Genomic DNA, 110560 nt, shown 5'->3' on the forward strand with positions numbered 1-110560 from the left:
TCACGAGTACGCTCACCCACACCAGCGAACACGGAGTAACCGCTGTGTTCCATGGCGATGTTACGGATCAGTTCCATCATGTTTACGGTTTTGCCTACACCGGCACCACCGAACAGACCAACCTTACCACCCTTGGCGAACGGGCAAACCAGGTCGATAACCTTGATGCCGGTTTCCAGCAGGTCGTTGCCGCCTGCCTGGTCAGCGAACGAAGGCGCTGGCTGGTGGATACCGCGACGCTCTTCTTCGCCGATCGGGCCGGCTTCGTCGATCGGGTTGCCCAGTACGTCCATGATACGGCCCAGGGTGGCCTTACCAACAGGAACGGAAATGGCAGCGCCGGTGTCGACGACATCCAGACCACGCTTCAGGCCTTCGGTCGAGCCCATCGCAATGGTACGAACCACGCCGTCGCCCAGCTGCTGCTGAACTTCCAGGGTGGTTTCCGCGCCTTGTACTTTCAGCGCGTTGTAAACACTCGGCACGACGTCACGTGGGAATTCCACGTCGATGACGGCGCCGATGATTTGAACGATACGTCCGCTACTCATAGCTGGATCCTCTGAATTTTTGAACCGTTAAACCGCGGCAGCGCCGCCGACGATTTCCGAGATCTCCTGGGTGATCGCAGCCTGACGCGCCTTGTTGTAGATCAACTGAAGCTCTTTGATCAAATCACCGGCGTTGTCTGTGGCGTTCTTCATGGCGATCATCCGGGCCGCTTGTTCAGCAGCGTTGTTCTCGACCACCGCCTGGTACACCTGCGACTCCACGTAACGCACCATCAAGCCGTCCAGCAGCTCTTTTGCGTCGGGTTCGTACAGGTAGTCCCAGTGATGCTTGAGATCCTGATCCGGGGTTGCCACCAACGGTACCAATTGCTCTACCGTCGGTTTTTGGGTCATGGTGTTGATGAACTTGTTCGAAACCACCGAGAGGCGATCGATACGGCCGTCCAGGTAGGCGTCCAGCATCACTTTGACGGAGCCGATCAGATCGTTGATCGATGGCTCTTCGCCCAGGTGGCTGATCGCGGCTACGACGTTGCCGCCAAAGATGCGGAAGAAAGTCGCACCCTTGCTGCCGATCACGCACAGGTCGATTTCAACGCCCTGTTCGCGGTTTGCGCTCATGTCCTTGACCAGGGCCTTGAACAGGTTGGTGTTCAAGCCACCGCACAGACCACGGTCACTGCTCACCACGATATAACCGGCGCGCTTTACAGGGCGCTCGATCATGAACGGGTGGCGGTATTCCGGGTTGGCGTTGGCCAGATGACCGATCACCTGGCGGATACGCTCCGCGTAAGGACGGCTAGCAGCCATGCGCATTTGTGCCTTGCGCATCTTGCTGACCGCCACTTTCTCCATGGCGCTGGTAATTTTTTGCGTGCTTTTGATGCTCGCAATCTTACTGCGAATCTCTTTTGCGCCTGCCATGTATCACCTATCAGGTTAGCAAGCGGGGGCCGGAGCCCCCGCTGCGGCTTACCAGGTCTGGGTGGCCTTGAACTTCTCGATACCGGCTTTCATGCCAGCGTCGATTTCGTCGTTGAAGTCACCCTTCACGTTGATCTTCGCCATCAGTTCGGCGTGATCACGGTTGAAGTAGGCGATCAGTGCTTGCTCGAAGCTACCGACCTTGGCGACTTCCACGTCAGTCAGGAAACCACGCTCAGCGGCGTACAGCGACAGGGCCATGTCCGCGATGGACATCGGCGCGTACTGCTTCTGCTTCATCAGCTCGGTTACGCGCTGACCATGCTCCAGCTGCTTGCGGGTCGCTTCGTCCAGATCGGAAGCGAACTGGGCGAATGCAGCCAGTTCACGGTACTGAGCCAGTGCGGTACGAATACCACCGGACAGCTTCTTGATGATCTTGGTCTGAGCGGCACCACCTACGCGGGATACCGAAACACCGGCGTTCACTGCAGGGCGGATGCCCGAGTTGAACATGGCCGATTCCAGGAAGATCTGACCGTCGGTGATGGAAATCACGTTGGTCGGAACGAACGCGGAAACGTCGCCAGCCTGGGTTTCGATGATCGGCAGGGCGGTCAGGGAACCGGTCTTGCCAGTGACTGCGCCGTTGGTGAACTTCTCGACGTACTCTTCGGAAACGCGCGATGCACGCTCCAGCAGACGGGAGTGGAGATAGAACACGTCGCCTGGGTACGCTTCACGTCCTGGTGGACGGCGCAGCAGCAGGGAGATCTGACGGTAGGCAACGGCCTGCTTGGACAGGTCATCGTAAACGATCAGGGCGTCTTCACCGCGGTCACGGAAGAACTCGCCCATGGTGCAGCCGGCGTATGGCGCCAGGAACTGCAGTGCGGCGGATTCCGAAGCACTGGCAACGACCACGATGGTGTTGGCCAGGGCGCCGGCTTCTTCCAGCTTGCGAACGATGTTGGCAACGGTGGAACGCTTCTGGCCGACTGCAACATAAACACAGAAAATACCGGAGTCTTTCTGGTTGATGATGGCGTCGATGGCCATGGCGGTCTTGCCGATCTGACGGTCACCGATGATCAGCTCGCGCTGGCCACGGCCGACAGGGATCATGGCGTCGACGGACTTGTAGCCAGTCTGTACAGGCTGGTCTACCGACTTACGCCAGATCACGCCTGGAGCCACTTTCTCGACCGCGTCGGTCTGGGTGTTGCCCAGAGGACCTTTGCCGTCGATCGGGTTGCCCAGTGCGTCGACGACGCGGCCCAGCAGTTCCTTACCAACCGGAACTTCCAGGATGCGGCCGGTGCACTTGGCGCTCATGCCTTCGGCGAGGGTGTCATAGGCACCCAGGATCACTGCACCTACGGAGTCTTGCTCCAGGTTCAGGGCCATGCCGAATACGCTGCCAGGGAACTCGATCATTTCGCCGTACATGACGTCGGCCAGACCGTGGATCCGCACGATACCGTCGGATACCGAAACAACGGTACCTTCGTTACGGGCTTGGGAGCTCACATCGAGGTTGTCGATGCGGCCCTTGATGATTTCACTAATTTCGGAAGGATTGAGTTGCTGCATTGCTCTGCTGCCCCTTCAAACTCAAGATTTCAATGCTTCGGCCAGTTTCGCGATCTTGCCGCGAACAGAGCCATCGATTACCAGGTCACCAGCGCGGATGACGACGCCGCCAATCAGGCTGGCATCCTCCGACGCGTGCAGGCGCACTTCCTGGCCTAGCCGTGCACTGAGAACCTTGGCGAGTTTGTCTTGCTGTTCTTGGTTCAACGCGAAGGCACTGGTGACTTCCACGTCCACGGATTTCTCTTGCTCGGCCTTGTACAGGTCGAACAGAGCGGCAATCTCCGGCAGGAGCAGGAGACGGTCGTTTTCCGCGGCAACATGAATGAAATTCTGTGCCTGTGCATTGAACTTGTCACCGCACACGTCAATGAACGTGGCGGCCTTTTCTGCGCTCGTCAGTCGCGGGGCCTTGAGCAGGCGCTGCATGGTGTCGTCTTGCGACACCGCAGCAGCCAGGCCGAGCATGGCTGACCAATTGGCCAGTTGCTGATGGGCCTGGGCATGCTCAAAGGCAGCCTTAGCGTAAGGTCGGGCCAACGTGGTCAGTTCTGCCATGATCGCCCTCGCTTAAATTTCAGCGGCCAGTTTGTTAACCAGCTCCGCATGCGCGTTTTGATCGATTGTGGCGCCAAGGATCTTTTCAGCACCGCCAACGGCCAGGGCACCCACTTGGGCACGCAGGGCGTCTTTGGCACCGTTCAGTTCCTGTTCGATCTCGGCCAGAGCCTGAGCCTTCACACGGTCAGCTTCGACGCGGGCCTGTTCACGGGCTTCCTCGACAAGCTGAGCAGCGCGTTTCTTGCTTTGCTCAATGATTTCGGCTGCCTGTGCTTTAGCTTCACGCAGTTGCTGACCCACTTTCTCTTGGGCCAGCTCCAGGTCGCGAGCTGCGCGGTTGGCAGCGTCCAAGCCGTCGGCAATCTTCTTTTGACGCTCTTGCAGAGCAGTGATGACCGGAGGCCATACGTACTTCATGCAGAAGAGTACAAAAATCAGGAAGGCAACGGATTGGCCAATCAGGGTTGCATTAATGTTCACGCCAACACCTCGCTCGGTCTTAATTCATCACAGCCATCAACTCGTGGTTACGAGTGATTAGCCGGCGATCTGACCAACGAACGGATTCGCGAAGGTGAAGAACAGAGCGATACCAACACCGATCATGGTTACGGCGTCGAGCAGACCGGCAACGATGAACATTTTGACCTGCAGCATCGGAACCATTTCTGGTTGACGAGCAGCGCCTTCCAGGAATTTGCCGCCCAGCAGGCCGAAACCAATGGCGGTACCCAGAGCACCCAGGCCGATCAGCAGAGCAACAGCGATAGCGGTCAGACCAACTACAGTTTCCATCTTTCCTCCCGACTTTTACGTCGTATTGGTTAGGTTTTTAGTTTGAAGCGGTAAAACAAATCGTTTGGTACAGCTGCCCTTGCGGACTTTTAAAGCCCTCCCCCCAAACGAGCGGGGAAGGCTACAAGACACGCCAGGCGGTCTTAATGGTTATCTTCATGGGCCATCGACAGGTAGACGATGGTCAGCATCATGAAGATGAAAGCTTGCAGGGTGATGATCAGGATGTGGAACACGGCCCACGCCCATTGCAGCACCACACCCAGGCCGCTGAGCCACAGCAGGCCGGAGCCGAACATCACGGCGATCAGGATGAACACCAGTTCGCCGGCGTACATGTTGCCGAACAGACGCAGTGCCAGCGAGATCGGCTTGGCGATCAGGGTGACGAATTCCAGCAGGAAGTTGACCGGAATCAGCAGGATCTGCACGAAGATGTTCTTGCTGCCGAACGGGTGCAGGGTCAGCTCACCGATGAAGCCGCCCAGGCCCTTGACCTTGATGCTGTAGAAGATGATCAGGGCGAACACGCAGAAGGCCATGGCCAGGGTCGCGTTCGGGTCGGTGGTCGACACGGCGCGGAACGGAATGTGCGGGTCACCGGAGATCAGGATGGCCAGCTGAGGAATCCAGTCGACCGGTACCAGGTCGACGGCGTTCATCAGGAACACCCAGACGAAGATGGTCAGCGCCAGCGGAGCGATCACCGGGCTACGGCCGTGGAAGGAGTCCTTCACGCTGCCATGGACGAAATCGACCATCACTTCGACGAAGTTCTGCAGACCGCCAGGCTGGCCGGAAGTCGCCTTCTTGGCCGCCATGCGGAAGATGAACAGGAAGATCAGACCCAGCGCGACGGACCAGCCCAGGGTGTCCACGTGGAATGCCCAGAAGCCCATTGCCTTGGCTTCTGCAGCCGAATGGGCGAAGCCCCAGCTGCCGTCTGGTAATTGACCATAGGTCAGGTTCTGCAAGTGGTGCTGGATATAACCCGAAGCGGTTTCTTCTGCCATGGTTGCCTCAAACGCCCTAAGGTCTCGAAAGTCTTTTATTCATCAGCAGGGGCGCGAACCAGCTGACCCAAAGGGTCAACACGAAGACGCCGAATACTGCTAACGGCGCCAGCGGCTTCACTCCTGCGAAGGTCAGTGCAAAAAGCACTGCCGTCAAAATCATCTTGCCTGCCTCGCCTGCGTAGAACGACTTGACGATGGCCTGTGCCGCCCGGGCTCCACTGAAGCGAAAAGCCTTCCAGGCGAAATACACGTTGGGCAGCCAGGCAATCAAACCTCCGCAAAGGCCTGAATATCCACTGACCACCCCTTTCCACTGCCACAACACCAAGGCTGCCGACAGTAGTACGACGAATTGAGCCAGCAGTACCGGGAAAACCGCCCAGCGATGGAAAGGCAGGCGGTTTGGCGTGCGGATTTCCATCACAACTGCTCCTCGGAAGTCGACCAACAAGTCAGTATCGACTTGGCATAATTTGTGCCGACAAAATGCGCGCAGAGTATAGGGGTGGATCAACCCCTATTCAACTCTTCGGTAGTGATTTCCGACTGCGCGCTACAACGGGAATTGTTTCAGCGGATGTGAGCAAGCACGCCTTGCAACTCGTCAAGCGAGTTGTAACGGATAACCAACTGGCCTTTGCCCTTGTTGCCATGGCGTATCTGCACCGGGGAGCCCAGGCGCTCTGCGAGCCGCTGTTCAAGGCGCTCGATATCCGGATCAGGTTTGCTCGCTTCGACCGGCTCAGGCTTGCCGTTGAGCCACTGGCGCACCAGTGCCTCGGTTTGGCGCACGGTAAGCCCGCGTGCGACAACATGACGCGCCCCTTCTTCCTGGCGATCTTCTTCCAGGCCGAGCAAAGCACGGGCATGGCCCATTTCCAGATCGCCGTGGGCGAGCATGGTCTTGATCGCTTCCGGCAGCGAGATCAGACGCAGCAGGTTGGCCACGGTGACCCGCGACTTGCCTACGGCATCGGCGACCTGTTGCTGGGTCAGCTCGAACTCCTGCTGCAGGCGCTGCAGGGCCAGGGCCTCCTCCAGGGGGTTGAGGTCCTCGCGCTGGATGTTCTCGATCAGCGCCATGGCGATGGCGGCTTCGTCCGGCACTTCGCGCACCATCGCCGGGACGGTGTCGAGGCCGGCCTGCTGGGTCGCGCGCCAGCGGCGCTCACCGGCGATGATCTCGTAGCGGTTGCCGTCGATCGGGCGGACCACGATCGGCTGCATCACGCCATGGGTGCGGATCGAGTGCGCGAGCTCTTCGAGTGCCTCGGGGTCCATGTCGCGACGCGGCTGGTACTTGCCGCGCTGGATCAGTTCGACGGGCAGGTGTTGCAGTTCTTTCCGGTCGATCTTGACAGCCTGCTCTTCGAGCGCGCTGACGGAAGGACCACTGAGCAGTGCATCCAACCCACGTCCGAGACCTCGTTTCTTAACGGCCATGCGGATTCCTTAAGTTGTTTGTGCAGTGCGCGATGGACGACGCTGACGGCGTACCAGTTCCCCGGCCAAGGCCAGGTAGGCCAGTGCGCCACGCGATTGCTTGTCGTAGGCCAGCGCCGGCATGCCGAAGCTCGGCGCCTCGGCCAAGCGGATGTTGCGCGGGATGACGGTGTCGTACAGCTGCTCGCCGAAGTGCTCCTTGAGCTGCGCCGAAACATCGTTGTTCAGGCTCAGGCGCGGGTCGTACATGGTCCGCAGCAGGCCTTCGATCTTCAGCTCCGGGTTGAGCCGGGCGGCGATGCGCTTGATGTTATCCACAAGGTCGCTGAGACCTTCCAGCGCGTAGTACTCGCACTGCATCGGGATGATCACGCCATCGGAGGCGACCAGGGCGTTGAGCGTCAGCATCGACAGCGACGGTGGGCAGTCGATGAGGATGTAGTCGTAGTTCTCGCGGATCGGCGCCAGCGCGTTGCGCAGGCGGCTCTCCTTGACCTGCATTTCCAGCAGCACCACTTCCGCGGCGGTCAGGTCGCGGTTGGCCGGCAGCAGCTGGAAGCCGCCGTGCTCGGAGTAGTGCATGGCCTGGGCAAGGTCGCATTCGCCGATCAGCAGGTCGTAGACCGAGTGCTCGAGTTCGTGTTTGTCCACACCGCTGCCCATGGTGGCGTTGCCCTGCGGATCGAGGTCGATCAGCAGCACACGACGCTTGGTCGCGGCCAGCGATGCTGCGAGGTTGATACAGGTGGTGGTCTTGCCGACACCACCTTTCTGGTTCGCGATTGCGAATACCTTAGCCATTGTTGCGTGTGTTCCCAATCAAGCCTTGCGGCGCAGTATCAGCAGATGGCGCTGGCCCTGGCAACCTGGAACGGTCAGGGCCTGCTCGCTTTCCACTGTGAAGTCTGCGGGCAATGCTACCAGTTCATCGGCAGGATGCAGCCCCTTCATTGCAAGCCATTGCGTCCCGGTGTCGCCCAGATGGCGGGTCCAGTTGGTGAAGTTCTCCATGCTGCTGAAGGCGCGGGAGATGATTCCGCTGAACGGTAGCACCGGCTGGAAGGCTTCGACCCGGCTGTGGACAACGGTCAGGTTGTCCAGCTTGAGCTCCATTTTCACCTGGGTCAGGAAGCGGGTCTTCTTGCCATTGGCGTCCAGCACCGTCACCTGCTTGTGCGGATGCAGGATAGCCAATGGAATGCCGGGCATGCCACCGCCGCTGCCGACGTCCAGCCAATTGTCACGCGCGCTGTGGATAAAGCCCATGATGCTGAGGCTGTCGAGCAGGTGGCGCGAGACCATTTCGTCCGGGTCGCGCACGGCGGTGAGGTTGTAGGCCTTGTTCCATTTGATCAACAGGGCCAGGTAGCCCAGCAGCTTCTCGTGCTGCTCGGCGCTCAGCTCGACACCGAGCTGGCGCGCACCTGTGGACAACTCTTCGGCGTGTTGCGGGGTGACCAGGGAACTCAAGCGCTTTGCTCCAATTCGCGGCCAGCGCCGCGTTTTTTCAGATGAATCAGCAACAGGGAAATCGCCGCCGGGGTGACGCCGGGGATACGCGAAGCCTGGCCCAGGGTTTCCGGACGGGTCTGGCCGAGCTTGCCCTGGATCTCCTTGGACAGGCCGGAAATCGTCGTGTAGTCGATATCCACAGGCAGGCGCGTGTCTTCGCTGGCACGCAGGCGGGCGATCTCGTCCTGCTGGCGGTCGATGTAACCGGCGTACTTGGTCTTGATCTCGACCTGCTCGGCGACCTGTGGATCGATCACTTCACCACCGGTGGCCTCGATCAGGCCGGCGTAATCGATCTCCGGGCGGGCCAGCAGGTTGAGCAGGCTGTATTCGTGGCTCAGCGGCGTGCCGAACTTATCCACAATGGCCTGGCCCTGCTCGGTGTTCGGGCGCACCCAGGTCGACTTCAGGCGCTGCTCCTCGCGCTCGATGCCATCGCGCTTGGCGCAGAAGGCGGCCCAGCGCTCGTCGTCGATCAGGCCGAGCTCGCGGCCTTTCTCGGTCAGGCGCAGGTCGGCGTTGTCTTCGCGCAGGATCAGGCGGTACTCGGCGCGCGAGGTGAACATGCGGTACGGCTCCTGGGTACCCAGGGTGATCAGGTCGTCGACCAGCACACCGATGTACGCCTCGTCTCGGCGCGGGCACCAGCTTTCGCGACCCTGGGCACGCAGCGCGGCGTTGGTCCCGGCCAGCAGGCCCTGGGCGCCGGCTTCTTCGTAGCCGGTGGTGCCGTTGATCTGGCCGGCGAAGAACAGGCCGCCGATCACTTTGGTCTCGAGGCTGTACTTGAGGTCACGCGGGTCGAAGTAGTCGTACTCGATGGCGTAGCCCGGGCGCACGATGTGGGCGTTTTCCATGCCGCGGATCGAGCGCACCAGCTCCAGTTGCACGTCGAACGGCAGCGAAGTGGAAATCCCGTTCGGGTACAGCTCGTGGGTGGTCAGGCCTTCCGGCTCGATGAACACCTGGTGGCTGTCCTTGTCGGCGAAGCGGTGGATCTTGTCTTCGATCGACGGGCAGTAGCGTGGGCCGACACCTTCGATCACCCCGGAGTACATCGGCGAACGGTCGAGGTTCGAGGCGATGATCTCGTGGGTGCGCGCGTTGGTGTGGGTAATCCAGCAGCTCACCTGGCGCGGGTGCATGGCGGCATTGCCCATGAACGACATCACCGGGATCGGTGTGTCGCCCGGTTGTTCGGTCATCACCGAGAAATCCACCGACCGCCCGTCGATGCGCGGCGGGGTCCCGGTTTTCAGGCGGCCGACGCGCAGCGGCAGTTCACGCATGCGGTGGGCCAGAGCGATCGATGGTGGATCACCGGCGCGGCCGCCGGAGTGATTCTGCAGGCCGATGTGGATAAGGCCACCGAGGAAGGTCCCGGTGGTCAGCACCACGGATTCGGCGAAGAAGCGCAGGCCCATCTGGGTCACCACGCCTTTGACCTGGTCCTGCTCGACGATCAGGTCGTCGCAGGACTGCTGGAATATCCACAGGTTCGGCTGGTTTTCCAGGATTTCACGCACCACCGCCTTGTAGATGGCGCGGTCGGCCTGTGCACGGGTGGCACGTACGGCCGGGCCCTTGCGGTTGTTCAGTATGCGGAACTGGATGCCGCTCTTGTCGGTAGCCAGCGCCATGGCGCCGCCGAGCGCATCGATTTCCTTGACCAGGTGGCTCTTGCCGATGCCACCGATGGCCGGGTTGCAGCTCATGTGACCGAGGGTTTCCACGTTGTGGGTCAACAGCAGGGTTTTCACACCCATGCGTGCTGACGCAAGCGCAGCCTCGGTACCGGCATGGCCGCCGCCGATGACGATCACTTCAAAACGGGAAGGGAAATCCACCACGCACCTCGTGCCTGTTTTTGCGAATAGAGAAGGTAAGCGGACAAGTATAGGGACTTCAGCCCCTCTAAAGAAACCGTCTGAGCAAATTTTGACCAGTCTGTGGATGAATGGCAGACAACAGAAATCAAAGAAGAAAACTTTATAAAAGCTTTGTTTTTATGTTTATTCTTATGCACAGCCTTGCCTGTGGATAAGGTTCTATAGGCCTTTCAATACGTGTCTTGCAGCGAAATTGAACCCTGTGGCTTACCCACCCTGAGGGTTATGGATAACGTCATTTAGCCTGTGGATTAAATGACTGTTTACCCACAGGCGAGATTGTCCTCAGAAAAAAAGCCTGCTTATCAAGAGGGCTGAAGGCGGGTTTTCCACAGGGCTCCTGAACAGGGATTTGTGTCTGTGGATGAATTTCCGTATGCCTGAACGGGCCTCTTCGCGGGTAAACCCGCTCCCACAGGTGTCGGGGTGAGGCTTGAGGGATCCGACGAGTGGATAAATCGCAGGCACAAAAAAGCCGCTCCGGGAGGAGCGGCCTGGGTGATACCGGGCTGTGGACTATTTGCCGATGCAGAAACTCGAGAAGATCCGCCCCAGCAGGTCATCGGAACTGAACGCCCCGGTGATCTCGCCCAGGGCCTGCTGCGCCTGGCGCAGGTCTTCTGCCAGCAGCTCCCCGGCACCTGCCAGGGTCAGCTGGGCACGGCCATGCTCCAGGTGCGAACTGGCCTGGCGCAGCGCATCCAGGTGGCGCCGGCGGGCGCTGAAACCGCTCTCGGCGGTCTGTTCATAACCCATGCAGGCCTTGAGGTGATCACGCAGCAGCTGCAGCCCCTGATCGTCGCCCTTGGCACTCAGGGTGATGGTCACATGGCCGTCGTCGCACAGCTCGAGCCCAACCTGCTCACCGCTGAGGTCCGCCTTGTTGCGGATCAGCGTGACCTTGGCCGGGTCCGGTCGCTGGTCGAGGAACTCCGGCCACAGGGCGAACGGATCGCTGGCCTCGGGGGCGGTGGAGTCCACCACCAGCAGCACGCGGTCGGCTTCGCCGATGGCCTTCAGCGCACGTTCCACGCCGATCTTTTCCACATGGTCATCGGTATCGCGCAGGCCCGCAGTATCGACCACGTGCAGCGGCATGCCGTCGATGTGGATATGTTCGCGCAGAATATCCCGGGTGGTGCCGGCGATGTCGGTGACGATCGCGGCTTCACGGCCAGCCAGCTGGTTCAGCAGGCTCGACTTGCCGGCGTTGGGCCGGCCGGCGATGACCACGGTCATGCCGTCACGCAGCAAGGCGCCCTGCCCGGCTTCGCGCTGCACTGTGGACAACTCGCCGCGCACGGCATCGAGCATGGACAACACATGGCCATCGGCGAGGAAGTCGATCTCCTCCTCCGGGAAGTCGATCGCGGCCTCGACGTAGATGCGCAGGGCGATCAGCGCCTCGGTGAGGCTGTGCACGCGCTTGGAGAACTCTCCCTGCAGCGAGCGCAAGGCATTGCGCGCCGCCTGGCTGGAACTGGCCTCGATCAGGTCGGCGATGGCTTCGGCCTGGGCCAGGTCGAGCTTGTCGTTGAGGAACGCGCGCTCGCTGAACTCACCCGGGCGGGCCAGTCGGCAGCCGACTTGTACACAGCGTTGCAGCAGCATGTCGAGGACCACCGGGCCGCCGTGGCCCTGCAGCTCGAGCACATCCTCGCCAGTGAAGGAGTTGGGCCCCGGGAAGTACAACGCGATGCCTTCATCCAGCACCAGGCCCTGTTCGTCGCGGAACGGCCCGTAGTGGGCATGGCGCGGGGTCAGGGTACGGCCGGTGATCAGTTGCCCAGCCTGGCTGGCCAACGGCCCGGACAACCTGACAATGCCTACCCCCCCGCGGCCCTGGGCGGTGGCGATGGCGGCGATGGTTTCACGCACAGTGTTCATGCTCGAAAGCCTCTACACAAAAACGACAGATAGCAAAAACGCCCCCGAGGGGGCGTTTTTATTCACAGGCTAGCGCAGTAGCCCGTCAAGCAGCAGCTTTTTTGCTGGCTGCTTCGATGCGGCGGGTGATGTACCACTGCTGGGTGATCGACAGGCAGTTGTTCACAACCCAGTACAGCACCAGACCAGCCGGGAACCACAGGAAGAAGAAGGTGAAGATGATCGGCATCATTTTCATCACCTTGGCCTGCATCGGATCCGGCGGAGTCGGGTTCAGGCGCTGCTGGATGAACATGGTGGCGCCCATGATGATCGGCAGGATGAAGAACGGATCCTTGATCGACAGGTCGGTGATCCACAGCATCCATGGGGCCTGGCGCATCTCGACGCTTTCCAGCAGTACCCAGTACAGCGACAGGAACACTGGCATCTGCACCAGGATCGGCAGGCAGCCGCCCAGCGGGTTGATCTTCTCTTTCTTGTACAGCTCCATCATCGCCTGGGACATCTTCTGGCGATCGTCACCGAAGCGTTCCTTCAGCGCGGCAAGCTTCGGCGCCACGGCACGCATGCGCGCCATCGAGCGGTAGCTGGCGGCCGACAGCGGGAAGAACAGGCCCTTGATGAGCATGGTCAGGACGATGATCGACCAGCCCCAGTTGCCCAGCAGGCTGTGGATATGTTGCAGCAGCCAGAAGATCGGCTGGGCGATGAACCACAGGAAGCCGTAGTCGACGGTCAGTTCCAGGCCTGGGGACAACTCCTTGAGCTTGGACTGGATCTTCGGACCGGCGTACAGCATGGCGCTGGTTTCGGCCTTGCCGCCAGCAGGTACGCTGATCGCCGGGCCGGTGTAGCCGATGATGTAGTTGCCCTGGCTGTCCTTGCGGGTCTGGACGGTGTTGTTGTCCGACTTGGCCGGAATCCAGGCGGTGACGAAGTAGTGCTGCAGCCAGGCGACCCAGCCGCCGGACACATTTTCTTTCAAACTACCTTTGTCGATGTCCTTCATCGAGACCTTTTTGTAAGGCTCGGAAGCAGTCCACATGGCGGCGCCCAGGTAGGTTGCGGTGCCGGTGGCGGTGCTCGAGGACGGATCGGCGCTGGCGTCACGCTTGAGCTGGGCGAACAGGTTGCCGTTCCAGGCCTGGCCGCTCTGGTTGTCGATCAGGTAGCTGACACCCAGGTCATACTCGCCGCGCTTGAAGCTGAAGCGCTTGATGTAGTTGACGCCGTTGTCGCTGAACTTCAGGTCGACCACCAGTTGTTCCTGGCCGTCGGCCAGCAGGTAGCTCTTCTGCTCGGCAGCGTACAGCGGACGACCCGACGAACGGGCGTCTGGGCCGTTGGCGCCGGTCAGGCCGCTCTGAGCCAGGTAGACACGCTCGCCGCCGTTATCGAACAGCTGGAACGGAATCTCCGGGTGGTCCTGGCGACGCGGGTACTTCGGCAGGTTCAGTTGGACGATGTCACCACCGACCGGATCGATAGCCAGTTCCAGAACATCGGTCTTGACCCGGATCAGGTCCTTGCTGACCGCAACCGGCGCAAGTTCCGCAGGGCTGGATTCGGCGTTGGCGCTCGGCACATCGGCGCTGGCACCGGCGGTACCGGCCGGCACGCCATCCGGCAAGGCCGGGGCAACGGTGCTGGCAGCAGTATTCTGAGTCGGCAGGGCAGCCTGGCCGTAGTCCTGGTTCCATTTGAGGACCATGACGTAGGACACGATTGCCAGGGCGACGATCAGGATCGTGCGTTTAATATCCATGATTACTCGGCTATCGAAGAAGTTCGGGAGGAAGGCGCGGGGGGAACGGGATCGAAGCCGCCGTCGTTCCACGGATGACAACGCCCCAGGCGACGAACGGCTAGCCACCCACCACGCAAGAGGCCATGGTTTTCAATGGCTTCAAGAGCGTAGCAAGAGCAACTGGGGTAGAAACGACAGTGATTGGCCATCAAGGGACTGATGGCGTAACGGTAAAACTGGATCGGAACGAGTGCCAGTTTACGCATCTTGACTGTCTACCCCTGCGGAATCGGCGTTTGCCACTGGAGCTGGCCGGCTGCGCGCCAGGCGTTTCCAGAGCTTGCCAAAGTGTTGGTGCAATTCCGGGTTTTCTATCTCACCCAATCCCTTGCGCGCGACGATCACTATATCCAGGCCAGCCAGCATCTGCTGGTTGAGCCGGAAGGAATCGCGCATCAAGCGCTTGAGGCGGTTGCGTTGAACGGCGAGCTTGACGCTTTTCTTGCCGATCACCAGGCCGAGGCGCGGGTGATCCAGGCCGTTTTCGCGAGCAAGGATCAGCAGGTTTTTCCCTGGAACCTTGCCGGTTGGGGAGTCGAAGACCGCTTTGAAGTGCCGGGGTGTAAGCAGTCGCTTTTCCCGACTGAAGTCCTGACTCACCACCTGTGCCGAAAAATCAAATGGCCAGACGCTTACGGCCTTTGGCACGACGACGCGACAGAACAGCGCGGCCGTTCTTGGTAGCCATACGGGCACGGAAGCCGTGGGTGCGAGCGCGCTTGATGGTGCTTGGTTGGAAAGTACGTTTCATGGCGTGTTACCTGGGTTGGTCGACAACGGGCCGGAGTGGCCCCCTTTTTAAGAGATCGGCGATTCTAGAGAAAGCAAGCCCATAGGTCAATTTCCAACCAGTCATTCCTTATAGAAGGCGTTGCGGTTGAACCGCTGACCGGGTGGCTTGATCGAGCAGGCAAACGGGAGACAGAATTAGAAAAAAAGAAGAGACATATAAAAAGCTTTTCTGAAGAACTTATAAATCTTAGGTGGATAACCTTCTGTGGATAACTGCGTACAGCCCTTGAATCACGGGATGTACAGAGTTTCACAACCTTGTCGGTAACAGGTGCTGCGCTTGTGCCGGACCTGACAGAAACCTGTGGACGGAATGGCCTGTTATCCACAGCAGAGTTATCAACAGGCCTCACCTCAGGGTTGTGCATAGCCCTCATGGGCGGTTATCCACAGACCTTATTCACACCCCGTGCGGGACGTTTTTGCCGCTAAATGGCTGTTTTGTCATGGCTCAGAATGTTTCCACATGTGGATAACTGATCGCCCGACCGGTACAATGGCGGTTTGTTTTTGCCTCATCCGGCTTTCAACTCAGGGGATATCCGTGTCAGTGGAACTTTGGCAGCAGTGCGTGGAGCTTCTGCGCGATGAACTGCCTGCCCAGCAATTCAACACCTGGATCCGTCCGCTACAGGTCGAAGCCGAAGGCGACGAGTTGCGCGTCTATGCGCCCAACCGTTTCGTTCTCGACTGGGTGAATGAAAAGTACCTTGGCCGTCTGCTCGAACTGTTGGGTGAAAACGGCACCGGCATCGCGCCTGCCCTTTCCTTGTTAATAGGTAGCCGCCGCAGCTCCGCGCCGCGTGCCGCTCCCAACGCGCCGGTCAGCGCCGCGGTCGCCGCCTCTCTCGCACAAAGCCAGCCGGCTCAGGTCACCGCGCCTGCCATGGCCGCCATCGCCGAACCGGTGCTGGCGCCGGTGGCCGAACCTGCACGTGTCAACGACATGGCCGAATCGGCATCGCGTGACAGCTTCGACGGCATGGGTGAAGGCGCTGCGGCGCCGGCCACCAGCAGCCGCACCGAACAGCGCACGGTCCAGGTCGAAGGCGCGCTCAAGCACACCAGCTACCTGAACCGCACCTTCACCTTCGAAACCTTCGTCGAAGGCAAGTCGAACCAGCTCGCCCGCGCGGCAGCCTGGCAGGTCGCCGACAACCCCAAGCATGGCTACAACCCGCTGTTCCTTTATGGCGGCGTGGGCCTGGGGAAAACTCACCTGATGCATGCTGTGGGTAACCATCTGCTGAAGAAGAACCCGAATGCCAAGGTGGTCTACCTGCATTCCGAGCGCTTCGTCGCGGACATGGTCAAGGCCCTGCAGCTGAACGCAATCAACGAGTTCAAGCGCTTCTACCGGTCGGTCGATGCACTGCTGATCGACGACATCCAGTTCTTCGCCCGCAAGGAGCGTTCCCAGGAAGAGTTTTTCCACACCTTCAATGCCCTGCTAGAGGGCGGCCAGCAGGTGATTCTCACCAGCGACCGCTACCCGAAGGAAATCGAAGGCCTGGAAGAGCGCCTGAAGTCGCGCTTCGGCTGGGGCCTGACGGTGGCCGTGGAGCCGCCAGAGCTGGAAACCCGCGTGGCGATCCTGATGAAGAAGGCCGACCAGGCCAAGGTCGAGCTGCCGCATGACGCGGCGTTCTTCATTGCCCAGCGCATCCGCTCCAACGTCCGTGAGCTGGAAGGTGCACTTAAGCGGGTGATCGCTCACTCGCACTTCATGGGCCGGGACATCACCATCGAGCTGATCCGCGAGTCGCTCAAGGACCTGCTGGCGCTGCAAGACAAGCTGGTCAGTGTGGATAACATCCAGCGCACCGTGGCCGAGTACTACAAGATCAAGATCGCCGATCTGTTGTCCAAGCGCCGTTCGCGCTCGGTCGCACGCCCACGTCAGGTGGCCATGGCGTTGTCGAAGGAACTGACCAACCATAGCTTGCCGGAGATCGGCGACATGTTTGGCGGCCGCGACCACACCACCGTGCTGCACGCCTGCCGCAAGATCAACGAATTGAAGGAATCCGACGCGGACATCCGCGAGGACTACAAGAACCTGCTGCGGACGCTGACGACCTGATGGTCGCCAGCGCAGCTCATTGAAGGCAAGGGACTAGACCATGCATTTCACCATTCAACGCGAAGCCCTGTTGAAACCCCTGCAACTGGTCGCCGGTGTCGTCGAGCGCCGTCAGACCTTGCCGGTGCTGTCCAACGTCCTGCTGGTCGTGCAAGGCCAGCAGCTGTCGTTGACCGGTACCGACCTGGAAGTCGAACTGGTTGGCCGCGTGCAACTGGAAGAGTCCGCCGAACCCGGCGAGATCACCGTGCCCGCGCGCAAACTGATGGACATCTGCAAGAGCCTGCCCAACGACGCCCTGATCGATATCAAGGTCGACGAGCAGAAGTTGCTGGTGAAGGCTGGCCGTAGCCGCTTCACCCTGTCGACCCTGCCGGCCAACGATTTCCCGACCGTGGAAGAAGGCCCGGGCTCGCTGACCTGCAACCTGGAACAGAGCAAACTGCGCCGTCTGATCGAGCGTACCAGCTTCGCCATGGCTCAGCAGGATGTGCGTTACTACCTCAACGGCATGCTGCTGGAAGTGTCGCGCAACACGTTGCGCGCTGTTTCCACCGACGGTCACCGCCTGGCACTGTGCTCGATGAGTGCACCCATCGAGCAGGATGACCGCCACCAGGTGATCGTGCCGCGTAAAGGTATCCTCGAGTTGGCGCGTCTGCTGACCGACCCTGAGGGCATGGTCAGCATCGTGCTTGGCCAGCACCACATCCGTGCAACCACCGGCGAGTTCACCTTCACCTCCAAGCTGGTCGATGGCAAGTTCCCCGACTACGAGCGCGTGCTGCCCAAGGGTGGTGACAAACTGGTGGTGGGCGATCGTCAGGCCCTGCGTGAAGCGTTCAGCCGTACCGCGATTCTCTCCAACGAGAAATACCGTGGTATCCGCCTGCAGCTGGCCGCCGGCCAACTGAAGATCCAGGCCAACAACCCCGAGCAGGAAGAAGCGGAAGAAGAGATCGGCGTGGACTACGACGGTAGCTCGCTGGAAATCGGCTTCAACGTCAGCTACCTGCTGGACGTGCTGGGCGTGATGACAACCGAGCAAGTTCGTCTGATCCTGTCTGATTCCAACAGCAGTGCCCTGCTGCAGGAAGCCGGCAACGACGATTCTTCCTACGTTGTCATGCCGATGCGTCTGTAACCCGTAGCAGGCGACATGTCCCTTCGACGTATCATGGTCACCGCGGTGCGCAACCTGCACCCGGTGACTCTCTCACCTTCCCCCCGCATCAACATCCTTTACGGCGCCAACGGCAGCGGCAAGACCAGCGTGCTGGAAGCCGTGCACCTGCTCGGCCTGGCTCGGTCCTTTCGCAGCACGCGACTGAACCCGGTCATCCAGTACGAACAAGCTGCCTGTACCGTATTCGGCGAAGTGCAATTGGCCGAAGGCGGCACCAGCAACCTCGGTGTCTCAAGGGAGCGGGCGGGCGAATTCACCATCCGCATCGACGGTCAGAACGCCAAGAGCGCTGCGCAATTGGCTGAACTGCTGCCGCTGCAGTTGATCAATCCAGACAGCTTCCGCTTGCTGGAAGGCGCGCCGAAAATCCGTCGGCAGTTTCTGGATTGGGGCGTGTTCCACGTGGAACCCCGTTTCCTGCCAGCCTGGCAACGCCTGCAGAAGGCACTGCGGCAGCGGAACTCGTGGTTGCGGCATGGTACACTTGACCCAGCTTCGCAAGCCGCCTGGGACCGGGAGTTATGCCTGGCCAGCGCGGAAATAGATGAATACCGTCGCAACTACATCAAGGCCTTGAAGCCCGTCTTCGAGCAAACCCTGAGCGAGCTGGTCGAGCTGGACGGGTTGACCCTGAGCTACTACCGAGGCTGGGACAAGGACCGGGAACTGCAAGAAGTCCTCGCCTCCTCTGTCCTTCGCGATCAGCAGATGGGCCATACCCAGGCCGGTCCACAGCGTGCTGATCTGCGTCTTCGTCTGGCTGCAAACAACGCAGCCGACATCCTGTCGCGTGGTCAGCAAAAGCTTGTGGTGTGCGCACTGCGCATAGCCCAGGGCCACCTCGTCAGCCAGGCTCGCCGCGGCCACTGTATTTATCTCGTCGATGACTTGCCGTCCGAGCTGGATGACCAGCATCGCCGTGCACTGTGCCGCTTGCTAGAAGAATTACGCTGCCAGGTGTTCATCACCTGTGTAGATCACGAATTACTGAGGGAAGGCTGGCAGACGGAAACGCCAGTTGCTTTGTTCCACGTGGAACAAGGCCGTATCACCCAGACCCACGACCATCGGGAGTGAAGGCATGAGCGAAAATCAAACGTACGACTCCTCCAGCATCAAGGTGCTGAAAGGTTTGGATGCCGTACGCAAGCGTCCCGGCATGTACATTGGCGACACCGATGATGGTAGCGGCCTGCACCACATGGTCTTCGAAGTGGTCGACAACTCGATCGACGAAGCCCTCGCCGGTCACTGCGATGACATCACCGTCATCATCCACACGGACGAATCCATCAGTGTGCGCGACAACGGTCGCGGCATTCCGGTCGACGTGCATAAAGAAGAAGGCGTTTCCGCGGCCGAGGTCATCATGACCGTACTCCACGCGGGCGGTAAGTTCGACGACAACTCGTACAAAGTTTCCGGCGGCCTGCACGGTGTCGGCGTGTCGGTGGTGAATGCCCTGTCCGAAAAGCTGGTGCTGACTGTTCGCCGCAGCGGCAAGATCTGGGAACAGACCTACGTCCACGGTGTTCCACAGGCACCGATGGCGGTTGTCGGTGACAGCGAAACCACCGGTACCCACATTCACTTCAAGCCTTCGGCTGAAACCTTCAAGAACATCCACTTCAGCTGGGACATCCTGGCCAAGCGGATTCGTGAACTGTCCTTCCTCAACTCGGGCGTCGGCATCCTGTTGAAGGACGAGCGTTCGGGCAAGGAAGAGTTCTTCAAGTACGAAGGTGGTTTGAAGGCATTCGTCGAATACCTCAATACCAACAAGACGCCGGTCAACTCGCAGGTCTTCCACTTCAACGTCCAGCGTGACGATGGCGTGGGTGTCGAGATTGCCCTGCAGTGGAACGACAGCTTCAACGAAAACCTGCTGTGCTTCACCAACAACATTCCGCAGCGTGACGGCGGTACTCACCTGGTCGGTTTCCGCTCCTCGCTGACCCGTAGCCTGAACAGCTACATCGAGCAGGAAGGCCTGGCCAAGAAGAACAAGGTCGCCACCACCGGTGACGACGCTCGTGAAGGCCTGACCGCGATCATTTCGGTAAAGGTGCCGGATCCGAAGTTCAGCTCGCAGACCAAGGACAAGCTGGTCTCCTCGGAGGTGAAAACCGCCGTGGAACAGGAGATGAACAAGTACTTCGCCGACTTCCTGCTGGAAAACCCGAATGAAGCCAAGGCAGTGGTCGGCAAGATGATCGACGCTGCCCGCGCCCGTGAAGCCGCACGTAAGGCTCGCGAGATGACCCGCCGCAAAGGCGCGCTGGACATCGCCGGCCTGCCGGGCAAACTGGCGGACTGCCAGGAGAAGGACCCTGCCCTTTCCGAACTGTACCTGGTGGAGGGTGACTCCGCGGGTGGTTCGGCCAAGCAAGGCCGCAACCGTCGCACCCAGGCGATCCTGCCGCTGAAAGGCAAGATCCTCAACGTCGAGAAAGCACGCTTCGACAAGATGATCTCGTCCCAGGAAGTGGGCACGCTGATCACCGCACTGGGCTGTGGCATCGGTCGCGAAGAGTACAACATCGACAAGCTGCGCTATCACAACATCATCATCATGACCGATGCTGACGTCGACGGTTCGCACATCCGTACCCTGCTGCTGACCTTCTTCTTCCGTCAGTTGCCGGAGCTGGTCGAGCGCGGCTACATCTACATTGCCCAGCCACCGCTGTACAAGGTGAAGAAAGGCAAGCAGGAGCAGTACATCAAGGACGACGAGGCCATGGAAGAATACATGACCCAGTCGGCCCTCGAAGATGCCAGCCTGCACCTGGACGAATCGGCGCCAGCCGTTTCCGGCGTACAGCTGGAAACCCTGGTGAATGAGTTCCGCGCTGTGATGAAGACGCTCAAGCGCCTCTCGCGGCTGTACCCGGAAGACCTCACCGAGCACTTCATCTACCTGCCGGAAGTGACCCTGGAGCAACTGGGCGACCACGCCGTGATGCAAGCCTGGCTGGCGAAGTTCCAGGAGCGGCTGAACAACAGCCAGAAGTCGGGCCTGGTCTATCAGGCCAGCCTGCGCGAAGACAAGGAGCGCAACGTCTGGCTGCCGGAAGTGGAAGTCACCTCCCACGGCCTGGCCAGCTACGTTACCTTCAACCGCGACTTCTTCGGCAGCAATGACTATCGCTCGGTGGTCAACCTGGGTGCCAAGCTGTCGACCCTGCTCGGCGACGGTGCCTATGTACAGCGCGGTGAGCGCCGCAAGGCGATCAGCGAGTTCAAGGAAGCGCTGGACTGGCTGATGAACGAAAGCACCAAGCGCCACACCATCCAGCGATACAAAGGTCTGGGCGAGATGAACCCGGAGCAGCTGTGGGAAACCACCATGGACCCAACCGTCCGCCGCATGCTCAAGGTCACCATCGAAGACGCGATTGCCGCCGACCAGATCTTCAACACCTTGATGGGCGACGCGGTTGAGCCACGTCGTGACTTCATCGAAAGCAACGCGCTGTCGGTGTCGAACCTGGACTTCTGATCCGGTGTAGAGTGCCAGAAACGAAAAAGCCCGCTTACGCGGGTTTTTTTGTGCGCGCCAGCAGGCTTGGCGGTTACCGTCCCTTGGCCTTTTCCTGACTTAGCCCGGCGACGGCCTGCTGGGCCACTTCGCGAGCCTGGCGCAGCACATCGTCTTTCCACTGCGGTTCGTCGACATAGAAAGCGTCCCGCAGTTGTTGCTTGATCTGCTGGCGCTGGGGCTCACCGACCAGGGGGTTGTTGTGCAGCCACTGCTCGGCACGCAAGGCATCAAGTACCTGGGTACCAGGCAAGGTGCCGAACTCCAGTGTCAATGCGGTAGTGGCCGGCGGCGTGCACTCATCCATCGCGCCGTAGACCATCAGTCCGCTCAGCGGCACCGATACCGACTGGCCTTCCTGAGAGGAACGCACACCCTCCCCCCACCACTGCCTTGCCCGTTCCAGCATTGGCGAGTTGGCCGGCCCGGAGTAGATGCGCTCACCATGGCCCTTGGGTCCGAGCCCGGTGTGAATGTCGATCCAGACCAGATGTTGGCAGTGGCGTGCATGCTGTCGAACTGCGTTGCGCACGGCCTGGTTGCTCCATGTTGGCGAGATGCCGGTGTAGAACAGACCATCGGGATGGCTGTGCTGCCCACTGGAGACCGCCTTCTGTAAACGCTTTCGCCCGAACTTCGCCACGCGTGAGAGCAGCTGCAGACGATTGCCCAAGGTTGCCGGCCAGCGATCAGGAATCATCAGCGAGTGAAGCGCTGCATAGTCGGGATTGTGCATGCGGGCCTGGCTGAAATCCCGAAAGTTGCGATTCAGGTCGACGTTTTCGTGGGTCCAGCGCCGCAGCCAGGAAAACCCGTAAGGGTTGGCCGCGTGCAGGTAAACCACCGCACAGCCGCTGTCGTTGACCTGACGCTGAAAGACTTCATCGTGCAACAGGGCCACCTGCACCGCAGATCCGCAAAAGCCCTCAACGCCATGGCAGCCGCTGCTGATCAGCAGCACATGCTCGGCATCGAGCTGGCCACTGCGCGCCACATCAATGGCGAGCTCCTCGCCTTCGGCTCCCGGCAAGGGATGCCGATGGGACTCGACGGGTAGCGCACGATCAGCGCAGGCACTCAGGAATTTCTGTCGCGCTTGTGCATAAGTTTGTGAGAAGCAGGCAGCAGAGTTCATGGCAGCTCCTGGAGTTTTCCATGGTTGGCCCGGCCGGCAGGCAGCCGTATGCCGGCCGGCTCGAGGCCAGAAGAAAGAACGGTGGGGAAAAGGCCGCACGGCTGCGGCCTGACAACTAGCTGGCGTGCAGCGCCGGCTGCAGAGACGCTTCGTTGGCTTGCAGTTGCTCACGGGTGCGCTCTGGCCGTACCAGCCAGAAGGCAATCAGGGTGCAGACGATGATGGCTGCGCCGATCAGCGCCAGCGCGGACTCGAAACCCTGGGCGATGTCACCGCCGCGGACCGCTACCAATTGGCCAACCAGCCAGGGAGCGAGCATGCCGGCGCTGGTCACCCCGCCAATATGAATCGACAACATCGACCCCCGGCGCACGCCGGGGGCAATGAAGGCAACGATGGTGTTGGCGAACGTAGGCAACACATTGATGGATACCGCGCCAACGGCGTATAGCGTCAGCGTTGCAAGCCTGTGGCCGTGGGTCTGGGTCATCAGGAGGAAGGCGAAACCGGCGATCAGGCAGCACGCCAATGGCAATGCCACCATTGCCCGTTGTGGGCTGGCGCCTCGCTTGAGTGCCCGTTGGGAGATTGCCGAGACGCCGAGGTTGCACAAGATGACCGCCAGGGTAACCCCCATGACCACGTAACCCGACTGCATCGCGGCCATGCCAAGGCCCTTCTGCAGATAGACAGGCACCCAGCTGTAGACCAACGCGTTGGGTAAAAAGCCTATGAATCCAATCAAGGTGATGCCGAGGAAGGTCCGGTTGAGCAGTAGCCGGCGGTAGCCTGGCAAGGGTTGCCCAGTGCTCTCGCTCTCCTCCTCCACCTGTGAACCCTCACGACCGAAGACCAGCCACGTCAGCATCCACAGCAGCCCGATCAGCGCCAGCGCCAGGTAGGCCATGCGCCAACCGGCCTGGGCAATCAGAAACGGCAAACTGACAGCGGCAAGCACGGCACCGAGCATGATCGAGACCTGGATAAGCGATGCCGGCATCACCCGCTCGGTGGGCCCGAACCATTTGAAGCAGGCATGCTGAGTCACGGCAGTACCGGGGCCGGTGCCGGCACCAAGCATCAAGCGGCTGAGAACCAGCGCCGCAAAACTGCTGCTGACGCTTACCAGTACTTGCGAGAACATCCACACCATGGACATGCCCACCAGGATCCAGCGACTGGGAAAGCGGTTGGCGAGGAAACCTACGGCCACCCCGGAGATGGAATAGAGGAAAAAGAACGCACTGCCGACGAAGCCGAATTCGGCGGGCGTCAGTTTCAACTCATCGATGATCTGCGCACCGGCGAACGCGAAGATGCTCTTGTCCAGCACACTGATGATCATCACTGCCATCAGCATCACCAGCACGAGGTTACGGCGGGAGAACGGCATAACGGGCTACTCCAGGGTTCATTCAGGCAGGATGCCGCAGCCGCTGATCGCTGAATAATGATCTATCGGCATGCTTATCAGGGATGGTTATGGAGCGGTGAGCGCAAGGGTTGCGGGTTCTTGAAGGCGTAGATGATGTCGTCGACGAACTTCTGCGTCTCCCGGGTCATCAGTTCCACAGGTCGGCAGACCAGGGAAATGTCGGTGCCGGGCACGCGCTCTGCGATCGACAGCATGTCGAGGTTGCCAGACACGATGGGCAAGTCGAACACCCGACGCGACCAGCTACTGACGGCGTCGGTAGTCGCGGCGAGCTCTGCGTACAGCACCACGGATGCGCAGACGATGGTGCGCTCTGGTGGTTTGACGCCGTACTCCTCGAACATGCGTCCGGCCATGCCGCTGTCCAGCGCATCGGGCAGCAGCCATTCCAGGTCGAGCAACTCGCTCAACGAGCGCGCCTTTGAACGTGGATGGCCTTTGCGCACAGCCAAAGTGGTAGGTTGGGCGTACAGTTCGTGCCACTCGAAGCCTTCAACGCTGCGCAGCGGCGGGTGTGAAGTCAGGGCCAGGTCCAGCAGGCCTTCGCGTAAACCTTCCATGAGCTTGGCCGGGCGCAGTTCAAGAATCTGCAGCTCAACCTTGGGATAGCGCTTGCGGTAGCTGAGGATGCAACTGACGAACTGTTGGCTGGGGGTTACCGGCGATACGCCGATGGTCACCCGGCCATCCATGGTGCCCTTGAGTGTCTCGATCTCGTCCCGCGCCCGACGCACCTCCTCCACCACCAGCCGCGCGCGGCGGACAAGGTGTTCACCGTAAGGGGTGGCAGTGATGCCACGGTTGGACCGCACCAACAGCGGCACGCCCAGCTCCGATTCCAGTTCCTTGATGCTTTTGGACAGGGCTGGCTGGGAAACATGCAGTATCCGTGAGGCCTCCTGGATACTGCCACTCTCGCAGATCGCGACGACCGCGCGCAGTTGATGCAACTTCATGGGCACACACCTGAACATGAGGGGATGCGAACTAGAGCATAAAAGCCAGCAGCGGACGAGCCCGCACCCACGGTGGTCGTGGGCGCGGCTGGCGGTCAGCGAATCCCGGTGGCACGCAAGGCATTCGGGGTGAAATCCTTGCTCGACGCGTTCAGCGAGAAGTCGTAGCTGTCCTTTTTCTCTTCGTTGCGCAGGCCCGAGACGGTGTAGCGGCCATTGCTCACGTCGTAATGAGTCTCGGCTGTCAGCCAGGGGAACTGCTGGTCGTAGAAGAACCGTGCATGCCCTTCGGAAACCCGCCACAGGCTGCCACGGCTGTCGTAGGCATCGGCTTCGGCGATCTGCCAGCTGTCTTCATCGATATACAGGTCACGCTTGCTGTAGATATGGCGCTGCCCGGGCTTGAGGGTGGCGACCACATGCCAGACGCGGTGCAGTTCGTAACGGGTGTGGTCGGGGTTGAGGTGGCCTGGGCGAATGATGTCGTCGTACTTGAGCTGCGGCGAGTCCAGGTCGTAGCTGTTGTAGGGAATATAGATTTCTTTTTTGCCCAGCAGCTTCCAGTCATAGCGATCCGGTGCACCGTTGAACATGTCGAAGTCGTCGTAGGTGCGCATCCCCTCGGCGCCGGGGCTGTCGTAACCGACCTGTGGGGCGCGGCGCACCCGGCGCTGGCCGGCATTGTACATCCAGGCCATGCGCGGCTCGGCGACCTGATCGAGGGTTTCCAGCACCAGCATCACACTGCCGGCCCGCCGAGGTGGCGAGAGAATTTCCTGACGGAAGTAGAACAGGATATTGGCCATCTTCTGCGGGTCGTAATCCTTCAGCCCGAACGGAAAGGCGAACTGTTCTTTCAACATGCTGACGGTGTAGGTGCCGTTTTCCAGCGGGTTCATCTGTGCGGTGTTGCGCAGGATCGAATCGCCTCGGTAGCGAGTGATATGGTTCCAGATCACTTCCAGGCCCGACTGGGGAATCGGGAAAGGAATCGCCATCTTGAAATTCTGCAGCCCGTTACCGCCTTCCGCGAGGGTGGTGCGGGTGGCGTTTTCCTTCACCGCAGCAAATACCTTTTCCGGCAGTGTGACACTGCGGTGGGTGGTGTACACCGGGATGCGGTAGGTGTCCGGGAACCGTTTGAACATCGCCAGCTGACCCGGGGTCAGGCGCGCCGTGTACTGCTCGGCGTTCTGCGCGGTGATGACGAACAGTGGCTTTTCGTTGGCGTAGGGGTTGGGGATGAAGCCTCCGGCGTTCACCGCACCGGTACTGGCCGGCAGGCCGCCGGTCCAGGCTGGGATGCTGCCATCGGCGTTAGCGCTTTTTTCTGCACCGACAGGCGTCAGGTCGCCGCCCAGGCGTGCGGCTTCCTGCTCGGACACTGCGGCCATCACCTGGCTGGCCAGCAGGCCCAAGGCCAGGCAGCTGCTGCGGATCAAGGATTTGCGAAACATGGTCTACCTCCAGGAGCAAAGGGGCGTCAGAAGCTCACGCCAAGGCTGACGGCAAGAAAGTCGCGGTCGGTGTTGGTGTTGAAGTCGCCGCCGAAGTAATCGGTGTAACTGATGGCCAGGTTGTAGCGGGTCATGTATTCGGCATCCAGGCCAATGCTTATCGACTTGTCGCCTTCGTTGAAGGTCGGGCCGAAGCCTTCGACGTCGTGGGCGAAGGACAAGCTCGGGCGCAATACCACACCGCCGATCAGGTCGGCATATTCCAGCGTGGCGCGCAGCCGGTAACCCCAGGAGTCGGCGGTATAGAAGCCCTTGCTGGTGCACTGGTCCGGGTTGGCGGAGTTGGCAACCTGGCGGCACAGGTTGTTGCCGGAAATACCACCGAGCAAGGGAGCGGTGCCGGCCTGGGACAATTCGCCATTGCCGTAGACACTGCTGCGGCCGAAGCGCAGGTCCGAACCATCGGTCGCACCCAGGTCGGCAATGTGGCTGTAGCCGACTTCGCCCACCAGCGTCAGCCGATCGGCCCCGATGAAGGTCAGTTGATCGATGGTGCGCGTCAGCGTGACTTGCGCCTGTGTGAAGGGTTTGCGCACATAGCCATTGATCAGCGAGCCGTAGGCGGAGCTGGCGAAACCGGTCTGGAAGACAGGCAAGCCAGCATTGACCCGCGGGTTGGTGGCAGCAGCGCCGAGCGTGGCGGCTGCCGATACATCGCTGGCGTTCAGTGAAAGTGGCATGTTCGGCCGGTAGCTGATTTCGCCGGCCACGGCAGTTGCGCCGACCGTCGTGCTGAAGCTCAGGCCGTACAAGCGAATGTCTTCCGGATACGCCAGGTAGTAGCGTGCCGTGCTGATACCACCCTGCCCTGCCAGGCCGCCCACCGGGTCGGCCAAGGCACCCCGGCCTACTGTCCAGGAGCTGGTCGGGGTACGGCTGTGATAGTTCATGGCGTACAAGCCGAATTCGGTGTCATTGAGTTCCGGCACCATCCAGCGCAGGGCCACGCCGAACTGGCCGCTGTTGCGTGGGTCTTTGTCCGACAGCCGTGGCACATAACCGTAACCGCCGATTACGCCGGTGCCATCGATATCGCGGTCAAAGTCACTGCCGTTGATTGCCATGTTGATGTCGCAGCCCTTGGCCGCTACATCGCTGCTGAAAAACGTGCCGCAGTTGTCGGCGACGGTTTTTTCCCACTGCAACTGGTAGAAGGCTTCGACCGACAGGCTGTCGGTCAGGCCTTGGTTGAAATAGAGCATGCTGACGGGAATCAGTGCTTCCTTCACCTCGGAACCTGGGCGGCGCAAGGCCGAGACATCGACCGGGTTGATGCTGTTGATACCGTTCTGGATGAACGTGCTTTCGCCCCAGCTGACCACCTGGCGGCCGGCGCGGACGGTGCCGGGCAGGTCGTTGATGGCGTAGTTGTGATAGACGAAGGCATCCAGCAGCTCGACGCCCGAAGCCTTGGCGGCAGTGTCGCGGTGCTTGTCGTCGATGTCATAGAGCGGGCGGCTTTCGTCCTTCAGTTCGAAGTCGTACCAATACTTGCCACGCACGAATACGCCGGTGTCGCCGTACTTGAGTTCGAGGTCGTGCACGCCTTTGAAGATCTTCGAGAACGTCTCGCCTTTCTTGAAATTCAGGCGGCCGTCGTCGGAGGTCTGGGTGGAGGCGGTCCCCCCGTTGCGACTGCCGATGAAGGCGCGGTCCGGGCTAGCCATCCCCCAGCTTGCCCCGATGGACAGGCTTGAGTCGAAACGCCCCTCGATTTCCCCGATGTTGAAGGTAACGGCCTGTGCGCCGGTTGCCACGAGCGCCAGGCTGACAGCCAGCGGCAGCGCGCAGAGCGGAAGGCCCGCGACGCCGATTATTGTTTTTTTCATAGTGCTCTACGCCTTGAACTTGCTGTTCATGAGAAAGCCTCCCCTTCGGCGGGGCGCTTGCATGGTAAGCAGCGAGTCACGGCGGCGGCTTCTGAAAAAAAGTGATGCCCATAGCCAAATCGGAGGGTGGCAGGCGGGTGATAACGGTTGGCTATCGGGATGAACCGTATTCAGTCCGATGCTGTGCAGCCGTGCCCTATAGTCCGGGCGGATTTCACCCCCTTGCGAGGTAGACCATGAAGATTGCCCTGACCGGCGACAGTATCTTGCAGCGCCGCCTGCACAGCCGGGACGACCAGACGCTGAGCCCGTTGTTCGACCTGATCCGAGCGGCGGACGTGAGCTTCACCAACCTGGAGGTATTGCCCAACGACTTTGCCGGTGACCCGGCCCTGGAAAGCGGTGGCTCGCATTTCGGGGCCCCGGCCTGGGTGCTCGATGAGCTGGTCGAAGGTGGCTTCGACCTGTTCTCGACCGCCAACAATCACAGCCTGGACTACGGTATCAGCGGGCTTCACGCCGCCCACGAACAATTGCTCAAGCGTGAACTGCTGTTCGCTGGCACTGGGCGCAATCTCGAGGAAGCCCGCCGCCCTGTGTACTGCACCACGCCGGCGGGAACCGTTGCCCTGCTGGCCTGTAGCTCGACCTACGGCAAGGGCCAGGACGCCAGCGACCAGAGCCGCGACATGCCAGGCCGCCCAGGCCTCAACCCGCTGGGCTACGACACCTTGCATGAAGTCACTACCGAACAGATGGAACAGGTGCGTCAGCTGATTTGCGACCTGGGCCTCGATCGTCTGTACCAGGGGGCGGTGGACCTGGGGTTCGCGCATCCCCTGCCCGACCCTTCGCTGCAGGTATTCGGCCCGTTCACCCCACTGTTGTTCCGTGAAGGCGCCCGCACTCGATTGCGCACGCTCGTGCGCAAGAAAGACCTGGATGGCATCTTGCGTTGGGTCGAGGAAGCACGGCTGACTTCGGACATCGTGATGGTCAGCCTGCATGCCCACGAACTGGGCTACAACGATGAGGGTGAATGGGACCTGGAAGTGCCCGCCGAATTCATCCAGCCGGTGGCGCGCAAGCTGATCGACGCGGGCGTCGATATCGTCGTCGGCCATGGCCCGCACTTGCTGCGTGGCATGGAGATCTATCAGGGCAAACCGATCTTCTACAGCCTGGGCAACTTCATCGGCCAGAACGAACTGGTCGAGCGGCTACCCGTGGACAGCTACGATCAGTTTCGCGTCGACCGCCAACAGACGCCGTCCAAGGTGTTCCTGCAGCGTACCCGCAACGATACACGCAGCTTCCCGTCCGATGCGCGATTCTGGGAGAGCGTCGTGCCGATCTGTACATTTGAGGGCCGCACCCTCACTGGCATCGAATTGCACCCGGTGCACTTGGGGCTCGGCGAGGCCATCCACCGGCGTGGCCGGCCAAGGCTGGCCACAGGCGACCAGGCCTGGGCAATCCTGCAGCGCTTTGCGGCCTTGTGCGCTGGCTATGAAACCCGGCTTGAAATCGAGGCAGACACCGCGCGTGTCATGCTCTGATTCAGAGTGTTCCACGTGGAACCCACAACTCGGTGAGATGGAAAAGCCCGCTAATGCGGGCTTTCCTGGCTGTCGGAATCAGTAGCCGGAGAGGACGCTGACCACCACGCCACTGGCAATCGCCACCAGCACATAGTCACCGTTCACGTACAACCAGCGGTGATCACGTGGCGGTGCGTACAGGTGACGTGCACGCCAGTCGGTCACCCAGTAGCGGTCGGCGCGATAGCGCGGTTCCACCACGTAGCCACGGTGCCATTGCTGATGTGGCATCGGCATGCCCGCTTGGGGGCGGAAGTTCGGGTTGTGGTAGGCCGGGTAACGGCCGTTGTCATGGCGGTCATGGCGATCCGGTTGGCCATGGGGCTGATAGCCCTCGTGGGACGGGCCGCGGCCATCGTCATGGCGATCCGGACCGGGTTGAGCGAAGCTGGCCAGGGGGGTGCCAAGCACAAGCGCAGCGCAGAGTATGGTCAGGGTTTTCTTCATGGGGTATTCCTCAGCCTGTTGACGCACGGCGGGTAGTGCTGGTTGCCTGGTGCGGTTAACTGATCAGACCACGAATTTTGCCGGTTAATGTAAGGGCAGAGGTAAAGGTCAGGTAAAGACCGACTCGACTTGAAACCTTGCACGATTCCTTGGGGGAGCGGGTTCACCCGCGAACACCGGCGAAGCCGGTGCCATCCACCGAGTCGGATTCTTCGCGGGTAAACCCGCTCCGACAGGGATTAATTAAGGCCGAGGGTTTTCAGACGGCGGTACAGGGTACGTTCGCTAAGGCCAAGGTGGCGGGCCAGTTCGCTGCGTGATCCTTGGAAATGCTCAAGCGCATGCGCCAGATCACCCAGATCGTTTCGCCCTCTGCTCATCGCCAGTTGTGCCCCGACGTCTTCCGGCAGATGCTCAGGCCGGATCAACCCGTCATCGGCAAACAGCCGCGCCCGCTCCAGGATATTGCGCAACTCGCGAATATTGCCTGGGAATGGATGCAGGCCCAGTTGCGTCAGTGCCTCTTTGCTCAGCCGCACGGTCGGCGTGCCGGCCATACGCTGCAACAAGCTTTCGGCCAGCAACGGCAAATCCTCCACCCGCTCGCGCAGTGCCGGCAAGCGGATCGGGAAGCCGCTGATGCGGTAGTAAAGGTCTTCACGGAAGCTGCCGTCCGCCACCATCTGTTTCAACGGCTTATGGGTAGCCGACACCAGGCGGAAATCCGCATGCACGGTACGCAGGCTGCCCACCGGGCGGAAACTGCCGGACTCGATCAGGCGCAGCAGCTTGACCTGCATCGCCAACGGCACCTCGCCGATCTCATCAAGGAACAACGTGCCGCCGTGGGCCGCTTCGGCCAATCCGATCTTGCGCTGGTTGGCGCCGGTGAACGCGCCCTTCTCGTAACCGAACAGCTCGCTCTCGAACAGCGACTCGGTCAGGCCGGTGCAGTCCACCACCACCAGCGGGCCGTTCGCCCGCGGGCTGCCCATGTGGATGGCGCGGGCAAACAGTTCCTTGCCGGTGCCCGACTCGCCCTGCAGCAACACCGGGATCTGGGCCGGCGCTGCACGTTGCAGGCCGGCCAATGCTGCCTTGAACGCAGGCGCTCGGCCCACCAGCCCCTGCTGCTGAGGTTGCGCCGAGGCCAGGGTGATGCTGGTCAGCCGCTCGACGAAGGCCACCACCCTGCCCTGTTCATCGAGGATCGGCCGCAGCTCGACATCCACATGCTCGGGCCCACGCGGTGTGTGATGAATGTGCAGCACCCGCTCCGGCACCTTGCTGTGCCACGCCTTGCGCATCGGGCAGTGCTCGCCGGCCTGGTCGCAGGGCACGGCATAGTGGTGGGACACCTTGTGGCACTTCTCCCCCAGCGGTGCCTGCTGGTCACGGCCGAACTGCCGCCGATACGCAGCGTTGGCAGCCAGGATGCTGTAGTCGGTGTCCAGCACGATGGTCGGCAGGGCATCGTGCTCAAGGTAGGAAACCAGAGCTAGGATGAGGGGATGGGATTCGGACATGACAGTACCAATGGATGACCCGGCGCAGGGTAACAAGGACTGCCAAACACTGCCATTGGCTGACAGTCGACTGCCAAGCGCACTGCCAAGCTGGCTGAAGGCCGCCAGTCGCGCGCCGGTTTCATTGGTGGCCGGTGCGCAAAAGGCCTGGCATGCATCTTGATAAACCTCCTGTCACTGCCCATGCCCTACAAGGCGAGGTGGATCAATTGGAGAACGTGATGATCATCGGCAACAACCTTCACGTGGACGCCTTCTTCGACAAGGCGACCTCGACCATCAGCTACCTGGTCCTGGACCGTGAAACCTTGCAGTGCGCGTTGATCGACAGCGTGCTGGACTACGACCCCAAGTCCGGGCGCACCTGCACCGCCTCGGCGGATCGCCTGATCGCGCGCGTGGCTGAGCTGAACGCCAAGGTGCAGTGGGTGCTGGAAACCCACGTGCACGCCGACCATCTCTCGGCGGCGGCGTACCTCAAGGCTCAGCTCGGCGGCCATACTGCCATCGGCGCGCACATCACCCAGGTGCAGAAAGTCTTTGGCACGCTGTTCAATGCCGAGTCCGGTTTCGCCCGCGATGGCAGCCAGTTCGATGTGCTGCTCGAGGATGAGGAAGGCTTCAGCATTGGCAACCTGCACGCCCGTGCCCTGCACACGCCAGGCCATACCCCAGCGTGCATGAGCTTCATGATCGCCGATGCCGGCGAGACGGCGGTGTTTGTCGGCGACACCCTGTTCATGCCCGACTACGGCACGGCCCGCTGCGATTTCCCCGGCGCCGACGCACGTACGCTGTACCGCTCGATCCGCCGCCTGCTGGCCTTCCCCGACCAGACCCGGCTGTTCATGTGCCACGACTACCTGCCCGGTGGCCGCGACCTGCAGTACGTGACCACGGTGGCCGAACAGCGCGCCAGCAACATCCACATCCACCAGGGCATCGACGAGGACAGTTTCGTCGCCATGCGCGAAGCCCGCGACAAGACCCTCGACATGCCCGTGCTGATCCTGCCGTCGGTGCAGGTGAACATGCGCAGCGGCCATTTCCCCGAGCCGGAAGCGGACGGCGTGAGCTACCTGAAGATCCCGCTGAACAAGCTCTGACCGCCCTGCCCCTCATTACAGATTCCAGGATTGACTGTCATGCCTGCCAATGCCGACCACCACAAGGTGGTCATCGTCGGTGCCGGTGCCGCCGGTATCGCCACTGCCTCCAGCCTGATCGCCCGCGACCCGTCGCTGGACATCGCCCTGATCGACCCAGCCGAGGTGCACTTCTACCAGCCTGGCTGGACCCTGGTCGGCGCCGGGGTTTTCAACGCGCCGAGCACGGCCCGGACCATGGCCTCGGCCATCCCCAGTGGCGTGCGCTGGGTCAAGGCGCGGGTCGAGGGTTTCGACCCGGCTGCCCAGCTGGTCACCCTCGAAGGTGGCCGCGCCATCAGTTATGAACAACTGGTGGTCTGCCCCGGCCTCAAGCTCGACTGGGACGCCGTCGACGGGCTCAGCGAAGCCCTGGGTCGCAATGGTGTCACGTCCAACTATCGCTATGACCTGGCGCCCTACACCTGGGAGCTGGTGCAAACGCTCAAGCAGGGCCGTGCCCTGTTCACCCAGCCGCCGATACCGATCAAGTGCGCCGGCGCGCCGCAGAAGGCGTTGTACCTGTCTTGCGACCACTGGTTGCGCAGCGGTCGTCTTGGCGACGTGAAGGCCAGCTTCTTCAATGCCGGCGCCGTGCTGTTCGGTGTGCCCGACTACGTGCCGGCGTTGATGGCCTACATCGACAAGTACGGCGTCGACCTCAGCTACAGCCAGCGCCTGGTCGCAGTGGATGGCCCCAACCAGCGCGCCACCTTCGTGCGCACGCTGGCCGATGGCAGCAGCGAAACTCGCACCGAGGCCTTCGACATGTTGCATGTGGTCCCGCCGCAGGTGGCCCCGGACTTCATCCGCAGCAGCCCCCTGGTCGATGGCTCAGGCTGGGTCGATGTCGACCCGCATACCCTGCGCCACCGCCGGTTCGGCAATGTGCACGCCCTCGGCGACGTGGCCAGCACCAGCAACGCCAAGACCGCTGCCGCCGCGCGCAAGCAGGCGCCGGTGGTGGCCAACAACGTGCTGGTGGCGTTGGGGCGGCTGTCGACCCTTGCCCAGTACGATGGCTATGGCTCCTGCCCGCTGACTGTCGAGCGCGGCAAGATCGTGCTCGCCGAATTCACCTACGGCGGCAAGGTCGCACCGAGTTTCCCGCGTTGGCTGCTCGATGGGCGCCAGCCGACGCGCCTGGCCTGGCTGCTGAAGGCGCGCGTACTGCCTGCGCTGTACTGGCAAGGCATGCTCAAAGGGCGTGAGTGGCTGGCGCGGCCACAGCCGCTGGTGGTCGAGGATGCGCAGTGATCGACCATCAACTGCTCGGCGCAGGGCTGGGGGCAATCATCGGCGCAGTGCTGGCGCTGACCGGGGCCGGTGGCGGCATCCTCGCGGTGCCACTGCTGGTGTTCGGCCTTGGCCTGTCGATGGTCGAAGCGGCGCCGATCGGCTTGCTTGCGGTCGGCATGGCGGCAGCCGTGGGCGCGGTTCTCGGCTTGCGTGAAGGGGTGGTGCGCTATCGCGCTGCCTTGTTCATCGCACTGATCGGCATCGCTGCAGCGCCGTTCGGCCTGATGCTTGCCCACCGCTTGCCCAACACGCCGCTGGCGCTGGTGTTCGCCGGGGTGCTGGTCTACGCCTGCCTGCGTATCTGGCGCAAGGCGGCCCAGGCGCTGCGCGGCGAAGCCAACGATGCCCATCGCTTCATCGAACCTTGCGTGCTCAACCCTCTGCAGGGCCGCTTGCGCTGGACGCTGCCGTGCGCCCGGGCCCTGGCCCTGACCGGTGCCCTGTCGGGCTTGCTGTCCGGCCTGCTCGGGGTGGGCGGTGGTTTCGTCATCATCCCTGCCCTGAACCGCTATACCAACCTGCGCATGAAGAGCATCGTCTCGACCTCACTGGCGGTCATCGCGCTGGTCTCCACGGGCAGCGTGGTCAGCGCCAGCCTGGCCGGCGTCATGCATTGGCAAGTCGGCGCGCCCTTCGCCATCGGTGCGGTGGTCGGCCTGCTGGCGGCGCGGCCGCTGGCGGCGAAAATCGCCGGGCCGCGCCTGCAGCAGCTGTTTGCCGTGGCCGGCTGGCTGGCCGCCCTGCTGCTGGCCGGCAAGGCATTACTCGGCTAGCAGCTCGTCCTGCTGGGCCGCACACAGCGCCAGCAGGTAGTCCCACACCACCCGCAGGCGCACCGACTTGTGCAGCTCGCGCCGGGTGCAGATCCAGTAGCTGCGCTGGATGGTCTCGCTGGGCAGCACACGCACCAGGGCCGGGTCGTGGCGACCCATGTAGTTGGGCAGCACGGCGATGCCCAGGCCGGCGCGGGCAGCAGTCTGCTGGGCGATCACGCTGGTGCTGCGGAACACCACGTTGGGTGCCCGGCAGAAGCTGTTGAGAAACAGCAGCTCCTGGCTGAACAGCAGGTCGTCGACGTAGCCGATCCAGTTGTGCCGGGCCAGGTCTTCGCGGTGGCGCAGCGGCGGCGCGCGGTCGAGGTACTCCTGGCTGGCGTACAGCGCCAGGCGGTAGTCGGTGAGCTTGCGGGTGATCAGCAGGTCGGCGTTGGGCCGTTCCAGGTGGATGCTGATCTCGGCCTCGCGGTTGAGGATGCTGACGAAGCGTGGCACTGCCACCAGTTCCACCTCAAGGCCCGGGTAGCGGGCGAACAGCGCGTTCATGCGCGGGGTGAAGAACATGATGCCGATGCCTTCGGTGACCCCCAGGCGGATCTTGCCCAGCGGGGTAATGGCCTGGGTGATCTCCTCCTGGGCCAGCAGGGCGACGTTTTCCATGGCTTCGGCGTGCTTGAGCAGGGCCTGACCCGAGGGCGTCAGTTGATAGCCTTGGGCGTGCTGCACGAACAGTGGCGTGCCCAGGCTCTTCTCGATGCTCTCGATATGCCGGGCGACGGTGCTGTGGGTGGTATTGAGACGCTTGGCTGCCGTGAGCAGGCGGCCGCTGCGCTGCAACTCGAGGAAAAACCGCAGATCGTTCCAGTCGAACATGCTGATCCCTGTGTTGTTCTTACCGGCCCTTTCGCGGCTAAAGCCGCTCCTACAGGGATCGCATTATTTGTAGGAGCGGCTTTAGCCGCGAAGAGGCCGGTACAGGCTTGCCGCTGTGCTAAAACGCACAACCGCTGCGCAAAATCTCGTGTTTCCCTGGCGAAATTACGCACTAAGCTGGATCGGGACAAGAATAATAATCAGGCGCGAGGTTGCACATGCCATCAGCCGATTCAGTCTACGACTACGTGGTCGTGGGTGCCGGTCCCGCCGGCTGCCTGCTGGCCAATCGTCTTTCCGCCGACCCTGCCTGCCGCGTGCTGCTGCTCGAAGCCGGTGGGCGTGACAATCATCCCTGGATACACATCCCCGTCGGCTACCTCTATTGCATCGGCAACCCGCGCACCGACTGGTGCTTCAAGACCGAAGCACAGCCCGGCCTGGGTGGCCGTGCCCTGGGCTATCCACGGGGCAAGGTGCTGGGCGGTTGCTCCTCGATCAACGGCATGATCTACATGCGCGGCCAGGCCGCCGACTACGACCACTGGGCCGAGCAAGGCAACGACGGCTGGGCCTGGAACGACGTGCTGCCGCTGTTCAAGGCCAGCGAAAACCACTTCGCCGGCGCCAGCGAGCACCATGGCGGCGATGGTGAATGGCGGGTCGAGCGCCAGCGCTACAGTTGGCCGATCCTCGATGCCTTCCGCGATGCCGCCGAGCAGAGCGGTATCGGCAAGGTCGACGACTTCAACACCGGCGACAACCAGGGCTGTGGATACTTTCAGGTCAACCAGCGCAGTGGCGTGCGCTGGAATGCGTCCAAAGCGTTTCTGCGGCCGATCAAGGCCCGCCCCAACCTCACCGTGCTGACCGGCGTGCAGGTCGACCAGGTGTTGTTGAACAACACCCGTGCCCGTGCGGTAAAAGCGCGGTGGGAAGGCGCCTGGCATGAATTTGCTGCACGCCGCGAGATCATTCTCTGCGCGGGCGCGGTCGGCTCGCCCGGCATTCTCCAACGCTCCGGCATCGGCCCGCGCCAGCTGCTCGAACGACTGGGCATCGGTGTGCGCCACGACATGCCCGGCGTCGGCGGCAACCTGCAGGACCACCTGCAGCTGCGGCTGATCTACCAGATCCGCAACACCCGCACCCTCAACCAGATGGCCAACAGCCTGTGGGGCAAGCTGGGCATGGGCCTGCGCTACCTCTACGACCGCAGCGGGCCGCTGGCCATGGCGCCGAGCCAGCTGGGCGCGTTCGTGCGCTCGAGCCCGGAGCAGGCCACGGCGAACCTGCAGTACCACGTGCAGCCGCTGTCGCTGGAGCGCTTCGGCGAGCCGCTGCATCGGTTTGCGGCGTTCACCGCTTCGGTGTGCAACCTGCGCCCGGCCAGCCGTGGGCGCATCGATATCCACAGCGCCGACATGAACAGCGCACCCCGGATCGACCCCAACTACCTGAGTGATCCCCAGGACCTGCGCGTCGCCGCCGATGCCATCCGCCTCACCCGGCGCATCGTCCAGGCCCCTGCCCTCGCCGCGTTCGAGCCCGAGGAATACCTGCCCGGCGCGTCCCTGCACAGCGAACAAGACCTGTACGAAGCCGCCGGCAAGATCGGCACCACCATCTTCCACCCGGTCGGCACCTGCCGCATGGGCAACGGTGCCACGGACGTTGTGGATAACCAGCTGCGCGTGCACGGCATCCCCGGCCTGCGTGTGGCCGATGCCTCGATCATGCCGCAGATCACCTCCGGCAACACCTGTTCCCCCACCCTGATGATCGCCGAGAAGGCGGCGCAACTGATCCTCAAAGGAGCTCCGACCCAGACCTACCTGAACGAAGACGCGGTACCGACCCCCTGACCCGGGAGCGTGCAGTAACGGCAGCTCGCGGTCAGCAGCTGCCGACAGTGGAACAACAAGAATAATCACTGTGGCCTGCGGGCCGAGGACAGCAACGATGTCGGATTACATCCAAGAGCAGGGTGCGACGGCCAGCACTTCCAGCCGTCGCGAAGAACGCAAGATCATCTTCGCGTCATCCCTCGGGACGGTGTTCGAGTGGTATGACTTTTTTCTCTACGGCGCCTTGGCCGCAGTCATCAGCAAACAGTTCTTCGCCGGGGTGAACGACACCACCGCCTTCATCTTCGCCCTCATGGCCTTCGCCGCCGGCTTTCTCGTGCGGCCGTTCGGTGCGCTGGTGTTCGGCCGCCTGGGCGACATGATCGGGCGCAAGTACACCTTCCTGGTGACCATCGTGCTGATGGGCCTGTCGACCTTCGCCGTCGGCCTGCTGCCGACCTACGCCAGCATCGGCATCGCCGCACCGATCATCCTGGTGATCCTGCGCATGCTCCAGGGGCTGGCGCTGGGCGGTGAATACGGTGGCGCGGCGACCTACGTCGCCGAGCACGCACCGCCCGGCAAGCGCGGCTTCCACACCGGTTTCATCCAGTCCACCGCCACCCTCGGCCTGCTGCTGTCGTTGCTGGTGGTGCTGGGCAGCCGCTACATCAGCGGTGACCAGTTCGAAACCTGGGGCTGGCGCCTGCCGTTCCTGCTGTCGATCGTCCTGCTGGCGATCTCCACCTGGATCCGCATGAGCATGCACGAGTCGCCAGCCTTCGTGAAAATGAAGGCCCAGGGCAAGGTCAGCAAGTCGCCGATCCGCGAGTCGTTCACCTCCTGGCCCAACCTCAAGGTGGTGCTCACCGCCCTGTTCAGCATCAACGCCGGGCAGGCCGTGACCTTCTACACCGCGCAGTTCTACGTGCTGTTCTTCCTCACCCAGATGCTCAAGATGGACCCGGCCCAGGCCAACACCCTGCTGATCATCAGCGTGGTGATCGGCGCGCCGTTCTTCGTGTTCTTCGGCTGGCTGTCGGACCGCATCGGTCGCAAGCCGATCCTGATGGTGGGCCTGCTGCTGGCCACGGTGCTGTACTTCCCGATGTTCAAGGCCCTGAGCCACTACGCCAACCCGCAGATCGACGCCGCCAGCCGCCAGGCGCCGATCGTGGTCACCGCCGACCCGCAAGGCTGCACCTTCCAGTTCGACCCGGTGGGCAAGGCGCGTTTCGACAGCCCGTGCGACAAGGTCAAGACCTTCCTGGTCAAGCAGGGCCTGCCATACAGCTCGGTGAACGTCGCCGGTAGCGAGGTGGTGGTGAACATCGGCGACAAGACCATCAACGGCTTCGACGAAACTGCCATGCGCACGGCGATCGAGCAGGCGGGCTACCCGGCCAAGGCCGACCCCGCGCAGGTCAACCAGGTGATGGTGGTGGTGCTGATCGTGGCGATGATCCTGATCGCGACCATGACCTACGGGCCACTGGCGGCGGTGATGGTCGAGCTGTTCCCGACGCGCATCCGCTACACCTCGATGTCGCTGCCCTATCACATCGGCAACGGCTGGTTCGGCGGCTTCCTGCCGACCGTGTCGTTCGCGCTCGTGGTGTATACCGGGGATATCTTCTACGGGTTGTGGTACCCGGTGCTGGTGACCGGCATCAGCCTGGTGGTGGGGATCTTCTGCCTGAAAGAAACCAAGGACGTGGATATCGACAAGGTCTGATGGCTGGCGCAGGGCTGGCAGGAGCGGCCTTGTGTCGCGAAAGGGCTGCAAAGCAGCCCCGGCAATTCAAGCATCACGGCTGAAATCCCGGGGCCGCTTTGCGGCCCTTTCGCGACACAAGGCCGCTCCTACACAGAGCAGTCGGCACCGGCAGGGGCGCATAAAAAAACCGGCTGTAAAAGCCGGTTTTCTTATGCCTCGAAAAAACTTATGCACGTTTTTCAGAAAAATGTCATACACGGAAATAAACAGCTAATTCATGCACTTAGCGAAGACTCCGAGCATTTCCTGAAAAACTTGCTCACAAGTTATCCACAGATCGTCAGGCCGTCTGCTCCTGGGGCTTTTCACCCACCGGCGGCAGCGAACCCATGGCCCGTTGCGTCGCCTCGTTCCACGCCTGGGCGCGGTCGTTGAGCTCGGCGATGGCCCGCGGCCCGCTGCCTTCGGCGTACATCGGCTTGCCGATCACTACCTCGATGGTGCCCGAGCGCTTGCCCCAGCCGGTCTTCGGCCAGAACTTGCCGGCGTTGTGGGCGATCGGCAGCACCGGCAGCCCGGCATTCACCGCCAGCGCAGTACCGCCACGGGAGAACTTGCCCACGGTACCGAACGGTACCCGAGTGCCTTCCGGGAAGATCAGCACCCAGGTCTTCTGCTTGAGCAGTTCGTCACCCTTGCTGGCCACCTGGCGCAGGGCTTCCTTGGGGTTGTCGCGATTGATCGCGATCGGCCGCAGCATGGCCATGGCCCAACCGAAGAACGGCACGTACAGCAGCTCGCGCTTGAGCACCTGGCTCAGCGGCGAGAAGTACTGGGACAGGAAGAACGTCTCCCAGGTGCTCTGGTGGTTGGACAGGATCACGCAGGGCTCGCTCGGCACGTTCTCGGCGCCGGTGACCTTGAAGTCGATGCCAAGGATGGTCCGGGTCAGGAACACCGCGCAGCGGCACCAGTACACGTTGATGAACTTGTAGCGCTTGGGGAACGGCAGGAACGGCGCGACGAAAAAGCTCAGCGAGCACCACAGCAGCGAACTGGTGCCCAGCAGCAGGTAAAAAAGAAAGATTCTGATCGCCTGCAGGATCGACATAGTGGCAAATACCATTGCGGGGCATGCCCGCCTAGGAAAAATGCGCCCGAGGGCGCATTGTCGTTTAAATAAGTTCTCTGGCGATAGCTGCCAGATCGTCGAAAATCAGTGTAGTTTCCGGGACGCCTTTTTCCAGGGTCCTCTCACCCTTGCCGGTTTTCACCAGCACGGGTTGTGCACCGACGGCCAGGGCGGCCTCCAGGTCACCTTTGCTGTCGCCGACGAACCAGACGCCTTCGAGGCCGACCTGGTAGTGCTCGGCGATCGCCCGCAGCATGCCGGGCTTGGGCTTGCGGCACTCGCAGCCTGCATCCGGCCCGTGCGGGCAATAGACGATATGGCCCACCTCGCCGCCCTGCTCGGCCACCAGCGCGCGCAGGCGCGCGTGCATGGCCTCGAGGGTCGCCAGCGAGTAGTAGCCACGGGCGATGCCGGACTGATTGGTGGCCACGGCCACCGTCCAGCCCGCCTTGCTCAACTGCGCGATCGCTTCGACCGAGCCCGGGATCGGGACCCACTCGTCCAGCGTCTTGATGTAGGCGTCGGAGTCATGGTTGATCACCCCGTCACGGTCGAGAATCAGCAGTTTCAAGGCTTACCCCAGCAGCGAAATGTCGGCCACGCCCAGGAACAGGCCGCGCAGGCGGCTGAGCAGGGCATAACGGTTGGCACGCACCTTGGCGTCTTCGGCGTTGACCATCACCGCCTCGAAGAAGGCGTCGACCGGGTCACGCAGGGCCGCCAGGCGAGCCAGCGATTCGCGGTACTGGCGCGCAGCTGCCATCGGTTGCACGGCCTGGTCGGCCTGCTGGATGGCCGAGTACAGGGAGAACTCGTTGGCATTGTCGAAGTACTTCGGCTCGACCTGTTCGGCGATGGCGCCTTCGGCCTTGCCCAGCAGGTTCGACACGCGCTTGTTCACCGCGGCCAGGGCCTCGGCTTCCGGCAGCTTGCGGAAGGCCTGCACGGCCTGCACGCGCTGGTCGAAGTCCAGGGCGGAACCTGGCTTCAGGGCACGTACCGAGAGGTAGGTGGCGACGTCGATGCCTTCGTCTTCATAGCGTGCACGCAGGCGGTCGAAGATGAACTCCAGCACCTGCTCGGCCAGGCCTGCGGCCTTGACCTTGGCACCGAACTGCTTGACCGCGAACTCGACCGCGGGGGCCAGGTCCAGGTCCAGCTGCTTCTCGATGAGGATGCGCAGCACGCCCAGGGCGGCACGGCGCAGGGCATACGGGTCCTTGCTGCCGGTCGGCAGCATGCCGATGCCGAAGATGCCGACCAAGGTGTCGAGCTTGTCGGCAATGGCCACGGCAGCGCCGGTCAGGGTCTGCGGCAGCTCGGCGCCGGCACCGCGCGGCATGTATTGCTCGTTCAGGGCCAGGGCGACGTCTTCCGGCTCAGCGTCGTTGAGCGCGTAGTAGTAGCCGGCAACGCCCTGCATTTCAGGGAATTCGCCAACCATCTCGGTGGCCAGGTCGCACTTCGACAGCAGGCCGGCACGGCCGGCGCGCTGGGCATCGCCACCGATCAGCGGGGCAATGAAGGCGGCCAGATTGGAAACGCGCTCGGCCTTGTCGTAGACCGTGCCCAGCTGAGCCTGGAACACCACGTTCTTGAGGCGCTCGTTGAAGCTTTCCAGCGGCTGCTTCTTGTCCTGCTTGAAGAAGAACTCGGCGTCGGTCAGGCGCGGGCGCACGACCTTCTCGTTACCCTGCACGATCTGCTTGGGGTCACGGCTCTCGACGTTGGCCACGGTGATGAAGCGCGGCAGCAGCTTGCCTTCGCTGTCCAGCAGGCAGAAGTACTTCTGGTTGTCCTGCATGGTGGTGATCAGGGCTTCCTGCGGCACATCGAGGAAACGCTCCTCGAACGAGCACACCAGCGGCACCGGCCACTCGACCAGGGCAGTCACTTCGTCCAGCAGCGCCGGCGGCACGATGGCGCTGCCTTCCTGCTGCATGGCCAGCTCCGCGGTGCGCTTGCTGATCAGCTCGCGACGCTCGGCGAAGTCGGCCAGCACATAGGCCTTGCGCAGGTCTTCGACGTAGTTGGCCGGGGTGGTGATGACCACGTTCTCCGGGTGGTGGAAGCGGTGGCCACGGGATTCGCGGCCGGCCTTCTGCGACAGGATCGTGCAGTCGACCACCTGGTCGCCGAGCAGCATCACCAGCCACTGGGTCGGGCGCACGAATTCTTCACGGCTGGCGGCCCAGCGCATGCGCTTGGGAATCGGCAGGTCGTTCAGCGAGTCCTCGACGATGGTCGGCAGCAGGCTGGTGGTGGACTTGCCCGGGATGTGCTGGGAGAAGCGCAGCTTCGGGCCGCTCTGGTCGATTTCGGCCAGCTCGACACCGCACTTCTTGGCGAAGCCCAGGGCGGCCTGGGTCGGCTCGCCGTCCTTGAAGGCAGCCTGCATGGGCGGGCCGTCGATGTTGATGCTGCGGTCAGGCTGCTGCACGTCGAGCTGGCGGATCAGCACGGCGAGGCGACGAGGTGCTGCATACACCTGCTTGCCGGTGTAGTTCAGGCCAGCGGCCTGCAGGCCTTTCTCGATGCCGGCCAGGAAGGCGTCGCCGAGGCTCGCCAGGGCTTTGGGTGGCAGCTCTTCGGTGCCCAGTTCTACCAGGAAATCTTGAGCACTCATTGTGCAGCCTCCAGCTTCGCCAACACTTCGTCACGCAGTTCAGGGGTGGCCATCGGGAAGCCCAGGCGTGCGCGGGCTTGCAGATAGCTTTGCGCCACGTCCCGGGCCAGGGTACGCACGCGCAGGATGTAGCGCTGGCGCTCGGTCACCGAGATGGCGCGGCGGGCGTCCAGCAGGTTGAAGGTGTGCGAGGCCTTCAGGACCATTTCGTAGGTCGGCAGCGGCAGCTCCAGCTTGATCAGGCGGTTGGCTTCGCTTTCGTAGAAGTCGAACAGTTCGAACAGCTTCTCGACGTTGGCGTGTTCGAAGTTGTAGGTCGACTGCTCCACTTCGTTCTGGTGGAACACGTCGCCATAGGTGACCTTGCCGAACGGGCCGTCTGCCCACACCAGGTCGTACACCGAATCGACGCCCTGGATGTACATGGCCAGGCGCTCGAGGCCGTAGGTGATTTCACCGGTGACCGGGTAGCACTCGATGCCGCCCACTTGCTGGAAGTAGGTGAACTGGGTGACTTCCATGCCGTTGAGCCAGATTTCCCAGCCCAGGCCCCACGCGCCCAGGGTCGGCGATTCCCAGTTGTCTTCGACGAAGCGGATGTCGTGGACCAGCGGGTCCAGGCCGATGGCCTTCAGCGAGCCGAGGTACAGCTCCTGGAAGTTGGCTGGGTTGGGCTTGAGTACCACCTGGAACTGATAGTAGTGCTGCAGGCGGTTGGGGTTTTCGCCATACCGCCCGTCGGCAGGGCGACGGCTAGGCTGCACGTAGGCGGCGTTCCAGGTTTCTGGACCCACGGCGCGCAGGAATGTAGCGGTGTGGAAAGTGCCGGCGCCTACTTCCATATCGTAGGGCTGAAGCACCACACAACCTTGAGCTGCCCAGTAGTTCTGCAGGGCGAGGATCAGGTCTTGGAAGGTACGCACGGCTGGCGTAGGCTGGCTCACGAAATTCACCTGTATCTGGGGATGCGGATGTAAAGAGCGGGAGTATAACCTGATTCGCCTCGCCCTCTACTCATTGGAGCCTTATGCCACGCTGCTTTTGGTGTACCGACGATCCGTTGTACCAGGCCTACCACGACCAGGAATGGGGAACGCCACAGCGTGACCCGGCGTTGCTCTTCGAGATGCTTTTGCTCGAAGGGTTCCAGGCGGGGCTGTCATGGATCACCGTGTTGCGTAAACGCGAGCGCTACCGCGAGGTGATGCATGGCTTCGACCCGGTGAAACTGGCGGCCATGAGCGACGAACGCATCGAGGAACTGATGCAGGATGCCGGCATCATCCGCAACCGCCTCAAGCTCAAGGCCGCCCGGCGCAACGCGCAGGCCTGGCTGGCTGTGGATAACCCTGCCGAATGGCTCTGGTCGTTCGTCGGCGGCGCACCGCAGATCAACCACTTCCAGGGCCGCGGCGACGTGCCGGCGGTCACCGACCAGGCCAAGGCCATGAGCAAGGCGCTGCAGAAAGCCGGCTTCACCTTTGTCGGCCCCACCATCTGCTACGCCTTCATGCAGGCCACCGGCATGGTCATGGACCACACCACCGATTGTGATCGCTACGCCGCCTTGTTGCGCTGAAGGGTTACAATGCGCGCCTTGCTGAAATAAGGAATTGCCTGTGGAAAAGTTCAAGGGCGCCCTGATGGTCGGGGTGCTGCGCCTGTTTGCCAAGCTGCCCTGGGGCGCTGTGCAGCGCGTCGGCGCCGGTATCGGCTGGCTGATGTGGAAAGTCCCCAACGGCTCGCGCAATGTCGTGCGGATCAACCTGGCCAAGTGCTTCCCGGAGATGGAACCGGCCGAGCGCGAGCAGCTGGTTGGCCGCGCATTGAAGGACATCGGCAAGTCCTTCGTCGAAAGCGCCTGCGCCTGGATCTGGCCGCCCCAGCGTTCGCTGGACCTGGTCAAGGAAGTGCACGGCCTGGAAGTGCTGGAGCAGGCCCTGGCCTCGGGCAAGGGCGTGGTCGGCATCACCAGCCACCTGGGCAACTGGGAAGTGCTGAACCACTTCTACTGCAACCAGTGCAAACCGATCATCTTCTACCGCCCGCCGAAGCTCAAGGCGGTGGATGACCTGCTGCGCGAGCAGCGTGTGCAGATGGGCAACCGCGTGGCGCCGTCGACCAAGGAAGGCATCCTCAGCGTGATCAAGGAAGTGCGCCGCGGTGGCCAGGTGGGCATTCCGGCCGACCCGGAGCCGGCGGAATCGGCGGGGGTGTTCGTGCCGTTCCTCGGCACCCAGGCGCTGACCAGCAAGTTCGTGCCGAACATGCTGGCCGGGGGCAAGGCGGTGGGGGTGTTCCTGCATGCCCTGCGGCTGCCGGACGGGTCGGGCTTCAAGGTGTTCCTGGAGGCGGCGCCGGAGGAGATGTACAGCACTGACGTGAACGTGTCGGCGGCGGCCATGAGCAAGGTGGTCGAGCGTTACGTGCGCGAGTACCCGAGCCAGTACATGTGGAGCATGAAGCGCTTCAAGAAGCGCCCGGCGGGCGAGCCGCGCTGGTATTGAGCCCCGCAGCAGGTCGAATACAAATCCACCTGTTTTAGCAGGGACCTTGTGGGAGCGGGTTCACCCGCGAATGCGTCGGCTAATTCAACATTGCATTCGCGGGTAAACCCGCTCCCACAGGGATTGATGTGACCCACAGGGATCGCGTCAGCTTGAAGTTTTGTTGAGCTTTTTCAGGAACACGGCCATCTCTTTCTCGGCCTGCTTGTCGCCATGGGCCTGCGCCGCCACGATCCCGTCCTCCCAGGCCTTGCGCGCCGCCGCCAGGTCCCCTGTCAGCTGATAGGCCTTGCCCAGCAGCTTCCACGCCGCCGAGTACTTCGGGTCCTGCTCCACACAGCGCGCCAGGTGCACCGCAGCCTCGGCGCCATTGCCCTCGTCCAGCCAGGCCTTGCCCAGGCCAAACCTCAGCAGCGGGTTATCCACACCCTTGGCCAGCATCTTCTCCAGCGATTCGCGCATGCCCTCTTCCCCTAGAAGAAACTCAAGCCGACGTGGAACAGCTTCTCCACATCCCGAATATGCTTTTTATCCACAACGAACAGGATCACGTGGTCGCCCGATTCGATCACCGTGTCGTCGTGGGCGATCAGCACTTCCTCGTCGCGGATGATCGCGCCGATGGTGGTGCCCGGTGGCAGGGCGATGTTTTCCACAGCCTTGCCCACCACCTTGCTCGATTTCGCATCCCCATGGGCCACCGCCTCGATCGCCTCGGCCGCGCCGCGGCGCAGCGAGTGCACGCTGACGATGTCACCGCGGCGCACGTGCGCCAGCAGGGTACCGATGGTGGCCAGCTGCGGGCTGATGGCGATGTCGATCTCGCCGCCCTGCACCAGGTCGACGTAGGCCGGGTTGTTGATGATGGTCATCACCTTGCGCGCGCCCAGGCGCTTGGCCAGCAGCGACGACATGATGTTGGCCTCGTCGTCGTTGGTCAGGGCCAGGAAGATGTCGGCGTCGGCGATGTTCTCTTCGAGCATCAGGTCCTTGTCCGAGGCGCTGCCCTGCAGCACCACGGTGCTTTCCAGGGTGTCGGACAGGTGCCGGCAGCGGGCCTGGTTCATCTCGATGATCTTCACCTGGTAGCGGCTTTCGATGGCCTCGGCCAGGCGTTCGCCGATCTGCCCGCCGCCGGCGATGACCACGCGCTTGTTGGTCTCGTCGATGCGCCGCAGCTCACCCATCACCGCGCGGATGTCCTTCTTCGCGGCGATGAAGAACACCTCGTCGTCGGCCTCGATCACCGTGTCGCCGCGCGGGGTGATCGGCCGGTCACGGCGGAAGATCGCCGCCACGCGGGTATCGACGTTGGGCATGTGCGCGCGGATCTGGCGCAGCTGCTGGCCCACCAGCGGGCCGCCGTAGTACGCCTTGACCGCCACCAGCTGGGCCTTGCCCTCGGCGAAGTCGATCACCTGCAGGGAGCCGGGGTGTTCGATGAGGCGCTTGATGTAGTTGGTCACCACCTGTTCGGGACTGATCAGCACATCGACCGGGATATGGTCGTTGTCGAACAGCTCCTCGCGGGTCAGGTACGCCGACTCGCGCACCCGGGCGATCTTGGTCGGGGTGTGGAACAGCGAATAGGCCACCTGGCAGGCGACCATGTTGGTTTCGTCGCTGTTGGTCACCGCCACCAGCATGTCGGCGTCGTCGGCGCCGGCCTGGCGCAGCACCGTCGGCAGCGAGCCACGGCCCTGCACGGTGCGGATGTCGAGGCGGTCGCCGAGGTCGCGCAGGCGCTCGCCATCGGTGTCGACCACGGTGATGTCGTTGGCTTCGCTGGCCAGGTGCTCCGCCAGCGTACCGCCCACCTGCCCTGCGCCGAGGATGATGATCTTCATCCGCTACTCCCTACCCTGTGTACTTACCCGCGCGAGGCGGCGATCTTGATCAGCTTGGCATAGTAGAACCCGTCGTGGCCGCCTTCCTGGGCCAGCAGCTGGCGACCGTGGGGCTGGCGCATGCCGGCTTCGGTGGCCAGGTCCAGCTCACGGGCGCCCGGGGTGCGGGCGAGGAAGGCATCGATCACTTCGGTGTTCTCGGTCGGCAGGCTGGAGCAGGTGGCGTACAGCAGCATGCCGCCCACTTCCAGGGTCGGCCACAGGGCATCGAGCAGCTCGCCCTGCAGCGCGGCCAGGGCCGGAATGTCGTCGGCCTGGCGGGTCAGCTTGATGTCCGGGTGGCGGCGGATCACCCCAGTGGCCGAGCACGGCGCGTCGAGCAGGATGCGCTGGAACGGCTTGCCGTCCCACCAGCTGGCGGTGTCGCGGGCGTCGCAGGCGATCAGCTCGGCGTCCAGCTGCAGGCGGTCGAGGTTCTCGCGCACGCGGGTCAGGCGCTTGGCTTCGAGGTCGATGGCCGTCATGTGGGCCAGGCCGGGTTCGGCTTCGAGCAGGTGGCAGGTCTTGCCGCCGGGGGCGCAGCAGGCGTCGAGCACGCGCTGGCCGGGGGCCAGTTCGAGCAGGTCGGCGGACAGCTGTGCGGCTTCGTCCTGCACGCTCACCCAGCCTTCGGCGAAGCCCGGCAGGCCACGCACGTCGCAGGCCTCGGCGAGGACGATGCCGTCACGGCTGAACTGGCAGGCGCTGGCGCCGATGCCGGCTTCGGCCAGCAGCGCCAGGTAGGCGTCGCGGCCGTGGTGGCGGCGGTTGACCCGCAGGATCATCGGCGGGTGGGCGTTGTTGGCGGCGCAGATGGCTTCCCACTGCTCCGGCCAGAAGGCTTTGAGCGCCTTCTGCAACCAGCGCGGGTGGGCGGTGCGCACCACCGGGTCGCGTTCCATGCCGGCGAGCAGTTCCTCGCCCTCGCGCTGGGCGCGGCGCAGCACGGCATTGAGCAGGCCCTTGGCCCACGGCTTCTTCAGCTTGTCGGCGCAGCCCACGGTTTCGCCGATGGCGGCGTGGGCCGGAATGCGCGTGTAGAACAGCTGGTACAGGCCGACCAGCAGCAGCGCCTGCACATCGGCATCGGCGGCCTTGAACGGCTTCTGCAGCAGTTGCGCGGCCAGCAGCTCCAGGCGCGGTTGCCAGCGCGCGGTGCCGAACGCCAGGTCCTGGGTCAGGCCGCGGTCGCGCTCTTCGACCTTGTCCAGCTGCGCCGGCAGCGAGCTGTTCAGCGAGGCCTTGCCGCTGAGGACGGCGGCAAGGGCGCGGGCGGCGGCGAGGCGTGGGTTCATTGGCCGAGCACCTTGCCGGCGGCGAACTTCTCGCGGCGGCTGTTGAACAGGTCGGCGAAGTTCAGCGCCTTGCCACCGGGCAGTTGCAGGCGGGTCAGGCTCAATGCCTGGTCACCGCAGGCGACGACAAGGCCGTCCTTGCTGGCGGAGAGGATTTCGCCCGGGGCGCCTTTGCCTGTGGACAAGTTGGCGGCCAGCACTTTCACGCTCTCGCCATCGAGGGTGCTGTGGCACACCGGCCACGGGTTGAAGGCACGCACCAGGCGCTCCAGCTCGACGGCCGGGCGGCTCCAGTCGAGGCGTGCCTCGTCCTTGTTCAGCTTGTGGGCATAAGTGGCCAGGGCATCGTCCTGGACTTCACCGTGCAGCGAACCGTCTGCCAGGCCGGCGATGGCCTGGACCACAGCCGGCGGGCCCATTTCGGCGAGGCGGTCGTGCAGGCTGCCGCCGGTGTCGTCGGCGCCGATCGGGGTGACCACCTTGAGCAGCATCGGGCCGGTGTCGAGGCCGGCTTCCATGCGCATCACGGTCACGCCGCTCTCGGCGTCGCCGGCTTCCACGGCGCGCTGGATCGGCGCCGCACCGCGCCAGCGCGGCAGCAGCGAGGCGTGGCTGTTGATGCAGCCCAGGCGCGGGATGTCGAGGACCACCTGCGGCAGGATCAGGCCGTAGGCGACCACCACCATCAGGTCCGGCTTCAGCGCGGCCAGTTCGGCCTGGGCTTCGGCGTTGCGCAGGGTCGGTGGTTGCAACACCGGGATGTCATGGGCCACGGCCAATTGCTTGACCGGGCTCGGCATGAGCTTCTGGCCGCGGCCGGCAGGGCGGTCGGGCTGGGTGTAGACGGCCACGATCTCGTACGGGCTGTCGAGCAGGGCCTTGAGGTGTTCGGCGGCAAACTCTGGGGTGCCTGCAAAGACGATGCGCATGGAGTTCTCGCTTGAAAAAAGAAAAAGGCTTGCCGGAGCAAGCCTTCTGGGAGGTGGGGATCAGGCTTGCTGGCGGTGCTGCTTTTCCAGCTTCTTCTTGATCCGGTCGCGCTTGAGCTGCGACAGGTAGTCGACGAACAGCTTGCCGTTGAGGTGATCGAACTCGTGCTGCACGCACACCGCCAGCAGGCCTTCGCATTCCAGCTCGTACGGCTTGCCGTCGCGGTCCTGGGCCTTGACCCGCACACGCAGGGGGCGGTCGACGTTCTCGTAGAAGCCCGGTACCGACAGGCAGCCTTCCTGGTACTGGCCCATGTCGTGGGTCAGCTCCTCGACGCTCGGGTTGATGAAGACCCGCGGCTCGCTGCGGTCTTCGCTGAGGTCCATGACCACCACCTGCTGGTGCACGTTGACCTGGGTCGCGGCCAGGCCGATGCCGGGGGCTTCGTACATGGTTTCAAACATGTCGTCGATCAGCTGACGCAGGGCGTCGTCGAACACCGTCACCGGCTTGGCGAGGGTGCGCAGGCGCGGGTCCGGGAATTCGAGAATGTTCAAGATGGCCATAAGGTCAGGCAGTCACTGTGCGGTCGGTTGAAAACTGAGCACACATAATAAAGGGAAACGGGGATTTCAGCACCTGTGAAAGCTCGTCTAGGGTCTCTATAGGCCTGATAGCCGCCAAACCATGGACAGCTTTTCAAAGTGTTACCCACAAACTTATCCACAGGTTGTGCCACGTAGATGGCCGCGTTTCGATCAAGGATGATCCCCATGCCGATTCACCGTTCGTCGCCTTGCCCGCCTGCCGAACTGGAGGCGCGATTACGCCTGCATCGCCTGCCCGATACCGGATTGCGACGTTTTCGCAGCTTGATCGACGCCTTTGGCAGCGCCTCTTCGGCGCTCAGCGCGCCGGGCCCCGCCTGGCGTGCGCTGGGCATTCCACAGGCCACCATCGATGCCCGGCGCAGTGCCGAGGTACGCGACGGCGCACTGGCTGCAATGGCCTGGCTAGAGCGCCCGGGCCAGCATTTGCTGATGTGGGACGGGCCTGGCTACCCGGCGCTGCTGGCAGAAATCGATGACCCGCCGCCGCTGCTGTTCGTCGCCGGTGAACCGGCGCTGCTCGATCGCCCGCAGCTGGCGATTGTGGGCAGCAGGCGTGCCACACCCCCGGCGCTCGACACGGCCAGGGCATTTTCCCGCTGCCTGGCCCAGGCCGGTTTCACCATCACCAGTGGCCTTGCACTGGGGATCGACGGTGCCGCTCATCGGGCCGCGCTGGAGGTTGGAGGAGGCACGGTTGGCGTGCTCGGCACCGGCCTGCAAAAACTTTATCCACAGCGCCACCGTGACCTTGCGCAGGCGATGATCGACAGCGGCAGTGCGCTGGTTTCCGAGTACCCGCTGGATGCCGGGCCGCTGCCCGGCAACTTCCCTCGGCGCAACCGCATCATCAGTGGGTTGTCCCTCGGCGTGCTGGTGGTCGAGGCCAGCCTGGCCAGCGGTTCGCTGATCACTGCCCGCCTGGCGGCCGAACAGGGTCGCGAGGTGTATGCGATTCCAGGCTCGATCCACCACCCGGCCGCCAAGGGCTGCCACCAGTTGATCCGCGACGGCGCATTGCTGGTGGAAAGCGTCGAGCAGATCCTCGAAAGCCTGCGCGGCTGGCAGAACCTGCCGCCTGCTGCTGGGGAAAAGCCCTTGCATCCGCTGCTTGCCCTGCTGCATGCCGCACCACAGACTAGCGAGAACCTGGCCCACTTCAGTGATCGGCCGCTGGCCGAGGTGCTGGCGCAATTGACCGAGCTGGAGCTCGAAGGCCTGGTCAGCAACGTCGCCGGGCGTTGGTTTGCCCGCGCCGGCTGAGTACACTGCGCTCAAGCAAGGTTCATAGGCGGAGAAACACAAATGGTGAGCAGTTTTCGTGTGCAACAAGCCGCACGTGAAATCCGGGCGGGCGCAGTCATCGCCTACCCGACGGAAGCGGTCTGGGGCCTGGGCTGCGACCCCTGGAACGAAGACGCGGTGTACCGCCTGCTGGCGCTGAAATCACGGCCTGTGGATAAAGGCCTGATCCTGATCGCCGACAACATCCGCCAGTTCGACTTCCTGTTCGAGGATTTCCCAGAGGACTGGATCGACCGCATGGGCAGCACCTGGCCGGGGCCCAACACCTGGTTGGTGCCGCACCAGGACCTGTTGCCCGAATGGGTGACCGGGCAACACGACACCGTGGCGCTGCGGGTCAGTGACCATCCGCAGGTGCGTGAGCTGTGCGCATTGGTCGGGCCGCTGATTTCCACCTCCTGCAACCCGGGCGGGCGCCCGGCGGCGAAGACCCGGTTGCGGGTGGAGCAATACTTCCACGGGCAGCTGGACCTGGTGCTGGGTGGGGCGCTGGGGGGGCGGAAGAATCCGAGTGTGATTCGGAATCTGGCTACGGGTGAGGTTGTTCGGCCGGGCTAAGCACAGATCGTTGTCGGAGCTGCCTTGCCGGGGCGCCGGACCGGTCGGAACGGGCTGCGCAGCAGCTCCAGCAATTCATGCCTAAAGGCTGAAATCCGAGGGCCGCTTTGCGGCCCTTTCCGACCGGTCCGGCGCCCCGGCAAGGCCGCTCCTACAAGGGGTGCACACGGCTTTAGTTTTTCTCACTTCATCTTGGATGGTTTTCCGGTTGTTCCATTCGGGAAACTTCCTACTGCCCCCGTCCTAAGTCATCACCTTCCCTGCCGGAAGCACTGCCTCTAGCTTGCTCGCGTCGCAAATAGGCGGGAGCATCCGAATCAATGCCGCTATTCGAAAATGCCGAGTATCTGATAAGGGCGAATCTGCAGCAGCTTGCGTCAAACAACCGGGTTAGAGCGGTGGAAATAGGCAGGTTTACCGCAGATCAATTTGAAGCGATCAACAGGCAGAAAGAAGGGCAGGAATTACCGCTGCTTGAGGATCCGGGCATCGTGTTCATCGGCAGTCATGCCTACAGAAGCCGGGTGATTCGAGGCGGATACACCATTGATGACATGGTTCTGCAAATCAAGGCCGCACTGGCAGCGACGTCGATTTGGAAAAGTGCCACGCACATGACCGCCCTTCGCAGCACGATTGGTCGAAACGATGGCTACGGCAATGAAATATTTGATGAGGCGATTTTTGAACTGACGGCTCGCAAGCCCAAGGCAGAGCTCTATTCCATCATCCCTAAAGGGGATAGAAACAAGCCCAAAAAATAAAGGCCGCTTAAGCGGCCAAAAGGTAAGGATGCACTCGCCCGGATAACTTGAAACTCAACCGGCGCACCAGCACAACCTCAGGCAGAAAGGCTACGCTTCCGAACCTGGACGGTCAAGCTGGTAGCCTTACTGTCACCGAACGCGTAGCGCGTTACGAGTGCTCTCGCTGGATTCAGGGTTTTCTGAATTTGTCGGAATGACTGTCAAGTTCGCGGTTTGGGAAATACCCTACGACCCGCGTCCCCTGCCATCACCTTCTCAGTGGGAATCTCTGCCTCTAGGCTTCATCCGTCGCTTAATAACTTGGCGATCGGGTGTGGTAACCCGGGTGTGCTTGGGGCGTCACAGCTATGGCAGCTGTGCGCGGGAGGCTTTGTGCCTGCCGGGGTGCCTCCAGCCCGGTTTACCACCCCGCGCACAGCTGCCACCTGAACCGTGTGGTAACGGGCTGGTGTCAGCTCCATTGTCTGGAGCTAGTGATGAAAAAAATCGTCCCCGATCCACCCCTTCCCTGCACTTCCAACCGTTCTTTCGGCCGCTGCGATGCCGGCCACGAAGCCCTCTTCTCAGTAAACCCGAACATCTCCGCTGAGGATGCGCTGGTCCACGTCGCTCTCTACCTGCGCAGTGCCTATGAAACCGGCCACAAGGCACTCGATTACCTGCGCGAGGAAGGGCGAGGTATGTACTGGTCAAGCCTACATGCGATTGAGCTGGCTGAGGGGTTGGTCGAGGCGATTCTCGATGGGATCGAGGCGACTCCAACATCGGTAAAGCAGCCCTCCCAGGGTTAGCGCTGTAATCAAGGTAAATGGCGGACCTGTGGGAGCGGGTTTACCCGCGAACACCGGCTAAGCCGGTGCCATGCACCGCGGTGCCTTCTTCGCGGGTGAACCCGCTCCCACAGGGGAGTCGCTACTGGTTTGAGAGTAGTGTTCGGCTCAAGGCAGCAGAACGGTAGACCCCACCGTCTTGCGCGCGGACAGTTCCGTCTGCGCCTTCGCCGCCTCACTCAACGGATACCGCTGCTGGATATCCACCACCAATTTCCCACTGCCAATCATCGCAAACAGGTCATCCGCCATGGCCTGTGTATTCTCGGCATTGTTGGCATAGGTCGCCAGCGTCGGCCGTGTCACATACAACGACCCCTTCGCCGACAGGATCCCCAGGTTCACCCCGCTCACCGCCCCCGAGGCATTGCCAAAGCTCACCATCAACCCTCGCGGGCGCAGGCAATCCAGCGAAGTTAGCCAGGTGTCTGCACCAACGCCGTCATACACCACCGGGCATTTCTTGCCATCGGTCAGTTCCAGCACCCGCTTGGCCACATCCTCACGGCTATAGTCGATGGTCGCCCATGCTCCCAGTGCCTTGGCCCGCTCGGCCTTCTCGGCGGAGCTCACGGTGCCGATCAGCTTGGCCCCCAGCGCCTTTGCCCACTGGCAGGCCAGCGACCCCACGCCACCGGCTGCCGCATGGAACAGGATCACGTCACCCGGCTGCACGGCATAGGTCTGCTTGAGCAGGTACTGTACGGTCAGCCCCTTGAGCATCACCGCCGCCGCCTGCTCGAAGCTGATGTCGTCAGGCAGTTTGACCAGGTTGGCCTCCGGCAGCGTGTGCACCTCGCTATAGGCGCCCAGAGGCCCGCCGGCATAGGCCACGCGGTCACCGACCTTCAAGCGGCTGACACCCTCGCCCACCGCCTCGACCACCCCGGCCGCCTCGGTGCCCAGCCCCGAAGGCAGGGACGGCGGCGCGTACAGCCCGCCGCGGAAGTAGGTGTCGATGAAGTTCAGGCCGATCGCATGGTTGCGCACGCGCACCTGCTGCGGGCCGGGCGGGGCGGGGTCGAATTCCACAAGCTGCAGCACTTCCGGGCCGCCATGCTGGCTGAACTGGATACGCTTGGCCATCTCGCACTCCTGTTGTCGGGATCGGGAAAAGGCCTTCTATCGGACGCCTTTGCTTGATCGCCGTCAACTGCGGCGCGCGCATTGGCGGTGGTATGCTAGCCGGCGAATTCTTCCCTGCCCGTTCCTGGTGACCCGATGACTAGCCGCACCGAGGCCGTGAAAGCCTACCTGCTCGACCTGCAAGACCGCATCTGCTCTGCCCTCGAAGCCGAAGACGGCGGTGCCCGCTTCGTCGAGGACGCCTGGGTGCGCGAAGCCGGTGGCGGGGGCCGCACGCGGGTGATCGGTGACGGCCAGCTGATCGAGAAAGGCGGGGTCAACTTCTCCCACGTGTTCGGTGCCGGCCTGCCGCCGTCGGCCAGCGCCCACCGCCCGGAGCTGGCGGGCCGTGGCTTCGAAGCCCTGGGCGTGTCGCTGGTGATCCACCCGCACAACCCGCATGTGCCCACGTCCCACGCCAACGTGCGTTTCTTCATCGCCGAAAAAGAAGGTGAAGAAGCGGTGTGGTGGTTCGGCGGCGGCTTCGACCTGACCCCGTACTACGCCAATGAAGAGGACTGCATCCACTGGCACCGCGTGGCCGAGCAGGCCTGCGCGCCGTTCGGGGCTGATGTGTACCCGCGCTACAAGGCCTGGTGCGACCGCTATTTCCACATCAGGCACCGCGGCGAGCCGCGTGGCATCGGCGGCCTGTTCTTCGACGACCTGAACGAGTGGGACTTCGACACCTGCTTCGCCTTCCTGCGTGCCATCGGCGACGCCTTCGTCGAGGCCTACCTGCCGATCGTCCAGCGCCGTAGGAACACCCCCTTCACCGCGCAGCAGCGCGAGTTCCAGGAATACCGCCGCGGCCGCTACGTGGAGTTCAACCTGGTCTACGACCGTGGCACCCTGTTCGGCCTGCAGTCCGGTGGCCGCACCGAGTCGATCCTCATGTCGCTGCCGCCGCAGGTGCGCTGGGGCTACGACTGGAAGGCCGCACCCGGCAGCGAGGAAGCACGCCTGACCGAATACTTCCTGCAGGACCGCGACTGGCTCGGCCAGTAAGCCTGTGGATAACCAAGGAACCGTCATGGACCAGTACGTCGTTTTCGGTAACCCCATCGGCCACAGCAAGTCGCCGCTGATCCACCGCCTGTTCGCCGAGCAGACCGGCCAGGACCTGGAATACGCCACCTTGCTGGCGCCTGTGGATGAATTCAGCGACTGCGCGCGCGGCTTTTTCAAGCAGGGCAGCGGCGGCAACGTCACCGTGCCGTTCAAGGAAGAGGCCTACCGCCTGTGCGACAGCCTGACCCCGCGTGCCCAGCGCGCTGGTGCGGTAAACACCCTGAGCAAGCTGGCCGATGGCACGCTGCTGGGTGACAACACCGACGGCGCCGGCCTGGTGCGTGACCTGACGGTGAATGCCGGGGTCGAGCTGGCCGGCAAGCGCATTCTCATCCTTGGCGCCGGTGGCGCCGTGCGCGGTGTGCTCGAGCCGATCCTGGCGCACAAGCCGCAGTCGCTGGTGGTGGCCAACCGCACGGTGGAAAAGGCCGAGCAGCTGGCGCGCGAGTTCGATGAGCTGGGGCCGGTGGTGGCCAGCGGGTTTGCCTGGTTGCAGGAGCCGGTGGACGTCATCATCAATGCCACCTCGGCGAGCCTGGCCGGCGAGCTGCCGCCGATTGCCGACAGCCTGGTCGAAGCCGGGCGCACGGTGTGCTACGACATGATGTATGGCAAGGAGCCGACGCCGTTCTGCCTGTGGGCCGAGAAGCTGGGTGCGGCCAAGGTGCTGGATGGCTTGGGGATGCTGGCCGAGCAGGCGGCGGAGGCCTTCTTCATCTGGCGTGGGGTGCGGCCGGATACTGCTCCAGTTCTTGCAGAGCTGCGCCGGCAACTTGCTCGGGGCTGATCCCTCCCAGGCTTGCACAAACCCCTGTGGGAGCGGGTTTACCCGCGAACACCGGCGAAGCCGGTGCGATGCACCGCGCTGGATTCTTCGCGGGTAAACCCGCTCCCACAGGGGAGGTGCTGAGCCGGGAATCAGAGCTTGGCTTTGACGGCCTCGAGGGCATCGCCATCGGCCTTGGTGGTCACCCCGGCCAACCACCCTTCCAGCAGCTCGGGATGCTTTTTCACCCAAGCCTTGGCCGCCGCATCGAAGCTCACCTTCTTATCCACAACCTCGGCCATGATGGTGTTTTCCATGTCCAGGGTAAAACTCAGGTTGCTCAACAGCTTCGCCGCATTCGGGCAGGCTTGTGGATAACCTTTGCGGGTCAGGGTGAACACTTCGCCCTTGCTGCCGAACCACTTTTCCCCACCGGTCAGGTAATGCATCTTCAGCTTCACGTTCATCGGGTGCGGGGTCCAGCCGAGGAAGGTGATGAACTGCTGTTTCTTCACCGCCCGGTCCACCTGCGCCAGCATCGCCTGCTCGCTGGACTCCACCAGCTTCCACTGGCCAAGGTCGAACTCGTTCTTGTCGATGATTTCCTTCAGCAACAGGTTGGCCGGCGCCCCGGAGCCGATCCCGTACAGCTTCTTGTCGAACTGCTCGGCATGCTTGTGCAGGTCGGCGAAGTCTTTCACCCCGGCGTTCCACACGTAATCCGGTACCGCCAGGGTGAACTCGGTGCCTTCCAGGTTGCGCGACAGTTGCTGCACATCGCCGTTGACGATGAACTTGTCATGGAAGCCCTGCTGCGCCGGCATCCAGTTGCCGAGGAAGGCATCGACGCGGCCGTCCTTGAGGCCGCCGTAGATGATCGGCACCGCCAGGCTGTCGATCTTCACCTGGTAGCCCAGGCTTTCCAGGAGCAGGCGGGCCACGGCGTTGGTCGAGGCGATGTCGCTCCAGCCGGGGTCGGCCATCTTCACGGTGCTGCATTGGGCGTCGCCGTCGGCGGCGTGGGCCGCGGCGGTGGCCAGGCCCAGAGGCAGGGCCAGGGCGAATACGACGGTGGAGAACGTGTGCATGGCGGCCTCTCTTCTCAATCCATGGGGGCGGGCTGTGGATAACGTGCCTTGCGCTCGAGGTCGTCGAGATCGATATGGTTGCGCATGTACTGTTGGCTGGCGTCCACCAGCGGTTGGTGGTCCCAGCTTTTCAGCGTGCCGATGGCCAAGGCCTCGGCCACCAGGCGGCGGCGCCGCTGGCTGGCCAGGACTTGCTCGCGCAGCGTGGGAACATCCCAGCGCTGGCGCGCTTCATCGACAAATGCCTGCAGCAGCGCCTGGTGTTGCGGGCTGCCGGTGAGGTTCTCCCGCTCGTGCGGGTCGCGGCTCAGGTCATAGAGTAGGCAAGGGTCGTCTTCGCTGTACACGAATTTGTACGGCCCGCGTCGAATCATCATCAGCGGCCCGACCGTGCCTTCGGCCATGTACTCGCCGATCACCTCGTCATGGCCGCCCTGCCCTTGCAGGTGGCCGAGCAGCGAACGGCCGTCCAGGTGCAATTGGTTATCTACAGCCCCGCCGGCCAGTTCTACCAGAGTCGGCAGCAGGTCGCAGGTGGAGACCGAGGCGCTGACCCGGCCGGCATCGAAGCGCTTGGGCGCATGAATCAGCAGCGGCACGCGCGCCGACATCTCGAACCAGTGCATCTTGTACCAGAGGCCGCGCTCGCCCAGCATGTCGCCGTGGTCGCCGGAGAACACGATCAGGGTGTCGTCGGCCAGGTTGCATTCTTCCAGGGTCTGCAGCAGCTGGCCGATGTTGTCGTCGATGTAGCTGCAGGCGCCGAAGTAGGCGCGGCGGGCATCGCGGATCTTGTCCACAGGCAGTGGCTTGTTCCACAGGTCGTAGACCTTGAGCAGGCGCTGCGAGTGCGGGTCGAGTTCTTCCTGACTGAATTCGGCGCGGGGCATGGGGATATCCACAGCCTCGTAGCGATCCCAGTAACGCCTTGGGATGGTGTACGGGTCGTGTGGATGGGTCATGGACACGGTCAGGCAGAACGGCCGGCCATCGTTCTCGCGCACATGGTCGTAGAGGTACTGGCGCGCCTTGAACACCACCTCCTCGTCGAAATCCAGCTGGTTGGTGCGTACGCAGGGGCCGGCCTGCAGCACCGACGACATGTTGTGGTACCAGCTGGGCCGCACGTCCGGTTCATCCCAGTTCACCGCCCAGCCGTAGTCGGCCGGGTAGATGTCGCTGGTCAGGCGTTGTTCATAACCGTGCAACTGGTCGGGGCCGCAGAAGTGCATCTTGCCCGACAGTGCGGTGCGGTAGCCCAGGCGGCGCAGGTAGTGTGCATAAGTCGGCACGTCGGCGGGGAAATCGGCGGCGTTGTCGTAGGCACCGATGCGGCTGGGCAGCTGGCCACTGACCAGGGTGAAGCGCGACGGCGCGCACAGCGGGCTGTTGCAGTACGCCGAGTCGAACACCACCGCCTGCTCGGCGAGGCGGCTCAGGTGCGGCATCTGGATCGGTGAAGGGCCGTAGATCGGCAGCAAGGGCGCGGCCATCTGATCGGCCATGATGAACAGGATATTCGGACGCGTCATGGTGGCTTCCATCGTCAAGGGTTATGCGAACCGCTTGCCTACCAAGATGCGACTGCGGATAACATGGGTAAAGCCCATGGCGGGCAATGACTGGGATTAGCTGAGCTTATGTTTGAGCACCTTGCCAAGCTGTCGCTGGATACCTTGCGCGTGTTCGAGGCCGCCGCCCGCCTGCGCGGCTTCACCGCCGCGGCGCTGGAGCTGGGCACCACGCAGCCGGCGGTGAGCCAGCAGGTCAAGCGCCTCGAGGCGCAGCTGGGTACGCGGCTGTTCGACCGCATCTACCGGGGCATCGAGCTGACCGAGGCGGGCCAGATGCTTTATGAACAGGTGCACCTGGGCTTGCAGGCGATGGAGGACGGGATTGCCCAGGCCAGTGGCCGTGGCCAGCGTGAGGTGCTGCAGGTGGCCACCGACTTCGCCTTTGCCGCGTTCTGGCTGATGCCCCGCCTGCAGCGCTTTCATGAGGCTTATCCACAGGTGGATGTGAGCCTGGTGACCGGCGAGCGCAGCCAGGGCATGCTGCGCCCGGACATCTATGTGGCGGTGCTGTTTGGCGACGGGCGCTTTCACCAGGGCGAAAGCCGCTGGCTGTTCGACGAAGAGGTTTTCCCGGTTTGCAGCCCACGGCTGATCCATGGCAAACCCACGTCAGCCGTGGCTTTGCAACGATTGCCGTTGCTCCATCTGAAGGGCGAGCAGGCCAGCCGCTGGTTCGACTGGGCGGGGGTGTTTCGCGGCTTTGGCGTGGCCAGCGCGCCACCGCCGGGGCAACTGCGCTTCGACAACTACACGCTGTTGATCCAGGCGGCGATTGCCGGCCAGGGTGTGGCGATTGGCTGGGGGCATCTGGTGGATGGCCTGGTGGAGCAAGGGTTGTTGTGTCGTCCGCTGGAGGGTAGTTTGCGCTCGACGCGGGGGTATTATGTGGTGCTGCCGCTGCGCAAGCGGCGGGGGGCGCTTATCGAGCGTTTCGTCAATTGGCTGGAAAATGAGCGGAGTCGGTGATGCAGAGGATCAAGGGCTACCACGCCCATGTTTACTACGATGCAAGCACGCTCGAACAGGCGCGTGAGCTGTGCGAGGAGGCCGCGCGGTTGTTCCCGGTGACCATGGGGCGCATGCACCAGAAGCCGGTCGGGCCGCACCCGGACTGGAGCTGCCAGCTGGCCTTCGAGCCGGAGTTCGTCGGCGTGGTGTTGCCGTGGTTGGCGTTGTATCGCAAGGGGTTGGTGGTGTTTCTGCATCCGGAGACCGGGGATGAATTGGCGGATCACCGCGACCATGCAATCTGGATGGGGGCTGTGCGGCCTTTGAATCTGGCGATCTTTGGTGGGTAGACCGAAGTAGCCTGTTCGGGCCTCTTCGCGGGTGAACCCGCTCCCACAGGGACCGCACAGCATCTGAACACTGTGGGGTAACTGTGGGAGCGGGCTTGCCCGCGAAGCAGGCGACGCGGTTTAGCGGCGGGCGCCGCGCACGCCTTCTGCCAGTGCCGAGCACAGGCTCAACACATCGCTGACAGCCTGCTCAGGCGCCTTGGCCTGGGCGACCTTGTCGACCAGCGCCGACCCCACCACCACACCATCGGCCAGGCGTGCGATCGCGGCGGCCTGCTCCGGGGTGCGAATCCCGAAACCAACACTGATCGGCAGCTGGGTATGCCGGCGCAGGCGGGCAATCGCCTCGGTCACGTGCTGGGTGGTCGCCGAACCTGCACCGGTCACACCGGCCACCGACACGTAGTAGACGAACCCGGAGCTGCGCTCCAGCACGCGTGGCAGGCGCGCATCGTCGGTGGTCGGGGTGGTCAGGCGGATGAAGTCGATGCCCGCAGCCTGGGCCGGGGTGGCCAGCTCGGCGTCGTGCTCCGGCGGCAGGTCGACGATGATCAGGCCATCGACGCCTGCTGCCTGGGCTTGGGCCACGAACTCATCCACACCGAAGCGGTGGATCGGGTTGTAGTAGCCCATCAGCACGATCGGCGTGGTGTGGTTGTCGACGCGGAATTCGCGCACCATCTGCAGGGTCTTGGCCAGGGTCTGGCCGGCTTCCAGGGCGCGCAGGGTGGCGAGCTGGATGGCCACGCCATCGGCCATCGGGTCGGTGAACGGCATGCCCAGTTCGATCACGTCGGCACCCGCTGCCGGCAGGCCCTTGAGGATCTGCAGCGACGCATCGTAGCCCGGGTCGCCGGCGGTGACGAAGGTGACCAGCGCGGCGCGGCCTTCGGCCTTCAGTTCGGCGAAGCGTTGTTCAAGACGGCTCATGCCTGTTTCTCCTGGGCGGCCATGTGGTTCATCACGGTTTGCATGTCTTTGTCGCCGCGGCCCGACAGGCAGATCACCATCAGGTGGTCCTTGGGCAGGTTTGGCGCGCGCTTGATCGCCTCGGCCAGGGCGTGGGAGCTTTCCAGGGCCGGGATGATGCCTTCCAGGCGGCAGCTGGTGTGGAACGCGTCGAGCGCTTCGTCGTCGGTGATGCTGACGTATTCCACGCGCTTCACTTCGTGCAGGTAGGCGTGCTCCGGGCCGATGCCCGGGTAGTCCAGGCCGGCGGAAATCGAATGGGCGTCGGTGATCTGGCCGTCCTTGTCCTGCAGCAGGTAGGTGCGGTTGCCGTGCAGCACGCCCGGCACGCCACCGTTCAGGCTGGCCGCGTGCTTGTCGGTGTGCACGCCGTGGCCACCGGCTTCGACGCCGATGATCTGCACGCTTGGCTCTTCGAGGAACTCATGGAACAGGCCCATGGCGTTGGAGCCACCGCCGACGCAGGCGATCAGGCTGTCCGGCAGGCGGCCTTCCTTCTCCTGCAGCTGGGCGCGGGTTTCCTTGCCGATGATCGACTGGAAGTCGCGGACCATGGCCGGGTACGGGTGCGGGCCGGCCACGGTGCCGATCAGGTAGAAGGTGTCGTCGACGTTGGTGACCCAGTCGCGCAGGGCCTCGTTCATGGCGTCCTTGAGGGTGCCGGTGCCGGCGGTGACCGGGACGATCTCGGCGCCCAGCAGCTTCATGCGGAACACGTTGGCCTGCTGGCGCTCGATGTCGGTGGCGCCCATGTAGATCACGCAAGGCAGGCCGAAGCGTGCGGCGACGGTGGCGGTGGCCACGCCGTGCATGCCGGCGCCGGTTTCGGCGATCAGGCGCTTCTTGCCCATGCGCTTGGCCAGCAGCACCTGGCCGATGCAGTTGTTCACCTTGTGCGCGCCGGTGTGGTTGAGCTCTTCACGCTTGAAGAAGATCTTCGCGCCGCCGCAGTGCTCGGTCAGGCGTTCGGCGAAGTACAGCGGGTTGGGGCGGCCGATGTAGTCGCGCTGGAAGTAGGCCAGCTCTTCGAGGAACTTCGGGTCGGCCTTGGCCGCTTCGTATTCGCGGGCCAGGTCGAGCACCAGCGGCATCAGGGTTTCGGCCACGTAGCGGCCGCCGAACGCGCCGAACAGGCCGTTGGCGTCGGGGCCGGGACGGTATTGGGACTGGGTCATGGGGCGCTCCAGGGCGTAATCGATGAGTGATGGGCTTTACTCTAACCACGGCAAGCCCGGCTGAAAACCGATAAGATTGCGCAAACTTGTCAGAAAAACTCACAGGTAAAATGGCCCACGACCTCCCTCCCCTGAATGCCCTGCGCGCCTTCGAGGCGACTGCCCGGTTCAATAGCGTCAGCCAGGCGGCCGAGGCATTGCACGTGACCCATGGCGCAGTCAGCCGGCAGCTCAAGGTGCTCGAAGCGCACTTGGGCGTGGCCCTGCTGGTCAAGGACGGGCGCGGCATCAAACTCACAGATGCCGGCGTGCGCCTGCGCGATGCCAGTGGCGAGGCGTTCGACCGCCTGCGCAGTGTGTGCGCCGAGCTGAGCCGCGATGTGAGCGAGGCGCCGTTCGTGCTGGGCTGCTCCGGCAGCCTGCTGGCGCGCTGGTTCATTCCCCGCCTGGGGCGGCTGAAGGCCGACCTGCCGGCGCTGCGCCTGCACCTTTCGGCAGGCGAAGGTGACCTCGACCCGCGCCGGCCCGGGCTGGATGCCTTGCTGGTGTACGCCGAGCCGCCATGGCCGGCGGACATGCAGGTGCACGTGCTGGCGCAGGAGCGCATCGGCCCGGTGCTGAGCCCGCACTTCGCCGGCTTCGGCCGCTTGCAGGGCGCACCCGCCAAGGCCTTGCTGGACGAGGCCGTGCTCCACACCACTTCGCGTCCGCAGGCCTGGCCGACCTGGGTTGCCGAGCAAGGCCTCGACCCGGCGACGTTGCAGTACGGCCAGGCGTTCGAGCATTTGTATTATTTGCTGGAGGCGGCCGTGGCCGGCCTGGGGGTGGCGATCGCCCCGCAGCCGCTGGTTGCCGATGACCTGCGGGCCGGGCGGCTCAGCGCGCCATGGGGTTTTTCACCGACCCCTGCCGCGCTGGCGCTGTGGGTGCCCCGACGCGCCGCAGACGGGCGCGCCGAGCAACTGGCGCAGTGGTTACGCGCGGAACTGGCGCGCCAGAGCGCCTAGTTACGCTTGCACAGGAGGTAGGCGGCCAACAGGCCGAGCGCGCCGATGGCGACGCCAGCCGTCGTGTACGGGTGCTCCTGGGCATAGTCGCGGGTGGCGATGCCGGTCTGGCGGGTGCGTTGTTTGACTTCCTCGTAGGCATCACTGATCAGGCTGCGCGAATGGCGCAGGGCGCTTTCGGCGTTGCTGCGCATCGCCTTGACTGATTTCTGGGTTTCCTCGGAGGCATCGTGCTTCAGGTTTTCCAGGCTTTTCAGCAGGCTTTCGATCTCCGCTTCCATGCTCTCCAGGGATGTTTTACGCAGCGAGTTGCGGTGCATGTTGACTCTCCTTTGCAGTATGGACTGTAAGGAGTGCGACTCCCTGGCTGCGGGAAAGTGCGATCGAACTTTACCCGGCGGCAATCGCTCGCAGGTAAACCTGGCCTGCGCTGCTAGGCTCAACTGACTGTCACCCAAGGAGAGCGCTCATGACCGATCATCACACCTACAAGAAGATCGAGCTGGTGGGTTCGTCGCACACCAGCATCGAAGAGGCGATCAACAATGCCCTGGCCGAAGCCGGCAAGAGCATCAAGCACCTGGAGTGGTTCGAGGTGGTCGATACCCGTGGCCATATCCGTGACAACAAGGCGGCGCACTTCCAGGTCACCTTGAAGGTGGGCTTTCGCATCGCCAACAGCTGAAATGTTTCCGGGCTGGAATCGCCCGGCGTGATGGCGTTATAACTTTGGAGGGCGCCCTGGCGGCGCTCTTCTGGTCTTTTCTCATCCGAAACAAGGAACGCGATCGATGAAGAAACTGGTTCTGGCTGTGGGTTTGATGATGCTGGCCGGTGGTGCGATGGCCGCAGGCAAGCCCTGTGAAGAGCTCAAGGCGGAGATTGCGGCGAAGCTCGATGCCAAGGGCGTGAAGGGTTACACGCTGGAAATCGTCAAGAAAGGCGACCCGGCGGGCAAGGTGGTTGGCACTTGTGAAGCGGGTAGCAAAGAGATTGTCTACCGCCGCGGCTGATGCGCTGGATTCTTCGCGGGTAAACCCGCTCCCACACAGGCCTTGCAAGGCAATGCTGTCCCTGTGGGAGCGGGTTTACCCGCGAAGAAGGTCACTCAGACTTCAAGGCTTGCGCCAGCAGTTCATAGGACCGCACCCGGTCCGCATGCTCGTACAGATCACAGGTAAAGATCAGCTCGTCCGCCCCGGTCTGCTCCAGCAGCACCTCCACCTTGGCCCGTACCTTCTGCGGGCTGCCAATCATCGCCAGGCCCAGGAAACTGCCCACCGCATCGCGCTCATGGGGCAGCCATAGCCCGTCCATGCTCGGCACCGGCGGCTTCTGCATCAGGCTCTGGCCGCGAATCAGCGCCAGGATGCGCTGGTACACCGACGTGGCCAGGTATTCGGCCTTCTCGTCCGTTTCGGCCACCACCATCGGTACCCCCAGCATCACGTAGGGCTTGGCCAGCGTGGTGGACGGCTTGAAGTGGTCGCGGTAGATGCGGATCGCCTCATGCATGTAGCGCGGCGCGAAATGCGAAGCGAAGGCGTAGGGCATGCCGCGCATGCCGGCCAGCTGGGCGCTGAACAGGCTGGAGCCGAGCAGCCACATCGGCACTTCGGTGTCGTGGCCGGGCACGGCGATCACTTTCTGATCATCGGTGCGCGGGCCGAGGTAGCGCGACAGCTCCTCGACATCGTCCGGGAAGTCGTCGGCGCTGCCGGCGCGGTCACGGCGCAGGGCGTAGGCGGTCATCTGGTCGGAGCCCGGCGCGCGGCCCAGGCCCAGGTCGATGCGGCCGGGATACAGGCTGGCCAGGGTGCCGAACTGTTCGGCGATCACCAGCGGCGCGTGGTTGGGCAGCATGATGCCGCCAGAGCCGACGCGGATGGTCGAGGTGCCGCCGGCCAGGTAACCGATCAGCACCGAGGTGGCGGAGCTGGCGATGCCGTCCATGTTGTGGTGCTCGGCCACCCAGAAACGGTTGTAGCCAAAGCGCTCGGCATGGCGGGCCAGGTCCAGCGAGTTGTGCAGCGACTGCGCCGGGCCTTGGTCGGCGCGTACCGGCACCAGGTCGAGGGTGGAAATCTTCAGGTCACGCAACTGCGTCATGGGTGCCTCCGCAAGAGTGGGGTGGCCCGCAGGCCTTTGTGACTCTGTATGGGCACATTCGCCGGATTCAATGCTTGCCGGGTGATTGCTCTGAACTTGCCGCAGGAAGCCCGCCTCGAAGCTGTAGGTAAGTAACCCTGCGACCAGGAGGCATCATGAAAAAGACAGCATCGGCGATCTGGCAAGGTGGCCTGAAGGACGGCAAAGGCCTGCTTTCCACCGAAAGCGGCGCGCTCAAGCAGAACCCCTACGGCTTCAACACTCGTTTCGAGGGCTCGCCCGGGACCAACCCGGAAGAACTGATCGGTGCGGCCCATGCCGGCTGTTTCTCGATGGCCCTGTCGATGATGCTCGGTGAGGCCGGGCTGACTGCAGAACGCATCGACACCGCTGCCGAAGTCACCCTCGACAAGCAGCCCGATGGCTTTGCCATCACCGCCGTGCACCTGGTGCTCAGGGCCAAGGTGCCGGGCGCGAGCGAAGCGCAGTTCCTCGAGATCGCCGACAAGGCCAAGGCCGGTTGCCCGGTGTCCAAGGTGCTCAACGCGAAGATCAGCCTGGACGCCGCTCTGGTGGGCTAGACGGCGCAACGTGGGCGGTTTGCTGTAGTCTAAACAGCGTCGGCAGCGCAGCTGCCTTTCCAGGAGCCGTTCCATGATTCGCGTAGCAATCGCCGTGCTGGCTTCGCTGGTGGCCACTTCTGCATTGGCGGCGGTGAAACCGTGCGAAGAACTCAAGGCCGAGATCGAGGCCAAGATCCAGGCCCAGGGTGTGACGTCCTATACCCTGGAGATCGTGCCGAACAGCGAGGTCAAGGACCAGAACATGGTCGTGGGCACTTGCGACGGCGGCACCAAGAAGATCATCTACCAGAAGAACGATCGATAAACCGCTGGGGCCGCAACACGGCCCCAGTGCATTCAGGGAATGCAGAACACGTCACTCGGCTCGTTCACCAGCACCTTGCGGCTGGCGTCGTACAGCAACACCTGCGGCTCCATCACCGGCGCCCTCGCCTCCAGGCGATAGCGCTCGCCGGCCTTGAAGTCGCCGAAGCGCACGGTCAGGTAGCAGGTACGGTCCTTGGGTTCGGTGAGCATGCCGCCGGCGTAGATCTCGTAATCGAACCGAACCACCAGTTCATGCTTGCCAGGCGTCACCTGGAAGTAGCGGCCGTCGTCCAGGCGCTGGCCGTCGAGGCGGTCGGCCATGAGCAGGCGGCCAGGGGTCACGGTGTAGAGATCGACCCAGGCCTTGGCGGGGTCGACGGGCGGCAAGGGGCTGGCGCAAGCCCCCAGTGCACTGAGGGCGATCAGCATCATGGGCTGGCGCATGGTGAAACTCCCACTCGCGGTTCACAAGGCACAAGCATAGCGCCATTTGCCCACCTCAGGTGCGTTGGCAGCCTGCTGGCTCGCCCTGGCCGACCAGCTTCTGCCGGTGGTCGTAGAGCTTGATCCATGGGCGGAAGCCGATGCTGCCGGCTTGCAACTCGTAGCGTTGGCCAGCGTTGAAGTCCTTGAACGCCACCTTGACCTGGCAATCTCGCCACAGCGGCGCGTCGACCGGGCCGATATTGCTCGGCGCGACCGGGAACTGGTAGCGCACGGTCAGTTCATGGCTGCCGGGCTGGACCTCGAAATAGCGGGTATCGGCCCAATCGCGCTCGTCCACCTGCTTGGCGTCCAGCGACGTATCGCCGTAGGGCGTGAGGTCGACCCAGGCCAGGTTGGGGTCGGGGTCGGGCAGGGTCGAACAGGCAGAAACCAGCAGCAAAGCGCCGGCGACCAACAGTGCACGCATGGCGAAACTCCCCCTTGGCGAGATAGTCTTGGAGCGCATTGGCCGTGAGCGAGTCAGCCCCAGATGGATCTCTTTGTTCTTTTCAAGTGCTCAGGCCCTGGGCCACTCGACCGCGTTTTCAGGCGTTTGGTTCCTCTGCTGGGCGCCTTTCTGCTGAGCGGTTGCAGCAGCCTGGGCTATTACGGCCAGTTGGTGGAAGGCCAGTGGCAGTTGCTGCGGGCGCGCCAGCCGGTGGACAAGCTGCTCGCCGACCCTGCCACCGACCCGCAATTGCGCGCCCGCCTGGCCCATGCCGAACAGGCACGGGTGTTTGCCAGCCAGCAGTTGAAACTGCCGGACAATCGCAGCTACCGGCTGTATGCCGACCTCAAGCGCCCCTATGTGGTGTGGAACGTGTTCGCCACGCCAGAGCTTTCGCTGCAGCCAGTCACCCACTGCTTCCCGATTGCCGGCTGCGTCGCCTATCGCGGCTACTACCGCCAGGGGGCTGCGCGGGGCGCGGCGGCGTTGCTGTGTGCGCAGGGCCTGGACGTGTATGTGAGCGGCGTCGAGGCGTACTCCACGCTGGGCTGGTTCGATGACCCGATCCTGTCCTCGATGGTCGGCTGGGGTGACGAGCGCCTGGCCACGCTGATCTTCCACGAGCTGGCCCATCAACGCTTCTATGTGAAGGACGACACCGAGTTCAACGAATCGTATGCCAACTTCGTCGAGCAGGAAGGCACGCGGCAATGGCGCGCGGCGCGCGGGCTGGCGCCGACCGGGGCGGAGCAGATGCAGCAGCGTGACCAGTTCGTCCGTTTGTTGCTGGCCAGCCGCGAACGGTTGCAGGCGATCTATGCCGGTCCGCTGGACGATGCGCACAAGCGGGTGGCCAAGCAGGCGGAGTTCGAGCGGTTGCGGGGGGAGTACAGGCAGGTGCGCGATAGCCAGTGGAATGGCGACAAGCGTTATGACGCCTGGATCTACGCGCCGTTGAGCAATGCCAAGCTGTTGCCGTTCGGGCTGTATGACCAGTGGGTGCCGGCGTTTGCGGCGCTGTTTCGCGAGGTGGATGGGGATTGGTCGCGGTTCTATCAGCGGGTCGAGCAGTTGGGGGCGTTGCCCGCTGCCGAGCGCAAGGCGGCATTGCAGCGGTTGATGTGAAGCTGGGGCCGCTTTGAGGCCCTTTCGCGACACAAGGCCGCTCCTACAGGAACCGCGATCCCTGGTAGGAGCGGCCTTGTGTCGCGAAAGGGCTGCAAAGCAGCCCCAAGGCCCTCAACCCTAGCAGAAGGCCCGATGCATCTCGGCCACGGTGGCGAAATGGAACGCCGGCGCCTCGGCCTCCAACTCTTCCCGGCTGCCAAACCCGTACCCCACCGCCACCGCCTGCAACCCATTGCTGCGTGCGCCGATCAGGTCGTGCTTGCGATCCCCGATCATCAGCGTCTGCGCCGGGTCCAGCCCTTCCTCATCCAGCAGGTGGCGGATCAGCTCGACCTTGTTGGTGCGGGTGCCATCCAGTTCGCTGCCGTAGATCACCTTGAAGTGCTGGTCGAAGGCGAAATGCCGGGCGATCTCGCGGGCGAATTCCCACGGTTTGGAGGTGGCGACGTACAGCGTGCGACCTTGGCCGTTCAGGGCCGCGAGCAGTTCCGGCACGCCGTCGAACACGCGGTTTTCATACAGGCCGGTGACGCGGAAGCGCTCCCGGTAGAAGTTCACCGCGTCCCAGGCCTTGGCTTCGTCGAAGCCGTAGAACTGCATGAAGGCCTGCAGCAGGGGTGGGCCGATGAAGTGTTCGAGGCGGGTCAGGTCCGGCTCGTCGATGCCCAGCTTGGCCAGCGCGTACTGGATCGAACGGGTGATGCCCAGGCGCGGGTCGGTCAGGGTGCCGTCGAGGTCGAAGAGGATGTTCTGCTGGTGCATAAGGTTTCCATTTGAGTGTTGCGTGGCCTTCTTCGCGGGTAAACCCGCTCCCACAGGGTCATTCGGGTTGGTCGTAGCCTTCGGCCAGGTGCTGGTCCTTGAGCTTGACGTAGTTGCCGGCGCTGTAGGGAAAGAAGGCGTGTTCCTGGTCGTTGAGCAGGCGCACCTGCTTCACCGGGCTGCCCATGTACAGGTAGCCGCTGACCAGGCGCTTGCCCGGCGGCACCAGGCTGCCGGCGCCGATGATCACTTCGTCCTCGACGATCGCGCCGTCCATGATGGTGCTGCCCATGCCCACCAGGATGCGGTTGCCCAGGGTGCAGCCATGCAGCATGACCTTGTGGCCGATGGTCACTTCGTCGCCGATGATCAGCGGGTAGCCGTCGGGGTTGAACGGGCCGGCGTGGGTGATGTGCAGCACGCTGCCATCCTGCACGCTGGTGCGCGCGCCGATGCGGATGCGGTGCATGTCGCCGCGGATCACCGTCAGCGGCCACACCGAGCTGTCTTCGCCGATTTCCACGTCGCCCAGCACCACCGCCGATCGGTCGACGAAGGCCCGGGCCCCCACTTTCGGAGAGTGTTGCTGGAAGTTGCGAATGGCCATGATAGCGTCTCTCATCTGTGCCGATAGGCAGGCTGCCTGCTGCGGTCGGCGTCGATTGTAATTAAGATGGGGCAGTGTTTCTTCTGCCAAGGTATCCAAACCGTGACTGCGAACAACCCGCTTCTGCAATCCCACGACCTGCCGCCGTTCTCGCAAATCCGTGCCGAACACGTGTTGCCGGCGATCGAAGCGATCCTGGCCGACAACCGTAAAGCCATTGCCGAGATCCTCCAGCAGCAGGGCGACAAGCCCACCTGGGCCGGCCTGGTGCTGGCCATGGACGAACTCAACGACCGCCTGAGCGCCGCCTGGAGCCCGGTCAGCCACCTCAATGCGGTGTGCAACAGCCCGGAACTGCGCGAGGCCTATGAGTCCTGCCTGCCGGCGCTGAGTGCCTACTCTACCGAACTGGGCCAGAACCGTGCGCTGTTCGATGCCTACCAGGCGCTGATCGACAGCCCCGAAGCCGCCAGCTTCGACGTGGCGCAAAAGACCATCCTCGAACACGCCCTGCGTGACTTCCGCCTGTCGGGCATCGACCTGCCGGCGGACCAGCAGCAACGCTACGCCGAAGTGCAGAGCAAGCTCAGCGAGCTGGGCAGCCGCTTCTCCAACCAGCTGCTCGACGCCACCCAGGCCTGGACCAAGCACGTCACCGACGAGGCCGCACTGGCCGGCCTGACCGACTCGTCCAAGGCGCAGATGGCCGCCGCCGCCCAGGCCAAGGGCCTCGACGGCTGGCTGATCACCCTGGAATTCCCCAGCTACTACGCGGTGATGACCTACGCCAGCGACCGCGCCCTGCGCGAAGAGCTGTACGCCGCCTACTGCACCCGCGCCTCCGACCAGGGCCCGAATGCCGGCCAGTTCGACAACGGCCCGGTGATGCGCGAGATCCTCGACCTGCGCCAGGAGCTGGCCGCGTTGCTGGGCTACAAGAACTACGCCGAGCTGAGCCTGGCGACCAAGATGGCCGAGTCCAGCGACCAGGTGCTGAGCTTCCTGCGCGACCTGGCCAAGCGGTCCAAGCCGTTCGCTGCCCAGGACCTGGAGCAGCTCAAGGCCTACGCCGCCGAGCAAGGCTGCGCCGAACTGGCCAGCTGGGACGCCGGCTACTTCGGCGAGAAGCTGCGCGAGCAGCGCTACAGCGTGTCGCAGGAAGCCCTGCGCGCCTACTTCCCGATCGACAAGGTGCTTGGCGGGCTGTTCAGCATCGTCCAGCGCCTGTACGGCATCGAGATCACCGAGCTGCAGGGCTTCGACGCCTGGCACCCGGATGTGCGCCTGTTCGAGATCAAGGAAAACGGCCAGCACGTCGGCCGCTTCTTCTTCGACCTCTACGCCCGCGCCAACAAGCGTGGCGGCGCCTGGATGGACGGCGCCCGCGACCGTCGCCGCACCGCCGCTGGCGCGCTGCAGAGCCCGGTGGCCAACCTGGTGTGCAACTTCACCCCGGCCGCCCCCGGCAAGCCGGCGCTGCTGACCCACGATGAAGTCACCACCCTGTTCCACGAGTTCGGCCATGGCCTGCACCACCTGCTGACCCGCATCGAGCATGCCGGCGTGTCCGGCATCAACGGCGTGGCCTGGGACGCGGTCGAGCTGCCTAGCCAGTTCATGGAAAACTGGTGCTGGGAGCCCGAAGGCCTGGCGCTGATCTCCGGCCACTACGAAACCGGCGCGGCCCTGCCCCAGGACCTGCTGGACAAGATGCTGGCGGCGAAGAACTTCCAGTCGGGCATGATGATGGTGCGCCAGCTGGAGTTCTCGCTGTTCGACTTCGAGCTGCACGCCAGCCACGGCGACGGCCGCAGCGTGCTGCAGGTGCTCGAAGGCGTGCGTGACGAGGTCTCGGTGATGCGCCCGCCGGCGTACAACCGCTTCCCCAACAGCTTCGCGCACATCTTCGCCGGGGGTTACGCGGCAGGCTACTACAGCTACAAGTGGGCCGAAGTGCTGTCGGCCGACGCCTTCTCGCGCTTCGAGGAAGAAGGCGTGCTCAACGCCGAGACCGGCCGCGCCTTCCGCGAGGCGATCCTGGCCCGTGGCGGTTCCCGCGAGCCGATGGTGCTGTTCGTCGACTTCCGTGGCCGTGAACCTTCCATCGACGCATTGCTGCGCCACAGCGGCCTGACCGAGGCCACGGCGGCATGAGCGAGGTAGCCGTGAACAAGACCAAGAAACGCTTCATCGCCGGGGCGGTCTGCCCGGCGTGCAGCGAGCCGGACAAGCTGATGATGTGGAGCGAGGATGACGTGCCGCACCGTGAGTGCGTGGCCTGCGGCTTCACCGACACCCTCAACGAACAGGGCCTGTCGGTGCCCAAGGAGCTCGGCACACGGGTCAACCAGCTGGCGCCCAAGGCGGCGCCGGCCAAGGTGCAGACGGTGCAGTTCTTCCCCAATCCGAAGCTGAAGAAACCGGCGGAGTAAGCCGCGGCGTCGGACCAGAGGCGCTGGAGGATTCGTGGCTGCCGAGATACTGTATATGAATACAGTATCGAGGTGAGTCATGATTCCTCCAGCACCGCAAAAAGGCCGTGGCACGGCGCACAACCCGCACAACCGCTTCGCCCCGCAGCGTTCGGTGGCGGAGGATGACGGCTGGTACCAGGAGGTTCCGCAGACCCAGGGCACCGAGGTGCGGATCGAGACCGCGAAGTCGGTGATCAGCCGCAATACCTCGCCAGACCTGCCCTTCGACCGCTCCATCAACCCCTACCGGGGCTGCGAGCACGGTTGCATCTACTGCTACGCCCGCCCTTCCCACGCCTACTGGGACCTGTCACCCGGCCTCGACTTCGAGACCAAGCTGATCGCCAAGACCAATGCCGCCGATGTGCTCGCCCAGCAACTGAGCAAGCCGGGTTATGTCTGCGCGCCCATCAACCTGGGCTCCAACACCGACCCCTACCAGCCGATCGAGCGTGAGCAGCAGCTGACCCGGCGCCTGCTGGAGGTGCTGCTGCGTTTCCGCCACCCGGTGACCATCGTCACCAAGGGCGCGCTGGTATTGCGTGACCTCGACCTGCTGGCGGAAATGGCCAGCTTGCGTCTGGTTCGGGTGATGATCAGCCTCACCACCCTGGATGACGACCTCAAGCGCGTGCTGGAACCACGCGCCGCCTCACCCGGCGCCCGCTTGCGTGCCATCCGGGTATTGCGCGGGGCGGGAGTGCCGGTGGGGGTGCTGTGCTCGCCGATGATCCCGATGATCAACGACAGCGAACTGGAGCGCCTGCTCGAGGCCGCCAGCGAGGCCGGTGCGCAAAGCGCGGCCTACATGATGCTGCGCCTGCCGCTGGAGGTGGCGCCGTTGTTCGAGCAATGGTTGCAGGACCATTACCCGCAACGGGCGGCCCATGTGCTGAGCCTGATCCGCCAGAGCCGGGGCGGCGAACTGTATGACAGCCGCTTCGGTGCACGCATGCGCGGCGAGGGCGTATTCGCTGAATTGCTGGCGCAAAGATTCACCAAGTGCATGCGCAAGTTGAACTTCGAATCCCGTGACGAATTGTCGCTGGACTGCTCGATGTTCAGTCCGCCTAGTGGCCAGATGACACTATTTTGATCGAGGCGGTATTAACCAGAAAGTTATAAGGGCTATGGCTGATTGATATCACTCAGTTGGATATCTTGAAGTGTGAAGTTGATCAAATTTTTAATGATCAGGGTAATGGCACTAATGATAGCAATTAGTGAGCCTAATGATTCACGTCAATCGCTGAGCTCAGGTTTCATGCAGGTTGCAGCGATTTTTTAGGCTGCGATCACTAGCACGATGGTTCCAGGCTTGTAGGAAAATGCTTACACGAAGGTAAGATATTTACCATTTCGTTAACAATTATGTCCGGGTACTCTGCGCGCCCTCGTGAAGGGGTAATCCACGCAAATGCGTGTGCTGCTTTTCACGCAGGTTAGTTGTGAAAGCAGAACTTGCGTATTCGCCATTAGTTGCGAGCCCCGATACGAACCTGAATCTCGAATTGCCCGCGAAGTCATGTCGTGCGGTCAGTGAAGCCATGGATGCAAGTGTGGAAATTGCCGAAACCGTCAGCCTGAAAGAGCGCGCCCGCAAGAAGCTGGAGCGCGACGCCGGCCCCCTGATCATCGATGCGCTCAACGATCCGCAAACGGTCGAGCTGATGTGCAATGGCGACGGCAAGCTATGGCTGGAGCAACTGGGCCAACCCATGCGCCACATCGGTGACCTGCGTGCGGCCCAGGCCGAGTCGATCATCAAGACCGTGGCCGGCTTCCACGGCAAGGAAGTGACCCGCAGCAAGCCGCTGCTCGAAGGCGAGTGGCCGCTGGACGGCTCGCGTTTCGCCGGCCAGCTGCCGCCGGTGGTGCGCGCGGCCACCTTCGCCATCCGCAAGAAGGCGGTGGCCATCTACACCCTCGACCAGTACGTCGAGTCCGGGATCATGACGCCGATCCAGTGCGATGCGATCAAGCGCGCCATCCGCGATCACCGCAACATCCTGGTGATCGGCGGTACCGGTACCGGCAAGACCACCCTGGTCAACGCGGTCATCAACGAAATGGTCGTCGAGTTCCCCAGCGAGCGGGTGTTCATCATCGAGGACACCGGCGAGATCCAGTGCGCGGCGAAGAACTTCGTGCAGTACCACACCACTGTCGACGTCAGCATGACCCACCTGCTCAAGACCTCCCTGCGCATGCGCCCCGACCGCATCCTGGTCGGCGAGGTGCGGGGCGAGGAGGCCCTGGACCTGATCGACGCCTGGAACACCGGCCACCCCGGCGGCGCGGCGACCTTGCACGCGAACAGCGCCAGCGAGGGGCTGACCCGCCTGAAGTCGCTGGTTTCACGCAACAAGTCGGCCCCGTCCGAAATCGAGCCGCTGATTGGCGAAGCGGTCCACGTCGTCATTTCCATCGCCAGAACCCCAGAAGGCCGTCGCATCCAGGAAATCCTCGAGGTTTCCGGGTTCGAGAACGGCCGCTACCTCATGCGCAATCTTTAAGGAAAACACTGCACATGCAAGCCTTCACCTCGCTGTTCCGCATCAACGCCCAATCGTTTGGCTACCTGGCCTTCAGCTTCCTGGCGCTGGCCGTGATGGTTGCCCCGGAGCACGCCTTCGCGGCATCCAGCAGCGGCGGTTCGCTGCCCTATGAAAGCTGGCTGACCTCCCTGCGTGAGTCGGTTACCGGCCCTGTCGCCTTTGCCCTGTCGATCATCGGCATCGTGGTCGCCGGTGGTGTGCTGATCTTCGGTGGCGACCTCAACGGCTTCTTCCGCACCCTGATCTTCCTGGTGCTGGTCATGGCCCTGATCGTTGGCGCCAACAACATCATGACCGGCTTCTTCGGCACCAGCGCCGAGCTGGCCCAGCTGCTGCCGCCGCACAGCCAGGTGCAGGGCCAGGCCTGAGCCATGGCACTGCGCACGATTCCCATCCGACGGGCCGGCAACCGCGACAACCTGTTCATGGGTGGGGATCGCGAGCTGGTGATGTTCTCCGGGCTGCTCGCCTTCGCGCTGATCTTCAGTGCCCAGGAACTGCGGGCGACCGTGGTCGGCCTGGTGCTGTGGTTCAGCGCCCTGTTCATGCTTCGGGTGATGGCCAAGTCCGACCCGAAGATGCGCCAGGTGTACCTGCGTCACCGGCGCTACAAGCCTTACTACCCGGCCCGTAGCACGCCGTTCAGGGACAATCCTCCAAGTCAGGGAAACCAATACAAATGATCGAAGGTATTGCGTATGCCATCGCAGCCCTCGGTGCCTTGCTGGTCCTGCTGCTGGTCCAGCGCCTGCTGCAGGTGGATGCCGAGCTCAAGCTGAAGAAGCACCGCTCGAAGGATGCCGGCCTCGCCGACCTGCTGAACCACGCGGCGATGGTCGATGACGGCGTGATCGTCGGCAAGAATGGCGCCTTCATGGCGGCCTGGCTGTATCGCGGTGACGACAACGCCAGCAGCACCGACGCCCAGCGCGAGCTGGTCTCGCTGCGCATCAACCAGGCCCTGGCCGGCCTGGGCAACGGCTGGATGATCCATGTCGACGCGGTGCGCCGCCCGGCGATGAACTACAGCGCCAAGGGCGTCTCGCACTTCGCCGACAGCCTGACCGAGGCCATGGACGCAGAGCGCCGCGGCTTCTTCGAATCGCTGGGGACGATGTACGAAGGCTACTTCGTGCTGACCCTCAGCTACTTCCCGCCGATGCTGGCCCAGCAGAAGTTCGTCGAGCTGATGTTCGACGACGACACGCCGCCCCCCGACGGCAAGGCGCGCACCCGCAACCTGCTCGAGCAGTTCAAGCGCGACTGCCTGAGCGTCGAGGGCAGCCTGTCTTCCGTGCTCAAGCTGACCCGCCTGAAAGGCAACCGCATGGTCACCGAGGAAGGCGCGCAGGTCACCCACGACGACCTGCTCAGCTGGGTGCAGTTCTGCGTGACCGGGGTCAGCCAGCCGGTGCTGTTGCCGAGCAACCCGATGTACCTCGATGCCGTGATCGGTGGCAAGGAACTGTGGGGCGGCGTGGTGCCGAAGATCGGCCGCAATTTCGTCCAGGTGGTGGCCATCGAGGGCTTCCCGCTGGAATCGGCGCCGGGCATCCTCGCCGCCCTGGCCGAGCTGCCCTGCGAATACCGCTGGTCCAGCCGCTTCATCTTCATGGACACCCATGAAGCGGTGCAGCACCTGGAAAAGTACCGCAAGAAGTGGAAGCAGAAGGTCCGTGGCTTCTTCGACCAGGTGTTCAACACCAACAGCGGCAACATCGACCAGGATGCCCTGTCGATGGTCCAGGACGCTGCCGACGCCATCGCCGAGGTCAACAGCGGGCTGGTCGCCCAGGGCTACTACACCAGCGTGGTGGTGCTCATGAACGAGGACCGCCAGTTGCTGGAAGAAGCTGCCCGCAGCGTCGAAAAGGCCATCGAACGCCTGGGCTTCGCCGCCCGTATCGAATCGATCAACACCCTCGATGCCTACCTCGGCAGCCTGCCGGGCCATGGCGTGGAGAACGTGCGCCGGCCTTTGATCAACACCCTGAACCTGGCCGACCTGTTGCCCACCAGCAGCATCTGGACCGGCAGCGCCGAGGCGCCCTGCCCGCTCTATCCGCCGCTGTCGCCGGCCCTGATGCATTGCGTGACCAGCGGCGCCACGCCGTTCCGCCTGAACCTGCACGTGCGCGACCTGGGCCACACCTTCATGTTCGGCCCGACCGGCGCGGGCAAGTCCACGCACCTGGCACTGATCGCCGCCCAGCTGCGCCGCTACAAGGGTATGTCGATCTTCGCCTTCGACAAGGGCATGTCCATGTACCCGCTGGCGGCCGGCATCCGTGCCGCAAGCGGCGGCCAGTCGGGGCGCCACTTCACCGTGGCCGCCGACGACGAGCGCCTGGCCTTCTGCCCGCTGCAGTTCCTCGAGACCAAGGGTGACCGCGCCTGGGCGATGGAATGGCTGGACACCGTGCTGGCGCTCAATGGCCTGGAAACCACGGCGGCCCAGCGCAACGAGATCGGCCACGCGGTGATGACCATGTATCGCGACGGCTCTCGCACGCTGTCCGAGTTCTGCATCATCGTGCAGGACGAGGCCGTGCGCGAAACCCTGCGCCAGTACACCGTCGACGGCACCATGGGCCACCTGCTCGACGCCGAGGAAGACGGCCTGGCGCTGTCCGACTTCACCGTGTTCGAGATCGAAGAGTTGATGAACCTGGGCGACAAGTACGCCCTGCCGGTGCTGCTGTACCTGTTCCGCCGCATCGAGTGCGCGCTCAAGGGCCAGCCGGCGGTGATCATCCTCGACGAGGCCTGGCTGATGCTCGGCCACCCGGCCTTCCGCGAGAAGATCCGCGAATGGCTGAAGGTGCTGCGCAAAGCCAACTGCCTGGTGCTGATGGCCACCCAGAGCCTGTCGGACGCCGCCAACTCGGGGATCCTCGACGTCATCGTCGAGTCCACCGCGACCAAGATCTTCCTGCCCAACGTCTATGCCCGCGACGAGGACACCGCCGCCCTCTACCGGCGCATGGGCCTCAACGCCCGGCAGATCGAGATCCTCGCCAGCGCAATCCCCAAGCGCCAGTACTACTACGTGTCGGAAAACGGCCGACGCCTCTACGACCTGGCCCTGGGCCCGCTGGCCCTGGCCTTCGTCGGCGCCTCCGACAAAGAGTCGGTGGCCGCCATCAAGCGCCTGGAAGCCAAGTACGGCGACGGTTGGGTAGCCGAATGGCTGGCCGCCCGGGGCCTGAGACTGAATGACTATGGAGTGGCCGCATGAGCCTCGCTGAACGCATCAAGGGGATGGTCACCAAACGCCCCGCCAACGCCCTCGGCAGCCCCGCTGCGGAAAGCGTCGGCCCCAAGGGCGCGGCCCTGGAAAACCCGTACCTGACCGCGCGCCGCACCTGGAACGACCACGTTGGCTCGGTGATCACCTCGCGCCAGACCTGGCAGGTGGTGGGCATCCTGTCGATGATGATCGCCCTGGCCGGCGTCGGCGGCATCATCCATATCGGCAGCCAGTCGAAGTTCGTGCCCTACGTGATCGAGGTGGACAAGCTCGGCCAACCCATGGCGGTCGCCCCGGCCCAGCAGGCCAGGCCGGTCGACCTGCGCGTGGTCAAGTCGCAGGTGGCCGCGTTCATCGCCGATGCCCGCACGGTCACCCCCGACGTGGCGTTGCTGCGCAAGTCGATCTTCCGTCTCTATGCGCTGCTGGGCCCCAACGACCCGGCCACGCAGAAGATGAACGAATGGCTCAACGGCACCCAGGAATCGAGCCCCTTCCTGCGCGCCGCCGAGGTGACGGTCAGCGTCGATATCCGTTCGGTCATGCAGCAGACCCCGGAAACCTGGCAGGTGGACTGGGAAGAAGTCACCCGCGACCGCCAGGGCCTGATCCAGAGCCGGGTCAACTGGCGCGCCCTGGTGACCACCTTCACCGCCGAACCCACTCCCCAGACCAGCGAAGAGCAATTGCGGATGAACCCGATCGGGACCTACGTGCGCGACTTCTCCTGGTCCAAGCAACTCTGAAGGATCGACCATGAACCGTTATCTTTGCGCCATGTTCGCGGCCGCCCTGCCCGTGTTCGCGCAGGCCGCGCCGGGAACCAGCCAGGCCGATCTGTACTTCTCCGACGCCAACCCGACCCTGACCCCGCAAGAGAAGGCCGCCCTGGCCATCTCCCAGCGCTGGCAGCAGGCCAGCGCCACCGGCATCAAGCCGGTGGACGGCGGCGACGGCACCGCCCGCTTCATCTTCGGCGCCCAGCAGCCCAGCATCGTCTGCGCGGTGCTGCAGGTGTGCGACATCGCCCTGCAGGCCGGCGAGCAGGTCAACTCGATCAACCTCGGCGACACCGCGCGCTGGACCGTCGAGCCAGCCATCACCGGTGTCGGCGAGAGCGAGGTGCAGCACCTGATCATCAAGCCGATGGACGTCGGCCTGGAAACCTCCCTGGTGGTCACCACCAACCGTCGCACCTACCACTTCAAGCTGCGTTCGCACCGCACCCAGTACATGCCGCAGGTGGCCTTCACCTACCCGGAAGAAGCCCTGGCCAAGTGGAACCTGATCAAGACCCGCGAAGCCACCGAGCGCAAGCAGGCGACCATTCCGGAAACCGGCGAGTACCTGGGCAACCTGAGCTTCGACTACAAGGTCGATGGCGACACCTCGTGGAAACCGGTGCGGGTCTACAACGACGGGCGCAAGACCATCATCCAGATGCCGCGCAGCATGGAGCAGAGCGAATCGCCGTCGCTGCTGGTGGTGCGCAAGGACGGTGGCTGGTTCACCGATGACGAGACCGTGATGGTCAACTACCGCGTCCAGGGCGACCGCTACATCGTCGACACCGTGTTCGACAAGGCGATCCTGATTGCCGGCGTCGGCAAGTCCCAGGACCGCGTCACCATCGAGCGGGGTAAATGACCATGCGCGCATGGATCGCCCTGTTCGCCGCCCTGGGCCTGAGCGCCTGTGCCAGCGGCCCGTATGGCAACTTCGCCGAGCGCAGCTCGCCGGCGATCAACCAGCAGTTGGCCGCGGCCAGCGTGCGCCAGCTGGCGGTGGTGCACCCACCCGCCAGCACCCACCTGCGGATCAATCAGGAATCCCGGGACGGTTACGGTGTTTCCCTGGTCCGCTCGCTGCGCGCCTCGGGCTTCTCGGTGCAGGAGTTCGACGCCAAGGCCCAGCCTGCGCCCGTGCGGCCCGGCAGCGTTGTGCCGCTGCCAGTCAACTACATCGTCGATGCGCCCAAGGGCAGCGAGTTCTACCGGGTCACCCTGCTGGTCGGGCGTGAGTCCCTGAGCCGCGTCTATGGCGTGCAGAACGGTCGCCTGCTGGCCGCCGGGGCCTGGGTGCGCAAGGAGTGACGAGCCATGAGTAACCTCAACGATGCCATGTCCCCGGACGCTTCGCCGGGGCAACTGAAACGCAGCAGCGGCGTGCGTCGGGTCAACAACTGGCCGATGTACATCATTGGCGGCGCCGCCATGGTTTTCCTGTTGATCATGCTGATGGTCGCGGCCGACCGCGCCGAGAACCAGAACAAGCCGGTGGAGAAAGACCCCGAGAAGGCCGGTAACGCCAGCCTGTTCGCCCAGCAGATCCGCGGCATCGATGCCGACGGCATCATCCCCAGCAAGGCCCAGCCGCCGGCGCTGCCGGTGCTGGACAACACGCCGGCCGAGCCAGCCGCCTTGCAGGTGGTACGCCCGAGCAACCTCGACGCGCCGCCCCTGCCGCCGCGTGACTTGCCGCCGGATGTGGATGCCGATGAGCTGGAGCGCATTCGACGCATGAAGATGCAGCAGTTCCAGGACGCGGTGAAAGCCCGCAGCACCGTGCAGGTCACTGCACCGCGCAGCGCCGGTTCGAGCGTCGCCAGTGGCGCGCCGGCCAGCCAGCAGGATGCCCTGGCGCGGATCGCCGCAGCCCGTCAGCGTCTGGATGAGCAGTCGCGCAGCGACCCCAACCAGGCCTTCAAGGCACGCCTGGCCGAACTGCGTGCTGCTGGTATCGGCGGTGGCGTCGACGCGTCGAGCGGGGCACAAGGTGACTCACCGTTCCTGGTCAAGACTGCCGTGAACAACGGCAAGGATTACAACCAGTACGGTGGCGCAGGTGAAACCGATCGCTGGCAACTGAACGCGAAGGTGCAGGCACCCCGCAGCCCTTATGAACTGCGCGCCGGCTTCGTGATCCCGGCCGTGCTGGTGTCTGGCATCAACTCCGACCTGCCCGGGCAGATCATGGCCCAGGTCAGCCAGGGCGTGTATGACACGGCAACCGGCAAGCACCTCTTGGTGCCGCAGGGCTCGCGCCTGGTCGGCTCCTATTCCAGCGACGTCGCCTATGGCCAGTCGCGGGTACTGGTGGCCTGGCAACGGATCGTCTTCCCCGACGGCAAGGCCATGGACATCGGCGCCATGCCCGGCGCCGACAGCGCGGGCTATTCCGGCTTCAATGACCAGACCAACAACCACTATGTCAGGGTCTTCGGCTCGGCCCTGCTGATGTCCGGCATCGTCGCCGGTATCAGCCTCAGCCAGGACCGCAACAGCAGCGGTGACAACGATCGGCAGACCGCCAGCAGCGCCATGAGCGAGGCGCTCGGCCAGCAACTGGGCCAGGTGACCGCGCAGATGATCGCCAAGAACCTGAACATCGCACCGACCCTCGAAATCCGTCCGGGTTATCGCTTCAACGTGATGGTGACCAAGGACATGACGTTCTCGAAGCCTTACCAGTCCTTCGACTACTGATGAAACACGCCAAGGAGAGCAGCATGAAGCCCATGCACTTGTTGAAGCCGACCATCGTACTGCTGGCCGGGTTCGGATTCAGCCTGCAGGCGAGCGCCGGTATTCCCGTGATCGACGGGGCGAATGTCGCGCTTAACAAAGTCACGTCCCTGGAGAGCATTGCCCAGACTGCCAAGCAGATCGAGGAATACGGCACCCAGCTCCAGCAGTACAGGACCCAGATTGACCAGTACGAGAACATGGTCAAGAACACCGCAGCACCTGCGGCCTACATCTGGGACGAGGCCAACTCGACCATCAACAAGCTGATGCAGGCCCAGGACATGCTCAGTTACTACACGAACCAGGCTGGCAGCCTCAACTCCTACCTGGACAAGTTCCAGGACGCGAGCTACTACCGAAACTCGCCTTGCTTCACCAGCTCGGGCTGCTCTGCAGCCGAGCAGGCCGCTCTCACCGAGCAGGAAGAGCTTGCGTCGCAATCGCGCAAGGAGTCCAGCGACGCCTTGTTCAAGAGCATTTCACAGCAGCAGAAAAACCTGAGCAGCGATGCCCAGCAATTGGAGCGGCTGCAAGCAGGCGCGGCATCCGCAGATGGCCAGATGAAAGCCATTCAATTTGCCAACCAACTTGCCAGCCAGCAGGCTAACCAGCTTCTGCAAATTCGCAGCCTGATGCTGGCCCAGCAAAGTGCCTACGCGGTGCAGCAGCAGGCCGAGCTCGATCGTCAAGCCAAGGCCACTGCCGCATCCAAGGAACTTCGCGAAGGTAATTTCCAGAAAAGCACGTCCACTCAAGGTCTGATTCGTTAAGAGGTTTACGTCATATGTACAAGAAGATTTTCATGCCCGCCGTCATCGTTGCGATGGTCAGCGCGTTGTCTGGCTGTTTCGAGGAAATCAAGGAACCGACATGCTCGGACCTTCGCAATAACGACGTCGAGATGCTGAAGAAGCAGGGCGATAAATTCCCGGAGCTGATGCGCAACCTGCAGGACAAATGCCCCAACCAAGGCACCGGTGGCTTCCGATCGAGCACCGCTACCAAGGGCCTTATCAGGTAGGGAAGTCTTACATGCGGTCAATCCTGAAATCACTGACGTTGCTGATGGCGCTGTTGTTTTGCAACGCCGCCATGGCCGCTATCGACAACAAAGATGTGCTGAACAAAGTTGTCGACCGGTACGAGGCCGTTGCATCCACATGGGCAACCACGATCAGTGGTTACGCCAGCTGGCTTTTCTGGTGCCTGGTGACGATCAGCCTGGTCTGGACCTTTGGTCTCATGGCATTGCGCAAAGCTGACATTGGCGAGTTCTTTGCCGAATTTATCCGGTTCATCATGTTTACCGGGTTCTTTTACTGGCTGCTTGCCAATGCGGCAACCTGTGGAACTGCAGCGTGCCCGTCCGGGCAGGGGATTGGCCCTTCCATCATCAATGGTGTGGCCAGGATCGGCGCCAAGGCAGCGGGTATTTCAGACACCGTGACGCCTTCGTCGATCGTGGACATAGGCTTCGAACTGTTTGACAAGGTGTCAGATAACTCGAGCTGGTGGGAACCTGTAGACAGCGTGGTCGGGTTCATTCTGGCCGGGATCATCCTCGTCGTCCTGGCGTTGGTCGCAATCAACATGTTGCTCCTGTTGATTACCGGTTGGGTGATGATGTACGCCGGTATTTTCTTCCTCGGTTTTGGCGGTGCTCGCTGGACCTCCGACATGGCGCTCAACTATTTCAAGTCGGTGATTGGCCTGGGCGCGCAGTTGATGACAATGGCGCTGCTGGTCGGTATCGGTAAAAGCTTCCTGGATGAGTATTACCGGGATATGCAGACCGGTCTGCATTTCCAGGAAATGGCCGTCATCATGATCATTGCGATCACGTTGCTGGTACTCGTCAACAAAGTGCCAGGTGCCGTTGCCGGCATCATGTCGGGGTCGAGCATTGGCAACTCAGGCATTGGCAACTTCGGTGCCGGTGCGGCCGTGGGGGCCGCCAGCATGGCAGCCTCGGCGCTTTCGACCGGCTCGTCCGTGCTGAAAGCGGGCGCTTCGGGCTTGATGGGCGGGGCCGCCAGTTTCGCCGGTGGTGCTCATTCGCTCTATTCCGCATTCAAAGGCGCTCAATCCAACGTTTCGGCAGGTACGGACTTCGCATCGCGCATGTTTGGCGGCGGCGGTAGTGGTGGTGGCGGTTCGAGTCCCCTGGGAGGTGCGATGGGGTTGGCTGCTACGGCATCGGGCGAGAGCGGTGGCGGGGCTTCGGCCTCCATGGGCGCTGCGGGAGCAGCAGGAGGCTCGTCGGAGGGTGGCTCCGCAGGTATGGCCCAGGCCAGCGATACCGGTAGCGCGGGTGGTGGCGGGGCCGACGGTGGCCAGCCAGCGGCAAGTGGCAGTGGCTCCGATGGCAAAGGTGGCGGCAGCTCATCCAGCAAGATGGGGACTGCAGGCCGAATTGCTCTGGATATGGGCGCCAACCTGGCTTCCGGTGTGGGGCGAATGGCCCAGGCGCGCATCGATAATACGCTTGGCGGCAAGCTGGCAGCGCAGATTTCACAGGGAGGCGCCGGCGACGCTGCAAGTTCGAACACTGCCTCGTCGAGTCGCAGCTTCGACCCCGCTTCGGAAGTGGCGGCCTACCGCGACAGCAAACAGGAAAAAGCCTGAAAAAGGGATGAACATGACTTTCGCAAAGATTCTGCCGACGGCCTTGCTGGCCACCACCTTCGCCATCGCCCTGCCCGCCGAGGCCAAGGACCCGTGCGCCACGGTGATGTGCATGTTCGGCAAGCTCAAGGGCGTGGTGGTGGCGGAGTGCGAGGAGCCGATTGCAGACTACTTCGACATCGTCGAGCGGCACCATGGCGACATCAAGCCCGATCAGACTGCCAATGCCCGCAAGTCTTTCCTCGACCAGTGCGAGAAAGCCGACCCGGATGCCACCCAGTCGATCAACGACAAGTTCGGCAAGGTCTTCTGAGGCGCGCCCCATGCCATTCGTTGCCGATGTGCCGCCACCTGCCCTGAGCGAGCCGATCGCCTGCTCGATCATGGCGGCGGTGAAGTACGAGCTGCCGGTGAACATCGTCCTCGCCGTGGCCGGCCAGGAAGGCGGCAAACCGGGCCAGTGGGTGCGCAACAGCAACGGCACCTACGACGTCGGGCCGATGCAGTTCAACACCGCCTACCTGCGTGAGCTGTCACGCTACGGCATCACCGCCAAGGACGTCGAACAGGGTGGCTGCTATTCCTACGAACTGGCGGCCTGGCGCATCCGTGGCCATGTGCGCAACGACCGTGGCGACCTGTGGACGCGGGTCGCCAACTACCACTCGCGCACCCCGGCGATCAACGCCCGCTACCGCCAGCTGGTGATGCGCCGCGCCGCCTATTGGGCCGACTGGCTGGACGCACGCTTTGCCACGCAACAGGTGGCACAGGGCACGGTCGTGACCGGTGTGCCTGGCGAGACGCCCGGAGTGAAACCGGTGGCCAAGGTTGTCGCGGCCGAGCCGGTCGTAACCCAGGCGCCGGCCGGTACGTCTTCGTATGTGCCGCGCGGCCTGGTCGTGGGGAGCAATTGATGAAAACCGTGGTTTCAGATATCGCGGTATGCCACCAGACTCTTCGGGCGACCTGGGTGCTGCGAATCCAGACACCGCCGCAGAACGCAACATGTCTAGCGGCAGCTACAAGAAGTCCACTCCTCAATCCTGGTCAGGAACCCGCACCATGAAAATGATCGTACAGCCATTGGCAATCCTGATGGCCGTCTTCGCCCTGAGCGCCTGCGGCAAGGGCAGCGCTGACTATGAAGTCAACGCCACCAACTGCGCACCCGAGCACGTCAAGACCCTGCCGGAAGGCGCCAAGCGTGACACCTTGGTCGAAGGATGCATGAGCCGGTGATGCGTCACCTGCCCATGAACTGGCTGCGCTGGGCAATGTTGTTCAGCGCGGCATTGCTGGCCGGCTGCCTGGATAAGGAAGAGCCGATGATCGAGGCCAGTTCGCAAACCTGTACGCCGCAATTCTGGAAGACGCTTGCGGAAGGCAAGCGTCGGGACGACCTGGTGGAGCGCTGCATGACCCGGGGTGGTTACAAGCACAGCGTGCCCCAGACCTTCTAATAGGACTGAATGGAAGCTATGAGACTCAAGAATGGTTCAATGGCCGCCGCTCCCTTTGTGCAGCGCCGCCTGGTAGTGGGGAGCAATTGATGAAAACCATGGTCTCAGCCGTCGCGGCTCGTTTACACCCCCAGCAGGCGGCCTGCCTGCACAGTGAATCCAAACAGGGACCCGCCAAGAGGCGATTGCAAGGAGTGACGGTTTGAACCGCCCAACATCCGGTGCCTGCGCACCCACTGCCGATAGCTCATCGGCCCGTCACAAGAGCATCAGTGCGCGGCTGCGCCTGAGCTCGCTGATCCCCCTCGTGCTGGGAGCCTGTGTGCTGCTGCCGGCGACCTTTTCTTCCGTTCATGCCAAGGAGATTTCCATGCAAGACAATCAAGGCCAGTACCAACCCTACAAACCTGGCATGAAACTGCCTGATGGCGTGTTTCCGCCGATGCAGGGTTATACCCATGCCGACTTGATCGCCGCCGCACAGCTACGTGTGGAAGCATTCATGAAGGCACAGGACGTGGATCCGACCTTGGCCCGTGAGTCGCTCATCGCTCTGGCCACTCACCTGAATACCCAGTTCGAGAAGGAAGGTATCGAGTACCAGATCTCCAGCTGGTACCAGAAACCCTACGACGACCCTGCAGCCCGCGCCCGCAGTGTTGAGCGCATGGGTGAGGACTTTGGCGGAGCAGCTGTGGATGCTGCGGCTGATTCGCTGAGCGGTTCGCCGCTCCTGCACAAGGGCAAGGAGTTCTACAAGGAATTCATCGGCGCCGCAGGTGATGGTGTGCACGACCTGATCGTGTCCCTGAACCAGAAGCGTTCCTGACGCTGCCCCCGGCGTGCCTGCGCGCTGGGTGTTTGAACCTTACGTCTTGCCCAAGCTGTACTTCATAGGGATATGACATGAGCGATGCTTTGCGCTTCACGGTGTACTTCGATGGCACCGGCAACAACAAAGACCTGAACACGCCCGAGGGTACGCAGACCAACGTCGCCCGGCTTTTCGACCTGGACACGGCCAAAGGCACCAACCTGGCGCGAAACTCGGGCCATGCGCCGCAGCAGTACGACGCACAGGACCGGTCCGGCCAATCGGAGAAGGTCTATTTCGATGGCGTTGGCAGCCAGGGCAAAACCTCCGCTCGCTCTGCATTGGAAGGTGGCACCGGCCTGGGCGGTCAGGAGCGGATCGACCAGGCCTATGACGCCATCGTTGCCTTTCACAACAAGTATCCCGACCAGAAGGTCGACGTGAACATCGTCGGCTTCAGCCGTGGTGCGGCACAGTCCCGTGCACTGGCCAACGAATTCATCGAGCGTGGTGTGCCAAAGCTCGACAGCCGGGGCAAAGCCACCGGAGAGTTTCTGATCCCGCCGGGCCAGGCCCATGTCAACAAGCTGGGCATCTTCGATACCGTCGCCTCCTATGGCAACGCGATGTCGGATACCCACCTGGGCAAGAATCTGGAAATCGGCAAGAACGTCGATTCGACCACGCACCTGGTGGCGGCCAACGAGTACCGTGACACGTTTCGCCTGACCAGCGCTCTGCGCAATGACGACAACTCGCGCATCGAAGAGCTGAAGTTCGCAGGTGCCCACTCGCAGGTCGGCGGCGGTTACAAGAACGATGTGCTGGCGGCGGGCCCGCTGGCGGTGATGTACGACCGGCTGCAAGCGGCGGGCATCGAGATGAAACCGATGCAACAGGAAGACATTCAGCGCATCGGCCAGTACAACGACGTGATCAAGAGCCCGGAAAAGGTCCAGCAAGCGCTGATCGACTCACGTTTGCTCAATGGTAATGATGCGTTCTCCCGGGGCGCCGATGGTGCCTACCAGAAAGTCGACAACACGCCCTTTCCCATGGAACGAGGGACGATCAATGTCTTCGATCGTCAGGCCAAACCGTTCGACCATGAGGTCAATGGGCGCGGCGTCATTTTCGAGAACGATGCTTCGCTGAGCAAAAGCGGTATTCAACGTGGTGCGGAGTCCGTGGGCAGCTGGTTCTCGGAAATGGGCAGCCAGCTGAAGGACCGAGCATCCGAGTTCATTGGCAAGCGCAGCGTAGCCGAGCGTAAGGAATCACGGACTGAAGACTCGTTTGAGCGGGAGCTGGCGAAACTTCAGGAGGCGTCGAAACAGCAAAGCCAGGACATGGCCGATAGCATGTCTCATTCGCGGCCTGAGCAAGGCTTCATCAGCGGTCTGAACCTGCAAGCCGTCCCCGTACCTGCAAGCAGCAAACAAGGCCAGCAACTGGACCCCCAAGCCCAACAACGCAGCGACTCTTTCAAAGCCATGGAAGAAAAAGCCCGCAGCCTCAACCCCTCGGCCAGCGTCGGCGAAGCGTCGCAAAGCGGCCGCAAGGCCACCAGCGGTATGGTCATGGGCCTGGACGAGCACCACATCCTGCAGAAGGTCGGCCAGAGCGACCAGTTCGTCATCCATGACCGCCGCGATGTCGACCCGGGCCGTAACTTCCAGGTGGGCAAGAGCACAGCCATCGTGAACGAAAAAGGCATCGGCGAAATGGCCCGTAATGTGGCACCGAAGCTGGAACTGGAAACGGGCTGGTCCCAGGCGATGCGCCGGTGATCGAACCTTGCCTCCACGCGCCACCCCGCCTGCACCTCGCCAACGGCACCCTGGAAGCGCTGAAGTGGCTGGCCCTGCTGCTGATGACCGGCGACCACGTGAACAAGTACCTGTTCAACGAAACCCTGCCCTACCTGTTCGAGGCCGGGCGTGTGGCGATGCCGTTGTTCGTGATGGTGCTGGGCTACAACCTGGCGCGCCCGGGCGCGTTCGAACGGGGTGTGCACAGGCGTGCCGCCAAGCGCCTGTTTTTGTTCGGCCTGCTGGCCACGCCGCCGTTCCTTGCCCTGGGTGGCCAGTGGTGGGGCGGTTGGTATCCGTTGAACATCCTCTTCGCGTTGCTGGTGATCACCCTGACTGCCGCGGCCTGTGAGCGTGCTGCTGCCAGGCAGAAGCATTACTGGGTCGTGGCCTTGCTGGTGTTCACAGGCGGTGGGGCACTGGTCGAGTTCTGGTGGCCGGCGGTGCTGCTCGGGCTGAGCACGCTCTGGTATGTAAGACGTCCGAACATCATGGCCGCCCTGGGCGTCGTGGTTTCGTTTGCGGGCCTGTCGCTGATCAACGGCAACAGCTGGGCCGTCGCGGCCCTGCCCGTGTTGCTGCTGGCGACGCGCCTGCCGCTGAAGCTGCCGCGCTGGCGCTGGCTGTTCTATGCCTATTACCCGCTGCACCTGCTGGCGCTGTTGCTGATCCGCATTCCGATGGCCAAGGCCGGATACCTGTTCTTTATATGAAAAGAAAGCCCATGGACGATCCGAAAAACGCCTGTCCGGACGCAGGGCAGGCCCTGGAAGCCCAGGCCCAGGCGCTGGCCCTCGAACAGGCCGCGCTGCTCGACGGCAGCCCGCTGCAGGCGCGCTACAACCAGGCCCTGGGCGAATACGTCGAGCACAAGGCCGAGCAGGCCGGGGCCCTGGAACAGCGCCTGGAGGCGCTGGTAGACCGCCAGCAGGCACAGTTGCAGCAAAGCCTGGCCGCACGCCCTGGCTGGATTGCCTTGCCGTCGACGCGGGCTGCCTGGGACCAGGCCAACCAGCGCTGCCAGGCGCGCCTGCAACAGCTGCAAGGCCGCCTGGAGCGCGTCCAGGACCTGCACCATGGCATGGGCTTGTACACCCCACGCATCGAAGAACTGGCAGTGCGCAGGCTACGCGCCGAGCAGCCGGAACTGGCCGAGCAGTGGAGCCTGCAACGCCAGGCCGAGCGGGCCTTGAGCGAAACCCAGCGGCGCAGCCAGGCCCAGGAGCCTGGCCGTTCGCGCACCTCATCGCCCTGACCGGCATTTTCATTTTCCATTCCCTTCGTTCACGGAGCGAACCCATGAAACACAACAACGCCGTCGGCCCGCAGATCCGCGGTGGCCAGCGCAGCCAGGGCAACGCCTGGCAGGCCCTGCTGGCGATCCTGTTCCTGATCGCCGGCCTGGCCACGGCCACGCAGTTCTTCGCCCACCAGTTCAACAACCATGCCTCGCTGGGCGGCAACCTGAACGGCGTTTATCCCCCGTGGATGATCCTGGTGTGGGCGAGCAAATGGTCGGGCCAGTATCAGGACCCACTGATGCGTGCCGGCTCCCTGGGTATGCTGGTCAGCGCTGCCGGCCTGATGGCGCTGATGGTGATCCGCCTGATCATGAACAACAGCGCCAAGGGCAATGCCTTCCTCCACGGCTCGGCGCGCTGGGGCGAGCGCAAGGACATCGAGAACGCCGGCCTGCTGGCCGACGACGGCGTCTATGTCGGCGCCTGGCTGGACAAGCGCAACAAGCTCCACTACCTGCGCCACAACGGCCCGGAGCATATCCTGACCTTCGCCCCGACCCGCAGCGGCAAGGGCGTCGGCCTGGTGATCCCGACCTTGCTGTCGTGGAAGCACAGCGCGGTGATCACCGACCTCAAGGGCGAACTGTGGGCGCTGACCGCCGGCTGGCGCCAGCAGCACGCCGGCAACCGCGTGCTGCGCTTCGAGCCGGCCACGGCCAATGGCTGCGTGGGCTGGAACCCGCTGGAGGAAATCCGCCTGGGCACCGAGTTCGAGGTGGGTGACGTGCAGAACCTGGCGACCTTGATCGTCGACCCGGACGGCAAGGGCCTCAACGACCATTGGCAGAAGACCTCCCAGGCCATGCTGGTCGGCTGCATCCTGCACCTGTGCTACCGCTCGCTGGACGAGGGTGGCGTGGCCAGCCTGCCGGCGCTGGACGCCATGCTCGCCGACCCGTCGCGGCCGATCAGCGAGCTGTGGGAGGAGATGACCCACTACGGCCACCTCGACGGCGAGAACCACCCGTTGGTGGGCTCGGCCGCGCGCGACATGCTCGACCGCCCGGCGGAAGAGGCCGGCTCCGTGCTGTCGACCGCCAAGTCGTACCTGTCGCTGTTCCGCGACCCGATCGTGGCGCGCAACGTCGCCCGCTCGGCGTTCAAGATCCGCGACCTGATGAACCATGACGACCCGGTGAGCCTGTTCATCATCACCCAGCCCAACGACAAGGCGCGCCTGCGCCCGCTGGTGCGCATCCTGGTGAACATGATCGTGCGCCTGCTGGCCGACAAGATGGACTTCGAGGACGGCCGGCCCAAGGCCCACTACAAGCATCGCCTGCTGATGATGCTCGACGAGTTCCCGAGCCTGGGCAAGCTGGACATCATGCAGGAGTCGCTGGCCTTCGTCGCCGGCTACGGCATCAAGTGCTACCTGATCATCCAGGACCTGTCGCAGCTGCAGGAATTCTACGGGCAGAACGAGAGCATCACCTCCAACTGCCATATCCAGAACGCCTACCCGCCGAACCGCGTGGAGACCGCCGAGCACCTGTCCAAGCTCACCGGCCAGACCACCATCGTCAAGGAGCAGGTCACCACCAGCGGCCGCCGTTCCAGCGCGCTGCTGGGCCAGGTTTCGCGCACCCTCCAGGAAGTGCAGCGGCCGCTGCTGACCACCGACGAGGCCCTGCGCATGCCCGGCCCGCGCAAGGACAGCCAGGGCAATATCGAAGAAGCGGGCGACATGGTGGTGTACTGCGCCGGCTACCCGGCGTTCTACGGCAAGCAGCCGCTGTACTTCCAGGACCCGATCTTCCTCGCCCGGGCCAAGGTGCCGGCACCGCGGGAAAGCGACCGCACCCTCGAGCTGCCGGCATGAAACGCCCGCTGACCCTGCTCGCGGTGCTGGCCATCCTGGCCTTCTGCGGGTTGCCGCTGGTGTTGCACGGCGGTGCCCGGATCAACGTCACCAGCAGCTTTCCACCAGGGATCTACTGGGTGGTCGACAAGGCGCCGGAGAAGGGCGACCTGGTGCTGTTCTGCCCGCCTGAAAGCGAGGTGTTCAGCCTCGCCCACGCGCGTGGCTACCTGGCCGGCGGGCCTTGCCCGGGCGGCTACATGCACCTGCTCAAGCGCCTGGTCGGTACGGCAGGTGACGATGTGGCAATCGACGCCGATGGGGTCCGGGTCAATGGCCAGCTGCAGGCGCGCAGCCAGCCTCTGCAACGCGACCCCAGCGGGCGGCCGATGCCGCACCCGGCGGCAGCGCGTTTTCGCCTGCAGGACGCCCAGGTGCTGATGCTGTCCGACTACAGCCGGCTGTCGTTCGACGGCCGCTATTTCGGTGCCGTGCCCGAGGCGCAGCTGGGTGAGGTGGTGGAACCCTGGCTGGTATGGCAGCGTGAGCAATCGTTACCCTAGCCTCACTCATCCGAGTAAATAGTTGTGGTAATGGTACTTGGCAGTTGATGGTTTTTTGCTATTATTCAGATCCCGCCTTTTTGTCTGGAACGCTTGTTCTAGAGCCTTCGAATTAAGTTTCAGTTAAGTTTTCCCCGCTAGCGTAGGCATCCAGTCAGTGAAGACTGTGATTAATCGCCGATGCGCGTCATCTAAATCTGCGCATAGCCAGAATCTTTCACCGGTAAAATGGATTTACCTACACACCGTCAAGAGGATGAATCATGCCCGTAAAGGACCCATCCAAGGTCGTTCCGCCAGCCCCTGCGGAGAGCGCCGATGCCGCCCTGAAGCACATCGTCGACGGCTTCCTGCGCTTTCACCATGACGTCTTCCCCGACCAGCAGGAGCTGTTCAAGAAGCTCGCCACCGCGCAAACCCCGCGTGCCATGTTCATCACCTGCGCCGACTCGCGCATCGTCCCCGAGCTGATCACCCAGAGCTCGCCGGGCGACCTGTTCGTGACCCGTAACGTCGGCAACGTGGTACCGCCGTATGGCCAGATGAACGGCGGCGTGTCCAGCGCCATCGAGTACGCCGTGCTGGCGCTGAAAGTGCACCACATCATCATCTGCGGCCACTCCGACTGCGGTGCCATGCGTGCCGTGCTCAACCCCCACTCGCTGGACAAGATGCCCACCGTCGGTGCCTGGCTGCGCCACGCCGAAGTGGCCCGCACTGTGGTCGAGAACAACTGCTCGTGCGGCAGCGAACACGAAAGCATGCAGGTGCTGACCAAGGAAAACGTCATCGCCCAGCTGCACCACCTGCGCACCCACCCGTCGGTGGCTTCGCGCCTGGCGGCGGGCCAGTTGTACATCCACGGCTGGGTCTACGACATCGAGACCAGCAAGATCGAAGCCTACGACGCCGCCAGCGACAGCTTCATGCCCCTGGCCGCCGGCCAGCCGGTGCCCTGCGCCACTCCGAGAGGCCGCTACTGAGCGACCCGTCCAAGCTGAATCCTGAATAGCCGGCTGCACCCCTTGCGGGTGTGGCGCGGCCTTCGGCTGCCTTGAAAATGCCCTGACTGCCCTGCCGGCAATCCCGCTGGCGGCCCGCGCCTGCGCGCTCGTCAGGGGCCAAACGTGCCCACGGCCAGGGGAATGGCCGTGCGTCAGAGAAAGGAGAATGATGGTGAACATGACACAGTTGAAAGCGGCCCTGCCGCGTGAGTTGCTGGCGTCGGTGGTGGTATTCCTGGTCGCCCTGCCGTTGTGCATGGGCATCGCGATCGCCTCGGGCATGCCGCCGGCCAAGGGCCTGATCACCGGCATCATCGGCGGTATCGTGGTCGGCTTCATGGCCGGCTCGCCGCTGCAGGTCAGCGGCCCGGCGGCGGGCCTGGCGGTGCTGGTGTTCGAGCTGGTGCGCCAGCACGGCATGGCCATGCTCGGGCCGATCCTGCTGCTGGCCGGGATCCTCCAGCTGCTGGCCGGGCGCCTGCGCCTGGGCTGCTGGTTCCGGGTCACGGCGCCGGCGGTGGTGTACGGCATGCTCGCTGGTATCGGCGTGCTGATCGTGCTGTCCCAGGTGCATGTGATGTTCGACACCGCGCCACAGCCCTCGGGCCTGCAGAACCTGCTGGAATTCCCGTCCACCGTGGCCGCGGCGCTGCCCCAGGAAAGCGCCGGCGCTGGCTGGATGGCCGGTGCGCTGGGCCTGGGCACCATCGCCATCATGTGGGGCTGGGAGCGCTTGCGCCCGCAGCGGCTGCGCTTCGTGCCCGGTGCCTTGCTGGGCGTGGCGGCGATGACCGCGATCGCCATGTGGCTGGCGCTGCCGGTGAACCGCGTGCAGGTGCCGGCGGACCTGTCCGAGGCCATCGACTGGATCCGCCCGGACGACTTGCTCAAGCTGGCCGACCCGACCCTGCTGGTGGCGGCCTTCGCCCTGGCCTTCATCGCCAGCGCCGAGACCCTGCTGTCGGCGGCCGCAGTCGACCGCATGCACAGCGGCCAGCGCTCGGACTTCGACCGCGAGCTGTCGGCCCAGGGCATCGGCAACATGCTCTGCGGTGTGCTCGGCGCGTTGCCGATGACCGGGGTGATCGTGCGCAGCTCGGCCAACGTCCAGGCCGGCGCACAGACCCGTGCTTCGGCGATCCTGCACGGCCTGTGGTTGCTGGCGTTCGTGGTGGTGCTGAGCAGCGTGCTGCAGCAGATCCCGGTGGCCAGCCTTGCCGGCGTGCTGGTGTTCACTGGCGTGAAACTGGTGGATTTCAAGGCATTCAAGGGCCTGGGTCGCTATGGCCGGATGCCGATGTTCACCTACGCGGCCACCGCCCTGGCGATCATCTTCACCGACCTGCTGACCGGTGTGCTGCTGGGCTTTGCCCTGACCCTGCTGAAGCTGGCGTTCAAGGCGGCGCGGCTGAAGATCAACCTGGTGAGCCTGGAGAAGGCGGGGCACATGGAATTGCGCCTGAGCGGTGCGGCGACCTTCCTCAAGGTGCCGGCGCTGACCCAGGTGCTCGATAGTGTGCCGGCGGGGACCACCTTGCATGTGCCGTTGAGCAACCTGAGCTACATCGACCACTCGTGCCTGGAACTGCTCGAGGACTGGAGCCGGAGCAATGCCAGCAATGGCGCGCGGTTGGTGATCGAGCAGCGGCGGTTGAAGCGGCGGATCGAAGGGCGGATGCGCACCACGGCGGGAGTGGGTGCCTGAGCTGAAGAGCTCTGTTGCCTGACCTGGCCTCTTCGCGGGTAAACCCGCTCCCACAGGTACTGCACAGCTCTTTTAGGACTGTAGGGCACCTGTGGGAGCGGGTTTACCCGCGAAGAGGCCCGGTCAGGTTACTCAGGCCGGCTGGCCCAGCTCCACACCGAGCTGGCGCGAAAGGCATGGCCAGCGCTTCCAGGCTGCGCCGGTTTCCGGGCTGCTCAGGGTGTCCCGGTAGGCTTCAACCGATTCCGCCGCGAAGCTCTGGTCGTCGAGCATCTCGTCCACCGAATGGTGCACCACCTCGTCCAGCTGGTTGGCGAAGGTCTCGCCGATCAACTGGTGGGCGATCAGGTTGGCCACCGTGGTATCGACCGGAATCAACGGTTGCTGGAAGTGGCGGATGTACAGGTCGTTGACCTCTTCCACCAGCCGGTGCGCCAGGTACGCCTCATCCAGCAGGCAGTCCAGGCCGACATGCCCCTGCATCAAGCTCGGCGGCTGCAGGAAATAGGCCTCGGCAATTTTCAGCACAGGTTTGATCTGCGATTCGATACCGGCTTCGCGGGCTACCTCGTGAGCGGCCTCCAGCAGCTCCGGAACCTGGTCGATATAAGCGCTGACGAAGCTCGCCAAAGTACCCTGTGCGTCCTGCTCAGGCAGTTGGATCGAGGGGTGCAGGTGGGGCAGTTGCAGCTCGAGACGCTCTTTCAGCTGGCCGGTGCGGCCTTCGTGATTGTGGGCTTGGCGAATCTGCTCGCGTACAGCAGCGATGTTCATGACAACTCCAGGGACAAGACGTTTCAAACGGAAGACACTAACTTAGCTCGGTATACGGAATACCTAAGACGCATTTGTTATAAGTCACGCAAACGTGTGCGCACTTGGCTATATGTTGACGCCATTATTGTGCCACACCCTATCTAGCACGCGTATCGGACGCTGTTTCCCCTTTTCATGACGATCATTTCATCGGCGTCGTTGCGGGCCGTTGGTCGCTGTCTATACTCCCGGTGAACGTGATTCGTGATGAGGCCCAGCTGCTTTCAGCAGGGGCTCGGTCGTCGAAGCCAGGCAGTCTTGACCGCCGTTCCCTCTTGCCGCAGGCCATGCCTCCGGGACTACAAGAACGAGAAGGGGAACCCGCAATGATGCGACATCCACATGTCTGGATGGGCCTCCTGTTGTGGTCGGTTTTTGGTCAGGCCAACGCCGCCTGGACCGTGAACATGCACCCGGGGGCAACGGAAGTCTCCAACGCCGTGTTCGACCTGCACATGACCATCTTCTGGATCTGCGTGATCATCGGCATCGTGGTCTTTGGTGCGATGTTCTGGTCGATGGTCATCCACCGGCGTTCCACCGGCCAGCAGCCGGCACATTTCCACGAGCACACCTGGGTGGAAATCCTCTGGACCATCGTGCCCTTCCTGATCCTGGTGGCCATGGCCATCCCGGCCACCAAGACGCTGATCGACATCTATGACGCCAGCGAGTCGGACCTCGACATCCAGGTCACCGGCTACCAGTGGAAGTGGCACTACAAATACCTGGGCCAGGACGTGGAGTTCTTCAGCAACCTGGCCACCCCCGCCGAGCAGATCCACAACCAGGCGCCCAAGGACGAGCACTACCTGCTCGAAGTCGACCAGCCGCTGGTGCTGCCGGTGGGCGCCAAGGTGCGCTTCCTGGTCACTGCCGCCGATGTCATCCACTCCTGGTGGGTGCCGGCCTTCGCGGTCAAGCGTGACGCCATCCCCGGGTTCGTCAACGAGGCCTGGGCGCGTATCGACAAGCCCGGCATCTATCGCGGCCAGTGCACCGAACTGTGCGGCAAGGACCACGGTTTCATGCCGGTGGTGGTCGAGGTCAAGTCCAAGGCCGACTACGAGACCTGGCTTGGCGAGCGCAAGGCCGAGGCGGCCAAGCTCAAGGAGCTGACCAGCAAGGAATGGACGCTCGAGGAACTGGTCGAGCGCGGCGACAAGGTCTACCACACCACTTGCGTGGCCTGTCACCAGGCCGAAGGCCAGGGCCTGCCGCCGATGTTCCCGGCGCTCAAGGGCTCGAAAGTGGCCACCGGGCCGAAGGAAGAACACTTGAGCGTGGTGTTCCATGGGCGCCCGGGCACGGCGATGGCCGCGTTCGGCAAGCAGCTCTCGGAAGTCGACATCGCCGCCGTGGTCACCTACGAGCGCAACGCCTGGGGCAACAACAAGGGCGACATGGTCACGCCGAAGGACGTGCTGGCGCTCAAGCAGGCGGATGCGAAGTGAAGCGGGTTTCGCGCGGCAATCAGCGGATTGCAGGAGACAGGACATGAGTGCAGTGATCGACGACCACGCCCACGGCCATGAACACGCCCACGGCCCGGCCAAGGGCCTGATGCGCTGGGTGCTGACCACCAACCACAAGGACATCGGCACCATGTACCTGTGGTTCGCCTTCATGATGTTCCTGCTCGGCGGCTCGTTCGCCATGGTGATCCGCGCCGAGCTGTTCCAGCCCGGGCTGCAGATCGTGGAACCGGCGTTCTTCAACCAGATGACCACCATGCACGGCCTGATCATGGTGTTCGGCGCGGTGATGCCGGCCTTCGTCGGCCTGGCCAACTGGATGATCCCACTGATGGTCGGCGCGCCGGACATGGCCCTGCCGCGGATGAACAACTTCAGCTTCTGGCTGCTGCCGGCGGCCTTCCTGCTGCTGGTCTCGACCCTCTTCACCCCTGGCGGCGGGCCGAACTTCGGCTGGACCTTCTACGCCCCGCTGTCGACCACCTACGCGCCGGCCAGCGTGACCTTCTTCATCTTCGCCATCCACCTGATGGGCATCAGCTCGATCATGGGCGCGATCAACGTGATCGCCACCATCCTCAACCTGCGCGCCCCGGGCATGACCCTGATGAAGATGCCGCTGTTCGTCTGGACCTGGCTGATCACCGCATTCCTGCTGATCGCGGTGATGCCGGTGCTGGCCGGCGTGGTGACCATGATGCTGATGGACATCCACTTCGGCACCAGCTTCTTCAGCGCCGCCGGCGGTGGTGACCCGGTCCTGTTCCAGCACGTGTTCTGGTTCTTCGGCCACCCCGAGGTGTACATCATGATCCTGCCGGCGTTCGGCGCGGTCAGCTCGATCATCCCGGCGTTCTCGCGCAAGCCGCTGTTCGGCTACACCTCCATGGTGTACGCCACCGGCGCGATCGCCTTCCTGTCGTTCATCGTCTGGGCCCACCACATGTTCGTGGTCGGCATCCCGGTGGTCGGCGAACTGTTCTTCATGTACGCCACCATGCTGATCGCCGTGCCCACCGGGGTGAAGGTGTTCAACTGGGTCAGCACCATGTGGGAAGGCTCGCTGAGCTTCGAGACACCGATGCTGTTCGCCATCGCCTTCGTCATCCTGTTCACCATCGGCGGTTTCTCCGGGTTGATGCTGGCCATCGCCCCGGCGGACTTCCAATACCACGACACCTACTTCGTGGTGGCGCACTTCCACTATGTGCTGGTGCCCGGGGCGATCTTCGGCATCTTTGCCTCGGCCTACTACTGGCTGCCGAAATGGACCGGCCACATGTACGACGAAACCCTCGGAAAGCTGCACTTCTGGCTGTCGTTCGTCGGCATGAACATGGCCTTCTTCCCCATGCACTTCGTCGGCCTGGCCGGCATGCCGCGGCGTATTCCCGACTACAACCTGCAGTTCGCCGACTTCAACATGGTGTCGTCGATCGGCGCCTTCCTGTTCGGCACCACGCAGATCTTCTTCCTGTTCATCGTCATCAAGTGCATCCGCGGCGGCGCGCCGGCCCCGGCCAAGCCCTGGGATGGTGCCGAGGGCCTGGAGTGGTCGGTCCCTTCGCCGGCGCCCTACCACACCTTCCAGACACCACCGGACGTGAAGTAGGAGCGCCGCCATGATCGGCTCGTCGCTCAAGCGCCTGGTCACCCGCCTGCTGCTGCTGGCGGTGGTGATGTTCGCCTTCGGCTTTGCCCTGGTGCCGATCTACGACGTGATGTGCAAGGCCTTCGGCATCAATGGCAAGACCGGCGGGCAGTACGAGGGCAGCCAGGTCAGCGACCCGGGCCGCTCGGTGCGGGTGCAGTTCATGTCGACCAATGCCGCCGACATGGTCTGGGACTTCTATTCCACGGCCGACCAGCTCGAGGTCAACCCGGGGGCGGTGAACCAGATGATCTTCATCGCCCACAACCCGACCGACCGGCCAATGAGCGCGCAAGCCATCCCCAGCATCACCCCGGCCGAGGCCGCGGCGTATTTCCACAAGACCGAGTGCTTCTGCTTTACCCAGCAGGTGCTGCAGCCCGGCGAACGCATCGAGATGCCGGTGCGCTTCATCGTCGACCGCGACCTGCCGGCCAGCGTGAAGCACCTGACACTGGCCTACACCTTGTTCGACATCACTGCGCGTCATCCGCCGGTTGCCCATGCCGCGGTGCAGAACGCCCAGGGCGCCCGCTAAGGGAAGGAGATCGGCAATGGCAAGTCATGACCACTACTACGTACCGGCGCAGAGCAAGTGGCCGATCATCGCCACCATCGGCATGTTCATCACGGTGTTCGGCCTGGGCACCTGGTTCAACGACATCAAGGCCGGCCACCCGTCGTCGCACGGGCCGCTGATCTTCTTCGTCGGCGCGTTGTTCCTGGCCTACATGCTGTTCGGCTGGTTCGGCGCGGTGGTCAAGGAGAGCCGGGCCGGGCTGTACAGCCCGCAGCTCGACCGCTCGTTCCGCTGGGGCATGAGCTGGTTCATCTTCTCGGAAGTGATGTTCTTCCTGGCCTTCTTCGGCGCGCTGTTCTACGTGCGCGTGCTGGCCGGGCCCTGGCTCGGCGGTGAAGGGGCCAAGGGCGTCGCGCACATGCTGTGGCCCTCCTTCGAGTTCACCTGGCCGCTGCTGCACACGCCGGACCCGAAACTGTTCCCGCCGCCCAAGGAAGTGATCGACCCCTGGCACCTGCCGCTGATCAACACCATCCTGCTGGTCAGCTCCAGCGTGACCATCACCATTGCCCACCATGCGCTGCGCCGCGACCATCGCGGCCCGCTGAAGCTGTGGATGGCGCTGACCATCCTGCTGGGCCTGAGCTTCATTGCGCTGCAGGCCTACGAGTACCACGAGGCCTACACCAAGCTGGGGCTGACCCTGGGCTCGGGCATCTACGGCGCGACCTTCTTCATGCTCACCGGCTTCCACGGCGCCCACGTGACCTTGGGCACGATCATCCTGATCGTGATGTTCGTGCGCATCCTGCGCGGGCACTTCAACCCCGACAAGCACTTCGGTTTCGAGGCGGCCAGCTGGTACTGGCACTTCGTCGATGTGGTGTGGGTGGGGCTGTTCATCTTCGTATACGTACTTTGAAGGCAGATAGAGAACCCTGTGGGAGCGGGTTTACCCGCGAAGCAGGCGCCGGGGTGGATGGCACGGGCTTCGCCCGTGTTCGCGGGTAAACCCGCTCCCACAGAGGTAGGTGAGGACTTCAGAAGGGGGCGTGGGACACCAGCTGGCCGCTGATGAACCCCCAGGCGACCAGGCCGACGGTCAGGACTGCCAGGGTCACCCGCACGGTCAGGGCCTTGAGCAGGCGGGTCGAGTGGTCGTCGTCCTTGACCAGGAACACCAGGCCACTGAACAGGCTGGCCACCGTGGCCAACAGCATCAGGACAATCGCTGCCTTTAGCATGGCGCTACTCCAGGGGGATGCAGTGATGGGGACAAGTATAGCGAGGCGCCTGTGAGGCCGTTTCGCCCGGGCTGGATACCGACCCTGGTGGTGCTCGCCTTGCTGCCGGGGCTGATCGCGCTCGGCTGCTGGCAGCTCGGCCGCGCCGATGAAAAGCGCGCCTTGCTGGCCACCTATGCCGAGCGCGAGGTCGAGCCTGCCCTGGCCACCAGCCAGTTGCCGCAGACCGAGGATGCCGCCTACCGCCGCGTGCACCTTTATGGTCGTTTCGATGCCGAACACAGCCTGCTGCTGGACAACCGCCTGCGTGACGGCCAGGCCGGTGTCGAGCTGCTGCAACCCTTCCATGACCAGCCCAGCGGCCTGTGGCTGCTGGTCAATCGCGGCTGGCTGCCGTGGCCGGATCGCCGCGTCCCGGTGCAGTTCAACACCCCCGACCGGGCCCTGGCGCTGGATGCCACCGTCTATGTGGCGCCTGGCACCCCCTTCCAGCTGCACCCCGACCCGGCGGGCGGCCAGTGGCCGCACCTGCTCACCGCGGTCGACCCGGCCACGCTCTGGCAGCAGCTCGGGCGCGAAGGCTTCGCCCATGAACTGCGCCTCGAACCCGGCCCGGCCAGCTATCGGCTGGGCTGGCCGATCGTTGCCCTGGGCCCGGAAAAACACCTGGGCTATGCCGTGCAATGGTTCGCCCTGGCCACCGCCCTGGTGCTGCTCTACCTCTACTTTGGCTGGCACCGCAAGAAGGAGAAAACCGATGGCCACCGCCACTCCACTGGACCTGCCTGAACGTAGCAAACCCAGAGCCCGCGGGCGTTTGCAGCTGATCCTGATTTTTCTGGTGGTGCTCGGGCCGATGGTCCTGGCCACCTGCATGTACAAGCTCAAGTTCTGGGTGCCGGAGGGGCGCAGCTACCACGGCGCGATGATCGGCAACGGCCAGAGCCGGGCCGATATCGGCATCGCCGGCGAGGACGAACGCTGGCAACTGCTGGTCAGCGCCCCGCAGGCCTGCGCCGAGGATTGCCAACGCCTGGTCTACCTGGTGCGGCAGATCCAGGTCGGCCTGGGCCGCGACGCCAGCCGCGCCAGCCATGCCCTGGCCGCGGCCCAGCCGCTGAGTGCCGAGTACCAGGCCCTGCTCGGCCGCGAGTATCCCCAACTGCAGCGCTACCCGCTGGACACCCAGCGCTACGGCCAGAAAGTCGGTGAAGTCGGCCCGCAACTGTGGATCGTCGACCCCCACGGCAACCTGGTGCTGCGCTACGACGCCAAGGTCAACGGCAAGCATGTGCTCGACGACCTGCGCCACCTGCTCAAGCTGTCCAACATCGGCTAGGAGCCTGCCATGGCCAGACCCGGTTTCCGCCTCGCTGTGTTCGCCACCCTGCTGGCACTGCTGGTCGTGCTGCTCGGTGCATACACCCGCCTGACCCACGCCGGCCTGGGCTGCCCCGACTGGCCAGGTTGCTATGGCTTCATCGGCGTGCCCAAGAGCGAGGCGCAGTTGGCCCACGCCGAGCTGCATTTCCCCGACCACCCGGTGGAGGAGGCCAAGGGCTGGGCCGAGATGGTCCACCGCTACTTCGCCGGCACCCTGGCCCTGGTGATCGCTCTGCTCGCCCTGCAGGCCGTGCGCCGGCATGCCCGCGATGGCCAGCCATACCGGCTGCCGGTGCTGTTGCTGGGTGTGGTGCTGGCCCAGGCGGCCTTCGGCATGTGGACGGTGACCCTCAAGCTGTGGCCGCAGGTGGTCACCGCACATCTGCTGGGCGGGTTCACCACCCTGAGCCTGCTGTTCCTGCTATCGCTGCGTCTATCCCGGGCCTTTGCGCCCTTGCCGAAACTGCCGTTGAGCCTGCGCCGGATAGCGGCGCTGGCCTTGCTGGTGGTGGTCGGGCAGATCGCCCTGGGCGGCTGGGTCAGCGCCAACTACGCGGCGGTCGCCTGCATCGACCTGCCCACCTGCCACGGCCAATGGTGGCCGGCGGCGGACTTCAGCAACGGCTTCCACCTGACCCAGCACGTCGGCCCCAACTACCTGGGCGGGCAGCTGGACAGCGATGCGCGCACGGCCATCCACGTCAGCCACCGCCTGGGCGCGCTGCTGGTGACCGGCGTGCTGCTGATGCTCGGCTGGAAGCTGCACCGCTGTGGCCTCACCGGCCTGGCGCGCCTGGTATTGCTGGCGCTGGCCTTGCAGGTGGGCCTGGGCATCAGCAACGTGCTGCTGCACCTGCCGCTGGCCGTGGCCGTGGCGCACAACGCCGGGGGCGCCCTGCTGCTGCTGAGCATGGTGCTGGTGAACTACCGCATCCGCGTGGTCGACAAGGTCCGCGTCGGGGTCGGCCAGGGCTGGCGGCTGCGGCCGGTGGCCGGCGTCGAGCTGCCCCATCACATGAGGAACGATTCGTGGCGACGCTTCTGACGGCCCGGCGGGCCGGCTGGCGCGACTACCTGGAGTTGACCAAGCCCAAGGTGGTGGTGCTGATGCTGATCACTTCGCTGGTGGGCATGTTCCTGGCGACCCGTGCGGGCGTCAGCTGGAGCGTGCTGCTGTTCGGCAACCTGGGCATTGCCCTGTGCGCGGGCGGTGCGGCGGTGGTCAACCACGTGGTCGACCGGCGCATCGATGCGCTGATGGCCCGCACCCACAAGCGCCCGCTGGCCCAGGGGCGGGTCGAGCCGCTGCCGGCGCTGCTGTTCGCCCTGGCCCTGGCGCTGCTGGGCATGGCCCTGCTGCTGGTGTTCACCAACGCCCTCACGGCCTGGCTGACCCTGGCCTCGCTGCTCGGCTATGCAGTGCTCTACACCGGCTTTCTCAAGCGTGCCACGCCGCAGAACATCGTGATCGGCGGCCTGGCCGGGGCCGCCCCGCCGCTGCTCGGCTGGGTGGCGGTGAGCGGGCATGTCAGCGCCGAACCGCTGCTGCTGGTGCTCATCATCTTCGCCTGGACCCCGCCGCACTTCTGGGCCCTGGCCATCCACCGCAAGGAGGAGTACGCCAAGGCCGACATCCCGATGCTGCCGGTGACCCACGGCGAGCGCTACACCAAGCTGCACATCCTGCTGTACAGCCTGATATTGCTGGCGGTGAGCCTGCTGCCCTACGCCATCCACATGAGCGGCCCGCTGTACCTGGCCTGTGCCCTGGCACTGGGCCTGCGCTTCCTGCAATGGGCCTGGGTGTTGTACCGTGGCAGCCGGCCGCACGCGGCGATCGGCACGTTCAAGTACTCCATCGGCTACCTGTTCGCGCTGTTCATCGCGTTGCTCGTTGACCACTACCTGTTGCTGAACCTATGACCCGAACCCAGAAAACCGTCTTCATCCTCGTTGCCCTGGTCGCGCTGATCATGGGCCTGACCGTCAACAAGGTGCTCAATGGCCGTGGCCAGCTCAACCCGACCGAGCTGATCGACGCCGGCATCATCCTCCTGCCACAGAGCCGCAGCGTGGCCGACGTGACCATGACCAACCAGGATGGCCAGCCGGTGCAGCTGGATGACCTCAAGGGCAAGTGGTCGCTGCTGTTCTTCGGCTACACCTACTGCCCGGACATCTGCCCGACCACCCTGGCGCAGTTGCGCCAGGTCAAGAGCGAGCTGCCCAAGGAAGCCGTGGACCGGCTGCAGGTGGTGCTGGTGAGCGTCGACCCGAACCGCGACACGCCGAACCAGCTCAAGCAGTACCTGGGTTATTTCGACAAGGATTTCGTCGGGGTGGCGGGGTCGATCGAGGACACCCAGAAGCTGGCCAATGCCTTGAGCATTCCGTTCATTCCGGCCGATACCAGCAAGCCGGGGTACACCGTGGATCACAGTGGCAACCTGGCGGTGGTCGGGCCGGATGGGCGTCAGCGCGGGTTCATTCGTGCGCCGTTCAACAACCAGAAGCTGGTGGCGCAGTTGCCCGGGCTGGTGAAGCAGGATTGAGCAGGCCCCCAAAAGCTTCGCGGGTAAACCCGCTCCCACAGGTACGGCACCGCCTGTGAGGCCTGTGCTATCCCTGTGGGAGCGGGTTTACCCGCGAAGAATCCAGCGCGATTTAACGGCTTAGAACGCCGGCACCACAGCGCCCTTGTACTTCTCGGTGATGAACTGCTTCACCTCAGGCGAGTGCAGCACTGCGGCCAGCTTCTGCATGTCGGCCGAGTCCTTGTTGTCCGGGCGGGCAACCAGGATGTTCACGTAAGGCGAGTCGCTGCCTTCGATGGCCAGGGCGTCCTTCTCCGGGTTCAGCTTGGCTTCCAGCGCGTAGTTGGTGTTGATCAGGGCGGCATCGACCTGGGTCAGCACGCGCGGGATGGTGGCTGCTTCCAGCTCACGGAACTTCACGTTCTTCGGATTCTCGGCAACATCCTTCACGGTCGACAGGATGTTCTTGTTGTCCTTGAGCTTGATCACACCGGCCTTGTCCAGCAGCAGCAGGGCACGGCCACCGTTGGTGGCGTCGTTGGGGATGACCACGGTGGCGCCGGAAGGCAGCTCGTCGAGCTTCTTGATCTTGGTCGAGTACACGCCCAACGGCTCGATGTGCACGCCAGCGACGCTCACCAGGCTGGTGCCCTTGGCCTTGTTGAACTCATCCAGGTACGGCTGGTGCTGGAAGAAGTTGGCGTCCAGGCGCTTCTCGGCCACTTGCACGTTCGGCTGGATGTAGTCGGTGAATTCTTTCACCTTGAGGTTCACGCCCTCTTTCGCCAACTGTGGTTTGACGAAGTTGAGAATCTCGGCGTGCGGCACCGGGGTGGCGGCGACGGTCAGGTCCCCCGCATGGGCCGAAAAGGCCGCGACGGCGGCGACGACAGCAAGCAGCTTCTTCATGAATCACTCCTTGTGAGGGCCGCGACGGCCCCCGAACGGGTCGGCCGGGCCGACCCCATTGGGGTTACTTACGGGAAAAATGCACGACCAGTTTGTCGCCCACGCTTTGCAGGACTTGAACCAGCACCAGCAACAGCACCACGGTGACCACCATCACGTCGGTCTGGAAGCGCTGGTAACCGAAGCGGATCGCCAGGTCGCCCAGGCCGCCGGCGCCGACCACGCCGGCCATGGCGGTGTACGACACCAGGGTGATGGCGGTGACGGTGATCGCCGCGAAGATGCCCGGGCGGGCTTCGGGCAGCAGCGCGCTGGTGATGATCTGGCGGGTGGTGGCGCCCATCGACTGGGTGGCCTCGATGATGCCGCGGTCCACTTCACGCAGGGCGGTCTCGACCAGGCGCGCGAAGAACGGCGTGGCCCCCACCACCAGCGGTGGAATGGCGCCGGCGACGCCCAGCGAGGTGCCGGTGATCAGCACGGTGAACGGGATCATCACGATCAGCAGGATGATGAACGGCAGCGAGCGCAGGATGTTGACCACCAGCGACAGCAGCGCATACACGCCCTTCTGCTCGAACATCTGCTTCGGCCCGCAGAGGAACAGCAGCACGCCCAGCGGCAGGCCGAGCAGCACGGTGAAGAACAGCGAGCCGAACAGCATGATCATGGTATCGACGGTGGCCAGCCAGATTTCGGCCCAGTCGACGTTGGCGAAGAAATTCAGGGCGTCCATCAACGCAGTACCTCCATATGTACGTCAGCTGCCTTGAAGCGGGCGAACGCCGCTTCCATGTCACCGCCGATCAGGGCGAGGGTGAGCTGGCCATAGGGGACATCCTTGATGCGGTCGATACGCCCGGCGAGGATGCTGTAGTCCACGCCGGTTTCGCGGGCCACGGTGCCCAGCAGCGGCGCGTAGGTGGCGTCACCCTGGAAGGTCAGGCGCACGATGCGGCCCGGCACATGGGCGAAGTCGTCGCGCTGCTCGCCTTCGTCGACCTGCTCGTCTTCCTGGACGAAGCGCTTGGTGGTCGGGTGCTGCGGGTGCAGGAACACCTCGGCCACCGAGCCCTGCTCGACGATCTGGCCGGCGTCCATCACCGCCACGCGGTCGCAGACCCGGCGGATCACGTCCATCTCGTGGGTGATCAGGACGATGGTCAGCTTCAGCTCGCGGTTGATCTCCGCCAGCAGTTGCAGCACCGAAGCGGTGGTCTGCGGGTCGAGGGCGCTGGTGGCCTCGTCGCACAGCAGGATCTTCGGGTTGGTCGACAGCGCGCGGGCGATGCCGACGCGCTGTTTCTGGCCGCCGGACAGCTGGGCCGGGTACTTCCTGGCGTGGTCGGAAAGACCGACGCGGGCCAGCAGCTCGGTGACGCGCTTGTCGATCTCGGCACGCGACAGCTCGCCGGCCAGGGTCAGCGGCAGCGCGACGTTGTCGGCGACAGTCTTGGAGGCCAGCAGGTTGAAGTGCTGGAAGATCATCCCGACCTGCTGGCGGAAGCCGCGCAGCTGGCTGGCGTTGAACGCGGTGACGTCTTCGCCGTCGACGATGATCGTGCCGCCGGAAGGTTCTTCCAGGCGGTTGATCAGGCGCAGCATGGTGCTCTTGCCGGCGCCGGAATGGCCGATCAGGCCGAATACCTGGCCGTTTTCGATGGTCAGGGTTGTCGGATTCAGTGCGGGGATTTCCCTACCGGCGACGCGGTAGGTTTTATGTACCTGTTGGAACTCGATCACGTAGCGAACCTTGTGGGGCGCATGGAATTTGGGGCAGCGGTTGGCTGGGTCGCGCATTTTAGCGTTTTCCCATAGCTGTTCTTAGCATTTATTTCGTAATGCACCAATCCTTCGGGCATAACGCGACAACCGGTAATCCTGATTGAACGCTCGGCAAAGCCTTCCAGTCACTACTTGAACAAGCCCGAAGCGGGCACGCCTGACGACTGATGAGGAAAGCCGACATGCCGAAGAAGACCCCGGACGCGCCCAAGCACAGCGAGGCTGCGGGCACCCAGACCCCTGACCGGGCCAACACCAATGCCAAGCTGCAGAGCCTTGAGGCGTTCCGCAGCGATGCTACCGGGCAGGCCTTGCGCACCAACCAGGGCGTCAAGGTCGCCGACAACCAGAACAGCCTCAAGGCTGGCGCACGCGGGCCGTCGCTGCTCGAAGACTTCATCATGCGCGAGAAGATCACCCACTTCGACCACGAGCGCATCCCGGAGCGTATCGTCCACGCCCGTGGCACCGGGGCCCATGGCTACTTCCAGAGCTACGGCTGCCATGCCGAGCTGACCAAGGCCGGCTTCCTCCAGGACCCGGAGAAGATCACCCCGGTGTTCGTGCGTTTTTCCACCGTGCAGGGGCCACGGGGTTCCGGCGATACCGTGCGGGATGTGCGTGGCTTTGCCGTGAAGTTCTATACCGATGAAGGCAATTTCGACCTGGTTGGCAACAACATGCCGGTGTTCTTTATCCAGGATGCGATCAAGTTCCCCGACTTCGTGCACGCGGTGAAGCCCGAGCCGCACAACGAGATGCCCACTGGTGGCTCGGCCCATGACACGTTCTGGGACTTCGTCTCGTTGGTGCCGGAGTCGGCGCACATGGTGATCTGGGCAATGTCCGACCGCGCCATCCCGCGCAGCCTGCGGATGATGGAGGGCTTTGGCGTACACACCTTCCGCCTGATCAACGCCCAAGGTGTGGCCAGCTTCGTCAAGTTTCACTGGAAGCCGCGCCAGGGTGTGCACTCGGTGTTGTGGGACGAAGCGCAGAAGCTCGCGGGCAAGGATACCGATTACCACCGCCGCGACCTGTGGGACGCGATCGAGACCGGCGATTACCCCGAGTGGGAGCTGGGTGTGCAGATTGTTCCCGAAGCCGATGAACACAAGTACGACTTCGACCTGCTCGACCCGACCAAGCTGATCCCCGAGGAGCTGGTGCCGGTCACCAAGCTTGGCAAGATGGTGCTCAACCGCAACCCGGACAACTTCTTCGCCGAAACCGAGCAGGTTGCCTTCTGCCCCGGGCACATCGTGCCGGGCATCGACTTCAGCAACGACCCGCTGCTCCAGGGCCGGCTGTTTTCCTACACCGACACGCAGATCAGCCGGCTGGGCGGGCCGAACTTCCATGAGATTCCGATCAACCGGCCAGTGGCGCCGAACCATAGCAGCCAGCGTGACGCCATGCACCGCATGACCCTGGACAAGGGCCGGGCTGCCTATGAGCCCAACACCATCGATGGCGGCTGGCCCAGGGAAACCCCGCCCGCCGCGCAGGACGGTGGCTTCGAGAGTTATCAGGAGCGTGTCGATGCGCACAAGATCCGCCAGCGCAGCGAGTCGTTCGGTGACCACTTCTCCCAGGCAGCGCTGTTCTTCCACAGCATGAGCCCGACCGAGCAGCAGCACATCGTCAAGGCCTACAGTTTCGAACTGGGCAAGGTGGAGCGCGAGGGTATCCGCCAGCGGGTGGTTGACGAGATTCTTGCCAATATCGACCTGAAGCTGGCGGCCGCCGTGGCGGGCAATCTGGGGCTGCCGGCGCCGAAGCAGGGCACGGTCAAGGTGAAAGGCAGCAAACCGGCGCAGTCAAAGGCGTTGAGCCAGATGAACCACCCCGGCGAGGTGGGCATCAAGGGGCGCAAGATCGCGGTGCTGGTGGCAGATGGCGTGGATGGTGCCAGTGTCGACAGGCTGGTCAAGGCGCTGGAGGCCGAAAGCGCCCGGCCGATGCTGCTGGGGCTGACCTCGGCACCGGTCAAGGCGGCGGGTGGCAAGGCATTGGCGGTGGATGCATCGATGGAGGGGATGCCGTCGGTGATGTTCGACGGGATTATCGTGCCCAAGGGCGTGGACAAGGCGCTGGCTGCGAGCGGGTTGGCCAAGCACTTCCTGCTTGAGGGTTACAAGCACTTGAAGGCGATGCTGCTGACCAAGGATCTGCTGAGCAGCCTGGGGCTCAAGGAGGACAAGGGGTTGTTGCTGGGGGATGAGCAGAAGAGCGTGGATGCCTTCGTCAAAGCGGTCGAGGGGCATCGGGTCTGGGAGCGGGAGGCTGCCGCAGAGGCGGTGCCGGCCTGACAGGGCCCCTTCGCGGGTAAACCCGCTCCCACAGAGACCGCATGAAGCCCGAGGGCGATGCAGTACCTGTGGGAGCGGGTTCACCCGCGAAGGCTTCAACGCTGATGTGGGACCAGAACCACCTGGGCCGGCATCGAACGCTGGATCTCATGCTTCTGCTTCAGCGCGAACCCGCTGTCGAGCTTGTGCACGCGCTTCTCCAGCAGGTTCTTCAACCAAGGCGCATCCTGGGTACGCGGTACCTGGAACACCACCTCGCACTGGTAATTCACCACGTCCTTGGCAATCTCGTCGAGCTGGCGACGCATGGCGCGGATGTCGGTGGTTTTCAGAGCGATCACGGTGCTCGGCGCCGTCGGGTCGATGACCCGTGCCTGGGGCTTGGCCTCGGCCGCCTTCAGCGCCGCCTCGGCCTTCTCCAGCTCGGCCTTGCGCGCC

113 protein-coding genes (2 of these 113 only partly in view) are annotated in these 110560 nt (G+C 63.5%); 62 read left to right on the top strand and 51 right to left on the bottom strand.

Annotated features, from left to right (window positions below; all coding sequences use genetic code 11):
- The 17 genes from atpD to rpmH all read right to left on the bottom strand — a co-directional run.
- Positions 1-551 carry the 5' portion of a F0F1 ATP synthase subunit beta gene (gene atpD, locus ACIP21_RS06745; protein ID WP_016489910.1) on the bottom strand. It extends 826 nt beyond the left edge of the window, so 551 of the gene's 1377 nt are visible here — the first part of the coding sequence; the start codon lies at positions 549-551; its stop codon lies off the left edge, out of view.
- A 27-nt stretch (positions 552-578) separates the two neighbouring features.
- On the bottom strand, positions 579-1439 hold the full coding sequence (gene atpG, locus ACIP21_RS06750) for a F0F1 ATP synthase subunit gamma (RefSeq protein WP_003253195.1): 861 nt from the start codon (positions 1437-1439) through the stop codon (positions 579-581).
- A 48-nt stretch (positions 1440-1487) separates the two neighbouring features.
- Positions 1488-3032 carry a F0F1 ATP synthase subunit alpha gene (gene atpA / locus ACIP21_RS06755; RefSeq protein WP_322365877.1) on the bottom strand — a complete coding sequence of 515 codons (1545 nt, stop codon included), beginning with the start codon at positions 3030-3032 and terminating at the stop codon, positions 1488-1490.
- A gap of 21 nt (positions 3033-3053) precedes the next feature.
- Complete coding sequence (locus ACIP21_RS06760) at positions 3054-3590, bottom strand: F0F1 ATP synthase subunit delta (RefSeq protein WP_003253191.1); 537 nt, start codon at positions 3588-3590, stop codon at positions 3054-3056.
- 12 nt (positions 3591-3602) lie between these two features.
- Positions 3603-4073 carry a F0F1 ATP synthase subunit B gene (locus ACIP21_RS06765; protein WP_400685467.1) on the bottom strand — a complete coding sequence of 157 codons (471 nt, stop codon included), beginning with the start codon at positions 4071-4073 and terminating at the stop codon, positions 3603-3605.
- Between the two features lie 57 nt (positions 4074-4130).
- On the bottom strand, positions 4131-4388 hold the full coding sequence (atpE, locus tag ACIP21_RS06770; protein ID WP_003097235.1) for a F0F1 ATP synthase subunit C: 258 nt from the start codon (positions 4386-4388) through the stop codon (positions 4131-4133).
- 143 nt (positions 4389-4531) lie between these two features.
- Positions 4532-5401, bottom strand: a complete 870-nt coding sequence (gene atpB / locus ACIP21_RS06775; RefSeq protein ID WP_167063655.1) for a F0F1 ATP synthase subunit A — start codon at positions 5399-5401, stop codon at positions 4532-4534.
- A 16-nt stretch (positions 5402-5417) separates the two neighbouring features.
- The gene (locus tag ACIP21_RS06780) at positions 5418-5825 is read right to left on the bottom strand and encodes a F0F1 ATP synthase subunit I (protein ID WP_400685470.1); all 408 of its coding nucleotides are present in this window, start codon (positions 5823-5825) and stop codon (positions 5418-5420) included.
- Between the two features lie 149 nt (positions 5826-5974).
- Positions 5975-6847, bottom strand: a complete 873-nt coding sequence (locus ACIP21_RS06785) for a ParB/RepB/Spo0J family partition protein (protein ID WP_400685473.1) — start codon at positions 6845-6847, stop codon at positions 5975-5977.
- A 9-nt stretch (positions 6848-6856) separates the two neighbouring features.
- Positions 6857-7648, bottom strand: coding sequence for a ParA family protein (locus tag ACIP21_RS06790; RefSeq protein WP_400685476.1), 792 nt, complete (start codon positions 7646-7648; stop codon positions 6857-6859).
- 18 nt (positions 7649-7666) lie between these two features.
- Positions 7667-8317 (bottom strand): 16S rRNA (guanine(527)-N(7))-methyltransferase RsmG, encoded by a 651-nt coding sequence (gene rsmG, locus ACIP21_RS06795; RefSeq protein ID WP_400685479.1) that lies wholly within the window; start codon positions 8315-8317, stop codon positions 7667-7669.
- Positions 8314-10206, bottom strand: coding sequence for a tRNA uridine-5-carboxymethylaminomethyl(34) synthesis enzyme MnmG (mnmG, locus tag ACIP21_RS06800; protein ID WP_400685482.1), 1893 nt, complete (start codon positions 10204-10206; stop codon positions 8314-8316). The genes rsmG and mnmG overlap by 4 nt, the downstream gene beginning before the upstream one ends.
- A 558-nt stretch (positions 10207-10764) precedes the next feature.
- Positions 10765-12135: a tRNA uridine-5-carboxymethylaminomethyl(34) synthesis GTPase MnmE gene (gene mnmE, locus ACIP21_RS06805; RefSeq protein ID WP_400685485.1), complete on the bottom strand. Its 1371-nt coding sequence runs from the start codon at positions 12133-12135 to the stop codon at positions 10765-10767.
- 85 nt (positions 12136-12220) lie between these two features.
- Entirely contained in the window at positions 12221-13903 is a 1683-nt protein-coding gene (gene yidC / locus ACIP21_RS06810; protein WP_400685488.1) for a membrane protein insertase YidC, read from the bottom strand.
- A 2-nt stretch (positions 13904-13905) separates the two neighbouring features.
- Positions 13906-14151, bottom strand: a complete 246-nt coding sequence (yidD, locus tag ACIP21_RS06815; protein ID WP_079230263.1) for a membrane protein insertion efficiency factor YidD — start codon at positions 14149-14151, stop codon at positions 13906-13908.
- A complete protein-coding gene (gene rnpA / locus ACIP21_RS06820) occupies positions 14144-14548 on the bottom strand; it encodes a ribonuclease P protein component (RefSeq protein ID WP_400685883.1) in 405 nt (134 codons plus the stop codon). Before rnpA ends, yidD begins: the two co-directional genes overlap by 8 nt.
- 13 nt (positions 14549-14561) lie before the next feature.
- Positions 14562-14696, bottom strand: a complete 135-nt coding sequence (gene rpmH / locus ACIP21_RS06825) for a 50S ribosomal protein L34 (RefSeq protein ID WP_003253163.1) — start codon at positions 14694-14696, stop codon at positions 14562-14564.
- Between the two features lie 585 nt (positions 14697-15281).
- Here rpmH and dnaA point away from each other — a divergent pair.
- The 4 genes from dnaA to gyrB are packed head-to-tail and all read left to right on the top strand — an operon-like array spanning position 15282 to position 21508.
- A complete protein-coding gene (gene dnaA, locus ACIP21_RS06830; protein WP_400685491.1) occupies positions 15282-16820 on the top strand; it encodes a chromosomal replication initiator protein DnaA in 1539 nt (512 codons plus the stop codon).
- A gap of 40 nt (positions 16821-16860) precedes the next feature.
- On the top strand, positions 16861-17964 hold the full coding sequence (gene dnaN / locus ACIP21_RS06835; RefSeq protein ID WP_400685494.1) for a DNA polymerase III subunit beta: 1104 nt from the start codon (positions 16861-16863) through the stop codon (positions 17962-17964).
- Positions 17965-17979: 15 nt separating this feature from the next.
- Positions 17980-19083, top strand: a complete 1104-nt coding sequence (gene recF / locus ACIP21_RS06840; RefSeq protein ID WP_400685497.1) for a DNA replication/repair protein RecF — start codon at positions 17980-17982, stop codon at positions 19081-19083.
- A 4-nt stretch (positions 19084-19087) separates the two neighbouring features.
- Positions 19088-21508: a DNA topoisomerase (ATP-hydrolyzing) subunit B gene (gene gyrB, locus ACIP21_RS06845; protein ID WP_400685500.1), complete on the top strand. Its 2421-nt coding sequence runs from the start codon at positions 19088-19090 to the stop codon at positions 21506-21508.
- Positions 21509-21581: 73 nt separating this feature from the next.
- Here gyrB and ACIP21_RS06850 read toward each other — a convergent pair whose 3' ends face one another.
- The 5 genes from ACIP21_RS06850 to ACIP21_RS06870 form a co-directional block, all read right to left on the bottom strand.
- On the bottom strand, positions 21582-22682 hold the full coding sequence (locus ACIP21_RS06850) for a M14 family metallopeptidase (protein ID WP_400685503.1): 1101 nt from the start codon (positions 22680-22682) through the stop codon (positions 21582-21584).
- Positions 22683-22797: 115 nt separating this feature from the next.
- The gene (locus ACIP21_RS06855; protein ID WP_400685506.1) at positions 22798-24075 is read right to left on the bottom strand and encodes an MFS transporter; all 1278 of its coding nucleotides are present in this window, start codon (positions 24073-24075) and stop codon (positions 22798-22800) included.
- 77 nt (positions 24076-24152) lie between these two features.
- A complete protein-coding gene (locus ACIP21_RS06860; RefSeq protein ID WP_400685508.1) occupies positions 24153-25073 on the bottom strand; it encodes a LysR substrate-binding domain-containing protein in 921 nt (306 codons plus the stop codon).
- A gap of 95 nt (positions 25074-25168) precedes the next feature.
- Positions 25169-26530, bottom strand: a complete 1362-nt coding sequence (locus ACIP21_RS06865; protein WP_400685511.1) for a DUF1329 domain-containing protein — start codon at positions 26528-26530, stop codon at positions 25169-25171.
- 26 nt (positions 26531-26556) lie between these two features.
- A complete protein-coding gene (locus tag ACIP21_RS06870; protein WP_400685514.1) occupies positions 26557-28419 on the bottom strand; it encodes a DUF1302 domain-containing protein in 1863 nt (620 codons plus the stop codon).
- 236 nt (positions 28420-28655) lie between these two features.
- Between ACIP21_RS06870 and ACIP21_RS06875 the strand changes: the two genes are divergently transcribed.
- Positions 28656-29978, top strand: coding sequence for a CapA family protein (locus ACIP21_RS06875; RefSeq protein ID WP_400685517.1), 1323 nt, complete (start codon positions 28656-28658; stop codon positions 29976-29978).
- 78 nt (positions 29979-30056) lie between these two features.
- On the opposite strand, the gene ACIP21_RS06880 is transcribed toward ACIP21_RS06875, so the two are convergent.
- Both ACIP21_RS06880 and ACIP21_RS06885 read right to left on the bottom strand, forming a co-directional pair.
- Entirely contained in the window at positions 30057-30467 is a 411-nt protein-coding gene (locus ACIP21_RS06880) for an RcnB family protein (protein ID WP_400685520.1), read from the bottom strand.
- Between the two features lie 239 nt (positions 30468-30706).
- Positions 30707-31993, bottom strand: coding sequence for a sigma-54 interaction domain-containing protein (locus tag ACIP21_RS06885; RefSeq protein WP_400685523.1), 1287 nt, complete (start codon positions 31991-31993; stop codon positions 30707-30709).
- Positions 31994-32214: 221 nt separating this feature from the next.
- Between ACIP21_RS06885 and ACIP21_RS06890 the strand changes: the two genes are divergently transcribed.
- Genes ACIP21_RS06890 through ACIP21_RS06900 form a run of 3 tightly spaced genes read left to right on the top strand, consistent with a single transcriptional unit; the run spans position 32215 to position 35210 of the window.
- A complete protein-coding gene (locus tag ACIP21_RS06890) occupies positions 32215-33099 on the top strand; it encodes an MBL fold metallo-hydrolase (protein WP_400685885.1) in 885 nt (294 codons plus the stop codon).
- A gap of 39 nt (positions 33100-33138) precedes the next feature.
- Complete coding sequence (locus ACIP21_RS06895; protein WP_400685526.1) at positions 33139-34395, top strand: FAD/NAD(P)-binding oxidoreductase; 1257 nt, start codon at positions 33139-33141, stop codon at positions 34393-34395.
- Positions 34392-35210, top strand: a complete 819-nt coding sequence (locus tag ACIP21_RS06900) for a sulfite exporter TauE/SafE family protein (RefSeq protein WP_400685529.1) — start codon at positions 34392-34394, stop codon at positions 35208-35210. The genes ACIP21_RS06895 and ACIP21_RS06900 overlap by 4 nt, the downstream gene beginning before the upstream one ends.
- On the opposite strand, the gene ACIP21_RS06905 is transcribed toward ACIP21_RS06900, so the two are convergent.
- A complete protein-coding gene (locus ACIP21_RS06905) occupies positions 35199-36086 on the bottom strand; it encodes a LysR family transcriptional regulator (protein ID WP_400685532.1) in 888 nt (295 codons plus the stop codon). The genes ACIP21_RS06900 and ACIP21_RS06905 overlap by 12 nt on opposite strands.
- A 218-nt stretch (positions 36087-36304) precedes the next feature.
- On the opposite strand from ACIP21_RS06905, the gene ACIP21_RS06910 reads away from it, so the two are divergent.
- Positions 36305-37951 carry a GMC family oxidoreductase gene (locus ACIP21_RS06910; protein WP_400685535.1) on the top strand — a complete coding sequence of 549 codons (1647 nt, stop codon included), beginning with the start codon at positions 36305-36307 and terminating at the stop codon, positions 37949-37951.
- A gap of 97 nt (positions 37952-38048) precedes the next feature.
- On the top strand, positions 38049-39668 hold the full coding sequence (locus tag ACIP21_RS06915) for an MFS transporter (RefSeq protein ID WP_400685538.1): 1620 nt from the start codon (positions 38049-38051) through the stop codon (positions 39666-39668).
- 322 nt (positions 39669-39990) lie between these two features.
- Here the strand turns inward: ACIP21_RS06915 and ACIP21_RS06920 are convergent, their stop codons facing one another.
- The 4 genes from ACIP21_RS06920 to glyQ are packed head-to-tail and all read right to left on the bottom strand — an operon-like array spanning position 39991 to position 44352.
- Positions 39991-40776 (bottom strand): lysophospholipid acyltransferase family protein, encoded by a 786-nt coding sequence (locus ACIP21_RS06920; RefSeq protein WP_400685541.1) that lies wholly within the window; start codon positions 40774-40776, stop codon positions 39991-39993.
- A 49-nt stretch (positions 40777-40825) separates the two neighbouring features.
- Positions 40826-41353 carry a D-glycero-beta-D-manno-heptose 1,7-bisphosphate 7-phosphatase gene (gene gmhB / locus ACIP21_RS06925; protein WP_400685544.1) on the bottom strand — a complete coding sequence of 176 codons (528 nt, stop codon included), beginning with the start codon at positions 41351-41353 and terminating at the stop codon, positions 40826-40828.
- A gap of 3 nt (positions 41354-41356) precedes the next feature.
- Positions 41357-43408: a glycine--tRNA ligase subunit beta gene (gene glyS / locus ACIP21_RS06930; protein WP_400685547.1), complete on the bottom strand. Its 2052-nt coding sequence runs from the start codon at positions 43406-43408 to the stop codon at positions 41357-41359.
- Positions 43405-44352, bottom strand: a complete 948-nt coding sequence (gene glyQ, locus ACIP21_RS06935) for a glycine--tRNA ligase subunit alpha (protein ID WP_027592054.1) — start codon at positions 44350-44352, stop codon at positions 43405-43407. The genes glyS and glyQ overlap by 4 nt, the downstream gene beginning before the upstream one ends.
- Positions 44353-44435: 83 nt before the next feature.
- Here glyQ and ACIP21_RS06940 point away from each other — a divergent pair, with 83 nt between their 5' ends.
- Positions 44436-44987 carry a DNA-3-methyladenine glycosylase I gene (locus ACIP21_RS06940; RefSeq protein ID WP_400685550.1) on the top strand — a complete coding sequence of 184 codons (552 nt, stop codon included), beginning with the start codon at positions 44436-44438 and terminating at the stop codon, positions 44985-44987.
- Between the two features lie 40 nt (positions 44988-45027).
- Positions 45028-45915: a lysophospholipid acyltransferase gene (locus tag ACIP21_RS06945; RefSeq protein ID WP_400685553.1), complete on the top strand. Its 888-nt coding sequence runs from the start codon at positions 45028-45030 to the stop codon at positions 45913-45915.
- A gap of 147 nt (positions 45916-46062) precedes the next feature.
- On the opposite strand, the gene ACIP21_RS06950 is transcribed toward ACIP21_RS06945, so the two are convergent.
- Genes ACIP21_RS06950 through def form a run of 5 tightly spaced genes read right to left on the bottom strand, consistent with a single transcriptional unit; the run spans position 46063 to position 50592 of the window.
- The gene (locus tag ACIP21_RS06950) at positions 46063-46377 is read right to left on the bottom strand and encodes a tetratricopeptide repeat protein (RefSeq protein WP_400685556.1); all 315 of its coding nucleotides are present in this window, start codon (positions 46375-46377) and stop codon (positions 46063-46065) included.
- Positions 46378-46388: 11 nt separating this feature from the next.
- Entirely contained in the window at positions 46389-47762 is a 1374-nt protein-coding gene (gene trkA, locus ACIP21_RS06955) for a Trk system potassium transporter TrkA (RefSeq protein WP_400685559.1), read from the bottom strand.
- A 23-nt stretch (positions 47763-47785) separates the two neighbouring features.
- Positions 47786-49096 carry a 16S rRNA (cytosine(967)-C(5))-methyltransferase RsmB gene (rsmB, locus tag ACIP21_RS06960; protein WP_400685562.1) on the bottom strand — a complete coding sequence of 437 codons (1311 nt, stop codon included), beginning with the start codon at positions 49094-49096 and terminating at the stop codon, positions 47786-47788.
- Positions 49093-50025: a methionyl-tRNA formyltransferase gene (fmt, locus tag ACIP21_RS06965; RefSeq protein WP_400685565.1), complete on the bottom strand. Its 933-nt coding sequence runs from the start codon at positions 50023-50025 to the stop codon at positions 49093-49095. The genes rsmB and fmt overlap by 4 nt, the downstream gene beginning before the upstream one ends.
- Positions 50026-50085: 60 nt before the next feature.
- Positions 50086-50592, bottom strand: a complete 507-nt coding sequence (gene def, locus ACIP21_RS06970; protein WP_400685568.1) for a peptide deformylase — start codon at positions 50590-50592, stop codon at positions 50086-50088.
- Positions 50593-50799: 207 nt separating this feature from the next.
- On the opposite strand from def, the gene dprA reads away from it, so the two are divergent.
- The 4 genes from dprA (at position 50800) to ACIP21_RS06990 (ending at position 54055) form a co-directional block, all read left to right on the top strand.
- A complete protein-coding gene (dprA, locus tag ACIP21_RS06975) occupies positions 50800-51897 on the top strand; it encodes a DNA-processing protein DprA (RefSeq protein WP_400685570.1) in 1098 nt (365 codons plus the stop codon).
- Positions 51898-51939: 42 nt separating this feature from the next.
- The gene (locus ACIP21_RS06980) at positions 51940-52497 is read left to right on the top strand and encodes an L-threonylcarbamoyladenylate synthase (protein ID WP_167063762.1); all 558 of its coding nucleotides are present in this window, start codon (positions 51940-51942) and stop codon (positions 52495-52497) included.
- A 320-nt stretch (positions 52498-52817) separates the two neighbouring features.
- The gene (locus ACIP21_RS06985; protein WP_400685574.1) at positions 52818-53261 is read left to right on the top strand and encodes a hypothetical protein; all 444 of its coding nucleotides are present in this window, start codon (positions 52818-52820) and stop codon (positions 53259-53261) included.
- Between the two features lie 479 nt (positions 53262-53740).
- On the top strand, positions 53741-54055 hold the full coding sequence (locus ACIP21_RS06990) for a hypothetical protein (protein WP_400685577.1): 315 nt from the start codon (positions 53741-53743) through the stop codon (positions 54053-54055).
- 147 nt (positions 54056-54202) lie between these two features.
- On the opposite strand, the gene ACIP21_RS06995 is transcribed toward ACIP21_RS06990, so the two are convergent.
- Positions 54203-55180, bottom strand: a complete 978-nt coding sequence (locus ACIP21_RS06995) for an NADPH:quinone reductase (protein WP_400685580.1) — start codon at positions 55178-55180, stop codon at positions 54203-54205.
- A 135-nt stretch (positions 55181-55315) separates the two neighbouring features.
- On the opposite strand from ACIP21_RS06995, the gene hemF reads away from it, so the two are divergent.
- Positions 55316-56227, top strand: coding sequence for an oxygen-dependent coproporphyrinogen oxidase (hemF, locus tag ACIP21_RS07000; protein WP_400685583.1), 912 nt, complete (start codon positions 55316-55318; stop codon positions 56225-56227).
- Between the two features lie 25 nt (positions 56228-56252).
- Complete coding sequence (aroE, locus tag ACIP21_RS07005) at positions 56253-57077, top strand: shikimate dehydrogenase (protein ID WP_400685585.1); 825 nt, start codon at positions 56253-56255, stop codon at positions 57075-57077.
- Between the two features lie 131 nt (positions 57078-57208).
- Here aroE and choX read toward each other — a convergent pair whose 3' ends face one another.
- Complete coding sequence (gene choX / locus ACIP21_RS07010) at positions 57209-58144, bottom strand: choline ABC transporter substrate-binding protein (protein ID WP_400685588.1); 936 nt, start codon at positions 58142-58144, stop codon at positions 57209-57211.
- A 14-nt stretch (positions 58145-58158) separates the two neighbouring features.
- Positions 58159-59676 (bottom strand): choline-sulfatase, encoded by a 1518-nt coding sequence (gene betC / locus ACIP21_RS07015; RefSeq protein ID WP_400685591.1) that lies wholly within the window; start codon positions 59674-59676, stop codon positions 58159-58161.
- Positions 59677-59784: 108 nt separating this feature from the next.
- Between betC and ACIP21_RS07020 the strand changes: the two genes are divergently transcribed.
- Together ACIP21_RS07020 and ACIP21_RS07025 are read left to right on the top strand one after the other, a co-directional pair.
- The gene (locus tag ACIP21_RS07020) at positions 59785-60684 is read left to right on the top strand and encodes a choline sulfate utilization transcriptional regulator (protein ID WP_400685594.1); all 900 of its coding nucleotides are present in this window, start codon (positions 59785-59787) and stop codon (positions 60682-60684) included.
- On the top strand, positions 60684-61016 hold the full coding sequence (locus ACIP21_RS07025; RefSeq protein WP_400685597.1) for a DOPA 4,5-dioxygenase family protein: 333 nt from the start codon (positions 60684-60686) through the stop codon (positions 61014-61016). The genes ACIP21_RS07020 and ACIP21_RS07025 overlap by 1 nt, the downstream gene beginning before the upstream one ends.
- A 120-nt stretch (positions 61017-61136) precedes the next feature.
- Here the strand turns inward: ACIP21_RS07025 and trpA are convergent, their stop codons facing one another.
- Both trpA and trpB read right to left on the bottom strand, forming a co-directional pair.
- Positions 61137-61946 carry a tryptophan synthase subunit alpha gene (gene trpA / locus ACIP21_RS07030; protein WP_400685600.1) on the bottom strand — a complete coding sequence of 270 codons (810 nt, stop codon included), beginning with the start codon at positions 61944-61946 and terminating at the stop codon, positions 61137-61139.
- Positions 61943-63160: a tryptophan synthase subunit beta gene (trpB, locus tag ACIP21_RS07035; protein WP_400685603.1), complete on the bottom strand. Its 1218-nt coding sequence runs from the start codon at positions 63158-63160 to the stop codon at positions 61943-61945. Before trpB ends, trpA begins: the two co-directional genes overlap by 4 nt.
- A gap of 110 nt (positions 63161-63270) precedes the next feature.
- Here trpB and ACIP21_RS07040 point away from each other — a divergent pair, with 110 nt between their 5' ends.
- Positions 63271-64167: a LysR family transcriptional regulator gene (locus ACIP21_RS07040; RefSeq protein ID WP_400685606.1), complete on the top strand. Its 897-nt coding sequence runs from the start codon at positions 63271-63273 to the stop codon at positions 64165-64167.
- On the opposite strand, the gene ACIP21_RS07045 is transcribed toward ACIP21_RS07040, so the two are convergent.
- Positions 64164-64487, bottom strand: a complete 324-nt coding sequence (locus ACIP21_RS07045) for a YqjD family protein (protein WP_400685609.1) — start codon at positions 64485-64487, stop codon at positions 64164-64166. The two genes, ACIP21_RS07040 and ACIP21_RS07045, sit on opposite strands and share 4 nt — an antisense overlap.
- 149 nt (positions 64488-64636) lie before the next feature.
- Between ACIP21_RS07045 and ACIP21_RS07050 the strand changes: the two genes are divergently transcribed.
- A complete protein-coding gene (locus tag ACIP21_RS07050; RefSeq protein ID WP_103448359.1) occupies positions 64637-64852 on the top strand; it encodes a dodecin in 216 nt (71 codons plus the stop codon).
- Positions 64853-64958: 106 nt separating this feature from the next.
- Positions 64959-65180 (top strand): DUF1161 domain-containing protein, encoded by a 222-nt coding sequence (locus ACIP21_RS07055; RefSeq protein WP_400685612.1) that lies wholly within the window; start codon positions 64959-64961, stop codon positions 65178-65180.
- Between the two features lie 91 nt (positions 65181-65271).
- On the opposite strand, the gene ACIP21_RS07060 is transcribed toward ACIP21_RS07055, so the two are convergent.
- Positions 65272-66276: an LLM class flavin-dependent oxidoreductase gene (locus ACIP21_RS07060; protein WP_400685615.1), complete on the bottom strand. Its 1005-nt coding sequence runs from the start codon at positions 66274-66276 to the stop codon at positions 65272-65274.
- A gap of 155 nt (positions 66277-66431) precedes the next feature.
- Here ACIP21_RS07060 and ACIP21_RS07065 point away from each other — a divergent pair, with 155 nt between their 5' ends.
- Positions 66432-66857: an OsmC family protein gene (locus ACIP21_RS07065; protein ID WP_400685618.1), complete on the top strand. Its 426-nt coding sequence runs from the start codon at positions 66432-66434 to the stop codon at positions 66855-66857.
- Positions 66858-66930: 73 nt separating this feature from the next.
- Positions 66931-67164: a DUF1161 domain-containing protein gene (locus ACIP21_RS07070; RefSeq protein ID WP_400685621.1), complete on the top strand. Its 234-nt coding sequence runs from the start codon at positions 66931-66933 to the stop codon at positions 67162-67164.
- A gap of 32 nt (positions 67165-67196) precedes the next feature.
- On the opposite strand, the gene ACIP21_RS07075 is transcribed toward ACIP21_RS07070, so the two are convergent.
- Complete coding sequence (locus ACIP21_RS07075) at positions 67197-67610, bottom strand: hypothetical protein (protein ID WP_400685624.1); 414 nt, start codon at positions 67608-67610, stop codon at positions 67197-67199.
- 55 nt (positions 67611-67665) lie between these two features.
- Complete coding sequence (locus tag ACIP21_RS07080) at positions 67666-68079, bottom strand: hypothetical protein (RefSeq protein WP_400685627.1); 414 nt, start codon at positions 68077-68079, stop codon at positions 67666-67668.
- A 63-nt stretch (positions 68080-68142) separates the two neighbouring features.
- On the opposite strand from ACIP21_RS07080, the gene ACIP21_RS07085 reads away from it, so the two are divergent.
- Positions 68143-69225, top strand: coding sequence for an aminopeptidase (locus ACIP21_RS07085; protein WP_400685630.1), 1083 nt, complete (start codon positions 68143-68145; stop codon positions 69223-69225).
- Between the two features lie 120 nt (positions 69226-69345).
- Here the strand turns inward: ACIP21_RS07085 and ACIP21_RS07090 are convergent, their stop codons facing one another.
- Both ACIP21_RS07090 and ACIP21_RS07095 read right to left on the bottom strand, forming a co-directional pair.
- Positions 69346-69990, bottom strand: coding sequence for an HAD family hydrolase (locus ACIP21_RS07090; RefSeq protein ID WP_400685633.1), 645 nt, complete (start codon positions 69988-69990; stop codon positions 69346-69348).
- Positions 69991-70048: 58 nt separating this feature from the next.
- On the bottom strand, positions 70049-70597 hold the full coding sequence (locus tag ACIP21_RS07095; RefSeq protein ID WP_400685636.1) for a gamma carbonic anhydrase family protein: 549 nt from the start codon (positions 70595-70597) through the stop codon (positions 70049-70051).
- A 66-nt stretch (positions 70598-70663) separates the two neighbouring features.
- Between ACIP21_RS07095 and prlC the strand changes: the two genes are divergently transcribed.
- The 26 genes from prlC (at position 70664) to ACIP21_RS07225 (ending at position 95493) form a co-directional block, all read left to right on the top strand.
- Positions 70664-72751 (top strand): oligopeptidase A, encoded by a 2088-nt coding sequence (prlC, locus tag ACIP21_RS07100; protein ID WP_400685639.1) that lies wholly within the window; start codon positions 70664-70666, stop codon positions 72749-72751.
- Positions 72748-73029 (top strand): YheV family putative zinc ribbon protein, encoded by a 282-nt coding sequence (locus ACIP21_RS07105; RefSeq protein ID WP_054884391.1) that lies wholly within the window; start codon positions 72748-72750, stop codon positions 73027-73029. Before prlC ends, ACIP21_RS07105 begins: the two co-directional genes overlap by 4 nt.
- 79 nt (positions 73030-73108) lie before the next feature.
- Entirely contained in the window at positions 73109-74167 is a 1059-nt protein-coding gene (locus ACIP21_RS07110) for a PA0069 family radical SAM protein (RefSeq protein ID WP_400685642.1), read from the top strand.
- Positions 74168-74636: 469 nt separating this feature from the next.
- Positions 74637-75587 carry a P-type conjugative transfer ATPase TrbB gene (gene trbB / locus ACIP21_RS07115; RefSeq protein WP_400685887.1) on the top strand — a complete coding sequence of 317 codons (951 nt, stop codon included), beginning with the start codon at positions 74637-74639 and terminating at the stop codon, positions 75585-75587.
- A gap of 14 nt (positions 75588-75601) precedes the next feature.
- Positions 75602-75997: a conjugal transfer system pilin TrbC gene (trbC, locus tag ACIP21_RS07120; RefSeq protein ID WP_400685645.1), complete on the top strand. Its 396-nt coding sequence runs from the start codon at positions 75602-75604 to the stop codon at positions 75995-75997.
- Between the two features lie 3 nt (positions 75998-76000).
- Positions 76001-76312 (top strand): conjugal transfer protein TrbD, encoded by a 312-nt coding sequence (locus ACIP21_RS07125; protein ID WP_400685648.1) that lies wholly within the window; start codon positions 76001-76003, stop codon positions 76310-76312.
- On the top strand, positions 76309-78867 hold the full coding sequence (locus ACIP21_RS07130) for a VirB4 family type IV secretion/conjugal transfer ATPase (RefSeq protein WP_400685651.1): 2559 nt from the start codon (positions 76309-76311) through the stop codon (positions 78865-78867). The genes ACIP21_RS07125 and ACIP21_RS07130 overlap by 4 nt, the downstream gene beginning before the upstream one ends.
- Entirely contained in the window at positions 78864-79625 is a 762-nt protein-coding gene (locus tag ACIP21_RS07135; RefSeq protein ID WP_400685654.1) for a conjugal transfer protein TrbF, read from the top strand. Before ACIP21_RS07130 ends, ACIP21_RS07135 begins: the two co-directional genes overlap by 4 nt.
- Before the next feature lie 10 nt (positions 79626-79635).
- Positions 79636-80526: a P-type conjugative transfer protein TrbG gene (trbG, locus tag ACIP21_RS07140; RefSeq protein ID WP_400685657.1), complete on the top strand. Its 891-nt coding sequence runs from the start codon at positions 79636-79638 to the stop codon at positions 80524-80526.
- Positions 80523-80972, top strand: coding sequence for a conjugal transfer protein TrbH (locus ACIP21_RS07145; RefSeq protein WP_400685660.1), 450 nt, complete (start codon positions 80523-80525; stop codon positions 80970-80972). The genes trbG and ACIP21_RS07145 overlap by 4 nt, the downstream gene beginning before the upstream one ends.
- A 6-nt stretch (positions 80973-80978) precedes the next feature.
- Positions 80979-82364, top strand: a complete 1386-nt coding sequence (locus tag ACIP21_RS07150) for a TrbI/VirB10 family protein (RefSeq protein ID WP_400685662.1) — start codon at positions 80979-80981, stop codon at positions 82362-82364.
- Between the two features lie 23 nt (positions 82365-82387).
- Positions 82388-83176 carry a P-type conjugative transfer protein TrbJ gene (trbJ, locus tag ACIP21_RS07155; protein ID WP_400685665.1) on the top strand — a complete coding sequence of 263 codons (789 nt, stop codon included), beginning with the start codon at positions 82388-82390 and terminating at the stop codon, positions 83174-83176.
- Between the two features lie 32 nt (positions 83177-83208).
- Positions 83209-83427, top strand: a complete 219-nt coding sequence (locus ACIP21_RS07160) for a hypothetical protein (protein WP_400685668.1) — start codon at positions 83209-83211, stop codon at positions 83425-83427.
- Positions 83428-83438: 11 nt separating this feature from the next.
- Positions 83439-85031: a P-type conjugative transfer protein TrbL gene (gene trbL, locus ACIP21_RS07165; RefSeq protein ID WP_400685671.1), complete on the top strand. Its 1593-nt coding sequence runs from the start codon at positions 83439-83441 to the stop codon at positions 85029-85031.
- A 13-nt stretch (positions 85032-85044) separates the two neighbouring features.
- Positions 85045-85344 carry a TrbM/KikA/MpfK family conjugal transfer protein gene (locus ACIP21_RS07170; RefSeq protein ID WP_400685674.1) on the top strand — a complete coding sequence of 100 codons (300 nt, stop codon included), beginning with the start codon at positions 85045-85047 and terminating at the stop codon, positions 85342-85344.
- A 10-nt stretch (positions 85345-85354) separates the two neighbouring features.
- Positions 85355-85948 carry a muramidase gene (locus ACIP21_RS07175; protein ID WP_400685677.1) on the top strand — a complete coding sequence of 198 codons (594 nt, stop codon included), beginning with the start codon at positions 85355-85357 and terminating at the stop codon, positions 85946-85948.
- 148 nt (positions 85949-86096) lie between these two features.
- Positions 86097-86273: an entry exclusion lipoprotein TrbK gene (gene trbK, locus ACIP21_RS07180; RefSeq protein WP_400685680.1), complete on the top strand. Its 177-nt coding sequence runs from the start codon at positions 86097-86099 to the stop codon at positions 86271-86273.
- On the top strand, positions 86273-86494 hold the full coding sequence (trbK, locus tag ACIP21_RS07185; RefSeq protein WP_400685683.1) for an entry exclusion lipoprotein TrbK: 222 nt from the start codon (positions 86273-86275) through the stop codon (positions 86492-86494). The genes trbK (ACIP21_RS07180) and trbK (ACIP21_RS07185) overlap by 1 nt, the downstream gene beginning before the upstream one ends.
- Positions 86495-86696: 202 nt before the next feature.
- Positions 86697-87323 carry a hypothetical protein gene (locus tag ACIP21_RS07190; protein ID WP_400685686.1) on the top strand — a complete coding sequence of 209 codons (627 nt, stop codon included), beginning with the start codon at positions 86697-86699 and terminating at the stop codon, positions 87321-87323.
- A gap of 77 nt (positions 87324-87400) precedes the next feature.
- On the top strand, positions 87401-89098 hold the full coding sequence (locus ACIP21_RS07195; protein WP_400685689.1) for a phospholipase effector Tle1 domain-containing protein: 1698 nt from the start codon (positions 87401-87403) through the stop codon (positions 89096-89098).
- Entirely contained in the window at positions 89095-89832 is a 738-nt protein-coding gene (locus ACIP21_RS07200) for a TraX family protein (RefSeq protein ID WP_400685691.1), read from the top strand. The genes ACIP21_RS07195 and ACIP21_RS07200 overlap by 4 nt, the downstream gene beginning before the upstream one ends.
- Positions 89833-89843: 11 nt before the next feature.
- The gene (locus tag ACIP21_RS07205; protein ID WP_400685694.1) at positions 89844-90374 is read left to right on the top strand and encodes an IncP plasmid survival protein KfrC family protein; all 531 of its coding nucleotides are present in this window, start codon (positions 89844-89846) and stop codon (positions 90372-90374) included.
- 44 nt (positions 90375-90418) lie between these two features.
- On the top strand, positions 90419-92242 hold the full coding sequence (locus ACIP21_RS07210) for a type IV secretory system conjugative DNA transfer family protein (RefSeq protein WP_400685697.1): 1824 nt from the start codon (positions 90419-90421) through the stop codon (positions 92240-92242).
- Positions 92239-92784: a conjugative transfer signal peptidase TraF gene (gene traF, locus ACIP21_RS07215; protein WP_400685700.1), complete on the top strand. Its 546-nt coding sequence runs from the start codon at positions 92239-92241 to the stop codon at positions 92782-92784. Before ACIP21_RS07210 ends, traF begins: the two co-directional genes overlap by 4 nt.
- Positions 92785-93047: 263 nt before the next feature.
- Positions 93048-93767, top strand: a complete 720-nt coding sequence (locus ACIP21_RS07220; protein ID WP_400685703.1) for a carbonic anhydrase — start codon at positions 93048-93050, stop codon at positions 93765-93767.
- 190 nt (positions 93768-93957) lie between these two features.
- Positions 93958-95493, top strand: a complete 1536-nt coding sequence (locus ACIP21_RS07225; protein ID WP_400685706.1) for a SulP family inorganic anion transporter — start codon at positions 93958-93960, stop codon at positions 95491-95493.
- Between the two features lie 132 nt (positions 95494-95625).
- Here the strand turns inward: ACIP21_RS07225 and ACIP21_RS07230 are convergent, their stop codons facing one another.
- Complete coding sequence (locus tag ACIP21_RS07230) at positions 95626-96267, bottom strand: hypothetical protein (RefSeq protein WP_400685709.1); 642 nt, start codon at positions 96265-96267, stop codon at positions 95626-95628.
- 368 nt (positions 96268-96635) lie between these two features.
- On the opposite strand from ACIP21_RS07230, the gene coxB reads away from it, so the two are divergent.
- The 4 genes from coxB to ACIP21_RS07250 are packed head-to-tail and all read left to right on the top strand — an operon-like array spanning position 96636 to position 100877.
- Entirely contained in the window at positions 96636-97763 is a 1128-nt protein-coding gene (gene coxB / locus ACIP21_RS07235; RefSeq protein ID WP_400685712.1) for a cytochrome c oxidase subunit II, read from the top strand.
- Positions 97764-97806: 43 nt separating this feature from the next.
- Positions 97807-99396, top strand: coding sequence for a cytochrome c oxidase subunit I (gene ctaD, locus ACIP21_RS07240; RefSeq protein WP_400685715.1), 1590 nt, complete (start codon positions 97807-97809; stop codon positions 99394-99396).
- A gap of 10 nt (positions 99397-99406) precedes the next feature.
- On the top strand, positions 99407-99973 hold the full coding sequence (locus ACIP21_RS07245) for a cytochrome c oxidase assembly protein (protein WP_400685718.1): 567 nt from the start codon (positions 99407-99409) through the stop codon (positions 99971-99973).
- A gap of 16 nt (positions 99974-99989) precedes the next feature.
- The gene (locus ACIP21_RS07250) at positions 99990-100877 is read left to right on the top strand and encodes a cytochrome c oxidase subunit 3 (RefSeq protein WP_400685721.1); all 888 of its coding nucleotides are present in this window, start codon (positions 99990-99992) and stop codon (positions 100875-100877) included.
- A gap of 118 nt (positions 100878-100995) precedes the next feature.
- Here ACIP21_RS07250 and ACIP21_RS07255 read toward each other — a convergent pair whose 3' ends face one another.
- Complete coding sequence (locus ACIP21_RS07255) at positions 100996-101199, bottom strand: twin transmembrane helix small protein (protein WP_400685724.1); 204 nt, start codon at positions 101197-101199, stop codon at positions 100996-100998.
- Between the two features lie 51 nt (positions 101200-101250).
- Here ACIP21_RS07255 and ACIP21_RS07260 point away from each other — a divergent pair, with 51 nt between their 5' ends.
- Genes ACIP21_RS07260 through ACIP21_RS07280 form a run of 5 tightly spaced genes read left to right on the top strand, consistent with a single transcriptional unit; the run spans position 101251 to position 105134 of the window.
- Positions 101251-101988: an SURF1 family protein gene (locus ACIP21_RS07260; protein WP_400685726.1), complete on the top strand. Its 738-nt coding sequence runs from the start codon at positions 101251-101253 to the stop codon at positions 101986-101988.
- Entirely contained in the window at positions 101957-102538 is a 582-nt protein-coding gene (locus ACIP21_RS07265) for a hypothetical protein (protein ID WP_400685729.1), read from the top strand. Before ACIP21_RS07260 ends, ACIP21_RS07265 begins: the two co-directional genes overlap by 32 nt.
- 9 nt (positions 102539-102547) lie before the next feature.
- Positions 102548-103627, top strand: a complete 1080-nt coding sequence (locus ACIP21_RS07270) for a heme A synthase (protein ID WP_400685732.1) — start codon at positions 102548-102550, stop codon at positions 103625-103627.
- On the top strand, positions 103612-104505 hold the full coding sequence (cyoE, locus tag ACIP21_RS07275) for a heme o synthase (RefSeq protein WP_400685734.1): 894 nt from the start codon (positions 103612-103614) through the stop codon (positions 104503-104505). Before ACIP21_RS07270 ends, cyoE begins: the two co-directional genes overlap by 16 nt.
- Entirely contained in the window at positions 104502-105134 is a 633-nt protein-coding gene (locus ACIP21_RS07280; protein WP_400685736.1) for an SCO family protein, read from the top strand. Before cyoE ends, ACIP21_RS07280 begins: the two co-directional genes overlap by 4 nt.
- 120 nt (positions 105135-105254) lie before the next feature.
- On the opposite strand, the gene ACIP21_RS07285 is transcribed toward ACIP21_RS07280, so the two are convergent.
- The 3 genes from ACIP21_RS07285 to ACIP21_RS07295 form a co-directional block, all read right to left on the bottom strand.
- Entirely contained in the window at positions 105255-106025 is a 771-nt protein-coding gene (locus ACIP21_RS07285; protein ID WP_400685738.1) for a MetQ/NlpA family ABC transporter substrate-binding protein, read from the bottom strand.
- Positions 106026-106089: 64 nt separating this feature from the next.
- Positions 106090-106761, bottom strand: coding sequence for a methionine ABC transporter permease (locus ACIP21_RS07290; RefSeq protein ID WP_010951513.1), 672 nt, complete (start codon positions 106759-106761; stop codon positions 106090-106092).
- Positions 106761-107768, bottom strand: a complete 1008-nt coding sequence (locus tag ACIP21_RS07295; protein ID WP_400685890.1) for a methionine ABC transporter ATP-binding protein — start codon at positions 107766-107768, stop codon at positions 106761-106763. Before ACIP21_RS07295 ends, ACIP21_RS07290 begins: the two co-directional genes overlap by 1 nt.
- A 224-nt stretch (positions 107769-107992) precedes the next feature.
- On the opposite strand from ACIP21_RS07295, the gene katE reads away from it, so the two are divergent.
- Positions 107993-110122 carry a catalase HPII gene (katE, locus tag ACIP21_RS07300; RefSeq protein ID WP_400685740.1) on the top strand — a complete coding sequence of 710 codons (2130 nt, stop codon included), beginning with the start codon at positions 107993-107995 and terminating at the stop codon, positions 110120-110122.
- Positions 110123-110217: 95 nt separating this feature from the next.
- On the opposite strand, the gene ACIP21_RS07305 is transcribed toward katE, so the two are convergent.
- Positions 110218-110560: the end of a PA5502 family lipoprotein gene (locus ACIP21_RS07305; protein ID WP_400685742.1), read on the bottom strand. It continues 365 nt past the right edge of the window; only the last 343 of its 708 coding nucleotides appear in the window; its start codon lies off the right edge, out of view — the gene reads right to left on this strand; it ends in the stop codon at positions 110218-110220.

Source organism: Pseudomonas sp. NPDC089401 (assembly GCF_044749485.1).
In the GTDB taxonomy this organism is placed as follows: domain Bacteria; phylum Pseudomonadota; class Gammaproteobacteria; order Pseudomonadales; family Pseudomonadaceae; genus Aquipseudomonas.

Bases quoted from the DNA above. Each gene is read 5' to 3' on its own strand.
- atpG (WP_003253195.1), bottom strand. From the start codon at position 1,439: ATGGCAGGCGCAAAAGAGATTCGCAGTAAGATTGCGAGCATCAAAAGC.
- atpA (WP_322365877.1), bottom strand. From the start codon at position 3,032: ATGCAGCAACTCAATCCTTCCGAAATTAGTGAAATCATCAAGGGCCGC.
- ACIP21_RS06760 (WP_003253191.1), bottom strand. From the start codon at position 3,590: ATGGCAGAACTGACCACGTTGGCCCGACCTTACGCTAAGGCTGCCTTT.
- atpE (WP_003097235.1), bottom strand. From the start codon at position 4,388: ATGGAAACTGTAGTTGGTCTGACCGCTATCGCTGTTGCTCTGCTGATC.
- atpB (WP_167063655.1), bottom strand. From the start codon at position 5,401: ATGGCAGAAGAAACCGCTTCGGGTTATATCCAGCACCACTTGCAGAAC.
- ACIP21_RS06780 (WP_400685470.1), bottom strand. From the start codon at position 5,825: ATGGAAATCCGCACGCCAAACCGCCTGCCTTTCCATCGCTGGGCGGTT.
- ACIP21_RS06785 (WP_400685473.1), bottom strand. From the start codon at position 6,847: ATGGCCGTTAAGAAACGAGGTCTCGGACGTGGGTTGGATGCACTGCTC.
- ACIP21_RS06790 (WP_400685476.1), bottom strand. From the start codon at position 7,648: ATGGCTAAGGTATTCGCAATCGCGAACCAGAAAGGTGGTGTCGGCAAG.
- mnmE (WP_400685485.1), bottom strand. From the start codon at position 12,135: ATGAACACTGTGCGTGAAACCATCGCCGCCATCGCCACCGCCCAGGGC.
- yidC (WP_400685488.1), bottom strand. From the start codon at position 13,903: ATGGATATTAAACGCACGATCCTGATCGTCGCCCTGGCAATCGTGTCC.
- yidD (WP_079230263.1), bottom strand. From the start codon at position 14,151: ATGCGTAAACTGGCACTCGTTCCGATCCAGTTTTACCGTTACGCCATC.
- rpmH (WP_003253163.1), bottom strand. From the start codon at position 14,696: ATGAAACGTACTTTCCAACCAAGCACCATCAAGCGCGCTCGCACCCAC.
- dnaN (WP_400685494.1), top strand. From the start codon at position 16,861: ATGCATTTCACCATTCAACGCGAAGCCCTGTTGAAACCCCTGCAACTG.
- recF (WP_400685497.1), top strand. From the start codon at position 17,980: ATGTCCCTTCGACGTATCATGGTCACCGCGGTGCGCAACCTGCACCCG.
- gyrB (WP_400685500.1), top strand. From the start codon at position 19,088: ATGAGCGAAAATCAAACGTACGACTCCTCCAGCATCAAGGTGCTGAAA.
- ACIP21_RS06850 (WP_400685503.1), bottom strand. From the start codon at position 22,682: ATGAACTCTGCTGCCTGCTTCTCACAAACTTATGCACAAGCGCGACAG.
- ACIP21_RS06855 (WP_400685506.1), bottom strand. From the start codon at position 24,075: ATGCCGTTCTCCCGCCGTAACCTCGTGCTGGTGATGCTGATGGCAGTG.
- ACIP21_RS06860 (WP_400685508.1), bottom strand. From the start codon at position 25,073: ATGAAGTTGCATCAACTGCGCGCGGTCGTCGCGATCTGCGAGAGTGGC.
- ACIP21_RS06865 (WP_400685511.1), bottom strand. From the start codon at position 26,530: ATGTTTCGCAAATCCTTGATCCGCAGCAGCTGCCTGGCCTTGGGCCTG.
- ACIP21_RS06870 (WP_400685514.1), bottom strand. From the start codon at position 28,419: ATGAAAAAAACAATAATCGGCGTCGCGGGCCTTCCGCTCTGCGCGCTG.
- ACIP21_RS06875 (WP_400685517.1), top strand. From the start codon at position 28,656: ATGAAGATTGCCCTGACCGGCGACAGTATCTTGCAGCGCCGCCTGCAC.
- ACIP21_RS06880 (WP_400685520.1), bottom strand. From the start codon at position 30,467: ATGAAGAAAACCCTGACCATACTCTGCGCTGCGCTTGTGCTTGGCACC.
- ACIP21_RS06885 (WP_400685523.1), bottom strand. From the start codon at position 31,993: ATGTCCGAATCCCATCCCCTCATCCTAGCTCTGGTTTCCTACCTTGAG.
- ACIP21_RS06890 (WP_400685885.1), top strand. From the start codon at position 32,215: ATGATCATCGGCAACAACCTTCACGTGGACGCCTTCTTCGACAAGGCG.
- ACIP21_RS06895 (WP_400685526.1), top strand. From the start codon at position 33,139: ATGCCTGCCAATGCCGACCACCACAAGGTGGTCATCGTCGGTGCCGGT.
- ACIP21_RS06905 (WP_400685532.1), bottom strand. From the start codon at position 36,086: ATGTTCGACTGGAACGATCTGCGGTTTTTCCTCGAGTTGCAGCGCAGC.
- ACIP21_RS06910 (WP_400685535.1), top strand. From the start codon at position 36,305: ATGCCATCAGCCGATTCAGTCTACGACTACGTGGTCGTGGGTGCCGGT.
- ACIP21_RS06915 (WP_400685538.1), top strand. From the start codon at position 38,049: ATGTCGGATTACATCCAAGAGCAGGGTGCGACGGCCAGCACTTCCAGC.
- ACIP21_RS06920 (WP_400685541.1), bottom strand. From the start codon at position 40,776: ATGGTATTTGCCACTATGTCGATCCTGCAGGCGATCAGAATCTTTCTT.
- glyS (WP_400685547.1), bottom strand. From the start codon at position 43,408: ATGAGTGCTCAAGATTTCCTGGTAGAACTGGGCACCGAAGAGCTGCCA.
- ACIP21_RS06940 (WP_400685550.1), top strand. From the start codon at position 44,436: ATGCCACGCTGCTTTTGGTGTACCGACGATCCGTTGTACCAGGCCTAC.
- ACIP21_RS06950 (WP_400685556.1), bottom strand. From the start codon at position 46,377: ATGCGCGAATCGCTGGAGAAGATGCTGGCCAAGGGTGTGGATAACCCG.
- trkA (WP_400685559.1), bottom strand. From the start codon at position 47,762: ATGAAGATCATCATCCTCGGCGCAGGGCAGGTGGGCGGTACGCTGGCG.
- rsmB (WP_400685562.1), bottom strand. From the start codon at position 49,096: ATGAACCCACGCCTCGCCGCCGCCCGCGCCCTTGCCGCCGTCCTCAGC.
- fmt (WP_400685565.1), bottom strand. From the start codon at position 50,025: ATGCGCATCGTCTTTGCAGGCACCCCAGAGTTTGCCGCCGAACACCTC.
- def (WP_400685568.1), bottom strand. From the start codon at position 50,592: ATGGCCATCTTGAACATTCTCGAATTCCCGGACCCGCGCCTGCGCACC.
- dprA (WP_400685570.1), top strand. From the start codon at position 50,800: ATGCCGATTCACCGTTCGTCGCCTTGCCCGCCTGCCGAACTGGAGGCG.
- ACIP21_RS06980 (WP_167063762.1), top strand. From the start codon at position 51,940: ATGGTGAGCAGTTTTCGTGTGCAACAAGCCGCACGTGAAATCCGGGCG.
- ACIP21_RS06985 (WP_400685574.1), top strand. From the start codon at position 52,818: ATGCCGCTATTCGAAAATGCCGAGTATCTGATAAGGGCGAATCTGCAG.
- ACIP21_RS06990 (WP_400685577.1), top strand. From the start codon at position 53,741: ATGAAAAAAATCGTCCCCGATCCACCCCTTCCCTGCACTTCCAACCGT.
- ACIP21_RS06995 (WP_400685580.1), bottom strand. From the start codon at position 55,180: ATGGCCAAGCGTATCCAGTTCAGCCAGCATGGCGGCCCGGAAGTGCTG.
- hemF (WP_400685583.1), top strand. From the start codon at position 55,316: ATGACTAGCCGCACCGAGGCCGTGAAAGCCTACCTGCTCGACCTGCAA.
- aroE (WP_400685585.1), top strand. From the start codon at position 56,253: ATGGACCAGTACGTCGTTTTCGGTAACCCCATCGGCCACAGCAAGTCG.
- choX (WP_400685588.1), bottom strand. From the start codon at position 58,144: ATGCACACGTTCTCCACCGTCGTATTCGCCCTGGCCCTGCCTCTGGGC.
- betC (WP_400685591.1), bottom strand. From the start codon at position 59,676: ATGACGCGTCCGAATATCCTGTTCATCATGGCCGATCAGATGGCCGCG.
- ACIP21_RS07020 (WP_400685594.1), top strand. From the start codon at position 59,785: ATGTTTGAGCACCTTGCCAAGCTGTCGCTGGATACCTTGCGCGTGTTC.
- ACIP21_RS07025 (WP_400685597.1), top strand. From the start codon at position 60,684: ATGCAGAGGATCAAGGGCTACCACGCCCATGTTTACTACGATGCAAGC.
- trpA (WP_400685600.1), bottom strand. From the start codon at position 61,946: ATGAGCCGTCTTGAACAACGCTTCGCCGAACTGAAGGCCGAAGGCCGC.
- trpB (WP_400685603.1), bottom strand. From the start codon at position 63,160: ATGACCCAGTCCCAATACCGTCCCGGCCCCGACGCCAACGGCCTGTTC.
- ACIP21_RS07040 (WP_400685606.1), top strand. From the start codon at position 63,271: ATGGCCCACGACCTCCCTCCCCTGAATGCCCTGCGCGCCTTCGAGGCG.
- ACIP21_RS07045 (WP_400685609.1), bottom strand. From the start codon at position 64,487: ATGCACCGCAACTCGCTGCGTAAAACATCCCTGGAGAGCATGGAAGCG.
- ACIP21_RS07050 (WP_103448359.1), top strand. From the start codon at position 64,637: ATGACCGATCATCACACCTACAAGAAGATCGAGCTGGTGGGTTCGTCG.
- ACIP21_RS07055 (WP_400685612.1), top strand. From the start codon at position 64,959: ATGAAGAAACTGGTTCTGGCTGTGGGTTTGATGATGCTGGCCGGTGGT.
- ACIP21_RS07060 (WP_400685615.1), bottom strand. From the start codon at position 66,276: ATGACGCAGTTGCGTGACCTGAAGATTTCCACCCTCGACCTGGTGCCG.
- ACIP21_RS07065 (WP_400685618.1), top strand. From the start codon at position 66,432: ATGAAAAAGACAGCATCGGCGATCTGGCAAGGTGGCCTGAAGGACGGC.
- ACIP21_RS07070 (WP_400685621.1), top strand. From the start codon at position 66,931: ATGATTCGCGTAGCAATCGCCGTGCTGGCTTCGCTGGTGGCCACTTCT.
- ACIP21_RS07075 (WP_400685624.1), bottom strand. From the start codon at position 67,610: ATGCGCCAGCCCATGATGCTGATCGCCCTCAGTGCACTGGGGGCTTGC.
- ACIP21_RS07080 (WP_400685627.1), bottom strand. From the start codon at position 68,079: ATGCGTGCACTGTTGGTCGCCGGCGCTTTGCTGCTGGTTTCTGCCTGT.
- ACIP21_RS07085 (WP_400685630.1), top strand. From the start codon at position 68,143: ATGGATCTCTTTGTTCTTTTCAAGTGCTCAGGCCCTGGGCCACTCGAC.
- ACIP21_RS07090 (WP_400685633.1), bottom strand. From the start codon at position 69,990: ATGCACCAGCAGAACATCCTCTTCGACCTCGACGGCACCCTGACCGAC.
- ACIP21_RS07095 (WP_400685636.1), bottom strand. From the start codon at position 70,597: ATGGCCATTCGCAACTTCCAGCAACACTCTCCGAAAGTGGGGGCCCGG.
- prlC (WP_400685639.1), top strand. From the start codon at position 70,664: ATGGGGCAGTGTTTCTTCTGCCAAGGTATCCAAACCGTGACTGCGAAC.
- ACIP21_RS07105 (WP_054884391.1), top strand. From the start codon at position 72,748: ATGAGCGAGGTAGCCGTGAACAAGACCAAGAAACGCTTCATCGCCGGG.
- ACIP21_RS07110 (WP_400685642.1), top strand. From the start codon at position 73,109: ATGATTCCTCCAGCACCGCAAAAAGGCCGTGGCACGGCGCACAACCCG.
- trbC (WP_400685645.1), top strand. From the start codon at position 75,602: ATGCAAGCCTTCACCTCGCTGTTCCGCATCAACGCCCAATCGTTTGGC.
- ACIP21_RS07125 (WP_400685648.1), top strand. From the start codon at position 76,001: ATGGCACTGCGCACGATTCCCATCCGACGGGCCGGCAACCGCGACAAC.
- ACIP21_RS07130 (WP_400685651.1), top strand. From the start codon at position 76,309: ATGATCGAAGGTATTGCGTATGCCATCGCAGCCCTCGGTGCCTTGCTG.
- ACIP21_RS07135 (WP_400685654.1), top strand. From the start codon at position 78,864: ATGAGCCTCGCTGAACGCATCAAGGGGATGGTCACCAAACGCCCCGCC.
- trbG (WP_400685657.1), top strand. From the start codon at position 79,636: ATGAACCGTTATCTTTGCGCCATGTTCGCGGCCGCCCTGCCCGTGTTC.
- ACIP21_RS07145 (WP_400685660.1), top strand. From the start codon at position 80,523: ATGACCATGCGCGCATGGATCGCCCTGTTCGCCGCCCTGGGCCTGAGC.
- ACIP21_RS07150 (WP_400685662.1), top strand. From the start codon at position 80,979: ATGAGTAACCTCAACGATGCCATGTCCCCGGACGCTTCGCCGGGGCAA.
- trbJ (WP_400685665.1), top strand. From the start codon at position 82,388: ATGAAGCCCATGCACTTGTTGAAGCCGACCATCGTACTGCTGGCCGGG.
- ACIP21_RS07160 (WP_400685668.1), top strand. From the start codon at position 83,209: ATGCCCGCCGTCATCGTTGCGATGGTCAGCGCGTTGTCTGGCTGTTTC.
- trbL (WP_400685671.1), top strand. From the start codon at position 83,439: ATGCGGTCAATCCTGAAATCACTGACGTTGCTGATGGCGCTGTTGTTT.
- ACIP21_RS07170 (WP_400685674.1), top strand. From the start codon at position 85,045: ATGACTTTCGCAAAGATTCTGCCGACGGCCTTGCTGGCCACCACCTTC.
- ACIP21_RS07175 (WP_400685677.1), top strand. From the start codon at position 85,355: ATGCCATTCGTTGCCGATGTGCCGCCACCTGCCCTGAGCGAGCCGATC.
- trbK (WP_400685680.1), top strand. From the start codon at position 86,097: ATGAAAATGATCGTACAGCCATTGGCAATCCTGATGGCCGTCTTCGCC.
- trbK (WP_400685683.1), top strand. From the start codon at position 86,273: ATGCGTCACCTGCCCATGAACTGGCTGCGCTGGGCAATGTTGTTCAGC.
- ACIP21_RS07195 (WP_400685689.1), top strand. From the start codon at position 87,401: ATGAGCGATGCTTTGCGCTTCACGGTGTACTTCGATGGCACCGGCAAC.
- ACIP21_RS07205 (WP_400685694.1), top strand. From the start codon at position 89,844: ATGGACGATCCGAAAAACGCCTGTCCGGACGCAGGGCAGGCCCTGGAA.
- ACIP21_RS07210 (WP_400685697.1), top strand. From the start codon at position 90,419: ATGAAACACAACAACGCCGTCGGCCCGCAGATCCGCGGTGGCCAGCGC.
- traF (WP_400685700.1), top strand. From the start codon at position 92,239: ATGAAACGCCCGCTGACCCTGCTCGCGGTGCTGGCCATCCTGGCCTTC.
- ACIP21_RS07220 (WP_400685703.1), top strand. From the start codon at position 93,048: ATGCCCGTAAAGGACCCATCCAAGGTCGTTCCGCCAGCCCCTGCGGAG.
- ACIP21_RS07225 (WP_400685706.1), top strand. From the start codon at position 93,958: ATGGTGAACATGACACAGTTGAAAGCGGCCCTGCCGCGTGAGTTGCTG.
- ACIP21_RS07230 (WP_400685709.1), bottom strand. From the start codon at position 96,267: ATGAACATCGCTGCTGTACGCGAGCAGATTCGCCAAGCCCACAATCAC.
- coxB (WP_400685712.1), top strand. From the start codon at position 96,636: ATGATGCGACATCCACATGTCTGGATGGGCCTCCTGTTGTGGTCGGTT.
- ctaD (WP_400685715.1), top strand. From the start codon at position 97,807: ATGAGTGCAGTGATCGACGACCACGCCCACGGCCATGAACACGCCCAC.
- ACIP21_RS07245 (WP_400685718.1), top strand. From the start codon at position 99,407: ATGATCGGCTCGTCGCTCAAGCGCCTGGTCACCCGCCTGCTGCTGCTG.
- ACIP21_RS07250 (WP_400685721.1), top strand. From the start codon at position 99,990: ATGGCAAGTCATGACCACTACTACGTACCGGCGCAGAGCAAGTGGCCG.
- ACIP21_RS07255 (WP_400685724.1), bottom strand. From the start codon at position 101,199: ATGCTAAAGGCAGCGATTGTCCTGATGCTGTTGGCCACGGTGGCCAGC.
- ACIP21_RS07265 (WP_400685729.1), top strand. From the start codon at position 101,957: ATGGCCACCGCCACTCCACTGGACCTGCCTGAACGTAGCAAACCCAGA.
- ACIP21_RS07270 (WP_400685732.1), top strand. From the start codon at position 102,548: ATGGCCAGACCCGGTTTCCGCCTCGCTGTGTTCGCCACCCTGCTGGCA.
- ACIP21_RS07280 (WP_400685736.1), top strand. From the start codon at position 104,502: ATGACCCGAACCCAGAAAACCGTCTTCATCCTCGTTGCCCTGGTCGCG.
- ACIP21_RS07285 (WP_400685738.1), bottom strand. From the start codon at position 106,025: ATGAAGAAGCTGCTTGCTGTCGTCGCCGCCGTCGCGGCCTTTTCGGCC.
- ACIP21_RS07290 (WP_010951513.1), bottom strand. From the start codon at position 106,761: ATGGACGCCCTGAATTTCTTCGCCAACGTCGACTGGGCCGAAATCTGG.
- katE (WP_400685740.1), top strand. From the start codon at position 107,993: ATGCCGAAGAAGACCCCGGACGCGCCCAAGCACAGCGAGGCTGCGGGC.